The sequence below is a fragment of the Streptomyces sp. NPDC091376 genome (assembly GCF_044757085.1).
Taxonomy (GTDB): domain Bacteria; phylum Actinomycetota; class Actinomycetes; order Streptomycetales; family Streptomycetaceae; genus Streptomyces; species Streptomyces pratisoli.
On sequence record NZ_JBIVUF010000011.1, the window covers coordinates 109,992 to 223,028 of the forward strand.

Here is a 113,037-nt window from a genome sequence, read left to right on the forward strand (position 1 = left end):
ACCCTGGCCGACCGCGCGGAACTTCCACTCCGCACCGTTGCGGTACAGCTCGCCGAAGACCATGGCGGTCTCCGTGGCGGCGTCCTCGCTCAGGTCGTAGCGGGCGATCTCGGTGCCGCCGGCCTGGTTGACGATGCGGATGTACGCGTTGCGAACCTGGCCGAAGTTCTGGCTGCGGTTCTCCGCGTCGTAGATGGAGACGGGGAAGACGATCTTCTCGACGTCGGGAGCGAGACCCGCCAGGTTGACGTTGATCTGCTCGTCGTCGCCGCCGCCCTCGCCGGTGCGGTTGTCACCGGTGTGGACGATGGACTGGTCCGGCGTCGACTTGTTGTTGAAGAAGACGAAGTGGCCGTCGGAGACGACCTTCCCGCCGTTGTTGACCGCGATCGCCGAGGCGTCGAGGTCGAAGTCGGTGCCGGTGGTGCTACGGACGTCCCAGCCGAGGCCCACCGTGACGGCGGTCAGGCCCGGTGCCTCCTTGGTGAGCGAGACGTTGCCGCCCTTGGACAGGCTTACAGCCATGGGGAGGTCCCTTTCCTGGTCGAGTGCAGTGCGGTCGGGCTTCGTGATTCCCGAAGCTACCGTCACCGTGCATAACGCGGGCGAAGGACCGCCAGGTTCCCCGTTTCCCCGCTAAAAGAACATGACGCGGATCGCCCACAGACGCGACCATGGGACACATGTCCGGGCCCTACCTCATCCGAGGCTCCGTCTCCCTGCCGGAGGCCGAGCTCATGTGGCGTTTCTCGCGGTCGTCGGGTCCCGGCGGTCAGCATGTGAACACGAGCGATTCGCAGGTCGAGCTCCGCTTCGACCTCGCGGCGACGGAGTCGCTGCCACCCGTCTGGAAGGCGCGAGCGCTGGAGCGCCTCGCGTCCCGGCTGAACGGCGGCGTGATCAGCGTACGGTCGTCCGAGCACCGCTCCCAGTGGCGCAACCGGGAGTCGGCGGCCGTCCGGCTGGCCGCGCTGCTCGCGGAGGCCACGGCTCCGCCGCCGCGGCCGCGGCGCCCCACGAAGATCCCGCGCGGCATCAACGAGCGCCGTCTGCGGGAGAAGAAGCAGCGCGCGCAGACGAAGCGCGGCCGCACCGGCCGCGACTGGTAGCCCTGGACGGCCCACCCCCCGGCCCCTCGCCCCCGGACCTCGACCCGCCCCCCTCGACTCCTCGCCCCGGACCTCGACCCCCTGCCACCTCGCCGCCGGGGCCCCCTCGCCCCGTGCCGACGTGCGTCCGTCAGCCCAGGTGCCGGTAGCGCCCGCGGAAGTACATCAGTGGCCCACCGTCCGGGCCGGGCACACCCGCGCTGAGCACACGGGCGATCACGAGAGTGTGGTCGCCCGCCTCCACGCGCTGTTCCGTACGGCACTCCAGGACCGCCAGCGCACCGCCGACGAGCGGTGCGCCGCACACCTCGCCCCGGGCGTACGCGATGTCCTCGAAGAGGAGCCGGTCGCTGATGCGGCCCTTCATGGAGAAGCGGCCGGCGATGTGCCGCTGGTTCTCGGAGAGCAACGAGGCGCCCCACACCGGCTGCTCCGCGAGCAGGTCGTCCATGCGCGAGCCGTTGCGCAGACTCACCATGACGAGCGGCGGGTCCAGGGAGACCGACATGAACGCCGTCGCGGTCATGCCGACGTCCTCGCCGCGCGGGCCGTCCTCCGCCAGCGGCGGTTCGTGGGCCGTCACCAGCACCACTCCGGCGGCCAGCCGGGACATCGCGGCACGGAACTCTTCGTCGCTCACCCCCTCAGCATGGAGGATGGCTTCTGCACTCGGGGCGGGGGTCGTCTGCGGCACGACCGGAACGCTAGCCGTGCCCCCGCTCGGCCACATCGGGCCAGGGGACCATCCAGGTCCTAGGACTCGGGACCGGTACGGCCGTCGGCCGAATTTGCGTTCAAGAAGCGATGGGCGGCTCCCACGGCCCTCGTATCTCTCTTCATCATCTGTTGTGACTTGAGTCACAGAGCCCAGGAATTGTTGACCCTGTGTACCGGGTGGACAGCTCGCTGTGATTCAGTGGCGGGAACACTGCGCCGAACACGGTGCACCGACAGCGCCCGATGAGAAACCTGGAGTCAGCTGTTCGAGGTCTCGGGGAGAGCGAGCGATGGAGACCGAGTCGGAGCCGTACGTCCGTCTTGCGACCCTGAGGCAGCTGCATCAGGTCGTAGCGGACCTCAACACGGCCCGAAGCCTGGCGGACACGCTGCAGACCGTCGCCGACGGCATCGTGGCCGGGCTCGGGTACGAGCTGGCATGCGTCAATCTCGTACGCCCCGACGGGGACCTCGTCGTCGCCGCCTTCGCCGGGAACACCGCGGCGGAAGCCCTGATCACCGGCCGGGTCGGCTCCCGCGCCTCCTGGGAGCGCCGCCTCGGGATGGGCGAGGCCTGGGGCGAGTTGCGCTTCATACCGCACACCGAGGGCTGGGTGCTGCTGGAGGACGACGTTCCGCAGTGGTACACGGAAGGCCCCGAGCCCCGCTTCGAGGACGAGTGGCACCCCCAGGACCGGCTCTACGCGCCGATGTACGCATCGGGCGGCGGACGCGAACTCCTCGGTGTCATCTCGGTCGACAAGCCGCGCAACGGCCGCCGTCCCGGCGCCTGGGGCCAGGAGGCGCTCCAGATGTACGCGTCGCAGTCCGCGATTGCGATCAGCAACGCCCGGCTCCGAGCAAACATGCAACGCGCGCTGGTCCGCCTGGAGCGTGAGCAGCAGGCCCTGCGCGCCAGTGAGGAGTCGTTTCGGCAGGCGTTCGAGTACGCGCCGAGCGGCATGGCCATAGCCGAGATGGGCGGGGACCAGCACGGCCGGCTGCTGCGCACCAACGACGCCCTGTGCCGGCTGCTCGGCCGCCCCGCGTCCGCGATGCGCCGCTACTCCTTCTCCGATCTCGTCCACCCCGAGGACATCGGCACCCTGCTGCGCACCTCCGCCGAGGGCGGCCGGGCCGAGCTGCGTCTCGGTCGCCGCGACGGGACGTACGTCTGGGTCTCGCTGCGCAACTCCGTCGTCGCCGACACCGCCGACGGCCCCCGTTTCCTGCTCACGCACGTCGAGGACATCGAGGAGCGCAAGCGCCACGAGCTGCAGCTCGCGCACCGGGCCAGCCATGACGCGCTGACCGGCCTGCCCAACAACGCGGAGCTGCGCGCCCGGCTCAGTGCCCGGCTGTGCGAGCGGCCCCAGAGCGCGCGCCAGGCCATCGGCCCGACGCTGCACACCCGGGACTACCAGAGCCCGTACGGGGACGGGAACGGCTTCGGCGAGTACGGCGACAACGGCTACGGCGACAACGGATTCGGCGACGCCGGATACGGGGAGAACGGCTACCCGCCCGGTTACGAGGACGGTGGCGAGGGCAAGCCCCGCTTCCGCGCCGACGGATTCGACTTCGATACGCCGGGCAGTGCGTACGACCATCATGTGCATGCCGTCGCCCCCGCCCTGGACGGGGAGGCCGACGACGGTACGAAGGGCCTCGCCGTCCTCTTCTGCGACCTCGACGGCTTCAAGTCGATCAACGACCGCTTCGGGCACAACACGGGCGACGCCGTCCTCATCGAGGTCGCGCGCCGGCTCACCACCGGCGTGCGTGACGGGGACACGGTCGCGCGGCTCGGAGGTGACGAATTCGTCGTCCTCGCCGACGGCCTCACCGCGGTGGACGCCGCCGACCTGGCCGTACGCCTGCGGAACGCGATCATTCCGCCGATCCGGGTGGACGGGCGGGCGGTCCGGGTCGGCGCGAGCTTCGGAATCGGCTGGGCGGTCTGCGGTATGTCCGTAGAAGAGGTACTTCAGTCCGCTGACCAGCGCATGTACATCGAGAAGCGGTCCAGGGCCAAGGTCCACAGACGCGCGGGATAGCCGGCGGCCGGGGAGCGGCGGGGAACCGGCCGGGGGTGTGGACCGTCCTTGGAGTGACTCGAACGGGGTAGGCTCGGCCGGTCGGCGACGGCTGGCGAGCATGGATAGGAGTGACCCAGGGATGACGGCCGGGAACAACGGCGCGAGCACGCCCGAGGACGAGGATCCGTTCGGCTACCTCTACGCGGACGGGCAGCAGGCGGGTGCCACACCTCCCCGTCAGGGCGGTGGCTACGGCTACCCCGGTCCGGCCGCCCAGCCCGGGGTGCCCAGGACGTCGTACAACCAGGTCAGAACTGTCGGCGAGCGCCAGTACGGGCAGCCGCAGGCGCCGCAGCAGCCGTACGGCCAGGTCCCGCACCAGCAGCCCTACGGCCAGCAGCCCAGCCCCCAGTACGCGGCTCCCGAGACGTACCCCGGCGGTGCCCCGACCCGCCAGGTCCCGCTGCCCCAGGGCGGCGGCGGCCGCGGCAGCGGGCCCAACACCAGGGGTCTGCTCATCGGCGCCGTCGCCGTGGTGGCCGTGGTCGTCGTCGGCATCGGCGCCGCCCTGTGGACCAGCGGTGGCGACGACGAGGACGACCCCCGGGCCAACCCGGGCAACAGCGCGCCCGCCGACGAGGTGGGACCGAGCGACGAGGCGTCCAACGGCTCCGACGAGAAGCCGGCCGAACTCCCGAAGCAGGACGCGGCGACGCTGAAGCTCGGACCGCCGGCGGTGCTCGCCAAGGACATCAAGGGCGCGCAGGGTGCCGACGGCGCCTACGTGACCGGCTTCAACGCGGTCGGCGCCTCGGTGACCTGGAACGCGAGCGTGGAGAAGGCGGGCAACTACCGCCTGTACGTGCGGTACGCGATTCCGGCCAAGGACGCCAACGCGACGCTCACCGTCAACGGCAAGGCGAACTCCAACCCCATCGGCCTGAAGAACTTCATCGGTTCCTCGGACCCGAACTTGGAGAAGAACTGGCAGACCACGTGGGCGCCGGTCACCCTGCAGAAGGGCGAGAACGAGCTCAAGCTCTCCTGCGAGCAGGGCAACCAGTGCGACGCGATCCTCGACTACCTCGAGGTCAAGACCGGCTGATCATCCGGGAGTGCCGAACGCGCCCCGAGCGGATCATGCCGCCGGGGCGTGCTCCGTCACCGTGATCCTCGGCAGCAGGTCCTCGTAGGACGCCCGGTCGAAGTCGCCGGCCGTCGGAGCGAGGACCGTCGCGGTCGCGAGGGCCACCGCGCGGGTGAGCCGGTCGGGCCAGGGCAGGGACTCGACGAGACCCGAGAGCAGGCCGGCGACGGCCGAGTCGCCGGCGCCCGTCGGGTTGCCGAGGACCGTGCCCGGCGGGGTGGCCTGCCAGGTGCCGTCGGGAGTGGCCGCGAGGATGCCGTCAGGGCCGAGCGAGGAGACCACCGTGCGGGCCCCGCGGCGGCGGGCGTCGTGGGTGGCGCGCAGGGGCTCGCGGGAGCCGGTGAGCTGGGCCAGCTCGTCCGCGTTCGGCTTCACCAGGTCGGGACGGGCCGCGATACCGCGGCGCAGCGGTTCGCCGCTGGTGTCCAGCAGCGCGGGGACGCCGGCCGCCCGCGCCCGGCGGATCAGCTCCGCGTACGCGCCCACATGGATGCCCGGCGGGAGGCTGCCGCACAGCGCGACGGCTTCGGCGTCGCGCAGCAGCGACTCGTACGAGGTGAGGAACGCGGCCCATTCGTCGGGCGTGACGGTGGGGCCGGGCTCGTTGAACTGGGTCGTGTCACCGCTCGCCGCGTCGACCACGGCGAGCGTGCGCCGGGTGGTCCCCGCGACGGGCACGAGCGCGTCCCGCACCGGCAGAGCGGCCAGCTGTGCGCGCAGGATCTCGCCGGTGGTGCCGCCCGCGAAGCCGGTGACGACCGCGTCGTGGCCGAGCGTCGCGAGCACCCGTGCGACGTTCAAGCCCTTGCCGCCGGGGCGCTCGATGACCTCGGAGACCCGGTGCGAGGTGTGCGGCAGGAGGGCGGGGACCCGGTAGGTCAGGTCGAGGGCGGCGTTCAGCGTGACCGTGAGGATCACCTGTGACACCCCCTGAACATGCGCTTGGCTTCGCCGGACGGATCCTGATCATGCCAAAAAGTAGGCGGTTGGCCCAGCCCCCCGTCGGCCAACCGCCCGCGCATGCCGGGTCTCCTACGGCTCGACCACCCACGCGCCCTTGCGCATCACGCCCTTGAGCCCGAACTCCGCGTCCAGGACGACCAGATCCGCGTCCTTGCCGGCTTCCAGCGAGCCGACGCGGTCGTCGACGCCCAGCAGCCGGGCCGGGTTGGCGGAGATCGCCTGGACGATGTCCTCGACCGGCAGCCCGTCGACGGCAGCGGCCCGCCGGAACGCCGTGTCCAGGGTGAGCGTGGAGCCGGCGATCGAGCCGCCCTCCACCAGCCGGGCGACGCCTTCCTTGACCTCGACCTCCAGCGGACCCAGGTGGTAGACACCGTCGCCGAAGCCCGCCGCGTCCATCGCGTCCGTGATGAACGCGACCCGGGCGGCCCCCGCGCGGTGGAACGCCAGTTCCAGCGCCGCCGGGTGCAGATGCGTGCCGTCGTTGATCAGCTCGACGGTGATCCGGTCGTCCTCCAGCAGCGCGGCGATCGGGCCCGGGGCCCGGTGACCGAGGGTCGGCATGGCGTTGAACAGGTGCGTGGCGACGGTGGCGCCCGCGTCGATGGCCTCGACGGTCTGCTCGTACGTGGCGTCGGTGTGGCCGATCGCCGCGATCACGCCGCGCTCGGCGAGCATCCGTACGGACTCGATGCCGCCGGGCAGTTCGGTGGCGAGCGTGACCATCCTCGCCGTACCGCGGGCGGCGTCGATCAGCTTGCGCACCTGCGCCGGATCGGGATCGCGAAGCAGCTGCTCGCTGTGCGCGCCCTTGCGGCAGGGGGAGATGAAGGGGCCTTCGAAGTGGATGCCGGCCAGATCGCCCTGCTCGACCAGTTCGGACAGGAACCCGGCCCGCCGGGTGAGGAAGTCCATGTCCCCGGTCACGGTGGAGGCGACCATCGTGGTGGTGCCGTGCTCGTGGTGGGTGCGTACGCCCGTGAGCACGTCCTCGGCCGAGCCGGAGGTGAAGGAGGCCCCGCCGCCGCCGTGGTTGTGCATGTCCACGAAGCCGGGGACCAGCCAGTGGCCGGACAGGTCGACGGAGGGCGCGTCGGCGGGGGCGTGCCCGGCGATACGGGTGCCTTCGACGATCACGCGCCCGTTCTCGACGACGCCCGTGGGCAGCACCACCCGGGCGCCCGTGAGAACCATCCGGTCGGCCATCAGGCGGTTACCTCCGTGGTGAGTGTTTCGGATGCGTCGGATGTCGCGGCTGTGCCGGGGGTGTCGAGCAGGTCCCAGGCGAGGAGGCCCGCGCCCAGGCAGCCGGCGGTGTCCCCGAGGGCCGCCGGGACGATCTCGGGCAGCTTCTGGAAGGTGACGCGTGCCTCCACCGCGGCCCGCAGGGGCGTGAACAAGGTTTCTCCTGCCTCGGCGAGCCCGCCACCGATGATCAGGGTGCGCGGGTCCAGCAGGGTGAGCGCGGTGACCAGCCCGTCGGCGAGCGCGTCGACCGCGTCCTGCCACACCCGTACGGCGTTCTCGTCCCCGGAGGCGACGGCCTTGGCACAGTCCGCCGCGTCCGCGCCGGGGTCGCCGCTTGCGGCGGCCCAGGCCCGGGACACGGCGGAGGCCGAGGCCAGGGTCTCCAGGCAGCCGCGCTGTCCGCAGCCGCACTCCGGGCCGCCGGGCCGCACGACGACATGGCCGATCTCGCCCGCGTACCCGTGGGCGCCGGCCTCGATCGCGCCGCCGATGCCGATGGCTCCGGCGATCCCGGTGCCGAGGGGGACGAACAGGAACCGGTCGGCGCCGCGGCCCGCCCCGATGCGGCCTTCGGCGAGTCCGCCCGTGCGTACGTCGTGGCCGAGGGCGACGGGGACGCCGCCGAGCCGCTCGCCGAGCAGATCGCGCATGGGGACGTCGCGCCAGCCCAGGTTCGCCGCGTACACGGCGATGCCCTGCGCGGCGTCGACGATGCCCGGTACGGCGACCCCGGCGGCCGCGGCGCTCTCGCCGTACCGCTCCTCGCCGTACGCGCGCAGCTCCGCGGCGAAGCCGAGAATGGTCTCGACGACGGCGTCGGGACCGCGCTCCCGGCCGGTCGCGCGGCGTGCCTCGTACAGCAGTGTCCCGTCCGCCCCGACGAGGGCGGCCTTCATCCCGGTGCCGCCCACATCGAGGGCGATGACGTGTCTCACGCGTACAGTCTCGCGCGCGGACCCAAGACAGGTCTAGTCCACTACTCCGGATTGTTGCGGTCGCATACAAAGCGATGACCGGTTCGTTTCGCAATCAGGAGCGGTGTGGTGTAGACCTCTACCTTTAACGATCAACAGAACAAGGGTTGGGGACGGGTCGTGCAGCGGCGCTTCATGGGACTGGTCGCGGCGGGGGCCGCATTCGGTATGACGGTGATGCTCGCGGGCTGCGGCACCACCGGCGGATCGGACGGCGTGACCCTCAGGCTCGTCGCCGCCGACTACGGCAACGGCGCGGCCGACTCCTCGCAGGCGTACTGGGACGACCTCGCGCGGGACTTCGAGTCGGGCAACCCCGGCATCAAGGTCGACGTCGACGTCTACTCCTGGAAGGACGTCGACCGGAAGGTCGCCGAGATGGTGGACGCCGGCAACGCGCCCGACATCGCCCAGATCGGTGCGTACGCCGACTACGCGAACCAGAACAAGCTGTACCGCGTGGAGGAACTCGTCACGATCCCCACGCAGGCGAACTTCCTTCCGATGCTGAGCGACGCGGGCCAGAGCGGGCGCGTCCAGTACGGTCTGCCGTTCGCGGCCAGCACGCGCCTGCTGTTCTTCAACGAGGAACTCTTCGACGACGCGGGCGTCGAGGCGCCGAAGACCTGGCCGGAACTGCGCGCCGCCGCGCAGAAGCTGAAGGCGCGCGGGGTGACGTACCCCTTCGCGCTGCCGCTCGGCTCCGAGGAGTCCCAGGCCGAGACCATGATCTGGCTGCTGAGCGGAGGCGGCGGCTACCGCGACCGCAACGGCGGGGAGTACCAGATCGACTCCGAGCAGAACATCGAAACGTTCCGCTGGCTGAAGGACAAGCTCGTCACCCCGGGCCTCACGGGCCCGGTCCCGCCGGGCAAGCTGGACCGCGCGCAGGCCTTCGAGGCGTTCACGCGAGGTGAGGTCGGCATGCTCAACGGCCACCCCACGCTGATGCAGCAGGCCGAGAAGAAGGGCGTGAAGGTCGGGATGGTGCCGATGCCCGGCGCCGAGGGCCGGGCCAAGGCGTCGATGGGCGTGGCCGACTGGATGATGGCGTTCAAGCAGCACGGCCACCGCAAGGAGATCGGCCGCTTCCTCGACTTCGCGTACAGCGACAAGAACGTCCTGGAGTTCTCCGACCGCTACGACATCCTGCCGGTCACCGTCAGCGCGAGCGACACGATGGCGGCGGACACGAAGCACAAGGACCTGTGGGAGTTCCTCGACGCGCTGCCGACGTCCGAGCTGTACCCGTCCGGCGAGATGTCGTGGGCGAAGGTCAGCGCGAGCGTGAAGCAGAACATAGGCCAGGCGGTCGCGCCGGACGGAAACCCGGAAGCGGTGCTGAACCGGATCGCGAACGACGCGGCGAAGGCCGAGATCGAGGCGGACGCGTCGAAGTAGACGCCGGAGCGCCCAGCGCCCAGCGCCCAGCGCCCAGCGCCCCGCGCGCCGCCGGACCTGGACCGTGCCGGACCCGGACCGTGACGGACCCGGACCGCTCCGGTGCCGGGCAAGCCCGGAGGCCGGGCGGTCCGGTGGGAGTTCACCCGGGTGGAGGCGCCGGTCGCTGTCCGGGTGGGCGGTTATGTTGCTGATATGACCGACGAACTCTCCGAACGGGACCGCGCCGTCCTCGCCGTCGAGCGCGCGTCCTGGCCCGGTCCCGGCGCCAAGGAGCGGGCGATACGGGAGGATCTCGGGATCTCCCCGACCCGCTACTACCAGCTCCTGAACGCCCTCCTGGACGATCCGCGCGCCCTCGCCCACGACCCGGTCACGGTGAACCGCCTGCGGCGCGTCCGCGAGGCCCAGCGCGAGAGGCGCTGACCCGGCGCGTTCCGGCGCCGCGCGCCGTGGCTGAGGCGGGGCCGCGTCGATAGGGTCGGGGTATGGGCAGCTACTCGGACGCACTGCCGGAGCCGGCCACCGCCGCCGGCCGGGACGGACTCACCGCGGTTCTCGATCGCCCCGGGGACAGCGTCGTCGCACTCGACTTCGACGGGACACTGGCGGACATCGTGCCGGACCCGGAGCAGGCCAGGGCACACCCCGAAGCCGTGCCGGCGCTCGCCGAACTGGCACCGCTCGTCGCGTCCGTCGCCGTCGTGACGGGACGGCCCGCCGGGGTCGCCGTGCGGTACGGCGGCTTCGCCGGTGTCGCAGGACTCGAACACCTCGTCGTGCTCGGTCACTACGGCGCCGAGCGGTGGGACGCCGTCAGCGGCACCGTGCACGCCCAGCCCGAGCATCCCGGCGTCGCCGCCGTGCGGGCCGAGCTGCCGGGCCTCCTCGACGCGATGGGCGCCTGGCAGGGCACCTGGATCGAGGAGAAGGGCCGCGCGGTCGCCGTGCACACGCGCCGCGCCGAGGACCCGCAGGCCGCGTTCGAGGCACTGCGCGGGCCGATCGCCGACCTCGCCGCCCGCCACGGCCTGATCGTGGAGCCGGGCCGGCTGGTCCTGGAGGTGCGCCCGCCCGGCATCGACAAGGGCATCGCGCTCGCCGAGTACGTACGCGAGACGAAGGCCGCGGCGGTCGTCTACGCGGGCGACGACCTCGGCGACCTCGCCGCGTTCGCCGCGGTCGACAAGCTCCGCTCCGACGGGGTGCCGGGACTGCTCCTGTGCAGCGGCAGCTCCGAGGTCCCGGAGCTCGCCGAACGCGCCGACCTGCTGCTCCCCGGCCCCGCCGGCGTCGTCGGCTTCCTCGCCGGCCTCGCCGCCACGATCAAGCGCCGAGGATAGGTCGATTCTCGCGGTGGGCCGATTCCGCGGAACGGCCCACCCGCAGCGCGGGGCGCGCGGCGACCGGTGCGTGCGATCGCGAGACGGAGGCCGGTCTCCGTACCGGCTGCGCCGTACCGGCTGCGCCGTACCGGCGTACCGCCGGACGTCGTGCGTCAGGCGGTACTTGCCGGGCACACGGCCCCGGCGGGGTGCGGCGGTTCGGCCGTGTCAGCCGGGCCGCCCGCCCTCGTCGAGCGACTCCAGGGCGTGCAGCTGGTCCAGGAACCACTGCTGGGGCGGCAGCGCGGTCGCCGCCGCGGACAGGCGCTTGCTGCGTTCCGCCCGTTCGGCGTCCGGCATCGCGAGCGCGTGGTACAGGGCGTCGGCCGTGCCCGAGACGTCGTACGGGTTCACCACCAGCGCGTCGTCGCGCAGTTCCGCGTACGCGCCCGCCTCCCGCGACAGCACCAGCGCGCAGCCCGCCTCCGAGACGACCGGGATCTCCTTGGCGACCAGGTTCATCCCGTCCCGGATGGGGTTGACGAGCGCGACGTCCGCCAGCCGGTACGCGGCCAGTGAGCGCGCGAAGTCGTCCTTGACGTGCAGGAGTACGGGCGTCCAGCCCGGCGTGCCGTACCGGGCGTTGATCTCCTCCGCGACCCTGGAGACCTCCGCCGTGTAGTCGCGGTAGACGGCGAGGTCCTGCCGCGACGGGTACGCGAAGGCGATGTGCACGACCCGCTCGTGCCACTCCGGGTGTTCGTCGAGCAGCGTCCGGTACGCCAGCAGTCCGCGCACGATGTTCTTCGACAGCTCGGTACGGTCCACCCGCACGATCGTCCGGCGCCGGCCGGGCCCGCGCTCCTCGCCGCCGATCTGTTCGCGCAGGGCCGCCATCCGCTCGTCCACGTCCGGCCGCCGGGACCGCTCCCGCAGGAAGTCGGCGTCCGCGCCGAGCCCGTGCACCCCGAGCTCGGTCCGCCTGCGGCGGTGGCCGGGCAGCCGGAACTCGAGGCTGGGCGATCCGTCCTTGGGCCAGTGGCCGTCGATGTCGTAGTCCGTGAGGATCTGCCGGCAGCAGCTCTGGAAGGCGCCGAGCCAGCGCTGCGTCAGGAAGCCCAGCCTGCTCGCCCCGAGCATCCCGAGCAGCAGCTGCTCGGCGATGTCGTCCGGCAGCATCCGGAAGTACTCGGGAGGCGCCCACGGCGTGTGCGAGAAGTGGCCGATCCGCAGGTCGGGCCGGAGGTCGCGGAGCATCCCCGGCACCAGGGCCAGGTGGTAGTCCTGCACCAGCACGGCCGCTTCCGGGGCCGCGGACTCCGCCAGCGCCTGTGCGAACGCCTGGTTGTACGCCTCGTACGCCACCCACTGGCGCCGGAAATCGGCGTCGAAGACCGGCTCCAGCGGCGTCTGGTAGAGCATGTGGTGGACGAACCACAGCACCGAGTTGGCGATGCCGTTGTACGCGTCCGCGTGCACGGCGGCGTCGATGTCGAGCATCCGCACGCCCGGCTCGCCGATGCCGCGCCGCACCGCCTCACGGTCCCCCTCGCCGAGTGCCGAGCACACCCACAGGGCGTCCGTCTCGGGGCCGATGGCGGACAGCCCGGACACCAGGCCCCCGCCGCCGCGCCTGGCGTCGAGCGTGCCGTCCTCGCGGAACGCGTACGAGACGGGGCCACGGTTGGAGGCGACGAGTACTCGTGCGGCGTGCTCGGAGACGGCGTGCTCGAAGGCTGCGTTCTCAGAGACCATGTCGCGAACCTAGCCCTTCCTGGAACCGCTCAAACGTACGGCCGGTTTCCGTCGGCGGAGACCGGCCGCACCCTCACCCGATCAGTGGTTGCCGCGGTCGCGGGTCGCCGCGAGTGCGATGGCGCCGGCCGCCGAGAGCGCCAGGGCGACGCCGCCGAGCAGCCAGAGGCGCTCGCTGTCGTGGCCCGTCGCGGCCATCACGCCGGTGCTGCCGTGCCTGCCGCCCGCGGCGCGGTCGTCACCGTCCTCGCCGGCGTCGCCGCCCTGCTCAGGTTCGTCCTCCCGGCCCTGTTCCAGGCTGTCGTCATGGCTCTCCTCGTCGAGGTCCGCCTGCGATCCCTCCAGCTCCGCGGCCTCCTCGACCACGGGTGCCACCGAGCACAGCGCGTCGGCGCTGCCCGTACCGCAGTTGGAGCGCGGCGACGCGACGGCGAGGTTGCTGCCGAGCCGGCCGTTGCCTCCCGCCGCGGCGCTCGCACCCTCCGAGCCGTCCACGGTGACCGAGTACGTGATGGTCGCGGTCTTCCCGGCCGGGATGTCGCCGGAGTACGAGAGCACGGGCTCGGCGTAGCCGACCGTGCCGAGACTGGCCGTGGCGTTGCCGTCGTAGACGGCGTCGTCGAGGGTGTCGGCGAGATCGTCGGTGAACCGGACGCCCGGGTAGTCCCGCCGGCCGGTGTTCTTCGCCGTGATGGTGAAGGTGACGGTGCCTCCGGGGGCGACCGACTCCGCCGATGCCGCCTTGGTGATCTCCAGGTCGGGGACCGGTACGGACAGGGCGAGCGCCGACGGTACGTAGCTGTCGCCCTCCGTCTCGAAGGAGAGCGTGGCGGAGCGGGCGCCGGGACGGATCGCGTCGTCCGGCAGGGCGAAGTCCTTGGCGTCGATGCTGAGGTTGTCGCGCAGCCCCGGGGCGACCGCGCCCCGGGCGACGCCCGCGAAGAAGTTGTCGGCGCTGCCGGTGTCGGGGCCGGTCATGTCGCGGCCGTCGACGCGGAAGCGGTCGCCCGTGCGGTTGCGGTCGCCGCCGTAGGCCGTGACGGATGCGCGGATCTGCCCGGCGGAGCGGTGGAAGCCGTTGGCCGGGACGGTCGTGGCGGGGGCGCCGGGGCGCTGCAGGGCGTGTCCGCCGTAGATCTGGACGGTGCGCCGCTCGGGTGCGAAGCGCGCGTCCGGGGCGTCGTACGCGTAGACGACCGAGAGGGACCAGCCCGCGGCGCAGCCCCGGCCGGCCGGGGCCCAGACGCCGCCGACCGCGACGGTCAGCGGTTTGCCGGTGCCGACGACGCGGGCGAAGGCGCCGGTGACGTCGGCCTCGCCGGTGTAGTAGTGCGCTCCGGGTGCCGAGTCCGGGTCCCTGACCAGGTTCTCGGCGATGACCCCGACCGGCTTGTTCCGGTCGACACGGATCGAGGGCACGGACTTCAGCGGGTCGCCGGGGGAGGGGCGCGCGACGGATCCGGAGCCGTCGCAGCTGTTCAGCAGGATGCCGTTCGGGGCGCGGTACGTGCCGTCGTTGCCGCCCCAGAAGAGCCGGGCGTACGTGACGCGGGCGCGTGGCGGCACGGTGATCCGGCCGGTGCTGGACCCGTGGCCGGACGACATCCGGGCGGTGTCGAGCCGCCGCATCTCGAACTCTTCGAGCGGTGCTCCGCCGGTGCCGGTGGAGCCGTCCGTCCCGGAGGTCGCCGCCGTGCACCGGGCTGCCGCCTCGCGGGGGTCCGCGGGGCAGCCCAGGACCGTGTTGCCGATGGTGGTGAAGTCACCGTAGACCGAGGCGGCGTAACGCTTCTGGAAGGTGGAGGCAGCGGACTCGGGGGACACGGGGGACGCGGGGCCGGCGACGGCCGGACCGGTCGAGACCGTGGTGACGGTCGCGACGACCGTCAGGGCCCCGAGGAGACGGGGCAACCTGGAATGCCGGCGCCGAGCGCCCGTGGATCTCACATAGCCCATAAGTCCGAAATGTAGACAATGTGTCCGGCTGTGCCCGGTTACGCCGCGCCCGTGTCCCGCCGCTTACGCCGCCCGGCCCTTGCCGCGTACTCCGCGACCTCCGCCATCGGTGGCCGCTCCTCCGTGTCCACCGGATGCGTACGCGGGACGAAACCGTCCTCGCCCCGCTCGAATTGGGTCAGCGCGGGGCGCACCAGATGACCGCGGGACAGCCGCAGTTGCGCGGTGCGGTAGATCGCCGCCGCCATCCGGCCCAGCGCCTGCCCGTCCTGGTGGCGGTGCAGCCGCTCACCCACGTCCACCTGCGCCAGCGCGTCCAGGCCCACCGTGTGCAGCGCGTCCACCAGCAGGCCGAGCTCCACCCCGTACCCGACGGGGAACGGCAGCCGCTCCAGCAGCGAGCGCCGCCCCGCGTACTCGCCGCCGAGCGGCTGGACGAAGCCCGCCAGCTGCGGCCAGTGCAGATTGAGCAGCGGCCGCGCCACCAGCTCGGTCACCCTGCCCCCCTGGCCCGGGGTGCCGGCCAGCGGCCGGTCGTACATCGCCTTCACGAACTGCACCTCGGGATCGGTCAGCAGCGGGCCGACGATCCCGGAGACGAAGTCCGCGGAGAACTCCCGCAGGTCCGCGTCCACGTAACAGACGATGTCGCCGCTCGTCACCATCAGTGAGCGCCACAGCACCTCGCCCTTGCCGGCCACGGCCGGCACGCGGGGGAGTATCGCGTCCCGGTGCACCACCCGCGCCCCGGCCTTCGCCGCCACCTCGGCGGTGCGGTCCGTGGACCCCGAGTCGACGACCACCAGCTCGTCCACGAGCGGCACCGCGTCCGTCATCAGCTCACGGCGGATCACGGCGACGATCTCCCCGACCGTCGCCTCCTCGTTCAGGGCGGGGAGCACCACGCTGACCGTGGTGTTCTGCTTGGCGGCGAGCAGCTGGTCCAGTGGCCGGTCCGTCACCGACCAGGACCGCCGGGCGAGCCAGCGCTCCACCTCTTCCAGCACGTGATCTCCATCTCGCGGATCGGACGACCATCTCAAGCGTCCGGGGGTTCGGTTACAGTCTTGAACAACGCGGACGGCCGTCGTATGTCGGGGTCGTCGCGCGGACACAATCGAATACCGCTCATCCAGAGGGGCAGAGGGATACGGCCCGTTGAAGCCCCGGCAACCCTCCAGCCGTTCTCGGCGCACGTCACACGTCGCGCGCGAGGCTCACGGCTAGGGAAGGTGCCAATTCCGTCTCGCGGCGAGATGCGCCGCGGGGAAGATGAGGAGAAAGGGCCTCGCCTCCATGGCTGCGCAGACTGTTGCCACCACCAATGATTCTGCCGACACCTCCGGCACCGTCGATCTGGGCCCCGCCTCCGGGCTCTCCTGCCGCGAGTGCGGCGAGCGGTTCGCCCTCGGCTCGATCTTCGCCTGCGAGATCTGTTTCGGGCCGCTCGAAGTCGCGTACGACCTGCCGAGCGGCGACCCCGAGACGCTGCGCAAGCAGATCGAGAGCGGCCCGGCGAACATCTGGCGCTACGCCCCGCTGCTCCCCGTCCCCGCCGACGTGGCGAGCAAGCCGAACCTGAACCCGGGCTGGACCCAGCTCGTCCAGGCCGACAACCTCGCCCGCGAGCTGGGCGTCGAGCCGGGCAAGCTCTTCGTCAAGGACGACTCCGGGAACCCGACGCACTCCTTCAAGGACCGCGTCGTCGCCCAGGCCCTGGAGGCCGCCCGCGCCTTCGGCTTCACCACCCTCTCCTGCTCCTCCACCGGCAATCTGGCGGGCGCCGTCGGCGCCGCCGCCGCCCGCGCCGGATTCCGCTCCTGTGTGTTCATCCCGCACGACCTGGAGCAGGGCAAGGTCGTCATGGCCGCGGTCTACGGCGGCGAGCTCGTCGGCATCGAGGGCAACTACGACGACGTCAACCGCTTCTGCTCCGAGCTCATCGGCGACCCGGCGGGCGAGGGCTGGGGCTTCGTCAACGTCAATCTCCGCCCGTACTACGGCGAGGGATCCAAGACGCTCGCGTACGAGATCTGCGAGCAGCTCGGCTGGCGCATCCCCGACCAGATCGTCATCCCGATCGCCTCCGGCTCCCAGCTCACCAAGATCGACAAGGGTCTGCAGGAGCTGATCAAGATCGGCCTCGTCGAGGACAAGCCCTACAAGATCTTCGGCGCCCAGGCCGAGGGCTGCTCCCCGGTGTCCGTGGCCTTCAAGGCCGGCCATGACGTGGTCAGGCCGCAGAAGCCCGACACCATCGCCAAGTCCCTGGCGATCGGCAACCCGGCGGACGGCCCGTACGTCCTGGACATCTGCCGCCGCACCGGCGGCGCCGTCGAGGACGTCACCGACGAGCAGATCGTGGACGCGATCAAGCTGCTGGCCCGCACGGAGGGCGTCTTCACCGAGACCGCGGGCGGCACCACCCTCGGTGTGGCGAAGAAGCTGATCGAGTCCGGTGCCATCGACCCGTGCCTCACCACGGTCGTCATCAACACGGGTGACGGCCTGAAGACCCTCGACGCGGTGGCGCCCACGACGGGTATGTCCGCGGTCATCCGCCCCAACCTGGACTCCTTCCGAGAGGCTGGTCTCGCATGAGCGTCAACGTCCGCATCCCCACCATCCTCCGCACCTACACGGGTGGCCGGGCCGAGGTCGCGGCCGAGGGGGCGACCCTCGCCGAGGTGATCGCCGACCTGGAGCAGAACCACACGGGCATCGCGGCCCGGGTCCTGGACGACCAGGGCAAGCTGCGCCGCTTCGTGAACGTGTACGTCAACGACGACGACGTACGTTTCGAGCAGGGGCTGGAGACGGCGACGCCGGACGGCGCCGGCGTCTCGATCATCCCGGCCGTCGCCGGAGGCTGACCCTCACTTTCCGTAAGCAGAATTGCCCCCTCCGCAAGCTCCGTGGAGGGGGCAATTCTGCATGGTTGAGCGCGGTAGAGTTGGGGAAGCCCCCTCCGCTGCTTGTGCCAGGCGCATATGAGAATGCGCTCGCTCGCGATAAGAAGCAGCCAAAGTGTTCGAGCTTGTTGCACGTTAAGTGTGCTTTGCCCGGCCCGACTTGCCCGGGAATGCTCGTAATCCTCGTAAATCGTCCTTTCGGTCCTGCCCGGAATTCTCGTCCGATTGACCTGTTGCAGAGGGCAGTTGGACAGATACATTCAGCCGCGGTCGACGCGTTCCGGCGCACATCCACGCCACACATCGTGGGTGAGGTCTGACCCGGGTCCGCGAGGTGCGGTCCTGTGCAAGGGCCAGTAATAGGGGAGTTAGGCATGGCTCAGGGCACCGTCAAGTGGTTCAACGCGGAGAAGGGGTACGGCTTCATCGCGGTCGACGGTGGTGCGGATGTTTTCGTCCACTACAGCGCGATCCAGATGGACGGTTACCGCACCCTGGAGGAGGGTCAGCGAGTCGAGTTCGAGATCTCGCAGGGCCAGAAGGGGCCGCAGGCGGACATGGTCCGCGTAGCCGGCTGAGCGCCGACTGACTGCAGCAACGTGACGGAGGGCCCGTACCCGCACTGGGTACGGGCCCTCCGACGCGTCCGGAGCTTCGATCACTGAGCCCACCCTCCCGTCGGGGCTTCCTCGAAGCCGCTTGCACTCGAAGGGGTCGAGTGCTAATCATTGGCGTTAGCACTCTCCGGGTGAGAGTGACAACTAAGGACCGGGTCGGTGAGGCCCGCAGGCCGGGTGGGGCAAGGAACCACAAGGCATGCAGGCCGTCCGTCGCGGGCGCCAGCGCGGTCCGGAGAAATCCACCCCAGTCCGGGAGGACCACTTCACATGGCCAAGATCATCGCGTTCGACGAGGAGGCACGGCGCGGTCTCGAGCGCGGGATGAACCAGCTCGCCGACGCCGTCAAGGTCACCCTTGGCCCCAAGGGCCGGAACGTCGTCCTCGAGAAGAAGTGGGGCGCCCCCACGATCACCAACGATGGTGTTTCCATCGCCAAGGAGATCGAGCTCGAGGACCCGTACGAGAAGATCGGCGCCGAGCTGGTCAAGGAAGTCGCCAAGAAGACGGACGACGTCGCCGGTGACGGTACGACCACCGCGACCGTCCTCGCCCAGGCGCTGGTCCGCGAGGGCCTGCGCAACGTGGCGGCCGGCGCCAACCCGATGGCCCTGAAGCGCGGCATCGAGAAGGCCGTCGAGGCCGTCTCCGGCGCCCTGCTCGACCAGGCGAAGGAGGTCGAGACGAAGGAGCAGATCGCCTCCACCGCCTCCATCTCCGCCGCCGACACCCAGATCGGCGAGCTCATCGCCGAGGCGATGGACAAGGTCGGCAAGGAAGGCGTCATCACCGTCGAGGAGTCCCAGACCTTCGGTCTGGAGCTCGAGCTCACCGAGGGCATGCGCTTCGACAAGGGCTACATCTCGGCGTACTTCGCCACCGACATGGAGCGTATGGAGGCCTCGCTGGAGGACCCGTACATCCTGATCGTCAACTCCAAGATCTCCTCGGTGAAGGACCTGCTCCCGCTGCTGGAGAAGGTCATGCAGTCGGGCAAGCCGCTGCTGATCATCGCCGAGGACGTCGAGGGCGAGGCCCTGTCGACCCTGGTCGTCAACAAGATCCGTGGCACCTTCAAGTCCGTCGCCGTCAAGGCCCCGGGCTTCGGTGACCGCCGCAAGGCCATGCTCGGCGACATCGCCATCCTCACCGGTGGCACCGTCATCTCCGAGGAGGTCGGTCTCAAGCTGGAGAACGCCGGCCTGGACCTGCTCGGCCGCGCCCGCAAGGTCGTCATCACCAAGGACGAGACCACGATCGTCGACGGTGCCGGTGACAGCGACCAGGTCGCCGGTCGCGTCAACCAGATCCGCGCCGAGATCGAGAACTCCGACTCGGACTACGACCGCGAGAAGCTCCAGGAGCGCCTCGCGAAGCTGGCCGGCGGCGTGGCCGTCATCAAGGCCGGCGCCGCGACCGAGGTCGAGCTCAAGGAGCGCAAGCACCGCATCGAGGACGCCGTTCGCAACGCGAAGGCGGCCGTCGAGGAGGGCATCGTCGCCGGCGGTGGCGTGGCTCTCATCCAGGCGTCCGCCGTCTTCGAGAAGCTCGAGCTCGAGGGCGACGAGGCCACCGGTGCCGCCGCTGTGAAGCTGGCCCTGGAGGCCCCGCTGAAGCAGATCGCCGTCAACGCCGGCCTCGAGGGCGGCGTCGTGGTGGAGAAGGTGCGCAACCTGACCCCGGGTCACGGCCTGAACGCCGCGACCGGCGAGTACGTCGACCTGGTCGCCGAGGGCATCATCGACCCGGCGAAGGTCACCCGCTCCGCCCTGCAGAACGCGGCCTCCATCGCCGCGCTGTTCCTCACCACCGAGGCCGTCATCGCCGACAAGCCGGAGAAGGCCGCCGCGGCCGCTCCGGGCGGCATGCCGGGCGGTGACATGGACTTCTGATCGACCTGCTGGTTGATCGACCGTCCTGAACCGAGGGCGGCACCCCCACTCCCAGGGGGTGCCGCCCTCGGGCGTTTCCGGCCCGGCGTCAGCCCCGAAGCTCCGCGAGCCGCTCCAGGTCGTCCCGGGCCGACCGCCGCTCCTCGGCGCTCAGACGTGCCTCGGCGGCGCCGGCCTCGGCGAGGGAGGAGGCCGCGGTCTCCCGGTCGTCCAGACGCCGCGCGACATCCGCGCGCAGGACGAGCAGGCGCAGCAGCTCCACCGGAGTGGGCCGCTCGTCGTCGAGCCCCAGCGCCCGGTCGAGGATCTTCGCCGCGCCCGCCAGGTCCTCCTTCGAGTCCGCGAACAGGGACGCCATGTGCAGGGCCCGGGCGAAGGTCTCCTTCGGAGCGGGCCGATGGTGCTGGTCCTCGCTGGTGGGCTGCCCGATGCGGATGCAGTTCCCGCCCGGATCGGTCATCAGGAACTGCCGCATGCCGTACGACATGTCCTTCAGCGGTCCGAGCCGCGGCAGCCCGCGGGTGGGGATCTTCCCGTACGCCGTCTTGAGCGCGGTCCGGAAGGCGGCGTGCAGGCTGTCGACGTCGTCGGTCAGGACGTAGCAGGTGCTGTACGAGGCGGCCGGCTCGTAGCCCTTCATCCCGAAGAACTGGAGCTCGATGCCGCCGCGCGTCACGACCGCGTACGGGTTGGGGCTCTTCTGCACGAAGGCCACCTCGAAACCGAGCGCGGTGTAGAAGTCGAGCACGGGCTGGATGGTGTGGCAGGGCAGGATCGGAATGACCTTCTCACTCATGCCGCCCACTCTACTCAAACTTGATTAGTCGGGGGTGGTCATGGCGCGACGGAGCTGTTCTTGCGGGCCGGCCGGTGCGGCGTGAAGCTGAAGAGGTGCGGACCGATGTGCACGCCCACTTGTGGAGCGAGGACTATCTCCGCCTCCTGGAGTCCTACGGGCGCGACGACACGGCGACCCAGCGGGGCCTGGGAGCGGACGACAGCCCGGCGGAACTCGACGCGCGGTTCACGATGAACGACGCCGCCGGCATCGACCACCAGATCCTGTCCGTCTCTCCGCAGACGCCGTACTTCCCGGACGAGACCGAAGCGGTCACCGCCGCGCGCCTGGCCAACAACCACTACGCCGACGTCGTACACGCCTGGCCCACGCGCTTCTCCGCCTTCGCCGCGCTGCCGCTGCCGCACCTGGACGCCTCCCTCGAGGAACTGGCGCGGGCGCTCGACGAACTCGGGATGGCCGGGGCCGGACTGACGACGTCGGTGCTCGGGCGGAGCCTCGGGGACCCCGCTTTCCGTCCCCTGTTCGAGGAGTTGGACCACCGGGGCTCCGTGCTCAGCCTTCATCCGGCGGGGCGGGACGCGGGCTCGCCGCTCATCGCCGAGAACCGGATGCGATGGATGGTCGGCGCGCCGACCGAGGACACCATCTGCGCGATGCACCTGATGCTCGAGGGCGTCCCCAGCCGCTTCCCGCGACTGCGGATCGTCAACTCCCACCTGGGCGGCGCCCTGCCCATGCTGCTGCCGCGCGCCGATCAGCACGTCCCCTGGGAGGCCCCCGACATCGCCGAGATGCCGACCCTCGCCGCGCGCCGGATGTACTACGACACGGTCGCCCACGGCCACGAGCCGGCGCTGCGAGCGGCCGCCGAGTCGTTCGGCGCCGACCAGTTGATGCTCGGCACGGACTTCCCGTACCAGACCGGCGAAGGGCTCCGCCGTGCCGTCACCTTCATCGAGGAGACCCTGGTCCCCGAGGAGGCGGAGGCGGTACTGGAGGCAGGCGCGGGCCTGCTCCCGGCGGCAAGCGGGTCCCTGCGGGGTCAGTGGGCGTAGTCCTTGAGCTTCTCGGTGGCGAGGGTGATGTTGACGGGGTCGGGGAGGGCGACGGTGTCGCCGTACCTGTAGGTCGGGTGCTGCTGATAGGTGCCGTTCTCCGGCTCGCTGAAGACGGTGAGGGTGTTGGTGTCGCGGTCGATGAGGAGGTAGACGGGGATGGCGGCTTCCGCGTAGGCGGGCGGCTTCTCCTTGCGGTCGCGAGCGTCCGCGTCGGGGTCGAAGGAGGTCACCTCCACGATCATGAGGACCCCCTCGGGGGTGGCCCACTGCTGTCGGCCGGCGAAGTGGCCGACCGGGGCGAGGGCTCCGTCCGCGCGGGCACGGCCCGTGCGGTACGCCTCCACCGTCAACTCCAGCTCGGGATGCAGATCGAGGTCGGGGCGCTGCTGAATGCACTGGCGGACCAGCCACATGATGATCGTCGCGTGGTCGCCGTCCGGCGCGGGCTTGACCCCCAGCCTTCCGTTGATGAATTCGAGCGTCACCGTCTCGGGGGCCACACGGGCGAGTTCCTCGAACTCCTCGACGGACATCTGCGGGTGTTCAGCGCTGGGGGTCATGGCGTCGCCTCCTCCCCTCCACCGTGCCCCGGTTCCGGCGCGGACGAGCTGAACGGTCATGTGCGATTCCCTTCGTCGGGCTGGGCCGCCGCCGCGCGGACCTCGGACATGCGGGCGCGGACCCGGTCCGGGGTGAGTCCGGCGGGACGAACGGGTGCCTGTTCGCCCCGGCAGGAGGCGCAGTCGCCGTCGCGGAGGGCCTCCGCGCGGGCGGGGGCGCCGCACTTGCCGCATTCGAGGACGCGCAGGGGCGGGGGCGGTGGGGCCGGCTCGGGCGGGAGTTTGTCGGTGAGGCGGCGGCGGGCGAGGGCGGCCGGGTGGTGGACCGGGGTCGGGAGGCCGCTGGTGAGCGCGCGCAGGACGTCCCGCTCGGCGGCGCCGCGCGCGAACCACTCCTCCACCAGCGGCGCGAGCCGCGTGCATTCGACGGCCGACAGCGACATGACCGGCGCCTCGCGTCCGAGCGCGACGAGCAGGATCATCGCCCGTGAACGGGTCGGACGCGGCCGGTCCTCCGGTACGTCTCCGCGCCGGTACGCGGCCCACCACGCGTCGTCGCGCGCGGTACGGGACCACCACGTTCGGGTGATCCACAGCGGACTTCCCGAACCCGCCAAGTGCTCCCGTCCGCGCCGCAGATGCCCCGCCGCCTGGATGCGGTTGAGCGCGGTCCGTAAGGCGCACTGGCCGTACGGAAGCACCTTGGCCAACGTCTTCACGGAGATGTCGGCCCCGTCCGCCAGCCGGTCGATGTACGCGGCGATGGCGGCTTCGCGGGGCGGGAGGTGCGCGAAGTCGTGCGCTGTGCGGGGGTGTTGGCCCGGGGCCGTCCGCTTTCCGTAGCCGGGTTTGGCCGTTGGGTGAGGCGTGGCGTGCGAGGGCAGGAACGTGGCACTAAGCTGGCTGTCAGCCATCCGGATTTCGCCTATCCGTCGGTGGTCAAGCCCCCGCAGGTGTTGCTGCACCTGACGGGGGCTGTTCGCTTTCCGGACACGCTAGAGCGTCGTGACCCTCCGTGGCAACTGCATCGCGCATAGTCAACTCACGGGGAGGGTGGGCGGGTTGAGACCCGTTATCCATTCCTTGAACAAAGCGCTCGAAGCCCGAGGCTCAAGCCTCGGGCTCCGTCAGCGATCAGCTGTTCTTGACGTCCTCGACGAACACGGACCAGGCGGCGGCCCGGAACACGAGCTTCGGGCCGCCGGGGTTCTTGGAGTCACGGACGGGGACGACGCCGGGGTGGGCGTCGGCGACTTCGAGGCAGTCCGCGCCGTCGGGACCGCTGTACGTGGACTTGCGCCAAGTGGCGGCGTTTATGTCGTACTCAGGGCTGCTGGTCTCCATGCGCGTAATCCTCTGCCGTTGATTCGATCAAGGCCAGGGAGGCTTCCGGTGGCAATGCGTTGGCCCGGAGCAGATCGTAGGTCAGTTCGTGGCGCGCGACCGTGGCCGGATCGTCCAACAACTGGCCTGTGCCGACACCGTCGATGTACGCGAGTGGGGGTGCGTCGGGGAAGTGCATCAGCTTGATGCCCCCGCCGATGGCGGCGATGGCCCCCGCGCTGAACGGTAGTACCTGCAAGATGATCCTGCGGCGGCGGGCGAGCGCCGCGATGTGGCACAGGTTCTCCGCCATCACCAGGGCGTTGCCTACGGGGCGTCGGATGCCTGCTTCGTCCAGAACCGTCCACAACATCGGCTCAGTTGGATCGTCCAGGATCCGTGTGCGAGCCAGACGGGCCGCGGTCAGCTCGTCGATCGTCTCCTCCGGCCCGGTGGGCCGGTAGGCGCGGAACAGCGCACGTGCGTACGCCTCCGTCTGTAACAGGCCGGGGATCATGCCGGGTACGTACTGCTGGATCTTCGTGGCGAGCGTCTCCGCCTCCAGCGCCTCGGCGAAGTGGTCCGGGTACTTCGACTTGTTCGCCGCCTTGCAGTTCCGCTCGAAGAACCCGTTCGTCCCCAGTATCTCGTCGATTCTGCGCGCAATGTCCGGCAGCATCCTCCGCGTACCCGACTCCAGTTGCCCGATGAACGACGCGCTCACGAAGAGCGGTTCGCCGAGCTCCCGCTGGCTGAGGCCGGCGTTCTCGCGGGCGTGGCGCAGTTCTGCGCCGAGGAGAGCCCGGGGGGAGGTGGACGGGTCGAGATCCTTCGGTCCAGGCAATGTCAACTCCGTGTCACGCAGGTGGTGTTGTTGGGCCGTCGACACTGGTCAGGCTAGTCGTCCGCCGACCACGCTGTGTGCAGAACGCGCATACTCAGAGTGGAGGTGCCTGATGGCACGTGTTCGATCGGCGGACCGGCTGCGGGCCGCGGAAGAGGTCGTGGCCCAGCTGCGGGGCGAGCTCGACTCGACGGGGGTGGTGCTGCCGTCCCTGCGGGTGGACCTGGTGTCGCTCGCCGGCGAGTCGGCGGCGTACCCGCTGATCGAGCTGGGGCGCTGCAACCTCGACACGGCGCTGCGGCTCGCCGCCGTGCTGCACCAGGCCCGCGGGTGAATGCGGCGCGGGGCGAGTACGTGGTCGACTCGCGCGACGGGCGCATCGGCCGTGTCATGGGGCGCGAGGGCCCGTACGTACAGCTGCGGCCACCCGGCGGCGGCCGGGAGTGGGACTGCCCGCCCGAGGCGTTGAGTCCGGCGCCGCCGGGGGAACTGCTGCGGGCGCGGGTGCGGGAGCGGAACCGGGAGGGACGGCTGCCGTGATTCGACATCGCTCGGGCCCACTCGGCCTGCTCTCGACCACGTCGGACCGGTCGGAGCGGTCGGCGGAACCTTCCGGACGGTGCTGTGGTCAGGGCATCGCCCCGGGGTAAGGTGGCCGCTCCGGATGTGCACGGACGAAGGAGGTGGGACCCATTACCGCTGTTGCTGGTCGGGTGCTCGCCTCCGCGTCGCTGACGTAGGCGGCCGAGGGAGCCCCGTTCGGAATCCCGAAAGGCTTCCTTTGCTCTCTCCGTTCCCTCCCTCCGAGTTTCTTCCCTCTGATCATTCCGCCGTCGTCGGCCGGCTCCGTGCCGCAGGTTGTGTCTTCGCCGAGGACGAGGCCGACTTGCTGCTGTCCACCGCCGGGTCGCGCGACGAACTCGCCGCCATGGTGGAACGGCGGACCGGTGGGCATCCGCTGGAACACGTCCTCGGGTGGGCCGAGTTCTGCGGGCTGCGCATCGCCGTGGACGACGGGGTGTTCGTGCCCCGGCGCCGTACCGAGTTCCTGGTCCGTCAGGCCGTTGCCGCGCGGCCCGACGCGGGCGTGGCCGTCGATCTGTGCTGCGGGTCGGGGGCGGTCGGCGCCGCGCTGGCCGCCTCGCTCCCCGCGGTCGAGCTGTACGCCGCCGACATCGATCCCGGCGCGGTGCGGTGCGCGCGGCGCAACGTCCCCGAAGGCGGCCGGGTGTACGAGGGGGACCTCTTCGCCGCGCTGCCCGGGGCGTTGCGCGGGCGCGTCGACATCCTCGCCGCGAACGTCCCGTACGTACCGACCGAGGAGGTCGAGCTGTTGCCGGCCGAGGCGCGCGTGCACGAGCCGCTCGTGGCGCTCGACGGAGGCGCGGACGGGCTGGACGTGCTCCGCCGGGTGACCGGCGAGGCAGGGGAGTGGCTGGGGCCCGGCGGGATCCTGCTGTTCGAGACGAGCGAGCGGCAGGCGGCGGACGCCGTCGCGGCCGTCGGGCGCAGCGGCCTCGACCCGCGGGTCGCTTCGTGCGACGAGCTGTACGCGACCCTCGTCATCGGGACGAAGCCCACCGGTTGATCGCGCCCGGGCCGGGCATGGGGTTCGCCTCCGGGCTGGTCAGTGCGGACCGTTCGAACCCGTCCGGCACGGCGCCGTCCAGCGCCGGCCGGCCGGGCGAACCGTCTGCCCGGCCCGGCCGGCCGAGGCGCAGGACCCCGGCCCCGGGGCGCGGCGGGCGGCAACACTCATGCGGCTCTCATCCGGGCCTTAACCCGCCCTCACACCGCGTCCCTAGCTTTCGCGGCATGTTCCTCACCTATCTCAGGCGCGAGCTGCGCCGCCGCAGGAAGGCGGCGCTCGTCGTCGCCTCGGGGCTCGCCCTCGGAATCGCCCTGGTCATCGTCGTCAACTCGGTCTCGGCCGGAATGAATCAGGCGCAGGGCAAAGTGCTGGAGTCGCTGTACGGGCTCGGCACCGACATGACCGTCACCAAGGCCGCCGCGCCTCCCGGAGAGGGCGGGGCCGTGAAGCGGCCGCGGTTCCAGTTCGACGCGAAGGACGGCGACGACGCCGCCCAGCAGAGCCAGGACATCGTCGTCGTCCAGGGCTTCGAGACGCTGGCGGCGTCGACGGTCGCGCAGGTCGGCAGGCAGGACGGGGTCGCGGACGCCGTCGGCGGGCTGAACGTCCGGGTCATGAAGGTCAACGGGCAGTTCAAGCGCGGCGAGTTCAAGCAGGAGGAGCAGGCGCCCGGGCAGGGCAAGCCGGGCGGCGGCACGGGCGGCGAGGTACGCGGCGAGGTCCGTGGCGGCGGTGCGGACTTCGACGTCAACTCCTACTCCGTGTACGGGACGGACGTCGCCCGTCAGGGGCTCGGGCCGCTGACCTCGTCGCGCATCACGTCGGGGCGTACGTTCAAGGAGAGCGAGACCGCGGCCAAGGTCGCCGTCGTCGACAGCGCGTACGCGAAAGAGCAGAAGCTGTCGGTCGGCAAGACGCTGACGATCTCGGGGACGACGTTCGGCATCATCGGGATCGCGACGGCCGAGAGCGGGGACGCGGCCGCCGACGTCTATCTGCCGCTCGCCCAGGCGCAGACCCTGGCCGACGCCAAGGACAAGATCACGACGGTCTATGTGCAGGCGACCGACTCGCAGCAGATCGGTGCCGTCAAGGAGACCATCCAGAAGAACATCTCGGGGACGACGGTCACGACGTCCGCAGACCTCGCCCAGACCGTGTCGGGCTCGCTCTCCACCGCCTCCGACCTGGCGTCGGGCGTCGGCAAGTGGCTGTCGATCGTGGTGCTGGTGGCGGCGTTCCTGGTGGCCGGGCTGCTGACGTCGTCGGCGGTGAGCCGGCGGGTGCGGGAGTTCGGCACGCTGAAGGCGCTGGGGTGGAAGAGCCGCCGGGTGACGGGGCAGGTGGCGGGCGAAGCACTCGTCAACGGGCTCATCGGCGGGGCGCTGGGGATCGGGATCGGGCTGGCGGGCGCGTGGGCGATCACGGCGTTCAGTCCGACGCTCACCGCGCAGCTGGGCGGTGCCGCGAACGGCGGCGGTGCCGGTCCGGGCGGCGGCCCGACCTTCATCGGCGGCGGTGGCGGTCAGGGCGGACCGCTGCGGCAGAGCGCGTCCAAGGCGCTGGACATCACGCTCACCGCGCCCGTCTCCCTCACCACCATCGGGCTCGCGGTCGCGCTCGCGGTGACGGGCGGGCTGATCGCGGGCGGGTTCGGCGGCTGGCGGGCGTCGCGGCTGCGGCCCGCGGACGCGCTGCGGCGCGTCGAGTAGCCCTTCGCCGAACCTCTCTACGCACAACAGGAGTTGAATCACGATGTACGAGCTCTCCGGAGTCACCAAGCGCTACCGGCGCGGCAAGGACACCGTCCAGGCCCTCGACGGGGTCGACCTGGTCATCGAGGACGGCGGGCGGCTGGTGATCCAGGGCCCGACCGGCGGCGGCAAGTCGACGCTGCTGCAGATGCTCGGCGGGCTGGACCGGCCGAGCGAGGGATCGGTGGTGCTGGACGGCGTCGATCTCGCGACCCTGCCGGAGGCGCGGCTGACACGGGTGCGGGCCGAGAAGATCGGCTTCGTCTTCCAGAGCTTCAATCTGGTGCCGACGCTCACCGCCCAGGAGAACGTGGAGACCGCGCTCGTACCGCTCGGCCTGAAGGCGGCCGACCGGCGGGAACGGGCGGGCGAGGCGCTGGTGTCGGTCGGTCTGGGCGAACGGCGGGCCCACCTCCCGGGCGAGCTGTCCGGCGGGCAGCAGCAGCGCGTCGCGATCGCGCGGGCGCTGGTGAAGAGTCCGGCGGTGCTGCTCGCCGACGAGCCGACCGGGAACCTCGACGAGTCCATGCGTGACGAGATCATGGAGCTGCTGGAGGGACTGTGGGAGGCGAACGGGCTGACGTTCGTGATGGTCACTCATGACTCGGTGCTGGCACGGAGGGCGCCGAGGGTGGCGACGATCAGGAAGGGTCGCGTGACGGTCAAGGAGCAGGCGGTCGGGGCGGCATAGAGGGTGTCCGGTGGGTCGGGCCGGATCGGCGAGCCCGGCAAGCTCCGCCGGACACCCTCCGGGTCTCCCGCGGGGCGGGCGGGCCGGTGGCGCGCCCGCTGCGCACACACGACACGTCCCCGGGCTCGGTGGCCGGGGACGTGTCGTGTGGGACGCCGTGCAGGCGGTCGGGCCGCGAGGCCCCGGAGGGGCTCGTTCCGTGGTCGTTGACGGCGAATGACATGGGTCACAGAAAAAGTGCGGCCTCCGTGGGCAACTGCCCCTGTTCGCGCGGTTTGTTCGCGGGGTGCCTCGGCCGGCCCCGTCAGGGGTCGGGAAAAACGCCTCTGACCTTTGCCGACCGGGTCGTACGATCCCGAGGACGTCGTGCCGCGTGAACACTCCGCAGGCACGAACCCCCCTTTCTTCCGCCATGTTCTCCAACGAGAAAAGGTCCACCTTGAATCTTCGCCGCGCTCTCGCAACCGCTGTCGCCGCCGCCGTGACCACGCCGGTTGTTCTTCTTTCCGCCGCGCCCGCCTTCGCCGACGACAAGCCGGCCGCGCAGACGCAGAACCAGAAGGCGCAGAAGGACCAGAAGCCGACGATCGAGCAGCTGAAGCTCGCCGTCGCCGCCGCCCAGAAGGCGTACGACGACAGCGTCGTCGCGGCCGACGCGGCCATGAAGGCCGTTGAGGCCCTGCTCAGCGACACCCACCCGCTCGCGGTCGCCGCCGCGGAGGCGAAGAAGGCCGCCGAGGCCGCCGCCACCGCCAAGACCGAGGCCGACAAGGCCGTCGTCGACGCCCAGGCGAAGCTGGACTCCGCCGCCACCGACGAGGAGAAGGCCGAGGCCCAGAAGGCGCTCGACGAGGCCACGACGGCCGCCGCGACCGCCGCCACCGCCAAGACCGAGGCCGACGCCAAGGCGACCGCGGCGGCCACCGCCCGCGACGACGCGCGGGTCGCCGCGGGCAGGGCGCTGCACCTCGCGCAGGAGGCGAAGAAGACGGCCCAGGCGAACCTCGACGCCGCCAAGAAGGCGCTGGCGGACGCGGAGGCCGAAGAGGGCGAGGAGGGCGAGGACTGCGTCCCCGAGCCCAAGTTCACCACCGTCGTCCAGGGTCTGCCGGAGAAGGTCGTCGGCGGCACCACGGTCAACTTCACGCTGCGCGTCGAGAACGGCACCTCGAAGCCGATGGCCGAGGTGTACCCGTACGCGGCCGTGCACGCCTTCGACACCAAGGGCCTCAAGGAGCTCGACTCCTACCTGGACCTGGAGTGGTCCACCGCCGCCAACCCGGCGTGGGAGGACGTCGACACGGAGATGGGTCTCTACGTCGGTTCGCTGAAGGCCAAGTCCTCGGTCGACGTCAAGCTGCGGCTGAAGGTCGACGCCAAGATCCCGGCGGGTCAGGGCGCCGCCTTCGTCGCGGGCAACTACGTGAACGAGGACGACTCCTGCGGCGGTACGCCGGACGTCGAGTACTACGAGTTCGAGATCCTGACCAAGGGCAGCAACCCGGGCAAGGTCGACGACGCCAAGGGTCAGCAGGGCGACTCCAACACCCCGACCACCCAGGGCGGTTCCTCCTCGACCTCGGTGAACGGCAGCTCCGACACCTCGGGCTCGCTCGCCACGACCGGTTCGAGCAGCGTCATGCCGAAGGTCGCCCTCGCGGGTGGCGTCGCGCTCGTGCTCGGTGCCGGGGCGGTCGTCGTCGCACGTCGCCGCAAGGCCGGTGCCGACGCCTGACACGCACGGTGAGTGCGGGGCCCGCGTTCCTCCGGGGACGCGGGCCCTCGTCATGTTCCCGGCCCTCGGCGTACCTCGGCCGGGTCCTGCGGTGCGCCGGTCCTGCGGTGCGCCGGGCGCGCGGCGACGCGCGGCGGTGCGGGCTCAGCCGTGCAGCGCCTCGCGGAGGTGGCCGTTCGTGCGCTTGAGGCGGTCCGTCGCCGTGGGGGCGTCGATGTCGGCGAGGAGCATCAGGATCGCCGTCTTGACCTCGCCGTCCGCCGACGTCAGGGCCGACTCGATCGCCTCGTCCCGCGCGCCGGTCGCCAGGGACACGATGCGGTGCGAGCGGGCGCGGAGCTTCTCGTTCGAGGCGCGCACGTCGACCATCAGGTTTCCGTAGGTCTTGCCGAGACGGATCATCGTGATCGTCGAGATCATGTTGAGGACGAGCTTCTGTGCCGTGCCCGCCTTCAACCGGGTCGAACCGGTGAGGAGTTCGGGGCCGACGACGACCTCGATGCCGTGCTCCGCGGCCGCGGCGAGGGCGCTGTCCGCGTTGCAGGACAGGCCGATCGTGAGAGCACCGTGCGCGCGGGCGTGCTCGACGGCGCCGATCGCGTACGGGGTGCGTCCGGAGGCGGAGATGCCGACCACGGTGTCGAGCGCCGTGATGCCGAGCCCGTCGAGGTCGGCGGCGGCGAGTTCCCTGGAGTCCTCCGCGCCCTCGACCGCCTCGACCATCGCCGAGGGGCCGCCCGCGATCAGGCCGACGACCTCGTCCGGGCCGGTGTTGAACGTCGGCGGGCACTCGCTGGCGTCCAGCACGCCGAGCCGGCCGGCCGTGCCGGCGCCCGCGTAGACGAGCCGGCCGCCGCGGGCCATACGGTCGGCGGTCGCGTCGATCGCCGCGGCGATGGCCGGAAGCTGCGCGGCGACGGCGCCGGGGACGGTGTGGTCCTCGCCGTTCATGATGCGGGCGATGTCGTCGGTGGGGAGCTGGTCGATGTCGGCGAGTTCGGGCCGGAAGGCCTCGGTGGTCAGGCTCTCCAGCTGCGCGCGCAGCTCGGTGGGGTGCGGCTCGGCGGGTGAGGGGGTGGATGTCATGGGGTGCGGCTCGGCTCTCTTGGTTGCTCGGCGAGTGGGCTCGGCGGGTGCGTTCTGCGGGCTCGTTCGGCGTGCGTTCGGCGGCGTGTGTTCGGAGGGTGCGTTCCGCGGAGTGGCTCAGCGGGGTGGCCCGGCGAAGTGGCTCAGCGGGTGCGTGGACTGTGGCGGTGCGCGAGGGCCTCGTACGAGGCGGCGAGGGCGGGCGCGGCGGACTCGTACGTGCGCTGCATGACGCCGATGAACAGGCAGTCGACGACGAGGAGCTGGCTCGTGCGCGAGGACATGGCCGCCGGGCGCAGTTCGCTCTCGCGGGCGGTCGACGTGGTGAGGATGTGGTCGGCGTACTGGGAGACCGGCCCGTCGGGGCGTCCCGTGATCGCGACGGTCGTCGCGCCGTGGTCGAACGCGACCCGGAGCGGTTCGATGATGTCGCCCGTGGAGCCGGAGTGGCTGATGGCTATCGCCACATCGCCGGAGCGGAGCTGCACGGCGTTGGTGACGGCGAGATGCGGGTCGCTGTGGGCGTGGGCGACGAGGCCGATGCGCAGGAGCTTCTGGGCGAGGTCCTGCGCGACCAGGCCGGATGCCCCCACTCCGTAGATGTCGACACGGCGGGCGCCGGCCAGCGCGGCGACGGCCGCGCCGAGCTGGACGGTGTCGAGGGCGGCGGCGGTGTCGGCGAGGGTCTGCTGCTCGTCGTGGGCCAGCTTGGTGACGACGTCGGCTATCGGGTCGTCGACCGCGATGTCGGCGGTGACGGCCGGGGCGCGGCCGGACTCCTGCTGGGCGGCGAGACCGGCGAGCGCGAGGCGCAGATCGCGGTAGCCGGGATAGCCGAGGAGACGGGCGGTGCGGACCACGGTGGCCTCGCTGGTGCCGGTCAGTTCGGCGAGGCCGGTGACCGTGAGGGCCGCGCAGCCGGCCGGGTCGCCCGCGACGGCTTCGGCGACCCGCTGCATGGAGCGGGTCATGGAGGGCGCGAGCGTGCGGACCTTCGCCGCGAGGGCGGCGGGGGCGGGTGGGGCGTCGCCGCCGGTGCCCGGGCCAGGACCCGCGCCGGTTCCGGCACCCGCGCCGCTGAAAGAATCCTTCAGGTCATTGGTCACCCTTGAAAGATATTTTCGCCCTCCTTGAACGGTCAACCCCCTTTGTCCCGTGGACCGGCGGCAGGCCCTGTGGGCGTACGCCGATCCGGGTGACAATGACCGTATGGACGTCAACCCACTGGAGCAGGCGCTGCACGCCGCCCGCTCCCTCGTACTCGCCGACCTCACCGCCCGTGACGTGGCGCACGCCGAGGTGGTCTCGCTCGTCGAGGAAGCGGTCGCACAGCGCCGTTGGTGGGTCGAGCAGTGGCCGGAGGGCGCCGAATACGTGGCCGGGCTGATCGCCCAGGACGTGCAGGACGCGCTGCTGGAGCGGTATGGGCGGTGGCCCCTGTGCCCGGTGTGCACCTCGGGCGAGCCGCACGCGCTGGACGTGGAACCGGAGTTGGGACCCGACCCGCACTGGGTGTGCGGGAAGGCGGGCGTGGTCGTCGCCCCGGTGGGCGGGCTCTCGTGACGGTGTACATCGACCCGCCGACCTGGCCGGGGCACGGCCGCATGTGGTCGCACCTGGTCAGCGACGTGTCCTTCGAGGAACTGCACACCTTCGCCGCGTCCATCGGCTGCCCGTCACGCGCCTTCGAACGCGACCACTACGACATCCCCTCGTACCGCTACGAGGAGGCGGTGCGCGCGGGTGCGGTGCAGATCGGGTCCAAGGAGCTCGTCCGACGGCTCACGGAGGCGGGGCTGCGACGGAGGAAGCACGGCGGTCGCTAGGGCGCGCCGTGCCTCCGCCGACTGCGTGGAGGGAGGGGTGCAGGCTCAGTCGAGGCAGCCGGTTACGGCGCCGACCGGCCGGCAGTTGTCGGGCTGGTTGTCCTTGACGCGGGTCCGGTTGAGCGTGACCTCGCCGGATGCCTCGAAGATGCCGCCGCCGCTGTCCGCGGCCTCGTTCTTGACGACGGTGCTGTCGGTGAGCACGGTGGTGCCGTCCACGTTGTGCACGCCACCGCCCGTGGTCCCGGCCCGGTTTCCGATGATGTCGCTCGACTCGGCGGTGGCCGACCCGCTGTTCCAGAGACCTCCGCCCTCGTCGTCGGCGACGTTGTCCTTGATGAGACTCCGGGCGATCCACACATCGCCGGTGTTGTGGATCCCGCCGCCCTCCTCCTGCGTGGAGGTGTTCCCGTTGATGCTGCCGTGGCTGATCGTCATGGTGCCTTCGTTCTGAACGCCGCCACCGCTGCCGCTCGCGACGTTTCCGACGACGCTGCTGTGCTCGATCCTCGCGGTGCCGAGGTTGTTGATGCCGCCGCCTTCGGCGGCCGTGTTCCGGTCGACATGGCTGGAGCGGAGCGTCAGATGGCCGCTGCTCGCGATGCCGCCTCCGTCGGCACCGGCCCTGTTCCGGTCGACGTTGCTGCGGCTGATGGTGACGAGGGCGTCTCCGGCGGCGATGCCGCCTCCGGTGACGCCCGCCCTGTTGCGTGTGACGGTGCTGGAGTCGACGGACAGGACGCCGCCCGCCGCTGCGATGCCGCCGCCGTCCCCGGCGTCACCGGCGGTGTTTCCGTCCACCTTGCTGGCGTGGAGGATGACCCGGCCGTCATTGCTCTGGACGGCGCCGCCGGAACCGTCGGCCCGGTTGTTCGTGAGCGTGACGGACCGCAGGAGCAGGGTGCGGCCCGGGTCGACGAGGACGGCGCCACCGTCACCGGTGGTGTGGCCGTTGCGGACGGTCAGGTCGTCGAGGGTGAGGAAACCGGCCGGGCCGGCGACCTCGAAGATGCGGAACTGCGCGGTACCGGGTGCGGTTGAACGCTCGACGACGGTGCCCTTGCCCCCGTGGAGGGTGATGGGAGTGGTGATGAAGGGCAGGCCGTTGGCGCCGCCGAGGAGGTCGGGGGCGGTGAGGACGTAACGGCAGTCGTGTGCCAGTTCGATCGTGCCGCCACGCTTCGTGTTGGCGTTGTCGATCGCGTCCTTCAGTGCCTCGGTGTTGCAGGCGATCCGGTTGTTGTTGCCATCGGTGCTGGGGGAGGCGGCCTGTGCCGGTGCGGCCGGCACGACGGCCAGAGCCAGGGCGACCGCGCCGCCCGCTCTCGCGACGAATCTCATTGAGCGCTCCAGGGAAGACTGACGGGGCTTTACCTCCCCCGAGCGACCCTCGCTTCAGCGCTGCCGCCCGGCAACCGAAGCGCCCGCCAACCGGCGCAACCCGGTGCGGTTCCCGTACCCGCCCAGGGGCTCAGTTCGTGAGGCGCTCCAGCTCCGCCGACACGTTGCGCCGCGCCGCGTCCTCCCACTCCCGCCGCCCGTAGGGGGTACGGAACAGACGCGGCAGACCCAGCAGATGGCGCAGGACGTCGGCCCGGCCCTCGCGGAAGGCGGCGTCCGGGACGAAGGAGTACTCCTCGCGGACGGCGGCGGCGTACGCGGCGTACGCCGCCGGCGCCGACGCCAGGACCGCCAGGTCCGCGTCGCACAGGACGACGCCGTTGCCGTCGTCGTCCTCGGCGGCGTGGGTCTTCGTGAGGCGGACCAGGCGGGCGACCTCGTCGGTGTCCTGCGGGGTCAGCCCGGCCTCGGGCAGCGCCTTCTCGGCGAGGCGGGCGCTGCGTTCCTCGTTGGTGGAGCGCTCGGGGAGATAGACGGCGTCGTGGAACCAGGCCGCGAGGCGGACGAGGTCGGCGTTCGCCGCGTACTCCTGGAGGGTGTCGACGCGGTCGAGGACGGCGGCCAGATGACCGACCGTGTGATAGCGCCGCTGCGGCTCCGACCAGCGGGCCAGCAGATGGTCGGCGTACGGGTACGGGTCCGGCCGGCAGGGGTCCTCGCGGACGGCGAGCAGCGCGGCACACCAGCGGTCGCGGAGATCATCGAGGTCGATGTCGAGGTCGGCCATGCGGTCATTGTCCACGGGGGGCACCCCGCGCGGGTGCGGTGCGGAGCCTTGGGGTGCGGCGCGGTGCCGTGCGGGTGCGGCGGGCGTTCGGCGCGGGTGCGGCGCGCGTGCGGTTCGGTGGCGGGGCGGGCGAGCGGGCGTCCTCCGGTGCGTGCTGGCGAAGCGGGCATAGCGGGCGATAATGGATACCTCCTGCGTGTCATCCCCGTTTGCGGAGGCAGACACCATGAACGCACTGCTCATCGCCCAGAGCGGGTCGGAGACCCAGCTCGCGGCCCAGATACTCGCCGCGATCGGCCCGCTCACCTTCGGAATCATCCTCATCGTCCTCCTGGGCGGCGCGATGTGGTGGGACGGGCGGCGGCGGGCCCGGCTGCGCACGCCGAGTCCCGAGGAACAGCCGAAGGCCGCCGACCACCGCGACCACATCGAGGAGGTCCGTGAGGAGGACGACGACGCCTTCCCCGACGACGGAAGCCGCCTTCTCCCGTACAACCTGAAGTCCTACACGTCGCACAGCACGGGCAAGGGCCCCGAGGCCCGGCCGCAGCACGGCAGGCGCAGCGGCGGGGCGTTCGGGAGCGGCAGTCTGGGTGGCTGAAACGAACGGGGTGGCCGATTCGGGTGGCTGAACGAACGGGTGGCTGCTCGGGTGGCTGCACGGATGGCTGCTCGGGTGGCTGCTCGGGGTGGGCCGAGAGCCGCTCCGTGAGGCCTCAGAGCGCTTCGCTGCGCCTTACAGCGCCTTACAGCGCCTTGAAGCCCCGCAGACGCAGGCTGTTGCCGACGACGAAGACGGAGGAGAAGGCCATCGCCGCGCCCGCGATCATCGGGTTCAGGAGCCCTGCCGCCGCGAGCGGCAGGGCCGCGACGTTGTAGGCGAAGGCCCAGAACAGGTTCGAGCGGATCGTGCCGAGCGTGCGGCGGGAGAGCCGGATGGCGTCCGCGGCGGCGCGCAGGTCCCCCCGTACGAGCGTCAGGTCGCCCGCCTCGATCGCGGCGTCCGTGCCCGTGCCCATCGCCAGACCCAGGTCGGCCTGGGCGAGCGCGGCCGCGTCGTTGACGCCGTCGCCGACCATGGCGACACTTCGGCCCTCCGCCTGGAGGTGCTTGATCACGTCGGTCTTCCCCTCCGGCAGCACCTCGGCGATCACGTTCTCCGGGGGGATGCCGACCTCGGCGGCGACGGAGGCCGCGACGGCCTTGTTGTCGCCGGTGAGCAGGATCGGGGTGAGCCCGAGGGCGCGGAGCCGGCGGATCGCCTCCCGGCTGGTCGCCTTCACCGCGTCGGCGACCTCGAGGACCGCGCGGGCCTCACCGTCCCAGGCGACGGCGATGACGGTGCGGCCCGCGGACTCGGCCCGGGCCTTCGCGGTCTCCAGCGCGGGCGGGAGGGTGATCTCCCACTCGGCGAGCAGCTGCTCACGGCCCACGACGACGGTGCGGCCCTCGACGACGCCCCGGACGCCGAGCCCGGGAACGCTCGCGAAGTCCTCGGGAGCGGGCAGCGCTCCCACCCGGCCGGCCGCGCCGGCGGCCACGGCCCGGGCGACGGGATGCTCGGAGGCGTGCTCCAGGGCGCCTGCCAGGCGCAGGACCTCGGCCTCGGTGGTGGTGGCCGTGGTGTGGGTGGCCAGGAGGGTCATCCGGCCGGTGGTGACGGTGCCGGTCTTGTCGAGGACGACGGTGTCGGCCTTGCGGGTCGTCTCCAGGACCTCCGGGCCCTTGATGAGGATGCCGAGCTGGGCGCCGCGGCCCGTACCGACCATGAGCGCGGTCGGCGTGGCCAGCCCCAGGGCACAGGGGCAGGCGATGATCAGTACGGCGACGGCGGCGGTGAACGCGGCGGTCCAGCCCTCGCCGAGCGCCCACCAGATGCCGAGGGTGCCCAGCGCGAGGGCGATCACGACCGGGACGAACACGGCGGAGATACGGTCGGCGAGGCGCTGGGCGGCGGCCTTGCCGTTCTGCGCGTCCTCGACCAGGCGGGCCATCCGGGCGAGCTGGGTGTCGGCGCCGACGCGGGTGGCCTCGACGACGAGCCGTCCGCCCGCGTTGAGCGTCGCCCCGGTCACCGCGTCGCCGGTGCCGACCTCGACGGGGACGGACTCGCCGGTGAGCATGGAGGCGTCCACGGCGGAGGAACCCTCGACGACGGTGCCGTCGGTGGCGACCTTCTCGCCGGGACGGACGAGGAAGCGGTCACCGGTCCTCAGCTCTCCGGTGGGGATGAGGACTTCGTGTCCGTCGCGCAGGACGGTGACCTCCTTGGCGCCGAGCTCGAGGAGCGCCTTGAGGGCCGCGCCGGCCTTGCGCTTGGAGCGGGCCTCGAAGTAGCGCCCGGCGAGGATGAAGGCGGTGACGCCCGCCGCGGCCTCCAGATAGATGTTGCTCGCGCCGTCGCTGCGGGCGATGGTCAGCTCGAAGGGATGCGTCATCCCGGGCATCCCGGCGTGGCCGAAGAACAGCGCCCAGAGCGACCAGAGGAACGCCGCCGACGTGCCGAGCGAGATCAGCGTGTCCATCGTCGCGGCGCCGTGCCGGGCGTTGGTCCAGGCGGCACGGTGGAAGGGGTACGCGCCCCAGACGACGACGGGGGCGGCGAGGGTGAGGGACAGCCACTGCCAGTTGGTGAACTGCAGGGCCGGGATCATGGCCATCGCGATCACCGGCGCGGCGAGGGCGGCGGAGACCAGGACGCGGTGGCGGAGGGCGGTGAGGGCGGGGTCGGTGTCCGTACCGGTACCGGTATCGGTACCGGTGTCGACGTCGGCGTTGCCGGGTGCTGGGCCCGTGGGCGATGCCGGCGCGGGGATGCGCGGGGCCGGTTCCGGGGTCGGTTCGGCGGTGTAGCCGGTGCGCTCGACGGTGGCGATCAGGTCCGGGACGGTGATGCCGTGGGTGAAGCTGACCCGGGCCTTCTCCGTGGCGTAGTTGACGGTGGCCTCGACGCCGTCCATGCGGTTGAGCTTCTTCTCGATGCGGGCGGCGCAGGAGGCGCAGGTCATGCCGCCGATGACGAGTTCGGTTGTCGTCGTGGTCATGATCGCCGCTCCTGCCGCTCGTGGTTCCCGTATCCGCTCTCCATGGTACCCCCAGGGGGTATCCATCGGGTATCGAGTCTATACCCCCCTTCGGTATCCGGTGCAAGGAGGGTTGGGTGCGGGGGGCATGGATGCGGACTAGTCTGGACCCGTTATTGGACTAGACCTGTATGGACGCAGACCTACTGGCGAAGGATGGGCCATGAGCAACCGTGCACTCCTGGAGGTGATCGCCCTCGATGCGCAGGACGCGATCGCCGCGCAGGCCGGCGGAGCGGACCGCCTCGAGCTGGTCAGCGACATGGCGGCGGACGGGCTCACCCCGTCCCGCGAGACCTTCGGCCGCATCCGCGCGGCCGTGGACATCCCGCTGCGGGTGATGCTCCGGCTCGCCGACGGCTTCGCGGCGGGCGACGTCGAGGCGCTGGTCGAGGCGGCGCGCGGGCTGCGGGCGGAGGGCGCGGAGGAATTCGTCCTCGGCTTCCTCGACGCGCACGGCGACCCCGACCTCGTGACGGTGGAACGACTGGTCGCGGAGCTGGAGGGCTGCCGCTGGACCTTCCACCGCGCGATCGACCGCGCGGCGGACCGTGACGCGCTGCGCAAGCAGCTCGCGGACGTGCCCGGCCTCGACACCTACCTCACCGCCGGCAGCCCGGCCGGTGTCGACGACGGGCTCCCCGTCCTCCTCGCGGAGGCGTCCCTCTGGGGCGAGCCCGGCTACGAACCCCGCATGCTCATCGGCGGCGGCCTCCGCCTCGACCACCTCCCCGCCCTGCGCGCGGCCCGCCTGGACGCCTTCCACATCGGCGGCGCGGCGCGCCCCCTCGGCTGGGAGGCCCCGGTGGACGCGGCCGCGGTCCGGGCCTGGCGCACGGCCATCGACGACTAGAAGACCGGCGGTGCCGGGCGCGTGGCGGGGTCGGTCAGGCGTTCCTCACGCCAACTGCCCGGGCAGCGGTGACGAGTGGAGCACCGTCAGGCCCGAGACCGCGCGGGTCAGGGCCACGTAGAGGCGGCGGAGGCCGGTGCGTTCGTCGGGTTCCGCGGCGACGACGGAGGCGGGGTCGTCGAGGACGACGTAGTCGTACTCGAGGCCCTTGGCGAGGGAGGCGGGGACCAGGGTCAGACGGTTGTCGGGCGTGGTCTCCTCACCGGGCGAGAGGTGGGGGACGCCCGCGTCGGCCAGGGCGGACGCCAGTGCGGGGATGCGGGCGTCGGCGGCGATCAGGCCGATGGAGCCCTCGTGGCGCAGGGACGACAGGCAGGCCGTGACCACGTCGTGGTCTCCGGCCGACGGGCGGATCTCCAGGGAGCCCGGGGACTCGCGGACCGAGCGGACCTCGGCCAGGCCCGGTGACATGTGCGGCAGCAGCCGGGACGCGTAGGCGATGACCTCGCGCGGTACGCGGAAGCCCGCCGTCAGCTCCTCGACCGCCGCATCGGGCTTGCCGAGATGGGCCAGCGCCTCGGACCAACTCGCCGTCGCCCACGGGGTGGTCCCCTGGGCGAGGTCGCCGAGGACCGTCGCGGAACCCGTCGTGCACCGGCGCCCCACCGCCCGGTACTGCATCGGTGAAAGGTCCTGCGCCTCGTCGAGGACGACATGGCCGAGCGAGTGCGTGCGCTCGACGAGGTCGTTCGCCTCGTCGATCAGCACCGCGTCCGCGGCGGACCAGAGCGCCGTACGGACCGAACGCGGCGGCTTGACCCACAGAACGACCTTCTGTTCGTCGGCCGTCAGCAAGCCGTCCGCGTGCTCGGCCAGGAAGCCGGGGTCCGACAGCAGTCGCAGCACCAGCTTCGCCGGATCGACCTGTGGCCAGATCGCCTTCACCGCCGCCTTCACCGCCGCGTTGCGCGCCACCGCGTCCTGCACCCGGTCGTCGGGTGCCTCGCCCGACTGCTCCATGCGTACGAGCACGGCGTGGGCGATGCGCTGCGGCAGTGCGTCGCGGGCCGCGCCGTAGCGGATGTCGCGGTCCAGCAACTCCTGGACGATCTCCTGGAGTTCGTACGCGGGAATCCGCCAGCGTCGCGAACCGCGGACGACCATCACCGGCTCGGTCGGCAGCGTCACGTGCGAGCGGACCGCCCGCCGCAGCACCTCCGCCATGCGGGCATCGCCCTTGACGATCGCCGCCGGCGCCTCGTCCGTCCCCCGCACCTCGACATGCGCGACGAGGTCACCGACCGTCGCCTGCTTGACCTCCAGCTCGCCCAGTGCCGGGAGGACCTGCTCGATGTACTGGAGGAAGGACCGGTTCGGCCCGATGACCAGAGTGCCGGTGCGGGCGAGCCGCTCGCGGTGCGCGTACAGCAGATACGCCACCCGGTGCAGGCCGACGGCGGTCTTCCCGGTGCCCGGGCCGCCCTGGACGCACACCGTGCCGGACAGCCCCGAGCGTACGATCTCGTCCTGCTCGGGCTGGATCGTCGCGACGATGTCCCGCATGGGGCCGACACGCGGGCGTTCGATCTCCGCCTGGAGGAGTCTGCTGGCCCTGGACGTCTCCGTGGGGTCGGTGAGGTGCTCGTCCTCGTACGCCGTGAGGTCGCCGCCCGTGTAACCGAAGCGGCGGCGCAGGGCGACGTCCATCGCGTCCTTGCGGGAGGCCCGGTAGAACGGCTGCGAGACCGGCGCCCGCCAGTCGATCACCATCGGGTCCCCGTCGCCGTCGTGCACATGGCGGCGGCCGATGTAGAAGCGCCGGCCCTCCTGGGTGGCGGGCAGATAGTCGAGGCGTCCGAAGAACAACGGGGTGTGGGCGAGGTCGGCCAGGGCCTTGATCCGCTCGTCGATCTGGACCTGCAGAACCGCGGCGTTGACCCAGTTCGCCGTGACGTCGCGGATGTCGAGCGACTCGACGTCCTCCCGCATCGCACGCAGCGCGGCACGTGAGGCGGTGAGATGGGCGCGCTCGTGGGCGAGCGGGCCCGGCACGGGCACTTCTCGCAGGGCGGGCGCGTCGGATGCGGGCACGTCGGGCGCGGGCACGGTGATGCCTCCGAAGGTACGTTGGAAGTACGGCATGGCTGCGCGCCCGGTTTCCGTCCGGGCGGCGGCACTCCTACGAGGGAGGCGGGCAAGACGGGCGATTCTAGTCAGCCCGGCGGGCCCGGGCGAATGGTTATTCGCGGGGCGGGGTCCGTCCCGTAGGGGAGGCCGTATATCCGAAGTCGTACGCGTCCCGGATCAGTGTTCAGCCCGCAGGTCGATGTGTTCCGGACGCCGCAATCCCATCCTGGACCCATGAGTACAGTCATCCTCAACCCAGCTGCCGGGCAGGGACCCGGGCGCGGAGCCACCGCCACCGGTGCCACCGCTCACCACACCCACCGGTTCGGCGACGTACTGCGCGCGGTCAAGGTCTTCGTGACCACGGCGTTCGGCGTCGCGATCCTCGGCGAGTACAGCGAGGAGGCCGGCGTCCGCCGGCACCTCTGACGCCGCCGTGGCTCGGCCACCGTGGCGCCCTCGCCTCGTCGATCCCGCTCCCGCCCCGCAGTCCGGCCGATGAGCGACCGCTGATCGACTAGGGTCGCGGCCGTGACGTATCCGTACCGGACCGTGACCGCTCGCTCACTCGCGGCAACAGGTGCCCTCGTCCTGTCCTTCGCGGCGCTGGCCGTCCTCTGCGTCGCCCAGCACATCCCCATGGCCGACACCCTCGTCTACCGCGCCGAGGGAGCGGCCGTCGCCAACGGCACCGACCTCTACGGCTTCACCGTCACCGCGTGGCAGCTGCCCGCCACGTACCCGCCCTTCGCCGCGATCCTCTTCGTGCCGACGACCTGGCTGCCCGTCGCGGCGCTCAAGGTCGTCTTCGTCGCCGGGAACGCCCTGCTGCTCGCCCTGCTCGTACGGCTCTCCTGCCGCTTCGCCGGGCTGACCGCGTCCGCACCGTACGTCCTCGCCGCCACCGCGCTCGGGCTGTGGCTCGAGCCCGTCTTCCAGACCGTCGTCTTCGGCCAGATCAATCTCGCGCTCGTCTGTCTGGTGCTGTGGGACCTGTCCCGGCCGGCCGGCGCGCTCGGCAAGGGCTTCGCGCTCGGCGTCGCGGCGGGCGTGAAACTCACCCCCGCCGTCTTCATCGTCCTGCTGCTGATCACGGGACGGGTGCGGGCCGGGCTCACCGCGCTCGCCTCGTTCGCCGGCACGGTGCTGCTCGGCGCGCTCGTCCTCCCGGAGGCCAGCGCCGACTTCTGGACCCGGCGGATCTTCGAGACCGAACGGGTCGGCAAGACGTGGATCGTCGACAACCAGTCGCTGCGAGGGCTCTTCGCGCGGCTCCTGCACACGACCGAGCCGGGCGCGGTGTGGACGGCGGCGGTTCTGGTCACCGTCGGCGCGGGGCTGTGGACCGCGCGCCGGGCGCCGGAGCGCTGGGGTGTCCTGGCCGTCGCGTTCACCGCGCTGCTCGTCTCGCCGATCAGCTGGTCCCACCACTGGGTGTGGTGCGTGCCGCTGATCGCGGTCCTGATCGCCGAGGGGCGCCGGCGTACCGCCGTGCTGATGACGGCGGTCTTCCTGGCCCGCAGTCTGTGGCTCGTACCGCACGACGGGGACCTGGACCTCCAACTGTCCTGGTGGCAGCAGCTGTTGGCGTCGCCGTATCCGCCGGTGGGACTGACGGTGCTGGTGATCGCGGCGCTACGGGCACGCGCCGGCGGGGACTCCCGCGGCGGGCTCCCGACCCAGCGAACGGCCCGGGGAGCGGCCGGCACCCGCGCGGGCGCCCCGCGCTGAGGACGCGAGGGCGCGAGGGACGCGACGGCGTGAGGACGCGCGGACTCGCTCGGCACCGGCCGGAGCCCGGTCACCGGCCTAGTCGTCGGCCATCAGGTCGTCCGCGTCCATGATCCGGTACGCGTATCCCTGTTCCGCGAGGAAGCGCTGGCGGTGTGCCGCGAAGTCCTGGTCGATGGTGTCGCGGGCCACCACCGAGTAGAAGTGGGCCTTGTGACCGTCGGCCTTCGGGCGCAGGACGCGGCCGAGGCGCTGGGCCTCCTCCTGGCGGGAGCCGAACGTGCCGGAGACCTGGATGGCGATCGTCGCCTCGGGCAGGTCGATCGAGAAGTTCGCGACCTTGGAGACGACGAGGACGGAGATCTCGCCGTTGCGGAAAGCGTCGAAGAGCTTCTCCCGCTGGGAGTTCGGCGTCTCGCCCTTGATGACGGGTGCCTGCAGATGTTCGCCCAGCTCGTCGAGCTGGTCGATGTACTGGCCGATGACCAGGGTCTGCTGGCCCGCGTGCTTGCGTACGAGCTCCTCCGTCACCCTCCGCTTCGTGTCCGTGGTGGCACAGAAGCGGTACTTCTCCTCGGTCTCCGCCGTCGCGTACGCCAGCCGCTCGGACTCGGTCAGATTGACCCGGACCTCGACACAGTCGGCGGGCGCGATGTAGCCCTGCGCCTCGATCTCCTTCCACGGCGCGTCGAAGCGCTTGGGGCCGATGAGCGAGAAGACGTCCGACTCGCGGCCGTCCTCGCGCACGAGCGTCGCCGTCAGGCCGAGGCGGCGGCGGGCCTGCAGATCGGCCGTGAACTTGAAGACCGGCGCGGGCAGCAGGTGCACCTCGTCGTAGACGATCAGACCCCAGTCGCGGGAGTCGAACAGCTCCAGGTGCGGGTAGATGCCCTTCCGCCTCGTCGTCAGCACCTGGTACGTGGCGATGGTGACCGGGCGGATCTCCTTCTTCGCGCCGCTGTACTCACCGATCTCTTCCTCGGTGAGCGAGGTGCGCTTGATCAGCTCGTGCTTCCACTGGCGGGCGGAGACCGTGTTGGTGACGAGGATCAGGGTGGTCGCCTTCGCCTGTGCCATCGCGCCCGCGCCGACGAGCGTCTTGCCGGCGCCGCAGGGGAGCACGACCACACCCGAGCCGCCGTGCCAGAAGCCCTCCACGGCCTGCTTCTGGTACGGGCGCAGCGCCCAGTTCGTCTCGTCCAGGTCGATGGAGTGGGCCTCGCCGTCGACGTAACCGGCGTGGTCCTCGGCCGGCCAGCCGAGCTTCAGCAGCGTCTGCTTGATCTGGCCGCGCTCGGAGGGGTGCACGGCGACCGTGTCCGGGTCGAGCCGGGCGCCGACGAGGGGCTGGACCTTCTTGGAGCGGAGGATCTCCTCCAGGACCGGACGGTCGGTCGTGGTCAGCACCAGGCCGTGGGTGGGGTGCTTGACGAGGCTGAGGCGCCCGTAACGGGCCATCGTCTCGGCGACGTCGACGAGCAGCGCGTGCGGGACGGGGTAGCGGGAGAACTCGACGAGGGCGTCCACGACCTGCTCGGCGTCGTGCCCGGCCGCCCGGGCGTTCCAGAGGCCGAGGGGGGTGAGGCGGTAGGTGTGGATGTGCTCGGGGGCGCGCTCCAGCTCCGCGAACGGAGCGATCGCGCGGCGGCACGCGTCGGCCTGCTCGTGGTCGACCTCGAGCAGGAGAGTCTTGTCGCTCTGGACGATGAGCGGTCCGTTCACGCGTGTGCCCTTTCCTCGTGGCTCCGGTGCGGGGCCCGGACGGGCCTGGGGCGATCCCGTGCGGGTGCGGGTCCCGGGCCGTCCCGTGCAGCCAAACGTCCAGTTTGCCTCATCGGGCGGTGTGGCCGGATGGCCTCGGCCACACCGCCGTGGTTGGGGCCGGGCGCTACCGGGGCGGGGAATCGACCGCCCTGGGCGGGAAGCGGGCGGCGCTCCCATGTTTCGCCGGTGGGTCCTGACGGCGCTCCTTCTGCCTGCGCGGCCTGCGCGGCCTACGCCGGCTCGGCGAGTTCGGCGACGCCGGTGATGCGGTGGAGCGGGTACGTGCGGACCTCGTCGGCCGTGTGGTCGTACGCGGTGACGAAGCCGCCCTCGACGCGGATCGGTGCGATGACGCGCTGGCTGGCGGCGCCGTCGGCGTTGACGTAGCCGATCCAGATCGCGGAGCCGGTGAGGGCGGCGGCCTGCACGGTGGCAAGGGTCTCGGCGGGGGTGGTGCGGGGCAGCGCGCCCTCGGCGGTGTGGGGTGCGGGTTTGCGTACGGCCGTGGCGGCCTTGTCGCCCGCCCGGATCGCCTTCACGGCGGCGCCGAGCAGGGTGTCGTCCGGGAGGGGCGGCCCGTCGGGGACGGGGACGGGCGGGGTGCGGTGCGGGGTGCGGTGGGCGTCGGCGCGGGTGATGAGCACATCGCCCTCGGCCGACTCGGCGGCCGGCGCGTACCCCATGGCCCGCAGCCCGTCGAGGAGCGTCGCCGGGTCGGCCTGGGCGGCCAGCACGGTGGGCGCGAGACGGCGCATGCGCAGCCCGTGCGAGCGCCGGTCGGCGAGGATCTCGTCCAGCAGCGCGTCGTCGTCGCACCGTACGTAGGCGGAGGCGGCGCCGATACGGAGATGGCCGTGCTTTCGGGCCACGTCGTCGATGAGATAGCTGAGCGGCTGCGGGACCGGGGTACGGCTGTGCCTGGCCAGGAACGCGTGCAGGTCCGTCGCTGCCTGCCCGGCGTCCAGCGCCCGCCGTACGGACCCGGGCGTAAACCGGTACACCGTCGCGCCACCCTTCGACTCCACGTCCGCCAGCACGCCGAGGGCCTCCGCCAGTGGCCGCTCCAGGGGGCCGGGCGCGACGGCCGTGAGGTCGGCCTGGAGCAGGACGTGGTCGAGCGGCTCGGGCAGCATCGGCGCGATCACGGCCGCGGCGAGCGCGGCCCGCGCGGCGAGCTCGGCCGGGCTGTGGGGCACCACGCCCCCGGTCGCCGACGCGGCGGCGGTGCTCGCCGCGATGGACTGCGGGGGCGAGCCGGAGGGGCCCGCGGGCTCGGTGGACCCGGGGCCGGCCTCGGTGCGCCCGCGCCCGTCCGCCGGGGACGGCGTCGGAGGAGCCGGTGCGGTCGGTGGGGCCGGTGCGGTCGGAGGGGCCGGTGGGGCTGCCAGCAGGGTGCGGGCCGCTGTGCAGAGCGCGCCGCGGCCCGTGAGGCCGAGGAGTTCGGCCTCGGTGAGAGTCCAGGCGGCGATGCGGGAGCGCAGGTCGGGGGTGTCGGGCGCCCCCGGGGCGGCGGGGGACGGGGTGCGGACGGGACGTTCCCAGCGGAGGCGCGCGAGGAGGGAGTCCTGGACCGGGGCCGCGCCCCACGGCAGATCGGCGAGCAGGGTGAGCACCCGGTGACGGACCTCGGGCGCGGCGCCGCGGTCCAGGTCCGGGCCGAGCGCCGCGAGCGTACGGCCCTTGGTGTCCTGGCCGCCGACCAGACCCGCCGTTCGCGTCGCCGGCAGCCACGCCGTGACCAGCGCCGTCCAGCGCGCCGGCGCGGGCAGGTCGAGCCACTCGTCGTACGCGGGCGTCGGCGCGAACCGCTCGTCCGCCTCGCCGTCCGAGGCCAGCAGCCCGGCCGCGTAGGCCAGTTCGATCCAGAACGCGGCGATCTCCTCGGAGACGTTCAGCGTCGTCGCCGTGCGCTTGAGGTCGCGGACGCTCAGCCCGCCCGCCCTCAGCACCGAGGGCCCGCCCGTCTGCCAGCCCTTCAGCAGTTCCTCGACGGTCGCGAGCGCGGTGTGCGCCTGACCCGCCGCCGTGCTGTCCACAACCTGTGGACGGTATTCGGCCGCGACCCGGACCTCCGGCGGCACCGGATCCGTCTCGCGGTGCGCACGCCCACCGCGCAGATGCAGCGCGGCCTCGCGCGGCAGCACGACCGTGCGCAGCGACGTGGGCAGCAGCAGCCCGTGGTCCCGGAGCCATCGCACCGGCGGCGCGGGATCCGCCGTGACCTCTCCGTACGGCGGCCCCCACACCAGCCGGTCCAGCACCGCCAGAGCGTCCGGCGGAGCCGTGTCCAGCAGCGCCGTCATCCGATCCCGGTCGGTGAACAGCGCGGTCAGCGCCGCCACCGCGGACACGGGGTCATGGGTGGACGTCAGCCCCACCGCGCCGAGGATCTCCTGCAGCCGGCCCGGCGACATCCCGGACGTCGTCTCCGCCACCGTCGGCCCGAGCCCGGTCGCCGACGGATGCTGGGGTGAAGGCGCCAGCAGCTCGCGCGCCGTGCGCACCAGCCGCAGCCGGTCGTCGTCGCCCCAGACCAGCGCCTGCTCGCGCAGCACACCGAGCGCACGGGGCAGCGCGGCCTCGACCGCCGGGTCGCCGTCGTCGCCGCCCAGCAGGGCGAGGACCGGCCCGTACGACGCCGGCTCGACCGCCACGGCCAGTGCCTGGGCGGTCTGCAGCGTGAACCGGTCGAGCCGTTCCAGCGCCCGTACGACGGAGGCGCGGGTGCCGGCGCGGGTGGCGAGCTGCGTCAGGTCGTTCGGGACCGGAGACAGCAGATCGGGGCGGGCACGCAGCAGCGCGGCGAGACCTTCGTCGCCGCGTGAGCGCAGCGCCTCGGCCAGTGTGCGGGGCGACGTGCCGGCCGCGCGGCCGCCCGTGCCTTCGGCCGCACTGGCGGAGGCATGTGCGTCCGTACGCGCGGACGTCTCCGCGGATGGTCCTGCGGGCACGTGCGCCTCCCGATCGAGCTCACCGGTCCCCATCCGCCCCACGTTAGCCCCTGCCCAGGCGCTAACGTCAGGACCGGGCGCCGGTACGGGCGCGCTGTGGAGGGGCACCGTGGGGATCGAGAGCGATCAGCTTGTCTTCGACTACCTGAGCCGGGTCGGCGACCTGGCCCAGCAACGCCAGCTGCCCTCCGGGACCAGGATGCAGCTCGTGTCGTCGCTGCGGAACGAGATCGACCGGCAGCGCGCCAAGTACGACACCGACAGCCCCGCGGCCGTCCAGCGCATCCTGGGCCGGCTGGGGTCGCCGGACGAGGTGGTGGACGACGCGGCCGTCGGCCCCGAGGGCGCTTCCGGCTCGGGCTCCGGGTCCGGCCGGGCTTCCGGCTCAGGTTCGGGCTCCGCCGCGACGGCCGCGTCCGTCCCGGAGCAGCGGTCCGGTGCCGCCGCCGGCGACGACGTCCTGGGCGAGGCGGCGCCGGAGCCGGACTGGTGGCGCATCGAGCGGAACGGCCAGGAGCCGGGTGAGCGCGTCGGAGGATTCGTCGACGGGTCCGTCGGCGGGTTCGTCGGCGGGGTGGAGATCCCGGACCTGCTGACGCCTCCGCGGCCGGGCGACGCCGCGGCCAAGGGCGCCGACAAGGCGGCGAACGCCGCGGGAGAGCCTGGCGGTTCACGGCGCCGGTGGCGCCTGCGGTCCCGTCGCGGTGGGCCTGCGGCCCCCGACCCCGCGGCCGGGACGGCTCCGGATCCTTCGGCCGGGAAAGCGGCCGCCCGCGTGTCGCTCGGTCATCCGATGCCGCTGTTCGCCGCCACGCTCCTGGCCGTCGGCGCGATCCTCGGCTCACTGATCGCCCTGGCCGGCGGCTGGCTCCTCGCCTACGCCACCCGGGCGCTCTCGCGCACCGAAGCGAAATGGGCGGTCCTCGGCCTCCCCGGCCTCGTCGCCCTGACCGCCGCGGTCTGGCTCTGGGGCCGCCTCGACGGCCGCTGGGGCGATCCGATCGCGCCGGGCGGGGAAGCGATGGGCGAGGCACTGGCGGGGACATGGCCGTGGGCGGTGCGGGCGGCGGCCGTGGCGTCGGCGCTGTTCCTGGTCTGGCGCGCGCGCCGGAGGTGACCCATGGCGAAGGCGGCCGCCATGTCGGTGACCACTTCGTCAGGACCATACGGTCGCCAAGAACGCCCGGCGTAGGGCAGGAACGCCCGGCGTCGGTTGGGTACGCCCGGCGTCGGTCGGGAACATCCGGCGTCGGTCAGAACACCCGGAGTCGGGCAGAGACGTCCGGAGCCTTGCCAGGCCTGCGGGGCGTCGTGCGGCGGCGGCCGCAGGATCACACGGTGCCCGCGCGGGCCCCGTCAGCCTGGGCGGGCACGGCGTCCGGGCCGGCCGCCGGCGCCTGCCAGGGCGCTCCCGGGACCACCAGCGGGGACCCCGTCACCGGGTCGGGGACGACGACCGACGCGAGGCCGAAGACCTCCCGGACGAGCTCGGCGGTGACGATGTCCGAGGGGTGGCCCTCGGCGACGATGCGGCCTTCCTTCATGGCGACGAGGTGATCGGCGTACCGGGCGGCCTGGTTGAGGTCGTGCAGCACGGCGACGACCGTCCGGCCGCGCTCGTGGTTGAGCTGGCGGACCAGATCGAGGACCTCCACCTGGTGCGCGATGTCCAGGAACGTCGTCGGCTCGTCGAGCAGCAGCAGATCCGTCTCCTGCGCCAGCGCCATCGCGATCCACACGCGCTGCCGCTGACCACCCGACAGCTCGTCCACCGGCCGGTCCGCGAGCGCGGTGACGTCCGTGCGCTCCATCGCGTCCGTGACGGCCCGCTCGTCCTCGTCCGACCACTGCTTCCACCAGGCCTGGTGCGGCTGCCGGCCGCGCGAGACCAGGTCGGCGACGGTGATCGCCTCGGGCGCGACCGGCGACTGCGGCAGCAGCCCGATCCGCTGCGCGATCCGCTTCGTCGGGATACGGGCCAGCTCCGTGCCGTCCAGCAGCACCGCGCCGCCCTTCGGCTTCAGCAGCCGGCCGAGGGCGCGCAGGGTCGTCGACTTGCCACAGGCGTTCGGGCCGACGATGACGGTCACCCGGCCGTCGGGAACGGCCAGGTCGAGCTCGTGGACGACCGTGCGGTCCTCGTAGGCGAGCGTCAGCTCACGGGCCGTCAGCCTGCTCATGCGTTCCCTCCAGCGGTACGGCCGGTGCGGCCGCGGACGATCAGCCAGACCAGGTAGGGGGCGCCGACGGCGGCCGTCAGCACGCCCACGGGCAGTTCGGTCGGTGCCAGCAGGCGCCGCGCCAGCAGATCGGCGAGCACGACGATGACCGCGCCCAGCAGCGCCGAACAGAGCAGCGGGATCTGCGCGGTACGGGTCGTCCGGCGGGCGAGCTGCGGCGCCAGCAGCGCGACGAAGTCGACCGGGCCCGCGGCGCCCGTCGCGACGGAGGCGAGGAGGACGCCGAGGAGGACGAGGCCGAGACGTACCCGCCCGAGCCGTACGCCGAGCGCGGTGGCGGTGTGGTCGTCGAGGGCCACGTTCCGCATGGCCCGCGAGGCCCACAGCACGCCCGGGACCAGGACGAGGAGCGTCCAGCCGAGGGGCGCGGCCTCGTCCCAGCCGCGGCCGTTGAGGGATCCGGTCATCCAGATCTGGGCCTGCTGGGCGACGAGATAGTCGCCCTTGGTCATGAGAAGGCTCGTGACCGAGCGCAGGGCGATGGCGAAGCCGATGCCGACGAGGACGAAGCGGGTCGCGTGGAGTCCGCCGCGCCAGGCGAACACGTACACGAGCGCGGCGGCCGCGATGCCGCCCGCGACGGACAGGTACGGCAGGACGGTGTACGAGGTGACGCCGAAGGTCAGCGCGGCGACGGTGACCGCGCTCGCGCCCTGGCTGATGCCGATGATGTCCGGGCTGGCGAGGGGGTTGCGGGCGACGGTCTGGATGAGCGCCCCGGCGACCCCGAAGGCCGCGCCGACGAGCAGCCCGACGACCAGGCGCGGCAGCCGCAGCGTGCCGACGATCAACTCCTCGGCGGACGGCTGCCCGAGGAGCACCTTCACGACCTCGGTGGGCGCGACGAAGCTCTCGCCGAAGCAGAGGTACGCGATACACACACCCATGAGCACCACGGCCAGCGCCACGGCGACACCGGCGGCCCGCCGGTGCACGAGGAACGTGCCCCGCCCGGCCCGCACCCGGCTGTACCCGGCCGGCCGCACACCGCGCCGGGCCACTGCCTCGACGGTCATCGCATGCTCTCCTCGTCGTCGCCGCACCGCTCACGGCCCGGGAGCTCAGGCGCCGGCCGCTCACGCGTCGGCCGCTCACGCGCCGGCCGCTCACGGTCCGCAAGCCGGTGGCCGGCCCACACCCGTGCGCGCGAATGCCCCGGGCATCGGCGGGACGTGGTGGCCGGGCTCACGCGGGGACCGTCTTCCGGCGGATCAGGGCGACCAGGAACGGGACACCGATCAGGGCGGTCATCACACCCGCCGGGACCTCGCTCGGGGGAAACAGGACGCGTCCGGCGACGTCGGACACGAGGAGCATCACGGGCCCGATGAGGGCGGCGAGCGGAAGCACCCAGCGATGGTCGGTGCCGACGATCGCGCGGGCGATGTGCGGGACGGCCAGACCGATGAAGGCGATCGGGCCGGCCGCGGCGACGCCCGCGCCGGTGAGGATCGTCGCGCCGATGCCGCCGACGACGCGTACCGCCGCGACGCGCCGGCCGAGGCCCTTCGCCACGTCCTCGCCGAGGGCCAGCGCGTCGAGTCCGCGGGCGACGGACACCACGAGCACCGTGCCGAGCAGCACGAAGGGCAGGAGTTGTACGGCGATCTCCGCGTCACGGCCGCCGAGGGCGCCGACCTGCCAGAAGCGGAACTCGTCGAGCGCGGCGGCCTTCGTCGTCAGTACGGCCATCGTCACCGACACCAGCAGCGCGTTGATCGCCGCACCGCCCAGCGCCAGCTTCACCGGCGTCGCCCCGCCCCGGCCGCTGGAGCCGATCGCGTACACCGCGACCGACGCGAGCGCCGCGCCCGCGAAGGCGAACCACACATGGCCCAGGAGGGTGTGCACCCCGGCGAAGGCGATCGCGAGGACCACGCCCACCGACGCGCCCTGGCTGATGCCGAGGATCCCGGGATCGGCGATCGGGTTGCGGGTCAGGCCCTGCAGCACCGTGCCGGCGAGTGCCAGCGAGGCGCCGACCATCAGGCCGATGAGCGTGCGCGGCAGCCGCAGCTGACGCACGACCTCGGCGGAATCACTCGTTCCGCCATGCAGCAGGGCGTCGAACACCGCGGACGGGGCGATGGGCCGCGCCCCGACGGCGAGACTGAGCAGCACCGCGACGAGCAGCGCCACGGCGGCCGCCGCGACCGCGAGCACGCGTCTGGTTCTGGGAGCGGCGGCTGACATCGAAACCCATCAGGAGGTTGGTAAGGCTCGGCTAAGTGTAAGCACCGGTTCCGGTCCGCCCGACGGCACCCACCCGGCCCCCGACCGGCCCCCTTCCGGTCCTCCTGCGGCCCTTCACCGGCACCCTTCAGGCACCCTTCCGGCCTCCCTCCGGCCGCCGTCCGGCCACAGGCACAATGGCCTTCATGGCTCCGGAACCCCTGACGCGACCGCTCCCGCTCCCGCGACCGTTCACGGTCGGCTTCGACCTCGACATGACCCTGATCGACTCGCGTCCCGGCATCCGGGCCGCCTACCTGGCCCTCTCCGCCGAGACCGGTGTCCGGATAGACGCCGACCTCGCGGTCACCCGGCTCGGTCCGCCGCTGGAGCAGGAGCTCGCGCACTGGTTCCCGGACGACAGGATCCAGGAGATCGCCGACCGCTACCGCGAGCTGTACCCCGCGTACGCGATCCCGCCGACGCCCGCCATGCCCGGCGCCCGCGAGGCCATCGCCGCCGTCCACGCGCTCGGCGGCCGCGCCGTCGTCGTCACGGCCAAGCACGAGCCGAACGCCAAGATGCACCTCGCCCACCTCGGCCTGGAGCCGGACGAGGTCATCGGCTGGCTGTGGGCCGAGGCCAAGGCGGAGGCGCTGCGCGAGCACGACGCGCGGGTGTACGTCGGCGACCACATCGGCGATGTGCGCGGGGCCCGGACCGCCGGGGCGCTGTCCGTCGCCGTACCGACCGGGCCGTGCGACGAGCGGGAATTGCGTGAGGCGGGGGCGGACGTGGTCCTGCCGGACCTCACCGCGTTCCCGGCCTGGCTCGCCGAATACGCCGACGCGAACGCCGCCGGCTAGGCCGACGGCGCCGCCGACGAACGCGCCTGACGGCGCTGCGCCGCGATCGACCGGAGCACCCCCGCGCCCGCGATCAGGAAGCCGACGCCCATCAGCATGCTGACGAGATACGCGACGGTCGGGAAGGGCTCCGTACCGAGGAACAGTGGGGCCACGGTGACCAGAGTGGCCACGGCGCCGATGATGAAGACGATCGCGCCGACGCGGACGAGCCCGTCGCCGGGAGCGGCCGAATTCGCTTGGGTTTCATGAGTCACCCGACCAGGGTAGTTCCCTGCGCGTAGGAACCACCGGGGACGTCTTGTCAGGGGCCCTTGGACCATTAGCCTTGGGTGGTGGCGGGTCGGTGGACCCGCTGCAGTGCTATCCAGAGCAGTTTTTTGCTTTCCGGACCAGTTTTTCGCAATTCCCGACGAGTACGAGGACGAGGACAGACGTGCCTACCGGCAAGGTCAAGTGGTTCAACAGCGAGAAGGGCTTCGGCTTTCTCTCCCGCGACGACGGCGGCGACGTCTTCGTCCACTCGTCGGTGCTTCCTGACGGAGTCGACAGCCTGAAGCCCGGCCAGCGGGTCGAGTTCGGCGTCGTGGCGGGCCAGCGCGGTGACCAGGCACTTTCGGTGACGGTCCTCGACCCGACCCCCTCCGTGGCCGCCGCGCAGCGTCGTAAGCCGGACGAGCTGGCGTCGATCGTGCAGGATCTGACGACGCTCCTGGAGAACATCACGCCGCAGCTGGAGCGCGGTCGCTACCCGGACAAGGTCCACGGCAAGAAGATCGCGGGCCTGCTGCGCGCGGTCGCCGACCAGCTCGACGTCTAGTCCGACAGGCTCGACGTACGTCGCGGCCGGGGGCGGCATCCGCCCCCGGCCGCGACGTGTGTCAGGGAGTCAGGAGGTCCGCAGAGTCCCGGAAGTCCAGGGAGTCCGGGGAGCCCGGAGGCCCGGGGTCTGGGGAGTCCTGCGACTTCAGGGAACTCTTCAGGGGAACTTCAGCGCTTCCGGTCCGAGCGCCGGGACCAGACCCTCCGCCGCGGCGCGCGTGAGCAGCCCGCGCACCGCCGCGTAGCCGTCCTCACCGAGGGCGGCCGTGAACTCGTTGACGTACAGCCCGATGTGCTGGTCGGCCACCGCCGGGTCCATCTCCTGGGCGTGTTCCATCACGTACGGGCGGGACGCCGCCGGATCGTCCCAGGCCATGCGCACGGACGTTCGGGCGGACTCGGCGAGACTGGTCAGCACCTCCTCGCCCAGCGAGCGCCTGGCGATGATGGCGCCGAGCGGGATCGGCAGGCCCGTCGTCGACTCCCAGTGCTCGCCCATGTCCGCGAGGCAGTGCAGTCCGTAGTTCTGATAGGTGAATCGCGCCTCGTGGATGACGAGCCCGGCGTCCACCTTGCCGTCCCGGACCGCCGGCATGATCTCGTGGAACGGGAGTACGACGATCCGGCCCACCCCGTCCGGCAGCACGTCCGCCGCCCACAGCCGGAACAGCAGATATGCGGTCGACTTCTCGCTCGGCACGGCGACCGTCGCGCCCGTCAGATCCGTGCCCGGCTCGCGCGTGAGCACGAGCGGGCCGCAGCCGCGCCCGAGCGCCCCGCCGCAGGGCAGCAGCGTGTAGCGGTCGAGGACGTACGGCAGCACGGCGTACGACACCTTCAGCACGTCGAACTCGCCGCGCTCCGCCATGCCGTTGGTGATGTCGATGTCCGCGAACGTGACATCGAGCCGGGGCGCGCCCGGGACCCGGTCGTGCGCCCAGGCGTCGAAGACGAACGTGTCGTTGGGGCAGGGCGAGTAGGCGATCTTGACCTTGGTCATCGGGCCTCCTCCTCGAGTACGGGGCTCAGCAGCCGGAACGCGTTCCGCAGGGCGTCCAGGGCCTCGCCGATGCGCCAGGCGGCCCGGTCGCGCGGGCCGACGGCGTTGGACACGGCACGGATCTCGACGACGGGCACGCCGTGCGCGGTGGCGGCCTCGGCGACCCCGAAGCCCTCCATCGCCTCGGCGGCGGCCCCCGGGTGACGGGCGGTCAGCTCGGCGGCGCGGGAGGCGGTACCGGTGACGGTGGACACGGTCAGGACAGGACCGTGCACCGCGTCCAGAGTCTTGGCGATCCGCTCCGAGAGGGGAGCGGGGACGTGCGCCGAGCGCCCGAAGCCGAGCTGTTCGACGGCGAGGTGGCCGTCGGGGGTCTGCGCGCCCAGGTCGGCGGCGACGATCGCGTCCGCGACGACGAGCGAGCCGAGCGGGGCGGTCGCCGCGAAGCCCCCGCCGATCCCGGCGGAGACGACGAGGTCGTAGGCGGGGCCCGTCGCCGTCGCCGTCACCGAGGCCGTCAGCGCCGACGCCGTCGCCGCGGCCGCCGCGGCCGGGCCCACGCCCCCCGCCAGGACGTCCACCGTCACCCCCGCGCCCGCACAGGGGCGCAGGGTGAGGCCGCCCGGGAGGGAGCGCGCGGGGGACGGGCCGTCGGCGGAGAGACCGGCGACGACGGCGTCGGCCTCCGCCGGCACCGCGGTCACGACGAGTACGCGCATGGCTGGGCCCGGTTCGGTCCGGTCAGCCCTTCAGCAGCTTGAAGTGCCAGATGCCGGTCAGCTTCTTGCCCGTCGTCTCCACGACGGAGACCTGCGCGGAGCTGGAGGGCTCCCCGGTCGTCGGGCTGGTGAAGAACGCGCTGGCCGGGATCGTCCGGTACGTCTTGTGGTACGGCTCCTGCTCGGCGCGCTGGCCGCCGATGAAGATCGTCCAGCCGTTCTCGGCGATCTCGGGGTCGACACCGAAGCGGACCTTGTCGTCGGCCGCGACCGTGATGGACTTCTCGGCCTTCTCGTTGAGGCAGCCCTGGATCAGCGACTCCCTGATCGCTTCGCCGTCGTTGTAGCAGGCGGCTTCGGTGTGCACCGAGGTCGTCCCGACCGTCACGGTCGCGAGCGGGGTCGGCTTGTCGCAGGCGGAGAGTACGAGGAGGCCGGCGGACACGGCACCGAGGGCGGCGGCGGCCCGGCGGTGCTTGCCGGTGAGGAACGCAACGGTCATGGCCCGAAGGCTATCGGGCCCCCGCGATCCCGCATCGCGGGGGTGCGGCGTGGCGCCCCGATGGCCCCGCACGCCACCGCACCGGTCCCGGCCCGGGCCCCCGATCAGCGGACCCGGGGCGCCACGGTCGCCCGGTCCGTGATCGTCGTGCTGCGGCGGGATGCCACCAGGAGGCCGCGCAGGGCCAGTGCGGCGCCCGTCGCGAGGATGGCCGCCGCGACCGACATGCCCAGGACGCCGTTCAGCGGCAGGGCGATCCCGATCGCGCCGCCCACCACCCACGACATCTGGAGCAGCGTCTCCGAACGGGCGAACGCCGACGTCCGCACCGCCTCGGGGACGTCCCGCTGGATCATCGCGTCCAGGGACAGCTTGACCAGTGCCTGCGACAGGCCGGCGACCGCGCCCAGCACCGCCACCATCAGCGGGCTGAAGAAGACGGCCGCGAGCACCGCGGCCGACAGGGCGAGCGTCAGACCCGTGGCCACGATCACCTCCGGCGGGCGGTGCCGCACCCACGCCCCGATCGCCGTGCCGCACGCGTTGCCGATGCCCGCGGCGATGCCCACCATCACCAGCGACGCGGCGGCGCTCTGCCCGGCCAGCGGATGGACCCGCAGCAGGAACGCCAGGAAGAAGATCAGGAACCCGGAGAGCATGCGGTGCGCCGCGTTCGCCTGCAGCCCGTGCAGGACCGACGGGCCCACCGTGCGCAGGCTCGGGCGGCGCTCGCCGTGGGTCAGCATGTGCGCCTTGCGCTCGCCCTTCGCCGAGTCGACCTTGTGCGGCATGCTGAGCGCCAGGAACGTGCCGGCCGTGAAGATCGCGCACGCCCCGTACAGCGGCCACGCGGGACCGATCTGCTGCAGCGCGACGCCGAGCGGCGCGGCGATCCCGGTGGCGACCAGCCCGGCGAGCGTCACCCGGGAGTTCGCCTTCACGAGGGCGAAGCGCGGGGGGAGCAGTCGCGGTACGACCGCGCTGCGGATCACTCCGTACGCCTTCGAGCACACCAGTACGCCGAGCGCGGCCGGATACAGCTCCAGGCCGCCCGTCGCGACCGCGCCCGACATGGTCAGCGCCAGCACCGCGCGGGCCGTCATCGTGCCCGCCATCGCGGCGCGGCGGCCGTGCGGGATGTGGTCCAGGAGCGGCCCGATCACGGGCGCCAGCAGAGCGAACGGGGCCATGGTGATCGCGAGGTAGAGCGCGACCCGCCCGCGCGCCTCGTCGGTGGGGACGGAGAAGAAGACGGTGGATGCGAGCGCGACGGTGATCATCACGTCGCCTGCGCCGTTGACGGCGTGCAGCTCGATGAGTTTTCCGAGCCCGGATTCGCCGGCGCCGTGTGCGTGGGTCGCCCGGCGAATGCCTCGTGCCGCGCCGGTGAACGGCAGGTGCAGGGCGCGGCCGGTCACGCGCCACGCCCTGTTCAGCGGCCCGGAAACGCCGGACGACCTCGCGGCTGTCACGTCGTCATAGTGCCCTACGGACCTCCGACCCGAACCGGGATTCGGACGGGCAGGTGGGCGGGGCGCCACGGAGGGGGTAGCGTGCGTAGCGCGCCACCGGCGGTAGTTCTCGGCCGCGCGCCTCTTCGTCATCCCGCAGAATGGGTGATGTTAGGTGTGCCCGAGACGGATTGCCCGGGCGCGGACGTCGATGCGGCCCTCTGGTCCGCTCCGCCCGCCGCCCGTACATCGCGAATCGGCCGGCGCACCCGTGAGACGGCGTAGGAGAGAAGCGAGACCTGTGAGTGCTGCGACGACGCGAAGCCGTACCCCCGACCGTCAGTGCGCCGAGGCGGTAGACCTCGCGCGCGCGGCCGCCGAAGAGGCGGCGGCGCCGGGGGTGGTGGGCGAGCATGTCTCGCTCGTGTCCGAGGGCGACCGGGTCGTCACCCACTTCTTCGAGTGCCAGGAGGCCGGCTACCGGGGCTGGCGCTGGGCCGTCACCGTCGCTCGCGCATCCCGCGCGAAGGTGATCACCGTCGACGAGACCGTGCTGCTGCCGGGCCCCGACGCGCTGCTGGCGCCGGAGTGGGTGCCGTGGAGCGAGCGGCTGCGTCCGGGCGATATGGGCCCCGGCGATCTGCTGCCCACGGAGGCGGAGGACCTGCGTCTGGAGCCCGGCTACACGGGCGAGGACGCCCCGCCGCCGGACTCCGCGGTGTCGGAGGAGATGGCCGACCGCGTCGACGCGGAGGACGCGGAGATCGTGACGCGCGCGCCGTCGCGGGGCGCGATCGCGTCGCTGGCGGACGAACTGGGGATGCGCAGGGCGCGGGTCCTGTCCCGGTACGGGCTGCATGTCGCGGCGGACCGCTGGGAGGAGTCGTACGGGGCGAAGACCCCGATGGCGCAGGCGGCGCCCGCCTCGTGCGTGACGTGCGGGTTCCTGGTGCCGCTCGCGGGCTCGCTGAAGCAGGCCTTCGGGGTGTGCGCGAACGAGTTCTCGCCCGCGGACGGGAACGTGGTGTCGCTGGCGTACGGCTGCGGAGGACACTCGGAGGCGGCGGTCATGCCGAAGCCGCCCCGGCCGGCGCCGCCGGTGCTCGACTCGATGCGGCCGGACGAGTTCCCGCTCCGGCCCGCGCCGGACAGCGGCTCGGTCCCGGACCATGTGGACGCGGCGTCGTCGGACGACCTCGGACACTCGTAGCAGGCGGCAGGGCCCGCGCCCCTGGGGGTGCGGGCCCGCTTTCGTAGGCCCGCTTGGTCCGCCGGCCTCGGACGTCGGCTTCGTATGCCGGCTTCGTGCGCCCGCTTCGGACGCGGGCTTTCGTACGCCCGCCTCGTACGCCGGTTTCGTACGCCCGCCTCGTACGCCGGTTTCGTACGCCCGCTTCGGACGGACGCGGGCTTTCGTACGCCCGTCTTCCTTCGTGGGACAGGGAGCCAGGGAGCCAGGGAGCCGCGCAGCCGCTCGACGCCCGCCGGGAACGCGCGGTCAGCGAGATCCGGGCCCCTGGTGCCGCCCACGGGGCGCCTGCCGCCGGGTCCCGGGGGGCGAGCGGCCGCACGTCGATGCCGGAAGGCTTTTTTCCGGCCCGGGCGGGGGAGGCGGGGAGCAGCCACCGCCGCCGTACGCGGTACCTTCGGGCCGCACGGTGAGCGACCGCGCGCGGCGCTCGCCGGGGCGGCGGCGGGCGGCGCGGACCGCGGTTCAGCGGTACACCGGTAACAGGGACTTCAGAGCGGAGACAGGCGTGAGCGTCAGGACGACCGAGGGGGCCGACCCGTTCGGGACGGCGCGGCTGCGGCGTGGAGTGCTCGACGCCTGGGGCGCCAGCCCCGCCCGCTTCCGGGAGGACGCCAACGCCGAGGAGGACCTCGCCCTCGGCGGCTACCGCGACCGCGTGATCGTCGAGCTCGCCCAGAACGCCGCCGACGCCGCCGCGCGCGCCGGTGTCCCCGGCCGACTGCGCCTCACCCTCCAGCAGGGCACGCTCGTCGCCGCCAACACCGGCGCCCCGCTCGACGCCGCCGGCGTCGAGTCGCTGTCGACGCTGCGGGCCTCGGCCAAGCGCGATCACGACGAGGGTGCCGTCGGCCGGTTCGGCGTCGGATTCGCCGCGGTGCTCGCCGTGAGCGACGAGCCCGCCGTGGTCGGCCGGCACGGCGGCGTCCGGTGGTCGCTGGCCGAGGCACGCGGACTCGCCGAGCAAGCGGCGCAGGCCGGCCCCGGCCTCGGCGACGAGCTGCGCCGCCGCGACGGCCACGTACCGCTGCTGCGGCTGCCGCTGCCCGCCGAGGGCACCGCACCCGACGGCTACGACACCGTGGTGATCCTGCCGCTGCGCGACGGCACCGCCCAGGACCTGGTCGAGCGGCTGCTCGCCGGCATCGACGACGCCCTGCTGCTGACCCTGCCGGGCATCGGCGAGATCGTCGTGGAGACCCCGGACGGGGTACGGACCCTGCGCCGCTCGCAGCACGGCGACCACGTCCACATCGACGACACCGCCCGTGGCCTGAGCCGCTGGCGCACCGTCACCCACCACGGGCCCGTCGAGCCCGCGCTGCTCGCCGACCGCCCGGTCGAGGAGCGGCTGCGGCCGCACTGGACCGTGACCTGGGCCGTGCCCGTCGACACCGAGGGCCTGCCCGTGTACCCGGCGACCGCGCCCGTCGTCCACGCGCCCACCCCGACGGACGAACCCCTCGGCGTGCCCGCGCTGCTGATCGCGTCGCTGCCGCTGGACACCGCCCGCCGCCACCCCGCGCCCGGCCCGCTCACCGACTTCCTGGTGCGGCGCGCGGCCGACGCGTACGCCGAACTGCTCCGCGACTGGCAGCCGGTCAGCACCGGCACCATCGACCTGGTTCCGGGGCCGCTCGGAAAGGGCGAACTGGACGGCGCGCTGCGCGCGGCGATCCTGGAGCTGCTGCCGCGCATCGCGTTCCTCGCCCCGGCCGCCCCCTCGGAGGACCTGGTGGCGCTGCGGCCCCTGGAGGCCGAGGTCGTCGAGGGCGCCGGCGCCGAGACCGTACGCGTCCTCGCGGACGTGCTGCCGACGCTGCTGCCCGCGGGGCTGGAGCGCCGGGTGGAGCTGCGGACGCTCGGTGTCGCACGGGTTCCGCTGACCGAGGCCATCGACCGGCTCGCCGGCATCGAGCGCGACCCGTCGTGGTGGTGGCGGCTGTACGACAGCCTCGCGGGCGTGGACCCCGAGCGGCTGTCCGGCCTGCCGGTCCCGCTCGCGGGCAGGGGCGCCGAGGCCGCCGAGGCGCCTGCCGCGGAGGACGACGAGGAGCTCCGGCCCCGCCGCGGCGCGGCGCGTACCACCATCGGCCCGCGCCAGGTGCTGCTGCCGACCCCGGAAACCCCGGACGGGCTCGCCCGGTTCGGGCTGAAGGTCGCCCACCCGGACGCCGCCCACCCGCTGCTGGAGAAGCTGGGCGCGCTGCCCGCGACCCCCCGCGCGGTGCTGACGACCCCGCAGGTGCGGGCCGCCGTCGCCGCGTCGATGGAGGACGGCGAGATGCTGTGGGAGGAGGACGCGCCCGACAGCGAGGAGCTGGCGGAGATCGTCCTCGCCCTGGTCCGTGACGCGGGTCTGGAGCCGGGCGACGAGCCGTGGCTGGGCGCGCTCGCGCTGCCCGACGAGGACGGCGAGCCCGCACCCGCCGGCGAACTCGTGCTGCCCGGCAGCCCCTTCGCGGCGGTCATGCGTGAGGGTGAGCTCGCCCTCGTCGACGCCGAACTGGCCGAACGCTGGGGCGAGCAGCCGCTGGCCGCCTGCGGCGTGCTGGCGAACTTCGCCCTCGTCCGCGCCACCGACGTCGTCCTCGACCCCGACGAACTGGATCCCCGCGACGGGGACTTCGCCGAACCCGACGACGCCGGGCTGCTGGACGCGGTCGACGTGTGGTGCGAGGACGTCCTCGACCGGCTGCCGGACACCCCGGTGCCGCCGGTGGCGACGGAGATCGTCGCCGTACGCGATCTGGACCTCGTCGACGACGAGGCGTGGCCGCAGGCACTCGCGCTGCTGGCGCGGCCGCCGCTGCGGGACGCCCTCACCCAGACCGTACGGGTGCTGCTGCCCGACGGCACGACCGACACCGTCCGCCCCTACACGGCGTGGTGGCTGCGCGACCACCCCGTGCTGGGCGGCCGCCGCCCGGCGGGTCTGCGGGCCTCCGGCGGGGATCCGCTGCTGGTCGGCCTGTACGACTCGGCCGACGCGACCGGCTTCGAGGACGAGCAGGTGCTCCACGCGCTCGGCGTACGGACCTCCGTCGCCGCGCTCCTCGACGAGCCCGGCGGCGCGGCCGAGCTGCTGGGCCGGCTCGCCGACCCGGAGCGCCCGGTCACCGCGTCCCAGCTGCACGCCCTCTACACGGCGCTGGCCGACCTGGACCCGGAGCAGGTGACGCTCCCGGACGAACTGCGCGCGGTCGTCGACGGCGAGGTGCGGGTCGTGGACGCCCCGGACGCGCTCGTCGCGGACGCCCCCGACCTGCTCCCGCTGACCGCGGACCGTCCGCTGCTGCCGGTCTCCCCCGACCGGGCGGCGGACCTGGCCGACCTGCTCCAGGTCGGGCGGCTGAGCGAGGCGGTCCAGGCGGAGGTGACGACGGTCGGTGAGGAGCACGACGTGCCCTCCTCGGTGCACGCACTGCTGGGCCCGGCGACCCCGGCCTCGTACGTCGAGCACGAGGAACTCCTCGCCGGAGGCGTCGAACTCGACTGGCGCCGCACCCCCGACGGAGTCATCCACGCCGCCACGGTCGAAGGCGTCGCCGCCGGACTCGCCTGGGCGGCGGGCCAGTGGCCACGGCGCTTCGAGGTCGCGGCGCTGCTGGAGGACCCGTCCCGTACGGAGGAACTGGCGCGGGACCGCTGGTTCGACTGAGGCACGGCCCACGGGGATTGAGCCGGGCCACGCATACGAAGAGGGGCGCCGGTCGCGAAGACCGGCGCCCCTCTCCGCACGGCCTAACGCACGTCGACGAAGAAGACCGGTGAGGCCGCGGCCCCGATCTCGCCGGTGCGCGGCATCAGCCACCGCCAGTTGGCGTCGAACTCGGCCTTGGGGGTGGCCTTGACGATGCCCGACGCGTCGGCGGTCACCTTCGCGGCCACGGTCCAGGCCGAGACGCCCGGCTTGCGGTACTCGAGCTGCACCGGCTGGCCCTTCAGGGCGTTCCAGCGGCCGGTCGACCAGTCGACGAGGCCGGCGATGCCCTGGACGGCGAACAGCTTGCCCTTGGTGGCCTGGGCCGGTGCGGTCATCGTGACGCGGCTCTGGCGCAGGACGAGCGCGGTGCCGGCGTCGCCGCGGTCGGTGAAGCCGATGCCGTCGAGGGAGCGGGCCCCGATCGCGACCTTCCACTCACCGGACAGGTCGTTGCGGCCGAGGCTCCGGCGGGCGTCGATCGTGATCGTCGTCTCGCAGGTGGAGGTGGTCGCGTTCACCGGGCTGCACTGCGGCTTCCACGCGGTGATGACACCGTCCGGCCGGGTGTACGAGCCGCGGTACAGGTACAGGAAGGTGTCCGCGACGCCCGACGGGTCGGAGACGGTGAACCGCGCCGGGTACTCGGCGTAGTCGCCCACCGGGGGAGCGATGACCCGTCCGCCGTTGACCGACACGTCGGTGACGGTGACGGCGCCGACGGTCTCGTCGGCGGTGGGGACGGGGCCGGCGAAGGCTCGCTCCACCGTGCGCCGGACCGTCGAGCCCTCGGTGTCCTTCGCGGTCACCCGGAGGGAGACGAACCGGGCGTCCTGCGGCACGGTGAGTTCGGCCGAGGCCGTGTCGCCGGTGCCGGGCACGGGCAGCGCCGTCCATGTCGCGCCGTCGTCGGCCGAGTACTCCAGGCCGGTGACCGTCGCCGTCGCCGAGACGAGTCGTGAGTCGGCGGTCGCCGTCACGGTGACGGGCGAGGCGCCCGCGGTGTTGCGCGCGTCGAGGCCGTCGACGCGCAGGGCGGCGTCCACCATGGGCACGTCCTCCCAGCGCGACTGGGCCCCCTGGGAGAAGAACGTCCACTCGGTGGTCTGGCGGTGGCTCAGCCGTGCGTAGTTGGCGGTGCGGTGGATCGTCTGCACCAGCCGGTAGCCCGTCCGCTGGTTGGGAGCGGTGGTGGTCGCCTGCCAGACCTTCGGGTAGCCCAGGCCCTTCACCTCGGCGAGGAGGGTGCCGTTCGCGCTCAGCACCATGTCCTGGGTGGCCGAGTTGTGGTCCGAGCCCTGGTTGCCCGCCCCGTCGCTGAAGGCGCGGGGATCGTAGAACTGGAACCTGGAGCCCAGGCGGCGGACCGAGGCCAGCTCGTCCCCCCTGCTCGCGAACGGCGCGAGGCCGAGCGTCTCCCCGGCGTGAGTTCCCTTCGCCAGGGTGCGGGGCGCGGGGAACATCATGTGCGAGCCGGTCTGCACCAGCCGCGAGAACGGGCGGTCCGGGGTCACGTATTCGGTGACGGTGGCCGGCACCCGGATCGGGGAGCCCACGTAGACGCCGTCTTCGGGCTGGCCCGTGTCCGGGGCGGTGGAGAGGTAGCCGAGGGCGTCCCTGCCCTGCGAGCGCACCGTGGTGACCGTCTTCGCCAGGTCGGCCGTGCGCACGACGCGCGTGGGGTTCGCCGGCACGGTGCCGTCGAAGCTGTGGAAGAGGTCGTACCGGTACGGGCTCGGGTTGTTGTCCGAAGTGCCGTCCTTCGTCAGCACGTCGTGCACCCGCAGGGAGACGCCGGGCAGCGAGATCGGCGTCACGTACACCTTCTCGCCCCAGCCGCCCATGAAGCCGGCGATGCCCCCGTTCGGGACCCGGATCCACACGGCGGAGTTCGACCGCCGGGCGGTGGGGTCGTCGGTGGTGATGCCCGTCTCCTTGGCGGTGCTCGCGTCGAGCGACACCGTCAGGCCGCGGTCCTTCACGGTGAAGGTCTTGGTGAGCAGGTGGGTCGGCTGCCGCCAGTTGCTGAACATGCCGATCGTGACGTAGTCGCCCGGCGGCAGCGACACCGTTCCGAAGGAGTCCCACTGCTCCTCGGCGACGTCGTGGTACGTCCACGTCTTACGGTCCCAGACGTGGATGATGGGCCCGAAGTGGTCGGTTCCCGCGAGCTGGATGCGCACGGAGTACGCGGCGGCGGCCGCCCGTGCGGATCGTGCCGGGGCGGCCTTCGGCGCCGCTCCCGTGGTGACGGTGGTGGCCCGTACCGGCTTCTTCAGGCCGACGGGCCGCACCTGTAGCCCGCCGTCCACCCTGCTGAACGCGTACCGTCCGGACTGCTCGCCGGCCCGCTGCGGTACGACGCGGAAGCCGGGTGTTCCGGCGTCCTTGCCCTCGACCAGTTCGACACGCTCGCCGGTCGCGAGCGTCGCCCCCTGAGTGCCCTGAGTGCCCTGAGTGCCCTGTGCCGTCGGCGCTTCGGCCGCCGGCGTGGTCGCCGCACCGTCCGCTGCCAGGCTCTCGCCCGGTGCCAGGAGGACGGCGGCAGCCATGAGCGCTGCCGCCAGCATCCCCCCTGTGGCTCTTCGCCCTGTCCAGTTGTGCCGCATGCTGTGTGGAACTCCCCTCCCCACCCCCGGCGCCGGCCGCGCCGCGGGTCACAGCGATCGCTGTTTCGGTGAAGAGTAAACCTTCACCCGTTCCCCACGAACAGGGGATTCATGCGGGGAACTTGCGGTCCACCCACCGCCACGCGAACTCCAGCACCACCGCCGCCACCGCGGCGATCGCGACCGCCGCCCACGGCATCGTCGTACCCACCAGCTTCAGCGCGAAGAAGTCCTGCAGCCACGGCACGACCAGCACCACGAGGAAGGCCAGACCCATCGCCGCGACCAGCCCGACCCGCCACCACGTGTAGGGCCGGGCGACGATCGCGAGGACCCACATGGCGACGAGGAAGAGGGTCAGCGTCGCCGCGCTGGTCTCGGCGGCCAGGGCGCCGGGGCCGCTGTAGTGGGAGCGGGCCAGCATGTACGTCAGGAAGGTGGCCGCCGACGCGACGATCCCGCCGGGGATCGCGTACCGCATGACACGGCGTACGAAGTGGGGCTTGGCGCGCTCCTTGTTGGGGGCGAGCGCCAGGAAGAAGGCCGGGATACCGATGGTCAGAGTCGACAGCAGGGTCAGATGACGCGGCAGGAACGGGTACTCGACCTGCGCGCAGACGACCAGGACCGCCAGCAGCACCGAGTAGACCGTCTTCGTCAGGAACAGCGTCGCGACGCGCGTGATGTTGCCGATGACCCGGCGGCCTTCGCCCACCACCGACGGCAGGGTGGCGAAGCTGTTGTTGAGCAGCACGATCTGGGCGACGGCCTTGGTGGCCTCGGAGCCCGAGCCCATGGAGACACCGATGTCGGCGTCCTTGAGGGCGAGCACGTCGTTGACGCCGTCGCCCGTCATCGCGACCGTGTGGCCACGTGACTGGAGCGCGCCGACCATGTCCCGCTTCTGCTGCGGGCTGACCCTGCCGAACACCGCGTTGGCGTCCAGCTCCGCGGCCATCGCCTCCCGCTCCGTGGGGAGCTTGCGGGCGTCCACGGTGTCCGCCGCGCCGGGCAGGCCCAGTTTCCCGGCCACCGCGCTCACCGACACCGCGTTGTCGCCCGAGATGACCTTCGCCGCGACGTCCTGCTCCTCGAAGTAGCGCAGGGTGTCCGAGGCGTCCGGGCGCAGCCGCTGCTCCAGGACGACCAGAGCGGCGGGGCGGGCACCCGCGGCCACGTCGGGGGCGTCGAGCTCGGTCGCGGCCCGGGCGAGCAGCAGCACCCGCAGCCCCTGCTCGTTGAGGCGGTCGACCTCGCCGAGGGCGGTGTCACCGGGCGACAGCAGGACGTCCGGCGCGCCGAGCAGCCAGGTCGAGCTCTGCCCGTCGCCCTCGCTGAAGGCGGCGCCGCTGTACTTGCGGGCCGACGAGAACGGCAGCGACTCGGTGCAGCGCCACTCCTCGCTGTCCGGGTAGGCCTCGATGATCGCCTGCAGTGAGGCGTTCGGCCGGGGGTCGGACTCGCCGAGCGCGCCGAGCACCTTGCGTACGTACGACTCGTCGCTGCCGTTGACCATGCGCAGCTCGGTGACGTCCATGCCGCCCTCGGTGAGCGTGCCGGTCTTGTCGAGACAGACGACGTCGACGCGGGCGAGGCCCTCGATCGCCGGCAGCTCCTGGACGAGGCACTGCTGGCGGCCGAGCCGGATGACACCGATCGCGAAGGCGACGGAGGTGAGCAGGACGAGGCCCTCGGGGATCATCGGCACGATGCCGCCGACGGTGCGGGCGACCGAGTCCTTGAAATTGTCGCCCTTCACCACCAGCTGGCTGATGATCAGGCCGAGAGCGGTCGGGATCATCATCCACGTCACGTACTTGAGGATCGTGGAGATGCCGGAGCGCAGCTCGGAGTGGACGAGCGTGAAACGGGAGGCCTCCTCGGCGAGCTGCGCCGCGTACGCCTCCCGGCCGACCTTGGTGGCCGTGAACGCACCGCCGCCCGCGACGACGAAGCTGCCGGACATCATCCTGTCGCCGCGCTTCTTCACCACCGGGTCGGCCTCACCGGTCAGCAGCGACTCGTCGACCTCCAGGCTGTCCGCCTCGGCGACCTCGCCGTCGACGACGACCTTGTCGCCCGGCCCGAGCTCGATGAGATCACCCAGCACGATCTCGGACGTCGAGACCTCACCGGAGGCCCCGTCGCGCCGGACGGTGGGTTTCGCCTCGCCGATGACGGCGAGTCCGTCGAGCGTCTTCTTGGCGCGGAGTTCCTGGATGATGCCGATGCCGGTGTTCGCGAGGATCACGAAGCCGAACAGGGTGTCCTGGAACGGCGCGACGAAGAACATGATCACCCACAGCACGCCGATGATCGCGTTGAAGCGGGTGAAGACGTTGCCCCGGACGATGTCGACGGTCGACCGGCTGCTGCGCAGGGGTACGTCGTTGACCTCGCCCCGCGCGATCCGCTCGGCGACCTCAGCGGCGCTGAGCCCTGCGGGCCGGTGCCGTACGGGCGGCGCCACGGGATGTACGGGATCGAGCTCCGCGCCCGCGTCGATGGTCGCCCCGCCGCGGTGCTCGGGTCCGTCGCTGCCCATCTCCGACCGCTGAGTCATGACTTCGACGGTACGGCGGACGCGGGTCGTCCACCCCCCGAGCCGGGTGAACTTCGGGGACACCTCCGGGTCGGAACCTTCTCGGGCGGCCGCCCGGCTGCCCGGCTGCTCCGGCTACTCCGCGCCGGGTTCCGCCTGCGCGCGCTTGATCGCCGCGTCCCGCCGACGGACGTACCAGATGCCCAGCAGACCCAGACCCGCACCGGCCAGGCACGTCCACACCCACCAGCCCAGCCCGCGCTCGGTGAACCAGGCGTAGAAGGGGATCTGGACCAGGAAGAGGACGAACCAGAGGATCGTGCCGCCGACGATCGTGCCGACGACCGGCCCCTCCAGGGGCTCGGGTGCCTCGTGCTTGGGGGTCCACTTCGCCATGCGGTCAGTGTAGGCGGGGGCCCACACGCCTCCCGCGCCCCCTCCGTCACAGGCGTCTACGCGCGGAGATACCGATCTTCCGCTCATACGTTCATACTGAAGCGGTTTGCGTCCGTCCGGTTTCCGTCGTATGAACGTCCAAGAAGCCGGGGACAAATCACCCCGAACCACTCCGACGAGGTCTCGCATGCCCCCCACGGCCGCCGCTCCTGCGGACGCCCAGAAGCCGCAGCAGCCGGACTCCGGTCCCCGCGCCCTCGAACGGCTCGACCACTACTTCAAGATCTCCCGGCGCGGCTCCACGCTCGCCCGGGAGATCCGCGGCGGCTTCGCCACCTTCTTCGCGATGGCGTACATCATCGTGCTGAACCCGATCATCCTCGGCAGCGCGAAGGACATGTACGGGCACCAGCTCGACGGCGGCCAGCTGGTCACCGCGACCGTGCTCACCGCCGCCTTCTCGACCCTGCTCATGGGTGTCATCGGCAACGTCCCGATCGCCCTGGCGGCCGGACTCGGCGTGAACACCGTCGTCGCCCTCCAGCTCGCCCCGCGGATGAGCTGGCCGGACGCGATGGGCATGGTGGTCCTCGCCGGCTTCGTCGTGATGCTGCTCGTCGCGACGGGCCTGCGCGAACGCGTCATGAACGCCGTACCGCTCGGCCTGCGCAAGGGCATCGCCATCGGTATCGGCCTCTTCATCATGCTGATCGGCCTCGTCGACTCCGGCTTCGTCTCCCGCATCCCGGACGCCGCCCACACCACCGTCCCGCTCCAGCTCGGCCTCACCGGCCATCTCTCCGGCTGGCCGGTCCTGGTCTTCGTCCTCGGCACGCTGCTCACCCTCGCGCTGATCGTCCGCAAGGTGCCCGGCGCGATCCTGATCTCGATCGTCGTGATGACGGTCGTGGCCGTCGTCATCCAGCTGGTCGCGAACCTTCCCGGCCAGGCATGGGGCCTGACCGTCCCGCAGTGGCCGGGCAACCCGCTGGCGACGCCCGACTTCGGTCTGGTGGGCCAGGTGAGTCTCTTCGGCGGCTTCGAGAAGGTCGGTGTGCTCGCCGGCGCGCTGTTCGTCTTCACCGTGCTGCTGTCCTGCTTCTTCGACGCGATGGGCACGATCCTCGGTGTCGGCGACGAGGCGAAGCTGATGGACGACAAGGGCAACTTCCCCGGCATCAACAAGGTGCTGATCGTCGACGGTGTCGCCGTCGCCGCCGGTGGTGCCGCCTCGGCCTCCGCCAACACCTGCTTCGTGGAGTCCACGGCGGGCGTCGGCGAGGGGGCCCGTACCGGCCTCGCCTCCGTCGTCACGGGCGGGCTCTTCGCGGTGGCGCTGTTCCTGACGCCGCTCGCCACGATGGTGCCGTCCCAGGCCGCGACGCCCGCACTGCTGGCGGTCGGCTTCCTGATCCTGGCCGGGTCGGTCAGGGACATCGACTGGAGCGACTTCACGATCGCCGTTCCTGCGTTCCTGGCGATGGTGATGATGCCGTTCACGTACTCGATCACGAACGGCATCGGTATCGCCTTCATCGCCTTCAGCGCTCTGCGCCTGGCGGCGGGGCGCGGCCGCGAGGTGCCCGTGGCGATGTACGTCGTGTCGGCGGTCTTCGTCTTCTACTACCTGATGCCGGCGCTCGGCCTCACGTGATGCCGTCGCTCGGCCTCACCTGAGGCGGCGGGCCACCGGGCTCACGTCAGCCCGTAGAACTTCTCCGTCTCGTCGACGGCCGCCTTGAAGCGCTCGTCGAAGTCGTCGCGAATGAGCGTCCGGACCACATAGTCCTGGACGCTCATTCCGCGTTTGGCGGCATGCTGCCGGAGCCGGTCGAGCAGCTCGCCGTCTATGCGCAGGCTGAGCACTGTCGATGCGCCTGATGCTGTCGATGCCATGTCGGCCAGGGTCGCTGGCCGGAACCGATCGGTGCGTCACTTTCCCGGCCCGTCTCACTCATATGGGTGAGCCGTCCGTGTCGGCCGTAACCCGGTGGTAATTAGACTGAGTAATGAGTTACCCTAAAGACATGCCTGACCTGTCCCACGGCGACGACGTCGCCGCCGTGAACGCACTGCGCTCGGCCGTCATGCGGCTGGGCCGACGCCTGAAGCACCAGCGCGTCGACGAATCGCTGAGCCCCACCGAGATGTCGGTGCTCGGCACCCTCGCCCGATGCGGCTCCGCCACCCCCGGTGAGCTGGCCCGCAAGGAGCACGTCCAGCCGCCGTCGATGACCCGCATCGTGGCCCTGCTGGAGGCCAAGGGTCTGGTCCGGCTGGAGCCGCATCCCGACGACCGCCGGCAGAAGGTGGTCAGCCAGACCGAGCAGGCTGAGGTCATGCTCGAAGAGAGCCGCCGCAAGCGGAACGCATGGCTGGCGTCCCTCGCCGAGGGTCTGGACGAGGACGACTGGGCCAAGCTGCGCGCAGCCGCCCCCGTGCTGGAGAAGCTCGCGCACCTGTAACCGACCGGCCGAGGAGGCGACCCTTTTGAGTTCGGGACCCGGAGCAGACTCCGCACCCGCACCTGACGACGACAACGGCAACAAGCACGACAACGGCAACAACCCCGACCACGACAGGACGAGCGGCGCGGCCTCCGGGAGCAAGGCGACGTTCTCCTCGCTCAAGGTCCGCAACTACCGTCTGTTCTTCACCGGAGCGATCGTCTCCAACACGGGCACCTGGATGGCCCGGATCACCCAGGACTGGCTCGTCCTGTCCCTCACGGGCTCCTCCGCGGCCGTCGGCATCACCACCGCCCTGCAGTTCCTGCCCATGCTGCTGTTCGGTCTGTACGGCGGAGTCATCGCCGACCGCTACCCCAAGCGGCGCCTGCTGCTTTTCAGCCAGGCCGCCCTCGGCATGTGCGGGCTCGCGCTCGCCGTCCTCACGCTCTCCGGCCAGATCCAGGTCTGGCACGTCTACCTGATCGCGTTCCTGCTCGGCATGGTCACGGTCGTCGACAACCCGACCCGGCAGGCCTTCGTCTCCGAGATGGTCGGCCCCCGGCACCTGCGCAACGCCGTCAGCCTGAACTCCGCGAACTTCCAGTCAGCACGACTGATCGGCCCCGCCGTCGCCGGTGTGCTGATCACGGCCGTCGGCAGCGGCTGGGCGTTCCTGCTGAACGGACTGTCCTTCCTCGCGCCCATCGCCGGACTGCTGCTGATGCGCACGAGCGAGCTGCACAGGACCGAGCGCGCGCCGCGCGGCAAGGGCCAGCTCCGGGAAGGGCTCACGTACGTCGCCGGGCGGCCCGAGCTGATCTGGCCGATCGTGCTCGTCGGCTTCATCGGTACGTTCGCGTTCAACTTCCCGATCTGGCTGACCGCCTTCGCCGACAAGGTCTTCCACGCGGGCGCCGGTACGTACGGCATGTTCAACACGCTGATGGCGGTCGGCTCGCTCGCGGGCGCCCTGCTGTCCGCCCGCCGTGGCTCGTCCCGGCTGCGGATGCTGGTCGGTGCGGCGGCGCTGTTCGGCGCGCTGGAGATCACGGCCGCGCTCTCGCCGTCCTTCTGGCTCTTCGCGGCGCTGCTCGTCCCGATCGGCATGATGGGCCTGACGGTGAACGTCACGGCGAACTCGTCCGTCCAGATGGCCACGGATCCGGCGATGCGCGGCCGGGTGATGAGCCTCTACATGATGGTCTTCGTCGGCGGTACGCCGCTGGGCGCACCGATCGTCGGCTGGCTCACGGACACGTACGGGGCTCGTGTCGGCTTCGCGGCGGGAGGTGCCGTCGCGATCGTCGCCGCGGCGGCGATCGGACTGATCCTGGTGCGGGTCGGCGGCCTCCGCGTGAAGGTGGACCTGCGCCCCGGCCGCCCGCACCTGCGGGTCGTCCCCCGTGAGCGCCTGACAGCCGCCGCCTGACACCTGCGGCCTACACCTGCGGCCTGACACCTGCGGCCTGACACCTGGGGCCTGACATTCGCCGCCTGGCACCCGCCCCGGTGCCGGCCGGAACCGGTCCGGTGTTCGCCGTGCCGGAGCCCGGTGGCGGCGAACGCTGCGAGACTCGGGGCATGAGACTCTTCGCCGCCGTGATGCCGCCCGAGGAGGCCCTGCGCGAGCTGGGGCACGCCGTGGACCGGCTGCACCGGATGCCGGACGCGGACGGGTTGCGCTGGACCGGGCGGCCCGGGTGGCACTTCACCCTCGCCTTCATGGGCGAGGTCGACGAGAAGCTGCTGCCCGACCTGCACGAACGGCTCGGCCGGGCCGCGCACCGCAGCGAGGAGTTCCCGCTGCGACTCCACGGCGGCGGGCACTTCGGCCGGCGGACGCTCTGGGTGGGCGCCGCCGGAGGGCTCGACGCCATGCGCCTGCTGGCCGAGCGGGCGGAGGCGGCGGCCCGGCGTGCCGGGGTCTCCATGGACGAGCACCGCAGCTATCACGCCCATCTGACCGTCGCCCGCACCCGCGCCGACACGGATCTGCGTCCCTACGTCGACGCCCTGCACTCCTTCGAGGGCGCCCCGTGGACCGTGTCCCGGCTGCTCCTGGTCCGCAGCAACCTCCCCGGCGGCGGCGCGGCCGGTGCGCAGCCGCGCTACGAGGAGGTCGGGAGCTGGCCGCTCGGGCGGGCGGCGACCGACTGAGCGGAGGAGGGGGCGACCCGCGGGCGGGAGAGCCGGAGCCGGCGGTTACGCTCGACGGGTGGACCCGAAGACCCGAAACCGCATCATGGCCGGTGTGCTCGTGCTGATGTTCGCCATCGTCGCGGTGGCGTCGGCGCTCGGAGGCTGAGCGCCCCGGGCGGCCGTGCCCGGGGCGCCGACCGGTCGCCGCCGCCCCTGCCGAAGGGCGACGGCGACCGTACCTCGTACGCGCCTGACCGATCACGCTTACCCGATCACGCCCAGCCGATCACCAGGCGAAGGCCTCGGGCGACGGCCCGGGACCGGGGAAGATCTCGTCCAGGCCGGCCAGCACGTCCTCGCTCAGCTCCAGCTCCAAGGCGCGCAGCGCGCTCTCCAGCTGCTCGGCGGTGCGCGGTCCGACGATCGGGCCGGTGACCCCGGGCCGGGTCAGCAGCCACGCGAGCGCCGTCTCGCCGGGTTCCAGCCCGTGCTTGTCGAGGAGGTCCTCGTACGCCTGCACCTGCGCGCGCACCGAGCTGCTGGCCAGCGCGTCCGCCGACCGCCCGGCTGCCCGGCGCCCGCCCTCGACCTCCTTCTTGAGCACTCCGCCGAGGAGCCCGCCGTGCAGCGGGGACCAGGGGATCACCCCGAGGCCGTACTCCTGGGCGGCCGGGATGACCTCCATCTCGGCGCGCCGCTCGGCGAGGTTGTACAGGCACTGCTCGCTGACCAGGCCGACGGACCCGCGCCGGGCCGCCACCTCGTTGGCCTGGGCGATCTTGTAGCCGGGGAAGTTCGAGGAGCCCGCGTACAGGACCTTCCCCTGCTGGATCAGCACGTCGACCGCCTGCCAGATCTCCTCGAAGGGGGTGCTGCGGTCGATGTGGTGGAACTGGTAGACGTCGATGTGGTCCGTCTGCAGCCGCTTGAGGCTGGCCTCCACGGCCCGCCGGATGTTCAGCGCCGAGAGCTTGTCGTGGTTGGGCCACGGGTCACCGTCGCCTGCCATGTTCGCGTACACCTTCGTGGCCAGGACGGTCTTGTCCCGGCGTCCGCCGCCCTGGGCGAACCAGGTGCCGATGATCTCCTCGGTGCGGCCCTTGTTCTCACCCCACCCGTAGACATTGGCCGTGTCCACGAAGTTCAGACCCGCGTCGAGGGCGGCATCCATGATCGCGTGGCTTGTGGGTTCGTCAGTCTGCGGACCGAAGTTCATCGTGCCGAGGACGAGTCGGCTGACCTTGAGGCCCGTGCGTCCGAGCTGCGTGTACTTCATGTCTCCCAAGCCAACTGCTTCGAGTCCACTCCAGGCAAGAGCGGCCCGGCCGGCTTCAGTGGTCCGTGCGCACTCCGGCCAGCAGCTGCGCGAGGTCGGGCGGCCACAACGCGTCCGGTGACGCGGCGAGTTCCTCCGGCGTCCACCAGCGCCAGCCCAGGATCCCGTCGTCGGCGTGTGCGGCGGCGAGTCCGTCCAGGGGTTCGCGGCGGGGACCGTAGGACAGGTAGATGTGCTCGTGCTGGTGCACCTGGATGCCGGCGCGGGTGAAGTCGTGCTCCCAGGTGCACAGCAGCTCCCCGGGCTCCAGGTCCGTCCAGCCGGTCTCCTCGCGCAGCTCGCGCAGGGCGCCCTCGCGGGGAGTCTCCCCGGCGTCCAGCCCGCCGCCGGGCATGGCCCAGTGGACGCCCGCCTCCGGGTTGTCGTAACGGAAGAGGAAGACGGCGCCTTCGGGATCGATCACGGCAACTCGGGCCGCCCGCCGGGGAGTACGCATCCCGGCAGGCTAATTCATGCCACCTCGCGCCACTCGTTCATTCCACCTCGGGACGCTCAGTCGTTCCACCCCGAGTCCCTCCGTCATTCCACCTCGGTCCACTCGCCTCTTCCGCCCACGCGGTTGAGCGGCGGGCACTCCCACGTCGCGTCCACCACCTCGCGGTGCGGGCGGTACATGCGCAGAATGACGAACCAGGTGCCGCTGTCCGGCGTGGGCAGCCAGTTCGCTTCGCGGCCCACGTCCGGTGAGGTGGGCTGCAGATGGAGGGTGAGACCGCCGTCGGGGTCCATGGTGAGCCCGGGAGTGCGGTCCCCGACCGAGTAGCGGTCGGCCAGGTTGGGGATCAGGTTCATGCCCTCGTCGTAGACCGACAGCGACCAGAAGGCGTCGACGGGCGGCAGGGCGCCGGGGGCGAAGCGCAGCTCGTAGTGGCCGTCCGACAGCTTGTTCCCGTCCGCGTCGTCGTAGTTGAGCAGGTAGACCGCCTCGTCGGGGTCGTTGGCGGTGATACCCGCCAGCGACTGGTCGGCGGCGCGCCTCAGGAAGTCGTCGCCGAAGCGGCCCATCTCGGCCGGTGGATACCGCCAGCCGTTCACCACCTGCGCCCACTCGCCGCCGAGCATCTGCTGCTCGAGCATCGGGACGCCGACGGCCGCGGCCCGGATGAGGTTCTGCTTGACCACCGCCGGCTGGGCCTCGACATCGAGACCGGGGCCGATGCCGATCTTGGCGAACTGCCTGAGCAGGATCTTGTGGTGGGCGGGCGGTGGGTTCTCCGCCAGCATGGCGTTGAGCGTCTTCCACGGTCCGAGCGGATCCTGCTCGACGTCGACCGGCTCCAGCACGTCACGGCGCGCCGGGAGAACCGCCAGGTCCGTCCTCGTGCCGCCCTTGCCGCGCCTGCCGGCCCTGCCCGCCCCCTCGAAGGAGCTGAGCGGAGTGAGCCGGTAACCGGCCTGGAGTGCCTGCACGTTGGCCACGTCGCCCACACCGTCGACGAGTGTCCTGCCGAGGACCAGGATCCACGGACTCGGCGCGGTCGCCATCCGCCGCACGCCGTCCGGGAGCTTTCCGCCCCACTCCGGGCCGACGATCGCGAAGTGGCCGGCGCCGGATCCCGTGGTGCGCTGACCGATGTAGTCGAAGTTGTCGGAGGTGATGCCCATCAGCTCGAAGGAGAAGTAGCGATCACCCATGTCCGGGTGCGAGAGGACGACCGGCTCGTCGGTCAGGTCCACCCAGGCGGTCGAGTACAGCGTGTCGTTGTTCGGGCAGCCACCGTCCCGGTACGAGGCGTCCAACAGGCGCTGTGCGTGCCAGAAGTGGTTGACCGCGGCGTAGGGCATCGCCGCCGGATCGCGCGGCTGAGTGACCCACTGGTATCGCAGTCGGGCGTTGTAGATGTACGGGAAGCCGTAGACGAACGCCTGCTCGCCCAGGGTGTAGGCGTACTCCCCGCGCCAGTCCCCGACGCGCCCGGTCAGGATCGGCGTCACGGCCTGCCGCACCAGGGGCAGCGCCTGCGGAAGATGCCGGACCCGGTCCATCACCGCCTGTGGATGGCGTACGGCATGCGCCGCGGCCCGTCCCGTCGCCGTCGCGGCCCGGCCGATCGAGGCCGCGGCCCCGGCGACTTCGTCCTGCATCCGCCGCAGCGGACGGTCATGCGCAGTTTCGGACATGACAGCATGTCCCTCCTGCTCGGGAACTGTCGTTCATTCCGTGCGGCCGCGCGCCCCGCCCGTCACCACGATGCCGTGGTGCATCGATCCCTCAGGGGATCCCCACGGCATCGAGGCATTCCGGACGGCCGACTAGGCGTTCGCGTACACCCGGGTCGCGAACTCGGCGATCTGTGCGTCCGTGAGGTTCTTGGCGAGATTGGCCTCCGTGATCATGCCGACCAGCTGGTGCCCCTGCTGTACGTCGATCACCGGCAGGCGCTTGACCTGGTGCTGCTCCATCGTCGACAGAGCGAGGTCGGCGCCCGCGCTCGCGTCGATCCAGTGCAGTTCTCCGGCGAGGGAGCCGGCCTGGACCGTCGCGGGGTCGACGCCTTCGGCGCAGCACTGGACGACGATGTCGCGGTCGGTGATCAGGCCGGTGAGCCTGTTGTTGTCGCCGCAGATCGGCAGAGCGCCGACGTTGAGATCGCGCATCATCTTCGCGGCGTCCTGCAGCGACTGGTGCGCGCCGACGCACTGGACTCCGCTGGTCATGATGTCGCGGGCGGTGAGCTGGGTGTTCCCGGTCATGGTTGCCTTCCGTTACGTCAGGACTTCCGTCGGGAGCTCCGACAGGACCTGCGTCAGGACGCCGGCGGCGGGTTCTGGCCCGGACCGGGCTGGTCTCCGCCGAACTGGTCCTTCAGCTTGTCCTGGGCGGTGTCGACCTGGCCCTTGTACTTGCCCTGGGTCCTGTCGTCGATCATGTCTCCGCCCTTGTCGATGCCCTTCGAGGTCTGGTCCTCGTGGCCCTTCAGCATCTGCTTGAGCTTGTCCATCACGGACATGGGCAGTCCTCCTTGCCGTGTACCCCCGCTCCCTCCAGGGTCACCTCACCTCGCGCGGTTCGCATCCGCGCGGGTGTCACCCGTACGGCGGAACGGCGGGCGGCTCGGTCGCCGGGGGGTATCCGTGGCCGGCAGATCGGTGATCGACAGCCGTGACAGCCCTGACAGCCGTGTCTATGCCGCCGGCTCGTAAGGGCCGCCCAGGTCCCATGCCTGGTGCATCGCGGTGGCGAAGGATGCGGCCAGCTTGTGCTCTCCCGACGGGCCCGGGTGGGTGCCGTCGTAGGTGTCGGAGTGGATGTCGTACGACTCGGGCGTGGACGCCAGCAGTATCGGCGAGACGGGCGAGTCGAGGTCCGCGACCGTCTTGGCGAGGAGTTCGTTGAAGCGGTCGCACTCGGCGGCGAAGGGAGCGTCGGACAGGGCCCGGACATTGGGGATGACGGGCATCAGGACGGCCCGCACACGGGGGTTCGCCTCGCGGGCCGCGGCGATGAACGCGCGGGCGTTCAGAGCGGTCTGGGTGCTGTTGGTGTAGAAGCCGAGGTCTATCAGGCCCAGCGAGACGAGCAGCACGTCCGCCTTCGTCGTGGTCACCGTCTCCCGGATCAGCGGCGCCATGTGCAGCCAGCCCTCGCCCCAGCCCGCCAGGTGCTTGCGGGCACGGTCCGGGAAGGCCGGGTCGGCGTAGACGGTCGAGACGGGGGCGTCGGCGGCGGTGTCGTACAGCTCGGTACGAGGGCCGACGATCCGGTACGGGCCGCCGAAGGAGCGGTTGAGGTGCTGCCACATCCGGTAGCGCCAGGTGAAGTCGCCGGCGCGTCCGATGGTCATGGAGTCACCGACGAACATGAAACGCATGGGGGTAATGATGGCCGACCCCCGCCGGGCGGGGCCCCGGGCGGTGACGTGACGATGGACACTTGGGGGCATGCGTTCGTTGCGTACGACTCGGGCGGCCGTCGTCGCCGCCTCCCTGGTGGTCCTGGCCGCCGCCGCTCCCACCGCATCCGCCGCGTCCGCCGCGTCCGCCGCGTCCGCCGCGTCTGCCGCCGCCGACGACGACGGCGGTTTCACGATCAAGGATCCGCGGATCACGGAGTCCAGTGGTCTCGCGGCGAGCCGTGCCCACCCGGGCGTGTACTGGACCCACAACGACCAGGACTCACCACGCGTCTTCGCGATCGACTCCAAAACGGGCGAGACCGTCGCGACGGTCACGCTCCAGGGCGTCGGCAGGCCCCGCGACATGGAGGCCATCTCGGTCGGGCCCGACGGCGACGTCTACGTGGGCGACATCGGCGACAACGCGAACGGCAGCTGGGACCACGTCTGGATCTACCGCTTCCCCGAGCCGCGGAAGCTGCGGGACGTCACCGTCCACGCCACCCAGTACACGGTGCGGTACGCGGACGGAGCGCGGAACGCCGAGGCGATGATGGTCCATCCGAAGACCGGCCGGGTCTACATCGCCAGCAAGAACGAGGACGGCGGCGGGCTCTACGAGGGCCCGGCCCGGCTGGTGACGGGCGGGACGAACGTCTTCCGCCGGATCGGGGAGGTGCCGTGGGTGACGGACGGCGCCTTCTCGCCCGACGGCAAGGAGCTGGTGCTCCGCTCGTACTTCAGCGCGCGCGGCTACGTGTGGCGCGACGGACGGCTCGGCGCCGACCACCATGTCAGCGCGCCCCTGCAGGGGCAGTCCGAGTCGGTTTCGTACACGACGGACGGCAAGGCCCTGATGTTCGGGACGGAGGGGGACCGCAGCGAGGTCGTACGCCGGGGCGTCGGCGAGGACGACGCGAAGGGGCCGGGCGAGAAGGCGCCGTCCGGTTCCGGTTCCGGGGAGGCGGGTTCCGCCGCGCCGGACGGCGACGGCGGCGGCAAGGGGTTCGCCGTGCCGACGGGAGCCGTGGTCGCCGTGGTGGTCGCGGCACTCGTGCTCCGCTCCCGACGCCGCCGGTCCTAGTACGTTCCCGGCCGGGTTCCCGGCAGGGCTTCCCCAGCCGGTCCTGCCGCGCCTCCCAGCCGGTCCTGCGCGGTCCTGGGGCGGGCCCGGGGGCGGTCCTGAGGCGTGTCCGTCCGGTCGCCGGTCCGTGGAAGGGTGGGCCCGCGAGCGGCGCGGGCCCACCCGGTGGGAGGGACGCCGGCCGCGGGAGTCCGGCCGGCGTCACCCCGGTTCACGGCAGGCGGTCCGGCTACGCCGGGCACTCCTTCCACGCCAGGCGGTAGACGGTGTTGATCTCACCGTCCGTCGAGTCCATCGTGATGAAGCTCGTCTTCGAGGCGCTGGACGTACCCGCCTTGATCCGCAGCTCGGTGTTGATGTTGAAGTTCCGCTTCACCCCGCAGGGCGCCCAGACCAGCTGGCCCCACTCGGTCTCGTCGGTGGCCTGCCAGTTGTTGTCGTACGGCCCGGCGAAGGGGTGGTTCCTGGCGGCGGTGTCGGGCGAGCCCTGGAAGTAGTACGAGGCCTTCTGGATGGCGGTGGCGCCGCGCTCCAGGCTCGCGTACCCGCGGTAGTCCGCGCTGGCGACGGCGTAGGTGAAGCCGCTCGGGACGTGGACGATCAGGTTGAGCTGGCAGTTCTTGCGGAAGTCGGTGGGCGACGCGCCCCCGCCGACCTGGGCGAGGTAGTCGCTGTAGGTGACGGTGAAGGCGGTGTTGTCCGGGGACACGGCGACGGCGGCGGTGCCCTGACGGCAGCCCGAACCGTTCACCGTCGCGACCTCGATGACGATCTTGTCGGGCGGTGCGGTGATGGCGGCGTTCGCGCTGGTGGTGTTGCCGGCGACGAGCGTGGAGGCGAGGACCGCCGTGATGGCGGCGCTCGCGCGTAAGGCGTGGGGCGTTCGGGACATGGTGCGCACTCCGTTCGATGGAGGGAGAGGGAGGTGCTCGGTGGCCTTGCGTGACATGAACCGTGGGGGGTCCAGCCGATCCCATGTCCCGCCCCGGACGGACGACCGCGAGGAAACTGTTGAGGCGTGAACATGCCAACTGCAGCGGATCGCTTGGATCGTAGGGACCAACTCCGGTGCCGGATAGGGCGGTTATTAGCCGTACCTACACGGCAGCTGCACGCCACCTCCACGTAACGGTCACTTCGTGCGCGCGGCCGTACGCCCCTCGGCGCGACCCGGCTGCGGGGCGGCGGCACGCGAAAGGGCCCGGCGGCATACCCCCGCCGGGCCCTTCCACGTACCGTCGTCCGACGTCTGACGTCCGACGTCTACAGCTTCTCGATCACGTGGTCCACGCAGGCCGTCAGCGCCTGCACGTCCGCCGGGTCGATCGCCGGGAACATCGCGATCCGCAGCTGGTTGCGGCCCAGCTTGCGGTACGGCTCGGTGTCCACGATCCCGTTCGCCCGCAGCACCTTCGCGACCGCCGCCGCGTCGATGTCGTCCGAGAAGTCGATCGTGCCGATGACCTGCGAGCGCTGCGCCGGTTCGGCGACGAAGGGCGTCGCGTACTTGGACTCCTCGGCCCAGCCGTACAGGGTGCGCGCGGAGGTCGCGGTGCGGCGGACCGCCCAGTCCAGGCCGCCCTGGCCGTTGAACCACTTCAGCTGCTCGTTGAGGAGGAAGAGGGTCGACAGCGCCGGGGTGTTGTACGTCTGGTTCTTCAGCGAGTTGTCGATCGCGGTCGGCAGGCTGAAGAACTCCGGGACGTGACGGCCGGAGCCGTGGACGCGGGCGGCCCGCTCCAGTGCGGCGGGCGAGAAGACGCCGATCCACAGGCCGCCGTCCGAGGCGAAGGACTTCTGCGGCGCGAAGTAGTAGACGTCGGTCTCGGAGATGTCGACCGGAAGGCCGCCGGCGCCGGACGTGGCGTCGACGAGCACGAGCGCGCCCTCGTCGGCTCCCTCGACCCGCTCGAGGGGGGCCGCCACACCGGTGGAGGTCTCGTTGTGGGTGAGGGCGTAGACGTCGACACCCGCCTCCGCGCGGGGCTCCGGGTGCGTACCCGGGTCGGAGGAGATGACGGTCGGCTCGGACAGCCACGGGGCGAGCTTGGCCGCCTTCGCGAACTTCGACGAGAACTCGCCGAAGGACAGGTGCTGCGACTTGTTCTCGATGAGCCCGTGCGTCGCGATGTCCCAGAACGCGGTCGAGCCGCCGTTGCCGAGGATCACCTCGTAGCCCTCGGGGAGGGAGAACAGCTCGCGCACGCCGTCGCGCACCGCGCCGACCAGGTTCTTGACCGGGGCCTGGCGGTGGGAGGTACCGAGCAGAGACGCACCGGTGGCGGCCAGGGCGTCAAGCGCCTCCGTACGCACCTTGGAGGGTCCGGCGCCGAAACGACCGTCGCCGGGCTTGATGTCAGCGGGAATCTGAATATCGGCCACGAGCCGGAGCCTAGTCGTTTCCGCCAGGTCACCGGGCCCGTTGTCCGGCGGATGAGACAAGCGATCACTGATCGGGACGCCTTTTCCGTGCCGTCCACGCGTCACCCGATCGAGGTGGGGCACGCTGGGCCCATGGCTGATCGCAGGACGGCTGATCGCAAGGAGCGCGAGGCGCTGGAGCGGGCGCTGCGGGCGGAGGTCCGGGGCGAGGTGGACTTCGGGGCCGGGGCTCGCGCCCTGATGACCATGGACGCGTCCAACTACCGGCGGGTGCCCGACGGGGTCGTCGCGCCGAGCGACGCGGCGGACGTGGCGGCGGTGCTCGACGTCTGCCGCAGACGCGGGGTCCCGGTGGTGCCGCGGGGCGCGGGGACGTCGATCGCCGGGCAGGCGACGGGCGTCGGGGTCGTCCTCGACTTCACCCGCCATATGCGGGCCGTGCTCTCCGTGGACCCGGATGCGCGCACGGCGGTCGTCCAGCCGGGCGCGGTGCTGGACCGGTTGCGGGATGCGGCGGGGGCGTACGGGCTGACGTTCGGGCCGGACCCGTCGACGCACAGCCGCTGCACGCTCGGCGGGATGATCGGCAACAACGCGTGCGGCTCGCATTCCGTGGCGTGGGGAACGACCGCGGACAACGTGCGTGAACTGTCGGTGGTGACGTACGACGGCGCTGAACTGCGGCTGGGGCAGGGGTGGTCCGGGGCGCCGGCCGGGCTGAGCGAGCTCGTCGACGGCAACCTGGCGCTGCTGCGCACCGGCTTCCCGCAGGGCCTTCCCCGCCGGATCTCGGGATACGCGCTCGACGCGCTGCTGCCGGAGAACGGGGTGGACCTCGCCCGCGCCTTCTGCGGAGGCGAGGGCACGCTGGCGGTGCTGACGGAGGCGACCGTGCGGCTGGTGGAGTCGCCGCCCGCGCGGGCCCTCGCCGTTCTGGGATACGCGGACGAGAGCGCGGCCGCGGAGGCCGCCGCCGGTCTGCTGGCCCACCGGCCGCTGACGGTCGAGGGCATGGCGGAGGACCTCGTCCCGGACGCCGTGGGCCGGGGACTGCCGCGCGGCGGTGCGTGGTTGTTCGTCGAGACGGGCGGGGCGACGGGCGCCGAGGCCCGGGCGCGGGCGGAGGAGATCGTCACCGGCGCGGACGCGCTCGACGGGACCGTGGTCACCGACCCGGCCGGGCAGCGGGCGCTGTGGCGGATCCGGGAGGACGCGGCCGGTACCGCGACCAGGATGCCGGACGGTGAGGGTACTCCACCCGGCCACGCCGGGGGCACCCCCACCCGGGCCGAAGGCTCCGGGGGAGAGGCCTGGCCGGGCTGGGAGGACTGCGCGGTGCCCCCGGCGCGCCTCGGCGCGTATCTGCGGGACTTCCGGGCGTTGCTCGCCGAGCACGGGCTGCGCGGGACGCCGTACGGGCACTTCGGCGACGGCTGCATCCATGTCCGTATCGACTTCGACCTGCTGAGCGAGGCGGGCGTACGGCGCTTCCGTTCCTTCTCGGAGGAGGTCGCCGGGCTGGTCGTCGCGCACGGCGGCTCGCTGTCGGGCGAGCACGGGGACGGGCTGGCGCGGGCGGAGCTGCTGCCGAGGATGTACGGGGACGAACTGGTCGGCCTCTTCGCCCGGTTCAAGGACCTCTGGGACCCGGCGGGTGGGCTGAACCCGGGAGTACTGGCCCGCCCGGCGCGGCTCGACGAGGACCTGCGCTTCGAGGTGCTGCCGAGGCGGCCGGTGGACGTCTCCTTCGGGTACCCGCACGACGGCGGGGACTTCTCGGCGGCCGTGCGTCGGTGCGTCGGTGTCGCCAAGTGCCGGGTGGAGGGCCCGAGTTCCGGGCCGGGCGTGATGTGTCCGTCGTTCCGCGCGACCGGCGAGGAACAGCACTCGACGCGCGGCCGTGCCCGGCTGCTGCACGAGATGCTCGCGGGCGAGGTGGTGACCGGCGGCTGGCGCTCGGAGGAGGTCCTGGGCGCACTCGACCTGTGCCTGTCCTGCAAGGGCTGTCGCAGCGACTGCCCGGTCGGCGTCGACATGGCCACGTACAAGGCGGAGTTCCTGCACCATCACTACGCGGGTCGCGTGCGGCCGGCGTCCCACTACGCGATGGGCAGGCTGCCGCAGTGGCTGCGTCTCGCCGCGCCGTTCGCCGGGGTGCTGAACGCGGCCGCCCGGGTCCGCCCGTTGGCCTGGCTCGCGAAGCGCGCCGCGGGCATCGCCCCCGAGCGGGACGTCCCGCGGATCGCGCCGGTCACGTTGCGGCGCCGGCTGCGGGGGCACATGGCCGCCCGTACAGAGGTCTTCACGAAGGACCGTACGGCCGTGCTGTGGCCCGACACCTTCACCGACCACCTCACGCCCGAGGCCGGGGCGGCGGCGGTGACGGTCATGGAGGCGGCGGGGATGAGCATCGCGCTGCCGCAGGGCCGGGTCTGCTGCGGCCTCACGTATGTCTCGACGGGCCAGCTCGACCGGGCCCGCGCGGTGCTGCGCCGCACCCTGGACACGATGGAGCCGCTGCTGGACCTGGGCGTTCCCGTGATCGTCCTGGAACCCAGCTGTGCGGCGGCCCTGAAGTCGGACCTTCCCGAGCTCCTCGGCGACGACCCGCGTGCGGCCCGCCTGTCGGCGTCGGTCCGCACCTTCGCCCAGGGCCTCGAACAGTGCGCCCCGGACTGGCGCCCGCCCCGGCTGGACCGCCACGTCGCCGGCCAGACCCACTGCCACCAGCACGCGGTGCTGGGCGATGCCGCGGAAGCCCGCCTGCGCGAAAGCGCCGGCCTGACGGGCACCCTGAGCGGCGGCTGCTGCGGCCTGGCGGGCAACTTCGGCTTCGAACGCGGCCACTACGAGGTGTCGGTGGCCTGCGCGGAGGACCAACTGCTCCCGTCGGTACGGGCGGCGGGCGACGACGCCGTACTGCTGGCGGACGGCTACTCCTGCCGCACGCAACTGGAACAGCTGACGGGCCGCCGGGGGCGGCACCTGGCGGAGGTCCTGGCGGAGGGGCTGGGGGAGGCGACGGGGAGCCATGGGCCGGGTGACTGAGAACCGGGCCGGAGCGGGGCCCAGGCTGCCGCCGGCGAGCGCACCCTTCCGAACCCGGTGAGGCCGTGGACCTAAGCTGCCGTTCATGACACGACCCTCTGTCGAACTGGTCATCTTCGACTGCGACGGTGTGCTCGTCGACAGCGAGCGGATATGCGTCAAGGTGGACGCGGCGATCCTGACGGAGCTCGGGTGCTCGTTCTCCCGGGCCGAGATCGTCGAACTCTTCGTGGGCTCGTCCACCGAGGTCTACACGGCCGCCGTCGAGGAGCGGCTCGGGCGACGCCTGGACAAGGACTGGCAGCGGGAGTACGAGCACCTGTACCGGGAGGCGCTCACCGCTGAACTGACGGCCGTCGACGGGATCGCCGAGACTCTGGACCGTCTGACAGTGCCATTCTGCGTGGCCTCGAACGGCGAGCACGAAAGCATCCGGCACAGTCTGAAGCTCACCGCGTTGAACGAGCGTTTCGAGGGCCGTGTCTTCAGCGCCGCTGACGTGCGCAACGGAAAACCCGCACCCGATCTCTTCCTGCACGCCGCCCGTTCCATGGGCGTGGACCCGGCCCGGTGCGCGGTCGTCGAAGACAGCCGCTACGGTGTCCAGGCCGCGCGCGCCGCGGGAATGCGCTCCTTCGGCTACTGCGGCCGCCTGACCCCGGCGTCCCGGCTGGAAGGGCCTGGCACGGTCGTGTTCGACGACATGCGCGAACTGCCGAAGCTGCTGGAGGCAGCGGGTCGGTCGTGAGGTGCCGCGATCTTGAACTCCAGCCAGACGGTCTTGCCGACGACATGCTCCGTGACGCCGAAGTCATCGGCCAGTTCGGCGACGATGCGCAGGCCGCGCCCGGTGCAGGCGTCCTCCCTGGGAGATTGCACTTCGGGTCGGCCGTCACCGCTGTCGCGTACGTGCACGCGTAACAGAGCACCATCGACCGCGATTCGGACGCAGAACTCCCGCCCGGGTGGGACCCCGTGCAGCAGCGCGTTGGTGGCGAGTTCGGACACGCAGAGCCGTACGTCGTCGTGCCGGTCCGTGATGCCCATTGTGCGAGTACGTCGAGGGCGAAGGATCGGGCCGCACCGACGGATCGAGCGGACCTCGGGAATCGCCGTTGCTGTGAGAGGGACACAGGGAACCACCGCCTTGTGCGAGCAGGGTTGTACGATCGCGAGGACCGTACTGCTATTCACGAAAAGCAGCAAGGTGGGGCCAGGGGTGGCACTTAGAGTGAGTCGCCTGCGGTACGCAGTAATGCACAGTCCGAAGTTCGTCAGCCGGTTTGGAGGACTCATGAGCAGCAGCGACTGGGTCAGCACCTCGCTGCCCTATCTCGCGCCGCGCCTGCAGGGTCGGGGCGATGCGTGGGGTGACGAGGCCGCGACTCAGGGGCGACAGGGGACCCAGCGCATCGTCCATGCCGGGGAAGTGCCCGCCCCGTCCGTGGTCGCCGAACTCTTCGGAACGGCTGACGGGGCGCCTGTGATCGTGCGTCGGCGCATCATCGAACTGGATGGTGAACCTTGCGAGTTGACGGACACGTACTACCCGACTGAGATCGCCGGCGGCACCCGGCTGGCGGGGACGGCCAAGATCCGTGGCGGGGCGGTCACGCTGCTCGCCGAACTCGGCTATGTCGGTGTCCGCGTACGTGAGGACGTGACGGCTCGGCTCCCCCGGGCCGAGGAGTGCGAAACGCTTGGCCTCCCCTCGGACGCGCCTGTGCTGCAACTGACCCGGCTCACGCTCGACAGGGATGACCGACCGATTCAGGCCGATCTGATGACCATGCCCGCCCATCGTCAGCGCCTGCGCTACGAGATCAGGATCGGATGACCGTGCCTCGAACCGACGCCGACGCGTTCGACCGACGCCCACTGCACGAGCGGATCGCCGCCGACCTGCGGGACGAGATCATGGGCGGCGACCTGGCACCGGGCGCCAGCCTCCCTTCGACCTCCCAGCTCAAGGTGCGATTCGACGCGTCCAGCGCATCCGTTCAGAAGGCACTCCAGCTCCTCAAGGACGAGGGGCTGGTCGTGGGGCGTGCCGGAGCGGCCGTAACCGTACGCGAGCACAGGCAACGGACCCTGCGTCCGGCCGCGTACATGGCTCCCGCCCGTGCCGGGGACCCGTACCGCTGGCTTGCCGAGGCGGAGCAGGGCGGGGTGCGGGCGCGCAGCACGCTTCTCGAAGTCGTCACGATCGTGCCGCCGGCGGATGTGAGGGCGGCCCTCGGGATCGAGGAGGGGGCGGCGGCAGTGCTGCGCCGTCAACTGCTGACGCTCGACGACGAACCCGCGGAACTCGTTGCTTCGTACTACCCGCTGGGTATCGCGCAGGGCACGCCCCTTACGGACCGACGCAGGATTCAGGGCGGAAGTCCCGTACTCCTTGCCGAACTCGGCTTCCCGCCGCGACTGAGTGTCGACCATGTCTCTGCGCGAGTCCCCACGCAGGAACAGTGTGCGGTCCTCGTCCTGCCCGGAAACCTTCCCGTACTTCGCACGCTGCGCGTCGTGTACAGCGACGGTGAACGCCCCATCGAAGCGACGGTCATGGTCAAGGCGGGTCATCTCTACGAACTGCGCTACGAGTTCACGCCCGGCTGACGGACGTAATCGCGCCTGCTGGACTGCTGGCGCTGCGGGCGTTTCGTCGGGGCCGTACGTATCGTTGTACCGCGCGGCTGCGTGCGACGACCGGCAGCCGGGGAGGAGCGCCACGATGACCGTCGTAGCGACCGACAGGATCGACATGGCCATGGCTGACAGCGACAACGAGCGCATCCTGGACGCGATGTTCGAGGCGCTCGAGCGGATGCCCGTCCCCGAGGGATACAGGGTCGAGATCGTCGAGGGGACCGTCTACATGTCGCCGCAGCGGGACTCGCAGTGGGAGATCATCCGCCGCATCGTCCGGGCCCTGGAGGACAGGTTCGGCATGAGTGCGAAGGTCACATCGGACGTACGGATCGACTTCCCCGGCCAACTGAACGGCTCTGCCCGGACGTGGCGAAGTTTCACGACGGCGCGGTGAGGAACGGCGAGGGCCGCTGGGGCCACCAGGACGTCGAGTTCATCGCGGAGGTGATCTCGAAGGGCACCGCCGCGAACGACTACGGGCCCAAGAAGACCGCCTATGTCACCGCCGAGTTGCCGGTCTACCTGGTCGCGGACCCGTACGTCGGCAAGTGCCATGTCAATACCCAGCCCAAGGACGGCGACTAGGTCATCGAGACGACCGTGGCCTTCGGCGGGTCGGTCGACCTCACCACCACACTCCTCGACCTCACCCTCGACACCGCCGACTTCCCCCGCGACTGAGGGAGTGGGGGCCGCTCCGGTCGGCGGCCCCCACTGTCTCCGGACCTGTGTCCGGGGCCGTTCGGAGCGGTCAGGCCCGTCGGCGGGTCGGCAGGGCCGCCGCCACGAGGCTGCCGAGCAGGGCGAGCACGCCGAGGCACGCCACGCCCAGTACCGCCAGGTGGAAGACCACCATCCAGGACTCGGGACGGCCGTAGGCCCGGTCGCCGAGCGCCTTCGCCTCGCCGGCGAAGGTGAGGTCACCGTCCGCGGACCGCTTGATGTCGTCCTCGAACGCGTACAGCGTGCCGGTCTGCGACTGCCCGCCGGCCGTCCACTTCACGCCCTCGCACTTGCCGGTGCCCTTGCCGCCTCCGATGGTCTCGATGCTGCAGGAACTGGCCAGGTCGACGGTGGCCGGCGTGCCGAACGTGTAGGCGGCGCCCCAGCCCGTCGGCTTCTGCGAGCCGCTCCCGACGAAGAAGAAGAGCCCGAGCCCCACGGCGATGATGAACAGGCTGATGCCGGATCTCTGCTTCAGCTTCTCCCAGCGTCCTTGCATGACAACCCCCCACATAGTTGTGTTCACGTCAAATCGTGGGACGTTCGGGCACAGGAGTGGCCGAATCTCGTCCCTGGTGTCGCGCGTTTGTACCGCAGACGCCGGGTGTCCGACAAGCGGTTCCCGGGGCGCTGTTCGAGGTCGTAGCGCCGTACCGACGGCCGCGGCTGACAAGCCGTCGGAACAGCGGCCGGCGGCGCGATATCGACGGCGGGCTCAGTCGCCGTCGAAGAGGCGCTCCAGGACGCGGGCCACGCCGTCGTCCTCGTTGGAGGTCGTGTGGTGGGGGACGGTCGACAGGACGGACGGATGGGCGTTGCCCATGGCGTAGGCGGTGCCGGCCCACTGCAGGATGGTCAGGTCGTTGGGCATGTCGCCGAAGGCGACGACCTCTTGGGCCGTGATGCCGCGCTCGGCACACAGGGCGGAGAGCGTGGCGGCCTTGGTGACGCCCGGTGCGCTGATCTCCAGCAGGCCGCGGCCGCCGGAGTGGGTGAACTGCGCCGCTCCGCCGACGGAGTTCACCGCGAGGGCGAGCAGCATGTCCGCCTCGAACCGGACCGAGTGGGCGAGCAGCTGCACGATGGGCACGTCCGAGAGCCACAGGTCCGTCAGAGACGCCACGGCCAGCTCGGAGCGGGCGTTGCCGGACAGGAGCAGGCGGTAGGACGGCTCGTACAGGAACGTGTGGCCCGTCTCGACGGCGAATCCCAGGCCCGGGGCGGCGGCCGACAGCGCGGTGGCCACCTCGCGGGCGGTGGACAGCGGCAGGGCGAGGGACCTCGTGACGGTGCGTGCCGCGATGTCGTACACCAGCGCGCCGTTGCTGCACACCGCGGTCCCGGTCAGGCCGGTCGCGGCGGCGAGCACATCGAGGAACCGCGGTGGACGGGCGGTGACCACGACGACTTCCGCGCCGGCGTCGACGGCGGTCCGCAGGGCGCGCACGGTGCGGGCCGAGAGGGTGCCGTCCCTGCGCAGGAGGGTGCCGTCGAGGTCGGTGGCGATGAGCCGGGGGCGCTGCATCGGCACATGTTAGGTCCCGGGTCCGACGGTTCCAGGAGTGCGGCTCGGGCCGCGCCCGCCGGCTCAGCCCCTGCCGCTGAGTTCGCGCGCGAGCGCTGCCAGCGCGCCGAGCGCCGGGTGGGGAGCCGTCGCGCGCCAGGCGAGGACGACCGGGACGGGCGGGGCGTCGGTCAGGAGGCGGTAGGTGACGCCCGGGTGGGGGTGCATCTGGGCCGTGGAGGCCGCCGACGCCCCCGCGCCGCGGCCGGCGGCGATCGCCGTGAGCCAGTCGTCGGTGTTGCCGACGGTGAGTGTCGTCGCCGGGCGCGATCCCGGCGGCCAGAGGTCGAGCGTCGTCAGGCCCGAGACGGTGTTGAGGACGATCGGGCCCGAGGCCAGGTCGTCGAGGGTCAGGGCGGCGCGGTCCGCCAGCGGGCCGTCGGAGGTGACCGCCGCGACGCGGGGTTCCGTGAACAGGAGGGCGGTCACCAGGCCCGGAGTGTCGACCGTGCCGCGCAGTACGGCGGCGTCGACCTCGCCGCGGGCCAGGCCCGCCGTGCGGTCGTCGATGCGGAGGAGCTCCAGCGGAGTGTCCGGATGCTCTTCCTGCCAGCGGCGGAGCAGGGGCGTGGTGTACGCGCCGAAGGCGGACCAGGCGTGCCCGAGCCGCAGGGGCCCGTGGTGCAGGCGGGCGGGGTCGAGGGCGTCGTCGAAGGCGGCGACGGCCGCCGCGGCCCGGTCACGGAAGGCCCGGCCCTCGGGGGTGAGGTCCAGGTGGTGGGTGGAGCGGTCGGCGAGACGCACGCCGAGGTGGCGTTCCAGCGCGGCGAGCGAGCGGGAGACGGCGGGCTGGGTGAGGTGCAGCGCGGCGGCGGCCCTGGTCAGGCTCCGTTCCTCCGCGATGGCGAGGAAGCAGCGGAGGTGACGCAGCTCGATGCTCATGCGTTCGAAGCATAACCGCAGCCCACTAGGCATTTCACGGACGGCGCGGCCTTCCGTAGCGTGGAAGGTGGAAGCAAGTGGACCGATGAACTCCAGTGCAGTATCTTGAACTGAAAGTTCAGTCGGGTGAACGAAGGTGGAGCGGTGAGCGGGACCCGTGGCGCGAACGCGAGCGCGAGCGCTGGCGTGGGTGCGGACGTCGGTGAGGGAGTGGGCGCGGGCGCGGAGCAGGCGGCCGCCTCCGCCGTCGTCCTGCCCGAAGCGGCAGGCGCCCTGGACCGCGGCGCCGGTCGTGGGCGCGGCGCGCTCGGGCCCGTCGCGCTGGTCGTCGCCGGCGGCCTCTCCGTACAGTTCGGCGCCGCCGTCGCCGTGCTGCTGATGCCCCGCGCGGGAGCGCTCGGCGTCGTCACCCTGCGGCTCGTGCTCGCCGCCGTCGTGCTCCTGGTGATCTGCCGGCCCCGGCTCCGTGGCCACTCCCGCGCCGACTGGGGCACCGTCGTCGCGTTCGGCGCCGCCATGGCCGGAATGAACATGCTCTTCTACCAGGCCGCCGACCGAATCCCGCTCGGCGCCGCCGTCACCCTCGAAGTGCTCGGCCCGCTCGCGCTCTCCGTGATCGTGTCGCGACGGCTGATCAACGTGGTCTGGGCGTGCCTCGCCCTCGGCGGTGTCGTCCTGCTCAGCGGCGGCAGCTTCGACCGGCTCGACCCGGTCGGCGCCGCGTTCGCCCTCGGCGCGGGTGCGATGTGGGCCACGTACATCGTCTTCAGCGCCCGTACCGGCCGCCGCTTCCCGCAGGCCGACGGCCTCGCCCTCGCCATGGTGGTGGGAGCGGTGATCAGCCTGCCGTTCGGCATCGTCGAGGCGGGCGACAAGCTGCTCGTCCCGTCCACGATCGGGCTCGGCCTCGCGGTCGCGCTCATGTCGTCCGTGCTGCCGTACACGCTGGAGCTGCTGGCCCTGCGCCGGCTGCCCGCCTCCACCTTCGCCGTGCTGATGAGCCTGGAGCCCGCGATCGCCGCGACGGCCGGATTCCTCGTGCTGCACCAGGCGCTCTCCGCGGCCGACGCGCTGGCGATCGCGCTGGTCGTGGCGGCGAGCATGGGTGCGGTACGGACTCAGGTGGGCCGCGCCCGGGGGAAGTGACCTCGCCGAGCGCCTCGGCTATAGGTGGTGGGACCTCGCGACAGGGGACGGCCAGGACCTCAATGGACGGAGAACCCGCCGTCGACGAAGATCGACTGACCGGTGACGTAGGCGGAGGCGCGGCCGGCGAGGAAGACCGCCGCGCCCGCGAAGTCCTCGGCCAGTCCGTTCCGGCCGACCAGCGTGCGCGAGGCCAGCGCCGCGACCTTCTCCGCGTCGGACGACAGCCGCGCGTTGAGCGGCGTCATCACGAACCCCGGTACGAGCGTGTTGCAGGTGACGCCATGGGGCGACCACGCCTCGGCCTGTGAACGGGCCAGTGACTCCAGCGCTCCCTTGGAGACCCCGTAGGCGCCGCTCTGGACGAACGCCCGATGCGCCTGCTGGGAGGTGATGTGGATGATCCGCCCGAAGCCGCGATCGGCCATACCGGGCCCGAACCGCTGGCCCAGCAGATAGGGCGCCTCCAGGTTCACCGCCATCGTGGTGTCCCACACCTCTTCGCCCAACTCGCCCATCGGCGGCCGCAGATTGACCCCGGCGCAGTTGACGAGGATGTCGGGCTCCCCGAACACCCCGGCCGCCTCCTCGGCCGCCGCACGCACGCCGTCGCGGGTGCTCAGGTCGCCGCTCACCCAGGCCGCCCGGCAGCCCTCGGCTGTCAGCTCGCCCACCGTGGCGGCCAGTTGCGCCTCCTCGCGCGCCACGATCACGACACTCGCCCCGGCCCGGGCGAGGGCCCCGGAGATGGCCCGGCCGATGCCGGAACTGCCGCCGGTCACCACGGCGACCCGGCCGTCCAGCGAGAACAGCTCGGAGAGGTATGCCTGCGGTGTCATGTCCGCACCCTAGACGTCGCACCTCGGCGTCGGCCGCCCGGACCCCGCAGGCAGCCCGCCCGGACCCCGGAGGCAGCCCGCCCGGAACCCGGAGGCAGCCCGGCTGAAACTCGGACGCAGTCCGGCTGGAACCCGGAGGTGGCCGCCCGGCCACTTCGGCAGCCCAGCCGGACCCCGGAGGCAGCCCGGCTGGAACTCGGAGGTGGCCGCCCGGCCACTTCGGCAGCCCGCCCCGCCCCTTTCGGCAGAGCGCCGTGCCCCTCCTTCGGAGCCCGATCCGTCCCTTTCGGCAGCCCCGCCCACCCCACCCCCGGCTCGAAAAAGTAAAGCAAGCACGCTTGCTTGTTTCTGTTCGCGCTGCCATGCTCCGGGGCACCACGCCGTGTCCCGGAGGGAGCGCCCCGTGCCCGACCCCGCGGTCGTCATCGACGACCTGCGCGCAGAGAGCGAGGAACTCGACGGCCTCGTCGGCGAGTTGAGTGACGAGCAGTGGGCGACCGCGACACCCGCGGCCGGCTGGACCATCGCCCACCAGATCGCCCATCTCGCCTGGACCGACGAGGTCGCGCTGCTCGCCGTCACCAACCCCGGAGCGTTCGCCGAGGAGGTCGAGAAGGCCCTCGTCGCGCCCGACACCTTCGTCGACCGTGCCGCCGAAGCCGGCGCCCGCCGGCCGCCCCGGGAGCTGCTCGCCCACTGGCGGGCCGGTCGCGACGGGCTCCGGCAGGCCCTGGGCGACGCGCCCGCCGGGTCCCGTTTCCCCTGGTACGGGCCGCCCATGAGCGCCACGTCGATGGCCACCGCGCGGCTGATGGAGACCTGGGCGCACGGCCAGGACGTCGCCGACGCGCTCGGCGTCGTACGGGAACCGACCGCCCGGCTGCGGCACGTCGCGCACATCGGTGTACGGGCCCGTGGCTACGCCTACACCGTGCGCGGGATCGAACCGCCGAAGCAGGAGTTCCGGGTCGAACTCACCGGCCCCGACGGCGAGCTGTGGGCGTACGGGCCCGAGGACGCGGCCCAGAGGGTCACCGGCCCCGCGCTGGACTTCTGTCTGCTGGTGACCCAGCGCGCGCACCGCGACGACCTCGCCGTACGCGCCGAGGGTGCCGAGGCCGACCGCTGGCTGGACATCGCCCAGGCCTTCGCGGGCCCCGCCGGTCCCGGGCGCGCGCCCAAGGGGGCGTGAGCATGCTGCGCATCGGCAACGCGTCCGGCTTCTACGGCGACCGCTTCGACGCGATGAGCGAGATGCTCACCGGCGGCGCACTCGACGTCCTCACCGGGGACTATCTCGCCGAGCTCACCATGCTCATCCTCGGCCGCGACCGGATGAAGGACCCGCGCCTCGGCTACGCCAAGACGTTCCTGCGCCAGCTGGAGGAGAGCCTCGGGCTCGCCCACGAGCGCGGCGTGCGGATCGTCGCCAACGCGGGCGGACTCAACCCGGCCGGACTCGCCGACGCCGTACGCGAACTCGCGGCCCGTGTCGGCGTACCCGTACGGGTCGCACACGTCGAGGGCGACGACCTCTCCGCCCGCTTCCCCGGCACGCTCGCCGCGAACGCCTACCTCGGCGGCGCCGGCATCGCCGCGTGCCTGCGCGCCGGGGCCGACGTCGTCGTCACCGGACGCGTCACGGACGCCGCGCTCGTCACCGGGCCCGCGCAGTGGCACTTCGGCTGGGGGCCCGAGGAGTACGACGCGCTCGCCGGCGCGGTCGTCGCCGGGCACGTCCTGGAGTGCGGGACGCAGGCGACGGGCGGCAACTACTCCTTCTTCACCGGACATGACGTGCGGCGGCCCGGCTTCCCCGCCGCCGAAGTGCACGCCGACGGCTCCTGCGTCATCACCAAGCACGACGGCACCGGCGGAGTCGTCGACGTCGGCACGGTGACGGCTCAGCTGCTGTACGAGACGGGCGGTGCGCGGTACGCGGGACCCGACGTCACCGCGCGCCTCGACTCCGTACGCCTCACCCAGGACGGCCCCGACCGCGTCCGTGTCGACGGCGTACGCGGCGAGGCCCCGCCGCCCACCCTCAAGACCGGCCTCAACCGTCTCGGCGGGTGGCGCAACGAAGTCGTGTTCGTCCTGACCGGCCTCGACATCGACGCCAAGGCGCGGCTCGTGCGCGACCAGATCGAGGACGCCTTCGCCCGGGCCAAGTCCCGTCCCGGGGAGGTCCGCTGGGACCTGGCCCGCACCGACCGCCCCGACGCGGACACCGAGGAGACCGCAAGCGCGCTGCTGCGGCTGGTGGTACGGGATCCGGACGCGGAGGCCGTGGGCCGCGTCGTCAGCGGCGCCGCGATCGAGGCGGCACTCGGCAGCTACCCGGGCTTCCACGTCACCGCCCCGCCGGGAAAGGGAACGCCCTACGGCGTCTTCGAAACGGCGTACGTGGACGCGACCACGGTGGAGCACGTCGCCGTGCTGCCGGACGGGCGGCGCGAGACGGTACAGGCGGCCGCGCACACCCGCGCCCTGGAGCCTGCCCTCGACCCGGACCTGCCCGAGCCGCTCCCCGTCGGCGGTCCGGTGCGCCGCGCCCCGCTCGGCCTCGTCGCGGGCGCGCGCAGCGGTGACAAGGGCGGCGACGCGAACGTCGGCGTGTGGGTGCGCACGGACGAGGCGTGGCGGTGGCTGGCTCACGAGCTGACGGTGGACCGCTTCCGTGAACTTCTCCCGGAAACCGCGGACCTGCGTGTCGTACGGCACGTTCTGCCCAATCTGCGGGCGCTGAACTTCGTCGTCCACGGGCTGCTGGGGGAGGGCGTCGCCGCCCAGGCCCGCTTCGACCCGCAGGCGAAGGCGGTGGGCGAGTGGTTGCGCGCCCGGTACGTGGATGTGCCGGAGGTGCTGCTGTGACGGCGCGGGGCAGGGGAGAAGGCCCCGCGCGGCGGCCCTCCCACGCCCGTCCGTACGCGCCCACGCCCTGCGCCCGTCCGTACGCGCCCAGCCTCCGCGCTCGTCCGTACGCGCCCACGCCCCGCACCCGCACCGGAGGTGACCCGGCCCCATGACCGTTCTCGCCACAGCGCTCGACACCACGTCCCCCGACCACACCGCCCACCGCACCGCGATGCTCGCCAAGCTGGACGCGCTCGACGCCGAGCACGCCAAGGCACTCGCCGGCGGCGGCGAGAAGTACACGGCCCGGCACCGGAAGCGGGGCAAGCTGCTCGCCCGTGAGCGGATCGAGCTCCTTCTCGACCCGGACACCCCGTTCCTGGAGCTGTCGCCGCTCGCCGCCTGGGGGAGCGACTATCCGGTCGGGGCCTCCCTCGTCACCGGCATCGGCACGGTCGAGGGCGTCGAGTGCCTGATCACGGCCAACGACCCGACCGTACGCGGCGGAGCCAGCAACCCCTGGACCCTGAAGAAGGCGCTCCGCGCGAACGAGATCGCGTTCGCCAACCGCCTGCCTGTCATCAGCCTCGTCGAGTCCGGCGGCGCCGACCTCCCCTCCCAGAAGGAGATCTTCATCCCGGGCGGGGCCCTCTTCCGCGACCTCACCCGGCTCTCCGCCGCCGGCATCCCGACCATCGCCGTCGTCTTCGGCAATTCCACCGCCGGCGGGGCGTACGTCCCCGGCATGTCGGACCACACGGTCATGATCAAGGAGCAGTCGAAGGTCTTCCTCGGCGGACCGCCGCTCGTGAAGATGGCCACCGGCGAGGAGAGCGACGACGAGTCCCTCGGCGGCGCCGAGATGCACGCCCGTACGTCCGGGCTCGCCGACCACTACGCCGTCGACGAGCACGACGCCGTCCGTCACGCCCGTCGTATCGTCGCGCGGCTCAACCACCGCAAGGCGCACCCCGGTCCCTCCGTCCCGGCCGAGCCCCCGAAGTACGACGAGGACGAACTCCTCGGCATCGTCCCCGAGGACCTGAAGACGCCCTTCGACCCGCGCGAGGTCATCGCACGGATCGTCGACGGCTCGGACTTCGACGAGTTCAAGCCGCTGTACGGGACGAGCCTGGTCACCGGCTGGGCGCGGCTGCACGGACATCCCGTCGGCATCCTCGCCAACGCGCAGGGCGTGCTGTTCAGCGCCGAGTCGCAGAAGGCCGCGCAGTTCATCCAGCTCGCCAACCAGCGGGACATCCCCCTGGTCTTCCTGCACAACACCACCGGCTACATGGTCGGCAAGGAGTACGAGCAGGGCGGCATCATCAAGCACGGCGCGATGATGATCAACGCGGTGTCGAACTCGAAGGTCCCGCACCTGTCCGTCCTGATGGGCGCGTCGTACGGCGCTGGGCACTACGGCATGTGCGGGCGGGCCTACGACCCGCGTTTCCTCTTCGCCTGGCCCAGCGCCAAGTCCGCCGTCATGGGACCCCAGCAGCTCGCGGGGGTGCTGTCGATCGTGGCCCGCGCGTCGGCCGCGGCGAAGGGGCAGCCGTACGACGACGAGGCCGACGCCGGTCTGCGCGCGATGGTCGAGCAGCAGATCGAGACGGAGTCGCTCCCGATGTTCCTGTCCGGGCGGCTCTACGACGACGGCGTCATCGACCCGCGCGACACCCGCACCGTCCTCGGGCTGTGCCTGTCGGCGATCCACACGGCACCGGTCGAGGGCGCGCGCGGCGGCTTCGGCGTCTTCCGGATGTGAGGTCCTGATCGTGATCCAGTCAGTTCTTGTCGCGAACCGGGGCGAGATCGCCTGCCGGGTCTTCCGCACCTGCCGTGAGCTGGGCGTCGCGACCGTCGCGGTGTACTCGGACCCGGACGCGGGAGCGCTGCACGTACGGGAGGCCGACGCGGCCGTACGCCTTCCGGGCGCGACCCCCGCCGAGACGTATCTGCGCGGCGACCTGATCGTGAAGGCGGCGCTCGCCGCGGGCGCGGACGCCGTCCACCCCGGCTACGGATTCCTCTCCGAGAACGCCGGCTTCGCCCGCGAGGTGATCGACGCGGGCCTGGTGTGGATCGGCCCGCCCCCGGAGGCCATCGAGGCCATGGCGTCCAAGACGCGCGCCAAGGAACTCATGGGGATCGCGCCGCTCGCCGTGGACGGGCTCGGCGAGGAAGACCTGCCGGTGCTGGTCAAGGCGGCGGCGGGCGGCGGCGGGCGCGGCATGCGCGTCGTACGCGAACTGGCCGACCTGGAAGGGGAGGTGGAGGCGGCGCGGGCCGAGGCGCTGAGCGCCTTCGGGGACGGTGAGGTCTTCGTCGAGCCGTACGTCGAAGGCGGCCGCCATGTCGAGGTGCAGATCCTCGCCGACGCGCACGGCACCGTATGGGCGCTCGGCACCCGCGACTGCTCCCTCCAGCGCCGCCACCAGAAGGTCGTCGAGGAGGCGCCGGCTCCCGGGCTGGGCCCGGAACTCGCCGCCACGCTGGAGGAGATGGCGCTCCGCGCGGCCCGCGCGACGGACTACCGCGGCGCGGGCACGGTCGAGTTCCTGGTCGTCGGCGAGCGGGCCCACTTCCTGGAGATGAACACCCGCCTCCAGGTCGAGCACCCCGTCACCGAGGAAGTGTTCGGCGTCGACCTCGTGGCCCTCCAGCTCCAGGTCGCCGAGGGAGCCCGCCTTCCCGCCGACCCGCCCACCGCCCGGGGCCACGCCGTGGAGGCGCGCCTCTACGCCGAGGATCCGGCGCGAGCCTGGTCCCCCCAGACGGGTGCGCTGCACGCGCTGTCCTTCACGGCCGGCCCGGCCACGAACGCGGTCGACGGGGTCCCCAGGACCCGGGTCGACACCGGGTACGCCGAGGGCGACCGGATCGGGGTGCACTACGACGCGATGATCGCGAAGGTCGTCGTATGGGCGCCCACGCGGGAGGAGGCCGTGCGGCGGCTCGCGGCGGATCTGGGGCGGGGGCGCGTGCACGGGCCCGTCACCAACCGGGAGCTGCTCGTACGGTCCCTGCGGCACCCCGAGTTCGTCTCCGCGCGGATGGACACCGGATTCTTCGACCGGCATCTGCCGGAGCTGACCGCCGCCGGCGGTGGCGAGGACGTCGCCGCGGTCGCGGCCGCCCTCGCCGATGCCGCGGCGCGCACCGGAGCGGGCGTCGGTGGCTGGCGCAATCTCCCCTCGCAGCCGCAGGTGAAGCGCTACGCCGGCCGTGAGGGCGAGTACGAGGTGCGCTACCGCCCCACCCGCGGCGGCGGCATGGAGGTCGAGGACCTTCCCGGTGTGCGGGTCGTCCGGTTCGCCCCGCACGCGGTGCGGCTCGAAGTGGACGGTGTGGAACGAGAGTTCCCCGTCGTGCGCCACGGCGACCGCGTGTACGTCGGCAACACCGCCCTGACCGTGCTGCCGCGCTTCCCCGACCCCACCGCCCAGCGCGAACCCGGCTCCCTGCTCGCGCCCATGCCCGGCACCGTCGTCCGCGTCGCCGACGGCCTGGCGCCCGGTGCGACGGTCACCGCGGGACAACCCCTCATCTGGCTGGAGGCGATGAAGATGGAGCACCGGATCTCCGCTCCCGCCTCCGGCACGCTCACCGCGCTCCACGCCGCCCCCGGCCGCCAGGTCGAGGTCGGCGCCCTTCTCGCCGTCGTACAAGCCGTACAAGCCGCAGAGGCCGCCGTACAGGAGGAGCCCGCATCATGACCACGATCATCGAGAGCGAAGAGCACACCGCACTGCGCGCCGCCGTCTCCGCGCTCGGACAGCGGCACGGCCGCGGCTACGACCGCGAGACGCTGTGGGCGGAGGCCGCCAAGCTGGGATACCTCGGCGTCAACCTCCCGGAGGAGCACGGCGGCGGAGGCGGCGGCATGGCCGAGCTGTCCATCGTCCTGGAGGAGCTCGGAGCCGCCGGCTGCCCGCTGCTCATGATGGTCGTCTCGCCCGCCATCTGCGGCACCGTCATCGCCCGCTTCGGCACCGAGGAGCAGCGGCGGACGTGGCTGCCCGGTCTCGCCGACGGCACCCGCACCATGGCCTTCGGCATCACCGAGCCCGACGCCGGCTCGAATTCGCACCGGATCACGACCACGGCCCGCCGCTCCGAGAGCGGAGGCTGGATCCTCACGGGCCGCAAGGTCTTCATCTCAGGCGTCGACATCGCCGACGCGACCCTCATCGTCGGTCGCACCGAGGACGCCAGGACCGGCAGGCTCAAGCCGTGCCTCTTCATCGTCCCCCGCGACGCCCCCGGCTTCACACGCTCGGGGATCGACATGGAACTGCAGGCCCAGGAGAAGCAGTTCGAGCTGGTCCTCGACGACGTGGAACTGCCCGAGGACGCGCTCGTCGGTGACCAGGACGCGGGCCTGCTCCAGCTCTTCGCCGGGCTGAACCCGGAGCGGATCATGACCGCGGCCTTCGCGATCGGCATGGGGCGCTACGCGCTGGCCCGCGCCGTGGAGTACGCGAAGGAACGGCAGGTCTGGAAGGCCCCCATCGGCGCCCACCAGGCCATCGCCCACCCTCTGGCGCAGTCCCACATAGAGCTGGAACTCGCCCGGCTGATGATGCAGAAGGCCGCGGCGCTGTACGACGCGGGCGACGACCTGGGCGCCGGGGAGGCCGCCAACATGGCCAAGTACGCGGCAGGCGAGGCCTGTGTGAAGGCCGTCGACCAGGCCGTCCACACGCTCGGCGGCAACGGCCTCACCCGCGAGTACGGCCTGGCCTCGCTGATCACCGCGGCCCGCGTCGCCCGGATCGCCCCGGTCAGCCGGGAGATGATCCTCAACTTCGTATCCCACCAGTCCCTGGGTCTCCCCAAGTCGTACTGACAGGGGCGATTCTGGCGAGCACGACTCTGGCGAGCACGACTCGACCGTGAAGGGGCTGTCATGGTGATGCACCACAGCGAGTACGCGGATGTCCCGTCCCTCTCCGTCCCCATCCACGACGCGGTCCTGGGCCGGGCGGCCGAGTACGGCGACGCCGTCGCCCTGATCGACGGGACCGACAGGACCGGCGCCACGACGATCACGTACGCGCAGCTCGACACGTTCCACCGCCGGCTCGCCGCCGCGTTCGCCGACGCCGGCGTGCGCAAGGGCGACGTCCTCGCCCTGCACAGCCCCAACTCGGTCGCCTACCCGGCGGTCTTCTACGGCGCCACGCGCGCCGGGGCGTCGGTCACGACCGTCCATCCGCTCGCCACGGCGGAGGAGTTCGCCAAGCAGCTCTCGGACTCCTCCGCCCGCTGGATCGTGACCGTCTCCCCGCTCCTCGAAGCGGCCCGCCGCGCCGCGGAACTCGTGGGCGGCATCGAGGAGATCTTCGTCTGCGACGAGGCGGACGGGCACCGCTCCATCCGCACCATGCTCGGCTCCGCCGCGCCGGAACCCGTGCTCGCCATCGACCCGGTCGAGGACGTCGCCGCGCTCCCGTACTCCTCAGGGACCACGGGCATCCCCAAGGGCGTCATGCTCACCCACCGGTCCATCGCCACCAACCTGGCACAGCTGGAACCGTTCATCCCGATGGGCCCGGGCGACCGCATCCTCGCGGTGCTGCCGTTCTTCCACATATACGGCCTCACCGCCCTGATGAACGCCCCGCTGCGCAAGGGCGCCACCGTCGTCGTCCTGCCCCGGTTCGACCTGGAGCAGTTCCTCGCGGCGATAGAGAAGCACCGCATCAACGGCCTGTACGTCGCCCCGCCGATCGTCCTCGCGCTCGCCAAGCACCCGGCGGTCGCGCAGTACGACCTGTCGTCGCTGGAGTACATCGTCAGCGCCGCCGCCCCGCTCGACGCGCAGCTCGCCCGGGCCTGCTCGGCCCGGCTGGGGCTGCCGCCGGTCCGGCAGGCGTACGGCATGACCGAGCTGTCGCCCGGCACCCATGTCGTGCCGCTGTCCGCGCCGAACCCGCCCGCCGGCGCCGTCGGCAAGCTGCTGCCGAACACCGAGATGCGGATCCTGTCCCTCGACGACCCCGGCCAGGACGTGGCGCCGGGCGAGGAGGGCGAGATCGCCATCCGGGGGCCGCAGGTGATGAAGGGCTACCTCGGCCGCCCCGAGGCCACCGCCGACATGATCGACGCCGACGGATGGGTGCACACCGGAGACATCGGCCGCGTCGACGAGGACGGCTGGCTGTTCGTCGTCGACCGGGTCAAGGAACTCATCAAGTACAAGGGCTTCCAGGTCGCCCCGGCCGAGCTGGAGGCCCTTCTCCTCACCCACGAGGGCATTGCGGACGCCGCGGTGATCGGGGTCTACGACGAGGACGGCAACGAGGTCCCGAAGGCGTACGTCGTACGGCAGCCGGCGGCGGCCGAGCTGACCGGCGACGACGTCCTCGCCTACGTGGCCGAGCGCGTCGCCCCGTACAAGAAGGTCCGCCGAATCGAGTTCATCGGCGGGGTCCCACGGGCGGCGTCGGGGAAGATCCTGCGCCGCGAACTGCGCGACCGGGAGGACCGGGCAGGCCGGGAGGACCGGGAGAAGGAGACCACGTGACACTCATCAGCACGGCGTCCGAGCGCGGCATCACGACGCTGACCCTGGACTCGCCGGAGAACCGCAACGCCCTGTCGGCGCGGCTCGTCGGCGAGCTGGCCGACGCGGTGACCGCGTGCGGCAAGGACCCGGCCGTACGGGCCGTCGTCCTCACCCACACCGGCGGCACCTTCAGCGCCGGCGCCGACCTGAAGGAGCCGCCGAACCCGTACACCTTCGTCGCGCTGCTCCGGCAGATCGTCGAACTGCCGAAGCCGGTGGTGGCGCGCGTGACGGGCCACGCACGGGCCGGCGGGCTCGGCCTCGTCGGCGCCTGCGACGTCGCGGCCGCCTCGGCCGGGTCCGACTTCGCGTTCACGGAGGTACGGATCGGGGTCGCCCCGGCGGTCATCTCCCTGCCGCTGCTGCCCCGCCTGGAGCCGCGCGCCGCGGCCCGCTACTACCTGAGCGGGGAGCGCTTCGACGCCGCGGAGGCCGCCCGTCTCGGACTGGTGACGGCCGTCGGCGACGACGTGGACGCGGTCCTCGCGCCGGTGCTCGACGGCTTCCGCAAGGCCTCCCCACAGGCCCTGGACGCGACGAAACAGCTGCTCACAGCTAGGGTGCGGGAGACCTTCGACCGCGACGCGGAGGATCTCGTGCAGCGCTCGGCGTCGCTCTTCGCCTCGGCGGAGGCGCGCGAGGGGATGACCGCCTTCCTCGAACGACGGGATCCTGCATGGCTGTTGTGACCGCCCCGAAGCAGGACCGCAGCCGGGCCACCCGGCAGCGGCTCCTGCAGGCCGCGGTGGCCTGCCTCGCCGAACGCGGCTGGGCGGGCTCGACCGTCTCGGTGGTCGCCGAGCGGGCCGGGGTCTCGCGGGGCGCGGCACAGCACCACTTCCCGACCCGGGAGGACCTGTTCACCGCGGCGGTCGAGTACGTCGCCGAGGAACGCTCCTCGGCCCTGCGCGCCCTCCCCGTCCAGAACCGGTCGGCCGTGCTGGAGGCCCTCGTCGACCTCTACACCGGCCCCCTCTTCCGCGCCGCCCTCCATCTGTGGGTCGCCGCCTCCAACGAGGAACAGCTGCGCGCCCGCGTCACCGAACTGGAGGCCCGCGTCGGCCGTGAGACCCACCGGATAGCGGTGGAGCTCCTGGGGGCGGACGAGTCGGAGCCGGGGGTACGGGAAACGGTCCAGGGCCTGCTGGACATGGCGCGCGGGCTGGGCCTGGCGAACCTGCTGACGGACGACGCGGCGCGACGCAAGCGGGTGGTGGCGCAGTGGGGGCGGCTGCTGCACGAGGTGCTGGGGTGACCCGGGTCACCCCGCCCGTCGTACCCCGGGCGTATTCTTGCCGCATGCTTCCGCTCGTACGACGCCGCCACGTGGACTTCCTCCGCGTCACGAGCATGGGCTGTCGGGCTCACCGCTGACCCCCGACGCAGGCCCCCCTTCCATCCCACCCGGTCCTCCGGCCCCCGCCGCACCACGGCGGACGCCGACAGCACGCGTACCCGGTCATCACCGGGACCGGCGACCGGGGCACGACCAGCGGACGCACCCATGTCTCACTCGACGTCTCACTCGAACTTCTCGCAGCTCCCGGTCATCGACCTCTCCGCCGCCGACCGCGGCCCCGCCGCGCGCGGCGAGCTGCACGCCCGGCTCCACGGCGCCGCCCATGACGTCGGCTTCTTCCAGCTGACCGGCCACGGTGTGTCCCAGGACGAGACCGATGCGCTCATGACGGCGATGCGCGACTTCTTCGCCCTGCCCGAGGCCGACCGGCTCGCCATCGACAACATCAACTCACCGCACTTCCGTGGCTACACGCGCATCGGCGACGAGCACACCGGCGGCAGCCGGGACTGGCGCGACCAGCTCGACATCGGCGCCGAGCGGCCCGCGCGCATACCGGGCCCCGGCCAGCCCGCCTACTGGTGGCTGGAGGGCCCCAACCAGTGGCCGGCGGCCCTTCCCGGGCTGCGCGGCGCCGCGCTCGACTGGATCGACCGGCTCAGCGCGGTCGCCCACAAGCTGCTCCACGAACTCCTCGCGGCGATCGGCGCCCCGCCGGACTTCTACGACGACATCTTCGGCGACCGGGCGCATCTGCACCTCAAACTGGTGCGCTACCCCGGCAGCGCCGGGGACGGTGCGGACCAGGGAGTCGGCGCCCACAAGGACTACGGCTTCCTGACCCTGCTCCACCAGGACCGGATCGGCGGCCTCCAGGTGCAGCGCGAGGACGGCGCCTTCCACGACGTACCGCCGCTGCCCGGCGCGTTCGTCGTCAACCTCGGCGAACTCCTCGAAGTCGCCACCAACGGCTATCTGCTCGCCACCAACCACCGCGTGGTCAGCCCGCCCGGAGCCACCGAGCGGTATTCGGTGCCGTTCTTCTTCAACCCGCGTCTGGACGCGCGTGTCGCCCCGCTGCCGTTCCGGTACGCGGCGGGCGCGCCCGGTGTCACCGCCGACCCCGCCAACCCGCTGTTCGCGGAGTACGGGCGCAACGAGCTCAAGGGCAAGCTGCGGGCCCACCCGCAGGTCGCCGCCCGCCACCACGCGCAACTCGTGGAGCGGGCGGCCTGACCCGGACCGCGCCCGACCCGGACCCGGGTCGGTGCGAGGCCCGGTGAGGACCTGCGAGGCGTCTCAGCGGGCGGTGATGTCGGCGTACCCCTCGATCTCGCGCGGGTCGCGCGAGCCGGGACCGATGTAGCGGGCGGACGGACGCACCAGCCGCCCGGTGCGCTTCTGCTCCAGGATGTGCGCCGACCAGCCGGCCGTACGGGCGCACGTGAACATCGACGTGAACATGTGTGCCGGGACCTCGGCGAAGTCCAGCATGATCGCCGCCCAGAACTCCACGTTCGTCGCCAGGACCCGATCCGGGCGGCGGTTGTGCAGCTCCTCCAGCGCGGCCGTCTCCAGCGCCTCCGCGATCTCGTAGCGCGGCGCGCCCAGCTCCTTCGCGGTGCGCCGCAGCACACGGGCGCGCGGGTCCTCGGCCCGGTACACCCGGTGGCCGAAGCCCATGAGCCGCTCGCCCTTGTCCAGGGCCTTCCTCACATAGGCGACGGCGTCCCCCGTCCGCTCGATCTCCTCGATCATGCCGAGGACGCGGGACGGCGCGCCGCCGTGCAGCGGACCGGACATCGCGCCCACGGCACCGGAGAGCGCGGCCGCCACGTCGGCGCCGGTCGAGGCGATGACCCGGGCGGTGAACGTCGAGGCGTTCATGCCGTGCTCCGCGGCCGACGTCCAGTACGCGTCGACGGCCTTCACGTGCTTCGGGTCCGGCTCACCACGCCAGCGGATCATGAACCGCTCGACGACCGACTGCGCCTTGTCGATCTCCCGCTGCGGCACCATCGGCAGACCCTGCCCGCGGGCACTCTGTGCCACGTACGACAGCGCCATCACGGCGGCCCGCGCGAGATCGTCGCGCGCCTGGGCCTCGTCGATGTCGAGGAGCGGCTTCAGGCCCCACACGGGAGCGAGCATCGCCAGCGCCGACTGCACGTCGACGCGGATGTCACCGGAGTGGACCGGGATCGGGAACGGCTCGGCGGCCGGAAGGCCGGGGTTGAACGCCCCGTCGACCAGCAGGCCCCACACGTTCCCGAACGAGACGTGACCGACGAGATCCTCGATGTCGACGCCGCGGTAGCGGAGCGCGCCGCCCTCCTTGTCGGGTTCGGCGATCTCGGTCTCGAACGCGACGACTCCCTCTAGTCCGGGTACGAAGTCGGACATCAGGCGGCTCCTCATGATGTGTGCGAGACAAGCTTCGGCCCGGGTGGGTCACCACTCCGGTGATGCCCCGAGCGGAGGGAGGTCATCCTCTCCGCGTCGTAGGGAGGCCACAGCGGCCCAGCGCCGATTTTGGCGGGTCCCGATGATGCGGGGGAAGCGTGACATCCGGCACAGTCCGCCGATCCGGTCGCGGAGGATCGGCGGCACTCGGTGCCGGGCGCACTCGGCGGCCGGTCACCGTGCCCCTAGGGCAGGATGACTCACGTGACCGACGCCCTCGACCCCGCCGCCATGCGCGAGCACTACCGCTCGACGCCCCTCGACGAGGCGGACCTGCCCGCCGAGCCGATGGAGCAGTTCGTCCACTGGTTCAAGGACGCCGCGGCCGGCCACCTCCACGAGCCGAACGCCATGATCGTCTCCACGGCCACGCCCGACGGCCGCCCCTCGTCCCGGACGGTGCTGCTCAAGCACTTCGACGACCGCGGCTTCGTCTTCTACACGAACCACGCCTCACGCAAGGGCCGCGAGATCGACGCCAACCCCCATGTCTCGCTGCTCTTCCCCTGGCACCCGCTGACCCGCCAGGTCATCGTCACCGGCACGGCGGCCCGCGTGGGCCGCGACGAGACGGTCGGCTACTTCCGTACCCGCCCCCACGGCTCCCAGCTCGGCGCCTGGGCAAGCCCCCAGTCCTCCGTCATCCCCTCCCGCGCGGAGCTGCTGCGCCGCTACGAGGAACTCGCCGCCCGCTACCCGGCGGGCGAGCAGGTGCCGGCGCCGCCGGAGTGGGGCGGTTACCGGGTCGTCCCGGAGACGGTCGAGTTCTGGCAGGGCCACGAGAACCGGCTGCACGACCGGCTGCGGTACGTGCGCACCGCGGAGGCGCCCACGGGCTGGCGGGTCGAGCGTCTGGCGCCCTGACCGCGGCGGTCGGCGCGCGACGTACGCGGAAAGCCGCCGGGACCCCGGAATCCGCCGGGATCCCCGGAAGCCGACCGGGACACGCGGAAACCGGCCGGACTACGCGGAAACCGTCCGTGACAAGCAGAAACCCGCGGGCTCTGGTTTCCTCCGAGGAGGAAGCCGGCCGGACGTACCGGCGAGCCCGCGGGTCGGTGACTGCTTGGATTACGGCAGACGGCCTGCCGAGGCGCACAGAGTGCGACGACGGGCCGTCAGCCCGCAGCCACCTCGCCTGTCCGGTAAGAAATCACTTCCGAACCACCTCCTTTCCAACGTGGGTCACACACTAGGAACCTCTTCGGGCTCGCTCAACCCCTTTTTTCGCACGCAACGATTTCCGCGAAATCAGTGTGTCCTGCATCACGTTCCAGTTGAATGATCGGGGGGTGCCGCTCGCGCGGAGGGCGGCACGGGTCGAGGACACGTCCTGCAGGGGGTGCCAGGATGAGTGCTTCCAGGAGCGAGACCACCAGCGCGCTGGGTCCGGACGAGCCGGAGCGGGACGGACCCGGTTCGGATCTGCTCGCGGCGCTGCTGGACGGGATGGACGCCGCGTTGTGCGCGTTCGACGCGGACGGGGTGATCACCCACTGGAACCGGGAGGCCGAGCGGATTCTCGGCTGGTCGCCCGAGGAGGCCGTCGGGCGGCGCGGGTTCGCGGGGTGGGCGGTGCGGACCGCGGACGCGGACGAGGTGCAGGGGCGGCTGCTGGCCGCCATGCGGGCCCCGGGACGGCAGGTTCACGAGTTCGCGCTGCTGCGCAAGGACGGCGGGCGGGTGCTCGTACGTACGCAGTCGGCCGGGGTGCGCGGCGCGGACGGGAAGCCGGCCGGGGTGTACTGCGCCTTCAGCGAGGTGCATGCGCAGATCGACCTGGAGCGGTCGATCGCGCTCAGCGAGGCGCTGTTCGAGGACGCCTCGTGGGGCGTCGTCATGGTCGACGTGGATCTGCGGCCTGCCGTCGTCAACGGGCAGGCGGCCCGGATGCTGGGCTCCGGCGGGCGGACGACGCTGCTCGGGCGGCCGCTCGGCGAGCTGATCGTGCAGGGCGTGGAGGAGCTGGAAGGCGCGCTGCACCATGTGCTCGCCGACGGTGCTCCGGGCGCCCTCGTCGAGCTGTGGGTGACGGTGCGGACGGACGAGGGCGAGCGGCGCAGATGCTGGCGCAGCGGATTCCTCAGGCTCGCCTCGCCGCTGGCCGAGGAACCGGTGCCGCTGGGCGTCGGCTGGCTCTTCCAGGACGTGACGGAGGCGAAACTCGCGGAGCAGGAGGCGGACCGGCTGCGGTTCCGGTTCAGCCAGCTGCACCGGGCCGCACGGGCGGCGGCCGAGTGCGAGGACCCGATGGAGGCGGCGACGGCCCAGGTGGACTTCGCGCTGGCCGGATTCGCCGACCACGCCCTGGTCGACGTGGTCTCGGAACGCGGCAAGCGGCTGCTGCGGGCGGCGGCGACGCCCTCCGGTGCGCCGGGGCCCGTCGCGCGGGTGGCCGGGACGGGGATTCCGCTGCGGTATCCCCAAGGTCATCCCGCGCTGCAGGCGATGGACCGCGTCGGCTCGGTCCGCGCCAGTGCGGGCGGCGCCAAGAGCGGCAGCGGCGCGTGGGCCTCGGAGCGCCAGTGGCCCGCGGACGCGGTCCACGCCCTCTGCACGGTGCTCCGCAGCCGCGGCCGCACCCTCGGCGTCCTCACCTTCCTGCGGTCGTCGCACCGGCCCGCGTTCGAACGTCCGGACGCGGCCTATGCGGAGACCGTCGCGACCCGCGTGGCGTCGGCGCTGGACCTGGCGGGGGTGGAGGGGGAGTAGCGGACGGGTCCGGGTCCGGGTCCGGGATCCGACCGGACCGGACGGGTCAGCGGCGGTAGAAGATCCGGTCCGCGTACTCCGTCATCACCCGGCCGTTCCACTCATGGCCGCCGTCCACGTTGCCGGACCGCAGCATCGGGGGCTCGATCCCGCGTTCGGCGAGGTCGCCCGCTGCCGCGGCGACCGTCGCCTGCATCAGCGCGCTGGTGACGACGGTCGAGGCTGGCGCGAAGGGCGCCTCGATGCCCTCGGCGGTCAGTTCCGCGTCGCCGATCGCGATCTTGGAGTCGAGGACGATGTCGCAGTGGTCCTTGAGGTAGGTGCCGGAGGCGTGTCGGGACCGTGTCTCCGTCGCGTACGCCACCGACGTGACGCCGATGACCTTCAGGCCGAGGGCCCGTGCGTTCATGGCCATCTCGACGGGCAGGGCGTTGCGGCCGGAGAGGGAGATGATGATCAGTACGTCACCGGCCCGGGCGGGGCTGGAGTCGAGGACGGCGCTCGCGAGGCCGTCGACGCGCTCCAGCGCGGAGCCGAGGGTGGCCGGCATGACGTCGACGCCGACGACGCCCGGCACGGCGAGCAGGTTCATCAGCGCGAGCCCGCCCGCCCGGTAGACGACGTCCTGGGCGGCGAGCGAGGAGTGACCCGCCCCGAACGCGAAGAGCCGGCCGCCCGCGGCGACGGTGTCCGCGATGGCGGCGCCGGCCGCCGCGATGTTGGCCGCTTCCTCGTCGCGCACGCGCTCCAGCAGGCCGATCGCGGCGTCGAAGAACTGACCCGCCAGCTTGTTCTCGCCCATTGCGGTCGCCCCTTCTCGTCGTGTCGCGGATCACGTTGCGGTCTGGACCATTGCTCTGTCAATACAGGGTTTGAGACGGCGGGGCCCGGTTGTCGGCGCGATGCGTCAGAATTGAGTCAGGGCCAGCGCACGACTTCTTCGAGGGGCACGTATGTCCGGACTGATCGACACCACGGAGATGTATCTCCGCACCATCCTCGAGCTGGAAGAGGAAGGCGTTGTCCCGATGCGCGCCCGTATCGCGGAGCGGCTCGACCAGAGCGGTCCCACGGTCAGCCAGACCGTCGCGCGCATGGAGCGCGACGGCCTGGTCACGGTCGCGGGCGACCGTCATCTGGAGCTGACGGAGGAGGGCCGCAGGCTGGCGACGCGCGTGATGCGCAAGCACCGGCTCGCCGAGTGCCTCCTCGTCGACGTCATCGGTCTGGAGTGGGAGCAGGTCCACGCGGAGGCCTGCCGCTGGGAGCACGTGATGAGCGAGGCGGTGGAGCGGCGCGTGCTCGAGTTGCTGCGCCACCCGACCGAGTCGCCGTACGGGAACCCGATCCCGGGCCTGGAGGAGCTGGGCGAGAAGGCGGAGGCCGAGGCGTTCCTGGACGACAGCATGGTCAGCCTCGCCGAGCTCGACGCGGGCCCGGAGGGCAAGACGGTGGTCGTCCGGCGGATCGGCGAGCCCATCCAGACGGACGCCCAGCTGATGTACACGCTGCGGCGCGCGGGTGTGCAGCCCGGCTCCGTGGTGAGCGTGACCGAGTCGGCCGGCGGTGTCCTGGTGGGCAGCAGTGGCGAGGCCGCGGAGCTGGAGGCGGATGTCGCCTCCCACGTCTTCGTGGCGAAGCGCTGACTCCCTGACGCGACGGCACCCCACGGCACCCGACTTTCTTCGCGCGCCCGTACCGCACTCGCGGTACGGGCGCGCTTCGTCGTTCGCCTCCGGACCGTTTCAGTACGCGCTTTCCGGCCGGAATGGCAGCGCCCGGGCGATTCGCGTGCCACGCTGTGGCTGAGGCATATGACCCGGATCGGTGAGGGGGCGGAGCATGCGCCGGTCGAACGTGGAGGGCCCCGGCGCCCAAGGGCGCCGGGGCCTGTCCTCCCCTTTGCTGACCCGGAGCCCCGAGCTCTCAAGGTCAATCCCCTCGGACCGGTTTCCCCGAGCGGCCCGCCTCCCGCTGAAGATCTCCCCTCGGCGACGGCTGTCAATCCTTGAGAGTGGTCACTCGAACGAGGGGTGTTGCTCGTCGGACCCCAGCTTTCGAATAGAGGTTCGATAGTCTGGCGGGGCTCGACCGCCTCGGAGAGCTCGGAGATCCACGGGGGACAGAAGGGGGTGCCAGGACCATGGTGCGGCGCATCGACGTGACCGGAGCAGCCGGCGTACGCCTCGCTGCCTGGGAGTTCGCGGACCCGCCCAAAGGGTGTGGAGAGACGGATCGCGCTCCGGGCGTGTTACTGCTCCACGGGCTGATGGGCCGGGCCTCGCACTGGGCCGCCACGGCCCGCTGGCTCGCCGAGCGGCACCGCGCGGTCGCGCTCGACCAGCGCGGCCACGGCCGCAGCGAGAGGCCGGCCGACGGCTCGTTCACCCGCGAGGCGTATGTCTCGGACGCCGCGGCCGCGGTCGAACAGCTGGGCCTGGCCCCCGCCATCCTCATCGGCCACTCCATGGGCGCCCTCACCGCCTGGCAGCTCGCCGCCGAGCGCCCCGACCTCGTCCAGGCCCTGGTCATCTGCGACATGCGGGCCTCCGCGCTCGGGGCGGCTTCCCAGCGGGAGTGGGAGGACTGGTTCCGGGCCTGGCCCCTCCCCTTCGCGACCCTCGCGGACGTGCGCAAGTGGTTCGGCGAGGACGATCCCTGGGTGGAGCGGCCCAACCCCGCGCGCGGTGAGTTCTTCGCCGAGGTGATGGCCGAACGCGCGGACGGCTGGCGTCCGGCCTTCTCCCCCCGCCAGATGCTGACGTCCCGTGAGACCTGGGTGCATGACGCCCACTGGGACTCGCTCGCCCAGGTCCGGTGCCCCACCCTCGTCGTGCGCGGCTTGGACGGAGAGCTGGGCCGCGCGGAGGCGCAGGAGATGGTCCGCGTCCTCCCTCGTGGTCAGTACGCGGAGGTGGCCGACGCCGGTCATCTCGTCCACTACGACCGGCCGGAGGCCTGGCGAGCGGCCATCGAGCCCTTCCTGGAAGGCGTGCTGACGGCATGACGGGACCGGATGGCCGGGGAGGTGGCCATCCGGTCCATGGGGTGCCGGCGCAGGAGGCCGACCGTGCGACGGACCGGGACCGCCGTCGTGTCGCCCCGGTCCGCCGCGGCTGAGGGGCCGGGAGGAGGCGGGCCGGGAGGAGACCCGCTCGGGAAGGACCGGCTCAAGGTGACCGGTTGAGACGTGGCCGGCTCGGAGGTGACGGGCTCAGGGGTGGCCGGCTCGGAGTCGAGGTGCTCAGAAGTCGAAGACCGTGGCCCCGGTCATGCTCTCCCGCATCTCGCACGCGTTGCCGTACGTGGCCGACCAGTCGACGTGCTTGCCCTGCCACACGCCGGTGGCGGTGATCGTGACGGGGTCCCACTGCCGGGTACAGGGGCGGGTCGGAGTACCGGCCAGCCGGCCGAACTCGCCGTTCACCGCGGACACTTCCTCACACGCCGCACCGGGCGCGGGGTGGCTGCCGCCCGGCGCCGGGGCACAGCTCAGGGTCACCGCGCGCTCGACCGTCGCCGTGGCCGTCGCGTCGCCCTTGGCGACCGCCAGCACCAGGGCGGACGGCGCGTACAGCCCGGTGGGCTGTGCGGCGTCGGCGTGTGCGACGCCCGCGACGGTCCCGCCGAGGACGAGCGCCGCCGCGGAGGCCGTCGCGCCGAGTGTGTTGAGGACGTAACGCATGGGTGAACCCCTTCTACGGTGTGTGCGGTTGCGGTCGGGAGTCTTGCTGATGCGTACAGTGATCGCACATCCATCACCTGTTTCCGGCCGCATACGTTCACGGCGTGCCGATCGAATGGTCGTTCGGGCTGCTCGGAAGGGGTGCGGGAGGCGCGTGAGGCGCTGTCCGCTATATGGACAACGATCATTGGTCCCACCCGAAACCAAAGGCTGACCTGCGATGATCGGGAACTGGTTGTGCCTTTGAGTACTGGCTCGCACGGCCCTTCGACCGGAAAGCGGTGCCTCGTCGCGGCGAGGCGCGTCCGGCCCGGTGCAACTCCCCCTGTACGCCTTCGTATACAGCGAAGGGCCGGCACCGGAGTGATCCAACTCCGGTGCCGGCCCTGCTGTCCTCGCCGGGCTGTCTGCACACAGCCTCCACAAGCCGGGGCTGCCGGCTCAGGCGATCGGCTTCCTGATCTCGTCCCGCACCTTCAGCGCGTTCGCGGCCGCGGCGTCGAGGTCGATCGACTCCGGACTCTGCGCCACGGACTTCGGCGTCACCTCGGCGACGGAGACCCCGGTGTTGTCGTCCGCCCAGGCGCACATCGCGAACGGGGTCTTCTCGCCGCCGGCCGACGCGGTGGTCACCACTTCGCAGCTGACCGTGACGTCGGACCCGGCGACCTCGATGTCCTTCGGCGGTACCGCGACCGTCGCGCCGTCGGCCTCGGCCGCGCCCTTCAGCATGCTGCTGCGGACCGAGTCCGGGTTCTTGATCCGCCCGTACATCCCCGAGAGGACCAGCACCCCGGCCCCGTCCTCGTCCACGGACGTGTACTGGCCGACGACCGCCTTGGCGTCGCGGATGTCGGCCTCGCTCGTCCCGGCGAGCGCGGACTCGCCCTGCTCGGACAGGTCCTGCGCGAGCGTGTAGCCGCCGTCCAGCAGCGTCTTCGGAAGCGTGACCTTGTGCGTCGCCTCCGGGTAGGACCCGGAAGCGCCGCCGAGGTTGTTCCCGGCCCAGCTGAGCGCCGCGAGCCCGACGGCGATGGACACGCCGATGATCCCGGCCTTGGGACCGGACCAGAACGACTTCCTCGGCGGCACCGGCGGTGGTGGTGCGCCCCAACCGCCCTGCTGCTGCGGCCAC

Annotated in this window: 100 protein-coding genes, 2 pseudogenes and 1 riboswitch (1 of these 103 cut by a window edge); of the genes and pseudogenes, 52 read left to right on the top strand and 50 right to left on the bottom strand. The window is 72.1% G+C overall.

Annotated elements, in window-relative coordinates:
- Positions 1–525: the 5' portion of a TerD family protein gene (locus ACIQMR_RS23700; protein ID WP_401390583.1), read on the bottom strand. The gene continues 51 nt to the left of window position 1, outside the view; only the first 525 of its 576 coding nucleotides appear in the window; its start codon is at positions 523–525; its stop codon lies beyond the left edge, outside the window.
- A gap of 149 nt (positions 526–674) precedes the next feature.
- Here ACIQMR_RS23700 and arfB point away from each other — a divergent pair, with 149 nt between their 5' ends.
- A complete protein-coding gene (arfB, locus tag ACIQMR_RS23705; RefSeq protein ID WP_266379520.1) occupies positions 675–1,109 on the top strand; it encodes an alternative ribosome rescue aminoacyl-tRNA hydrolase ArfB in 435 nt (144 codons plus the stop codon).
- 130 nt (positions 1,110–1,239) lie between these two features.
- On the opposite strand, the gene ACIQMR_RS23710 is transcribed toward arfB, so the two are convergent.
- Positions 1,240–1,749 carry a flavin reductase family protein gene (locus ACIQMR_RS23710; protein ID WP_401390587.1) on the bottom strand — a complete coding sequence of 170 codons (510 nt, stop codon included), beginning with the start codon at positions 1,747–1,749 and terminating at the stop codon, positions 1,240–1,242.
- 367 nt (positions 1,750–2,116) lie between these two features.
- Between ACIQMR_RS23710 and cdgB the strand changes: the two genes are divergently transcribed.
- Together cdgB and ACIQMR_RS23720 are read left to right on the top strand one after the other, a co-directional pair.
- Positions 2,117–3,883: a diguanylate cyclase CdgB gene (cdgB, locus tag ACIQMR_RS23715; RefSeq protein ID WP_401390590.1), complete on the top strand. Its 1,767-nt coding sequence runs from the start codon at positions 2,117–2,119 to the stop codon at positions 3,881–3,883.
- Between the two features lie 121 nt (positions 3,884–4,004).
- A complete protein-coding gene (locus ACIQMR_RS23720) occupies positions 4,005–4,970 on the top strand; it encodes a CBM35 domain-containing protein (RefSeq protein ID WP_401390593.1) in 966 nt (321 codons plus the stop codon).
- 33 nt (positions 4,971–5,003) lie between these two features.
- Here ACIQMR_RS23720 and ACIQMR_RS23725 read toward each other — a convergent pair whose 3' ends face one another.
- From ACIQMR_RS23725 to ACIQMR_RS23735, 3 genes are all read right to left on the bottom strand, one after another.
- The gene (locus tag ACIQMR_RS23725; protein ID WP_401391031.1) at positions 5,004–5,930 is read right to left on the bottom strand and encodes a 1-phosphofructokinase family hexose kinase; all 927 of its coding nucleotides are present in this window, start codon (positions 5,928–5,930) and stop codon (positions 5,004–5,006) included.
- Between the two features lie 114 nt (positions 5,931–6,044).
- Complete coding sequence (nagA, locus tag ACIQMR_RS23730; protein ID WP_401390596.1) at positions 6,045–7,181, bottom strand: N-acetylglucosamine-6-phosphate deacetylase; 1,137 nt, start codon at positions 7,179–7,181, stop codon at positions 6,045–6,047.
- Positions 7,181–8,158: an ROK family protein gene (locus ACIQMR_RS23735; protein WP_401390599.1), complete on the bottom strand. Its 978-nt coding sequence runs from the start codon at positions 8,156–8,158 to the stop codon at positions 7,181–7,183. Before ACIQMR_RS23735 ends, nagA begins: the two co-directional genes overlap by 1 nt.
- A gap of 174 nt (positions 8,159–8,332) precedes the next feature.
- Between ACIQMR_RS23735 and ACIQMR_RS23740 the strand changes: the two genes are divergently transcribed.
- The 3 genes from ACIQMR_RS23740 (at position 8,333) to otsB (ending at position 10,941) form a co-directional block, all read left to right on the top strand.
- Positions 8,333–9,598, top strand: a complete 1,266-nt coding sequence (locus ACIQMR_RS23740; RefSeq protein ID WP_401391034.1) for an ABC transporter substrate-binding protein — start codon at positions 8,333–8,335, stop codon at positions 9,596–9,598.
- A 195-nt stretch (positions 9,599–9,793) separates the two neighbouring features.
- Positions 9,794–10,024, top strand: a complete 231-nt coding sequence (locus ACIQMR_RS23745; protein ID WP_401390602.1) for a DUF3263 domain-containing protein — start codon at positions 9,794–9,796, stop codon at positions 10,022–10,024.
- Between the two features lie 62 nt (positions 10,025–10,086).
- Positions 10,087–10,941 (top strand): trehalose-phosphatase, encoded by an 855-nt coding sequence (gene otsB, locus ACIQMR_RS23750; RefSeq protein ID WP_401390605.1) that lies wholly within the window; start codon positions 10,087–10,089, stop codon positions 10,939–10,941.
- 210 nt (positions 10,942–11,151) lie between these two features.
- Here the strand turns inward: otsB and ACIQMR_RS23755 are convergent, their stop codons facing one another.
- From ACIQMR_RS23755 to ACIQMR_RS23765, 3 genes are all read right to left on the bottom strand, one after another.
- Entirely contained in the window at positions 11,152–12,678 is a 1,527-nt protein-coding gene (locus ACIQMR_RS23755) for a trehalose-6-phosphate synthase (protein ID WP_401390608.1), read from the bottom strand.
- Positions 12,679–12,759: 81 nt separating this feature from the next.
- Positions 12,760–14,589 carry a hypothetical protein gene (locus ACIQMR_RS23760; protein WP_401390611.1) on the bottom strand — a complete coding sequence of 610 codons (1,830 nt, stop codon included), beginning with the start codon at positions 14,587–14,589 and terminating at the stop codon, positions 12,760–12,762.
- An 83-nt stretch (positions 14,590–14,672) separates the two neighbouring features.
- Positions 14,673–15,641, bottom strand: a complete 969-nt coding sequence (locus ACIQMR_RS23765) for a glucosyl-3-phosphoglycerate synthase (protein WP_401390614.1) — start codon at positions 15,639–15,641, stop codon at positions 14,673–14,675.
- Positions 15,642–15,759: 118 nt separating this feature from the next.
- Positions 15,760–15,913: riboswitch (SAM riboswitch) on the top strand.
- 17 nt (positions 15,914–15,930) lie between these two features.
- On the opposite strand from ACIQMR_RS23765, the gene thrC reads away from it, so the two are divergent.
- The 4 genes from thrC (at position 15,931) to groL (ending at position 20,056) form a co-directional block, all read left to right on the top strand.
- Positions 15,931–17,235, top strand: coding sequence for a threonine synthase (thrC, locus tag ACIQMR_RS23770; RefSeq protein WP_401390617.1), 1,305 nt, complete (start codon positions 15,931–15,933; stop codon positions 17,233–17,235).
- Positions 17,232–17,507, top strand: coding sequence for a MoaD/ThiS family protein (locus ACIQMR_RS23775; RefSeq protein ID WP_358664424.1), 276 nt, complete (start codon positions 17,232–17,234; stop codon positions 17,505–17,507). Before thrC ends, ACIQMR_RS23775 begins: the two co-directional genes overlap by 4 nt.
- A 413-nt stretch (positions 17,508–17,920) precedes the next feature.
- The gene (locus ACIQMR_RS23780) at positions 17,921–18,124 is read left to right on the top strand and encodes a cold-shock protein (protein ID WP_003986833.1); all 204 of its coding nucleotides are present in this window, start codon (positions 17,921–17,923) and stop codon (positions 18,122–18,124) included.
- Positions 18,125–18,433: 309 nt separating this feature from the next.
- A complete protein-coding gene (groL, locus tag ACIQMR_RS23785) occupies positions 18,434–20,056 on the top strand; it encodes a chaperonin GroEL (RefSeq protein ID WP_401390624.1) in 1,623 nt (540 codons plus the stop codon).
- Positions 20,057–20,144: 88 nt separating this feature from the next.
- Here the strand turns inward: groL and ACIQMR_RS23790 are convergent, their stop codons facing one another.
- Positions 20,145–20,852 (bottom strand): bleomycin resistance protein, encoded by a 708-nt coding sequence (locus tag ACIQMR_RS23790; protein WP_401390627.1) that lies wholly within the window; start codon positions 20,850–20,852, stop codon positions 20,145–20,147.
- A 95-nt stretch (positions 20,853–20,947) separates the two neighbouring features.
- On the opposite strand from ACIQMR_RS23790, the gene ACIQMR_RS23795 reads away from it, so the two are divergent.
- On the top strand, positions 20,948–21,913 hold the full coding sequence (locus ACIQMR_RS23795) for an amidohydrolase family protein (protein ID WP_401390630.1): 966 nt from the start codon (positions 20,948–20,950) through the stop codon (positions 21,911–21,913).
- On the opposite strand, the gene ACIQMR_RS23800 is transcribed toward ACIQMR_RS23795, so the two are convergent.
- From ACIQMR_RS23800 to ACIQMR_RS23815, 4 genes are all read right to left on the bottom strand, one after another.
- Positions 21,901–22,476 (bottom strand): Uma2 family endonuclease, encoded by a 576-nt coding sequence (locus tag ACIQMR_RS23800; RefSeq protein ID WP_401390633.1) that lies wholly within the window; start codon positions 22,474–22,476, stop codon positions 21,901–21,903. The two genes, ACIQMR_RS23795 and ACIQMR_RS23800, sit on opposite strands and share 13 nt — an antisense overlap.
- A gap of 56 nt (positions 22,477–22,532) precedes the next feature.
- The gene (locus tag ACIQMR_RS23805) at positions 22,533–23,390 is read right to left on the bottom strand and encodes a hypothetical protein (protein ID WP_401390636.1); all 858 of its coding nucleotides are present in this window, start codon (positions 23,388–23,390) and stop codon (positions 22,533–22,535) included.
- 220 nt (positions 23,391–23,610) lie between these two features.
- On the bottom strand, positions 23,611–23,820 hold the full coding sequence (locus ACIQMR_RS23810; RefSeq protein ID WP_401390639.1) for a DUF397 domain-containing protein: 210 nt from the start codon (positions 23,818–23,820) through the stop codon (positions 23,611–23,613).
- On the bottom strand, positions 23,801–24,643 hold the full coding sequence (locus tag ACIQMR_RS23815; protein ID WP_401391037.1) for a Scr1 family TA system antitoxin-like transcriptional regulator: 843 nt from the start codon (positions 24,641–24,643) through the stop codon (positions 23,801–23,803). Before ACIQMR_RS23815 ends, ACIQMR_RS23810 begins: the two co-directional genes overlap by 20 nt.
- Positions 24,644–24,755: 112 nt before the next feature.
- Here ACIQMR_RS23815 and ACIQMR_RS23820 point away from each other — a divergent pair, with 112 nt between their 5' ends.
- From ACIQMR_RS23820 to ACIQMR_RS23845, 6 genes are all read left to right on the top strand, one after another.
- On the top strand, positions 24,756–24,977 hold the full coding sequence (locus ACIQMR_RS23820) for a hypothetical protein (protein WP_401390642.1): 222 nt from the start codon (positions 24,756–24,758) through the stop codon (positions 24,975–24,977).
- Positions 24,974–25,183, top strand: coding sequence for a hypothetical protein (locus ACIQMR_RS23825; protein WP_401390645.1), 210 nt, complete (start codon positions 24,974–24,976; stop codon positions 25,181–25,183). The genes ACIQMR_RS23820 and ACIQMR_RS23825 overlap by 4 nt, the downstream gene beginning before the upstream one ends.
- 241 nt (positions 25,184–25,424) lie before the next feature.
- A complete protein-coding gene (locus ACIQMR_RS23830) occupies positions 25,425–26,231 on the top strand; it encodes a putative protein N(5)-glutamine methyltransferase (RefSeq protein WP_401390648.1) in 807 nt (268 codons plus the stop codon).
- 227 nt (positions 26,232–26,458) lie between these two features.
- Positions 26,459–27,946, top strand: coding sequence for an ABC transporter permease (locus ACIQMR_RS23835; protein WP_401390651.1), 1,488 nt, complete (start codon positions 26,459–26,461; stop codon positions 27,944–27,946).
- Between the two features lie 43 nt (positions 27,947–27,989).
- Complete coding sequence (locus tag ACIQMR_RS23840; RefSeq protein ID WP_401390654.1) at positions 27,990–28,679, top strand: ABC transporter ATP-binding protein; 690 nt, start codon at positions 27,990–27,992, stop codon at positions 28,677–28,679.
- A 481-nt stretch (positions 28,680–29,160) separates the two neighbouring features.
- Entirely contained in the window at positions 29,161–30,414 is a 1,254-nt protein-coding gene (locus tag ACIQMR_RS23845; RefSeq protein WP_401390657.1) for a peptidase, read from the top strand.
- Between the two features lie 144 nt (positions 30,415–30,558).
- On the opposite strand, the gene murQ is transcribed toward ACIQMR_RS23845, so the two are convergent.
- Complete coding sequence (murQ, locus tag ACIQMR_RS23850; RefSeq protein WP_401390660.1) at positions 30,559–31,500, bottom strand: N-acetylmuramic acid 6-phosphate etherase; 942 nt, start codon at positions 31,498–31,500, stop codon at positions 30,559–30,561.
- A 143-nt stretch (positions 31,501–31,643) separates the two neighbouring features.
- Positions 31,644–32,606: a MurR/RpiR family transcriptional regulator gene (locus ACIQMR_RS23855; RefSeq protein WP_401390664.1), complete on the bottom strand. Its 963-nt coding sequence runs from the start codon at positions 32,604–32,606 to the stop codon at positions 31,644–31,646.
- A gap of 103 nt (positions 32,607–32,709) precedes the next feature.
- Here ACIQMR_RS23855 and ACIQMR_RS23860 point away from each other — a divergent pair, with 103 nt between their 5' ends.
- Together ACIQMR_RS23860 and ACIQMR_RS23865 are read left to right on the top strand one after the other, a co-directional pair.
- Positions 32,710–33,063, top strand: coding sequence for a hypothetical protein (locus ACIQMR_RS23860; RefSeq protein ID WP_266379440.1), 354 nt, complete (start codon positions 32,710–32,712; stop codon positions 33,061–33,063).
- Positions 33,060–33,326, top strand: a complete 267-nt coding sequence (locus tag ACIQMR_RS23865) for a DUF4031 domain-containing protein (protein WP_401390667.1) — start codon at positions 33,060–33,062, stop codon at positions 33,324–33,326. The genes ACIQMR_RS23860 and ACIQMR_RS23865 overlap by 4 nt, the downstream gene beginning before the upstream one ends.
- 45 nt (positions 33,327–33,371) lie before the next feature.
- Here ACIQMR_RS23865 and ACIQMR_RS23870 read toward each other — a convergent pair whose 3' ends face one another.
- Positions 33,372–34,667 (bottom strand): hypothetical protein, encoded by a 1,296-nt coding sequence (locus tag ACIQMR_RS23870; RefSeq protein ID WP_401390670.1) that lies wholly within the window; start codon positions 34,665–34,667, stop codon positions 33,372–33,374.
- A gap of 130 nt (positions 34,668–34,797) precedes the next feature.
- A complete protein-coding gene (locus ACIQMR_RS23875; protein ID WP_401390673.1) occupies positions 34,798–35,454 on the bottom strand; it encodes a hypothetical protein in 657 nt (218 codons plus the stop codon).
- A gap of 226 nt (positions 35,455–35,680) precedes the next feature.
- On the opposite strand from ACIQMR_RS23875, the gene ACIQMR_RS23880 reads away from it, so the two are divergent.
- Complete coding sequence (locus ACIQMR_RS23880) at positions 35,681–36,055, top strand: DUF6479 family protein (protein WP_401390676.1); 375 nt, start codon at positions 35,681–35,683, stop codon at positions 36,053–36,055.
- A gap of 145 nt (positions 36,056–36,200) precedes the next feature.
- Here the strand turns inward: ACIQMR_RS23880 and ACIQMR_RS23885 are convergent, their stop codons facing one another.
- Positions 36,201–38,498 (bottom strand): heavy metal translocating P-type ATPase, encoded by a 2,298-nt coding sequence (locus ACIQMR_RS23885; RefSeq protein ID WP_401390679.1) that lies wholly within the window; start codon positions 38,496–38,498, stop codon positions 36,201–36,203.
- Between the two features lie 202 nt (positions 38,499–38,700).
- On the opposite strand from ACIQMR_RS23885, the gene ACIQMR_RS23890 reads away from it, so the two are divergent.
- Positions 38,701–39,390 carry a copper homeostasis protein CutC gene (locus ACIQMR_RS23890; protein ID WP_401390682.1) on the top strand — a complete coding sequence of 230 codons (690 nt, stop codon included), beginning with the start codon at positions 38,701–38,703 and terminating at the stop codon, positions 39,388–39,390.
- A 45-nt stretch (positions 39,391–39,435) separates the two neighbouring features.
- On the opposite strand, the gene ACIQMR_RS23895 is transcribed toward ACIQMR_RS23890, so the two are convergent.
- A complete protein-coding gene (locus ACIQMR_RS23895; RefSeq protein ID WP_401391039.1) occupies positions 39,436–41,379 on the bottom strand; it encodes a HelD family protein in 1,944 nt (647 codons plus the stop codon).
- Positions 41,380–41,751: 372 nt separating this feature from the next.
- On the opposite strand from ACIQMR_RS23895, the gene ACIQMR_RS23900 reads away from it, so the two are divergent.
- The gene (locus ACIQMR_RS23900; RefSeq protein WP_266379417.1) at positions 41,752–41,946 is read left to right on the top strand and encodes a hypothetical protein; all 195 of its coding nucleotides are present in this window, start codon (positions 41,752–41,754) and stop codon (positions 41,944–41,946) included.
- A gap of 102 nt (positions 41,947–42,048) precedes the next feature.
- Complete coding sequence (locus tag ACIQMR_RS23905) at positions 42,049–43,248, top strand: glycosyltransferase 87 family protein (RefSeq protein ID WP_401390686.1); 1,200 nt, start codon at positions 42,049–42,051, stop codon at positions 43,246–43,248.
- A 78-nt stretch (positions 43,249–43,326) separates the two neighbouring features.
- Here the strand turns inward: ACIQMR_RS23905 and ACIQMR_RS23910 are convergent, their stop codons facing one another.
- Positions 43,327–44,970, bottom strand: a complete 1,644-nt coding sequence (locus ACIQMR_RS23910; protein ID WP_401390689.1) for a DNA repair helicase XPB — start codon at positions 44,968–44,970, stop codon at positions 43,327–43,329.
- A 272-nt stretch (positions 44,971–45,242) separates the two neighbouring features.
- On the bottom strand, positions 45,243–47,996 hold the full coding sequence (locus ACIQMR_RS23915; RefSeq protein WP_401390692.1) for a helicase-associated domain-containing protein: 2,754 nt from the start codon (positions 47,994–47,996) through the stop codon (positions 45,243–45,245).
- Between the two features lie 76 nt (positions 47,997–48,072).
- Here ACIQMR_RS23915 and ACIQMR_RS23920 point away from each other — a divergent pair, with 76 nt between their 5' ends.
- The gene (locus ACIQMR_RS23920) at positions 48,073–49,080 is read left to right on the top strand and encodes a hypothetical protein (RefSeq protein ID WP_401390694.1); all 1,008 of its coding nucleotides are present in this window, start codon (positions 48,073–48,075) and stop codon (positions 49,078–49,080) included.
- Positions 49,081–49,294: 214 nt separating this feature from the next.
- Here the strand turns inward: ACIQMR_RS23920 and ACIQMR_RS23925 are convergent, their stop codons facing one another.
- The 3 genes from ACIQMR_RS23925 to ACIQMR_RS23935 all read right to left on the bottom strand — a co-directional run bounded on the left by ACIQMR_RS23925 (position 49,295) and on the right by ACIQMR_RS23935 (position 52,396).
- Positions 49,295–50,143 carry an ABC transporter ATP-binding protein gene (locus tag ACIQMR_RS23925; RefSeq protein WP_401390696.1) on the bottom strand — a complete coding sequence of 283 codons (849 nt, stop codon included), beginning with the start codon at positions 50,141–50,143 and terminating at the stop codon, positions 49,295–49,297.
- Positions 50,140–51,219 (bottom strand): FecCD family ABC transporter permease, encoded by a 1,080-nt coding sequence (locus ACIQMR_RS23930; protein ID WP_401390698.1) that lies wholly within the window; start codon positions 51,217–51,219, stop codon positions 50,140–50,142. The genes ACIQMR_RS23925 and ACIQMR_RS23930 overlap by 4 nt, the downstream gene beginning before the upstream one ends.
- Before the next feature lie 169 nt (positions 51,220–51,388).
- Positions 51,389–52,396 carry a FecCD family ABC transporter permease gene (locus ACIQMR_RS23935; RefSeq protein WP_401390700.1) on the bottom strand — a complete coding sequence of 336 codons (1,008 nt, stop codon included), beginning with the start codon at positions 52,394–52,396 and terminating at the stop codon, positions 51,389–51,391.
- Between the two features lie 185 nt (positions 52,397–52,581).
- On the opposite strand from ACIQMR_RS23935, the gene ACIQMR_RS23940 reads away from it, so the two are divergent.
- Positions 52,582–53,241 carry an HAD family hydrolase gene (locus ACIQMR_RS23940; protein WP_401390703.1) on the top strand — a complete coding sequence of 220 codons (660 nt, stop codon included), beginning with the start codon at positions 52,582–52,584 and terminating at the stop codon, positions 53,239–53,241.
- Here the strand turns inward: ACIQMR_RS23940 and ACIQMR_RS23945 are convergent.
- On the bottom strand, positions 53,238–53,498 hold the full coding sequence (locus ACIQMR_RS23945) for a hypothetical protein (RefSeq protein ID WP_266379393.1): 261 nt from the start codon (positions 53,496–53,498) through the stop codon (positions 53,238–53,240). The genes ACIQMR_RS23940 and ACIQMR_RS23945 overlap by 4 nt on opposite strands.
- Before the next feature lie 179 nt (positions 53,499–53,677).
- Between ACIQMR_RS23945 and ACIQMR_RS23950 the strand changes: the two genes are divergently transcribed.
- Entirely contained in the window at positions 53,678–54,061 is a 384-nt protein-coding gene (locus ACIQMR_RS23950; protein ID WP_323137286.1) for a cold-shock protein, read from the top strand.
- Positions 54,062–54,220: 159 nt separating this feature from the next.
- Here ACIQMR_RS23950 and ACIQMR_RS23955 read toward each other — a convergent pair whose 3' ends face one another.
- The 4 genes from ACIQMR_RS23955 to ACIQMR_RS23970 form a co-directional block, all read right to left on the bottom strand.
- Positions 54,221–55,063 carry a 1,4-dihydroxy-6-naphthoate synthase gene (locus tag ACIQMR_RS23955; protein ID WP_401390708.1) on the bottom strand — a complete coding sequence of 281 codons (843 nt, stop codon included), beginning with the start codon at positions 55,061–55,063 and terminating at the stop codon, positions 54,221–54,223.
- Positions 55,060–55,782 (bottom strand): futalosine hydrolase, encoded by a 723-nt coding sequence (locus ACIQMR_RS23960; RefSeq protein WP_401390710.1) that lies wholly within the window; start codon positions 55,780–55,782, stop codon positions 55,060–55,062. The genes ACIQMR_RS23955 and ACIQMR_RS23960 overlap by 4 nt, the downstream gene beginning before the upstream one ends.
- Positions 55,783–55,804: 22 nt before the next feature.
- The gene (locus ACIQMR_RS23965; RefSeq protein WP_401390713.1) at positions 55,805–56,284 is read right to left on the bottom strand and encodes a DUF2771 domain-containing protein; all 480 of its coding nucleotides are present in this window, start codon (positions 56,282–56,284) and stop codon (positions 55,805–55,807) included.
- Between the two features lie 104 nt (positions 56,285–56,388).
- Positions 56,389–57,756 (bottom strand): MFS transporter, encoded by a 1,368-nt coding sequence (locus ACIQMR_RS23970; RefSeq protein WP_401390716.1) that lies wholly within the window; start codon positions 57,754–57,756, stop codon positions 56,389–56,391.
- Between the two features lie 280 nt (positions 57,757–58,036).
- Between ACIQMR_RS23970 and ACIQMR_RS23975 the strand changes: the two genes are divergently transcribed.
- Positions 58,037–58,945: a DUF3027 domain-containing protein gene (locus tag ACIQMR_RS23975; RefSeq protein WP_401390719.1), complete on the top strand. Its 909-nt coding sequence runs from the start codon at positions 58,037–58,039 to the stop codon at positions 58,943–58,945.
- A 547-nt stretch (positions 58,946–59,492) separates the two neighbouring features.
- Positions 59,493–62,645, top strand: a complete 3,153-nt coding sequence (locus tag ACIQMR_RS23980) for a sacsin N-terminal ATP-binding-like domain-containing protein (protein WP_401390722.1) — start codon at positions 59,493–59,495, stop codon at positions 62,643–62,645.
- An 83-nt stretch (positions 62,646–62,728) separates the two neighbouring features.
- Here the strand turns inward: ACIQMR_RS23980 and ACIQMR_RS23985 are convergent, their stop codons facing one another.
- The 3 genes from ACIQMR_RS23985 to ACIQMR_RS23995 all read right to left on the bottom strand — a co-directional run bounded on the left by ACIQMR_RS23985 (position 62,729) and on the right by ACIQMR_RS23995 (position 68,234).
- The gene (locus ACIQMR_RS23985) at positions 62,729–65,239 is read right to left on the bottom strand and encodes a hypothetical protein (RefSeq protein ID WP_401390725.1); all 2,511 of its coding nucleotides are present in this window, start codon (positions 65,237–65,239) and stop codon (positions 62,729–62,731) included.
- Between the two features lie 166 nt (positions 65,240–65,405).
- A complete protein-coding gene (locus ACIQMR_RS23990) occupies positions 65,406–67,859 on the bottom strand; it encodes an HAD-IC family P-type ATPase (RefSeq protein WP_401390728.1) in 2,454 nt (817 codons plus the stop codon).
- Positions 67,860–67,973: 114 nt separating this feature from the next.
- Positions 67,974–68,234, bottom strand: a complete 261-nt coding sequence (locus ACIQMR_RS23995) for a DUF2530 domain-containing protein (RefSeq protein WP_401390731.1) — start codon at positions 68,232–68,234, stop codon at positions 67,974–67,976.
- Between the two features lie 187 nt (positions 68,235–68,421).
- Here ACIQMR_RS23995 and ACIQMR_RS24000 point away from each other — a divergent pair, with 187 nt between their 5' ends.
- Complete coding sequence (locus ACIQMR_RS24000; RefSeq protein WP_401390734.1) at positions 68,422–69,888, top strand: NCS2 family permease; 1,467 nt, start codon at positions 68,422–68,424, stop codon at positions 69,886–69,888.
- Positions 69,889–69,929: 41 nt separating this feature from the next.
- Here ACIQMR_RS24000 and ACIQMR_RS24005 read toward each other — a convergent pair whose 3' ends face one another.
- Positions 69,930–70,130: a ribbon-helix-helix protein, CopG family gene (locus ACIQMR_RS24005; protein WP_266379364.1), complete on the bottom strand. Its 201-nt coding sequence runs from the start codon at positions 70,128–70,130 to the stop codon at positions 69,930–69,932.
- Between the two features lie 131 nt (positions 70,131–70,261).
- On the opposite strand from ACIQMR_RS24005, the gene ACIQMR_RS24010 reads away from it, so the two are divergent.
- From ACIQMR_RS24010 to thpR, 3 genes are all read left to right on the top strand, one after another.
- Positions 70,262–70,699 carry a MarR family winged helix-turn-helix transcriptional regulator gene (locus ACIQMR_RS24010; protein ID WP_266379362.1) on the top strand — a complete coding sequence of 146 codons (438 nt, stop codon included), beginning with the start codon at positions 70,262–70,264 and terminating at the stop codon, positions 70,697–70,699.
- 25 nt (positions 70,700–70,724) lie between these two features.
- Positions 70,725–72,113, top strand: a complete 1,389-nt coding sequence (locus ACIQMR_RS24015) for an MFS transporter (RefSeq protein WP_401390739.1) — start codon at positions 70,725–70,727, stop codon at positions 72,111–72,113.
- A gap of 152 nt (positions 72,114–72,265) precedes the next feature.
- Positions 72,266–72,841, top strand: coding sequence for an RNA 2',3'-cyclic phosphodiesterase (gene thpR / locus ACIQMR_RS24020; RefSeq protein WP_401390742.1), 576 nt, complete (start codon positions 72,266–72,268; stop codon positions 72,839–72,841).
- Between the two features lie 268 nt (positions 72,842–73,109).
- Here thpR and ACIQMR_RS24025 read toward each other — a convergent pair whose 3' ends face one another.
- The 6 genes from ACIQMR_RS24025 to ACIQMR_RS24050 form a co-directional block, all read right to left on the bottom strand.
- The gene (locus ACIQMR_RS24025) at positions 73,110–74,099 is read right to left on the bottom strand and encodes an aldo/keto reductase (RefSeq protein ID WP_401390745.1); all 990 of its coding nucleotides are present in this window, start codon (positions 74,097–74,099) and stop codon (positions 73,110–73,112) included.
- A gap of 55 nt (positions 74,100–74,154) precedes the next feature.
- A complete protein-coding gene (locus ACIQMR_RS24030) occupies positions 74,155–74,595 on the bottom strand; it encodes an NUDIX hydrolase (protein WP_401390747.1) in 441 nt (146 codons plus the stop codon).
- An 83-nt stretch (positions 74,596–74,678) separates the two neighbouring features.
- Complete coding sequence (locus ACIQMR_RS24035; RefSeq protein WP_401390750.1) at positions 74,679–76,280, bottom strand: DUF1254 domain-containing protein; 1,602 nt, start codon at positions 76,278–76,280, stop codon at positions 74,679–74,681.
- A 132-nt stretch (positions 76,281–76,412) separates the two neighbouring features.
- Positions 76,413–76,853, bottom strand: a complete 441-nt coding sequence (locus ACIQMR_RS24040) for a CBS domain-containing protein (RefSeq protein ID WP_266379348.1) — start codon at positions 76,851–76,853, stop codon at positions 76,413–76,415.
- Between the two features lie 53 nt (positions 76,854–76,906).
- Entirely contained in the window at positions 76,907–77,110 is a 204-nt protein-coding gene (locus tag ACIQMR_RS24045; protein ID WP_401390753.1) for an antitoxin, read from the bottom strand.
- 174 nt (positions 77,111–77,284) lie between these two features.
- Entirely contained in the window at positions 77,285–77,971 is a 687-nt protein-coding gene (locus ACIQMR_RS24050) for a GDSL-type esterase/lipase family protein (RefSeq protein WP_266379344.1), read from the bottom strand.
- A gap of 70 nt (positions 77,972–78,041) precedes the next feature.
- Between ACIQMR_RS24050 and ACIQMR_RS24055 the strand changes: the two genes are divergently transcribed.
- Entirely contained in the window at positions 78,042–79,079 is a 1,038-nt protein-coding gene (locus tag ACIQMR_RS24055; protein ID WP_401390757.1) for a WD40 repeat domain-containing protein, read from the top strand.
- Positions 79,080–79,308: 229 nt separating this feature from the next.
- Here ACIQMR_RS24055 and ACIQMR_RS24060 read toward each other — a convergent pair whose 3' ends face one another.
- Together ACIQMR_RS24060 and serC are read right to left on the bottom strand one after the other, a co-directional pair.
- The gene (locus tag ACIQMR_RS24060) at positions 79,309–79,971 is read right to left on the bottom strand and encodes a DUF4360 domain-containing protein (protein WP_401390760.1); all 663 of its coding nucleotides are present in this window, start codon (positions 79,969–79,971) and stop codon (positions 79,309–79,311) included.
- Between the two features lie 371 nt (positions 79,972–80,342).
- Positions 80,343–81,461, bottom strand: a complete 1,119-nt coding sequence (gene serC / locus ACIQMR_RS24065; RefSeq protein WP_401390763.1) for a phosphoserine transaminase — start codon at positions 81,459–81,461, stop codon at positions 80,343–80,345.
- A gap of 132 nt (positions 81,462–81,593) precedes the next feature.
- Here serC and ACIQMR_RS24070 point away from each other — a divergent pair, with 132 nt between their 5' ends.
- Positions 81,594–84,509 carry an FAD-binding and (Fe-S)-binding domain-containing protein gene (locus tag ACIQMR_RS24070; protein ID WP_401390766.1) on the top strand — a complete coding sequence of 972 codons (2,916 nt, stop codon included), beginning with the start codon at positions 81,594–81,596 and terminating at the stop codon, positions 84,507–84,509.
- An 85-nt stretch (positions 84,510–84,594) separates the two neighbouring features.
- Positions 84,595–85,257, top strand: coding sequence for an HAD family hydrolase (locus tag ACIQMR_RS24075; protein ID WP_401390769.1), 663 nt, complete (start codon positions 84,595–84,597; stop codon positions 85,255–85,257).
- 11 nt (positions 85,258–85,268) lie between these two features.
- On the opposite strand, the pseudogene ACIQMR_RS24080 reads toward ACIQMR_RS24075, so the two are convergent.
- Positions 85,269–85,642, bottom strand: a pseudogene (locus ACIQMR_RS24080) (ATP-binding protein); the annotation flags it as partial.
- A 161-nt stretch (positions 85,643–85,803) separates the two neighbouring features.
- On the opposite strand from ACIQMR_RS24080, the gene ACIQMR_RS24085 reads away from it, so the two are divergent.
- The 3 genes and pseudogenes from ACIQMR_RS24085 to ACIQMR_RS24095 all read left to right on the top strand — a co-directional run bounded on the left by ACIQMR_RS24085 (position 85,804) and on the right by ACIQMR_RS24095 (position 87,836).
- The gene (locus ACIQMR_RS24085) at positions 85,804–86,346 is read left to right on the top strand and encodes a GntR family transcriptional regulator (protein WP_401390772.1); all 543 of its coding nucleotides are present in this window, start codon (positions 85,804–85,806) and stop codon (positions 86,344–86,346) included.
- Complete coding sequence (locus ACIQMR_RS24090) at positions 86,343–87,122, top strand: GntR family transcriptional regulator (protein ID WP_401390775.1); 780 nt, start codon at positions 86,343–86,345, stop codon at positions 87,120–87,122. Before ACIQMR_RS24085 ends, ACIQMR_RS24090 begins: the two co-directional genes overlap by 4 nt.
- 115 nt (positions 87,123–87,237) lie before the next feature.
- Positions 87,238–87,836 (top strand): annotated as a pseudogene (locus ACIQMR_RS24095) (Uma2 family endonuclease).
- A gap of 70 nt (positions 87,837–87,906) precedes the next feature.
- Here the strand turns inward: ACIQMR_RS24095 and ACIQMR_RS24100 are convergent.
- The 3 genes from ACIQMR_RS24100 to ACIQMR_RS24110 all read right to left on the bottom strand — a co-directional run bounded on the left by ACIQMR_RS24100 (position 87,907) and on the right by ACIQMR_RS24110 (position 90,324).
- Positions 87,907–88,377 carry a hypothetical protein gene (locus tag ACIQMR_RS24100; protein WP_401390778.1) on the bottom strand — a complete coding sequence of 157 codons (471 nt, stop codon included), beginning with the start codon at positions 88,375–88,377 and terminating at the stop codon, positions 87,907–87,909.
- A gap of 216 nt (positions 88,378–88,593) precedes the next feature.
- On the bottom strand, positions 88,594–89,403 hold the full coding sequence (locus ACIQMR_RS24105; RefSeq protein ID WP_401390781.1) for an HAD family hydrolase: 810 nt from the start codon (positions 89,401–89,403) through the stop codon (positions 88,594–88,596).
- Positions 89,404–89,466: 63 nt separating this feature from the next.
- The gene (locus ACIQMR_RS24110) at positions 89,467–90,324 is read right to left on the bottom strand and encodes a LysR family transcriptional regulator (RefSeq protein ID WP_401390784.1); all 858 of its coding nucleotides are present in this window, start codon (positions 90,322–90,324) and stop codon (positions 89,467–89,469) included.
- A gap of 186 nt (positions 90,325–90,510) precedes the next feature.
- Here ACIQMR_RS24110 and ACIQMR_RS24115 point away from each other — a divergent pair, with 186 nt between their 5' ends.
- Complete coding sequence (locus ACIQMR_RS24115; protein WP_401391042.1) at positions 90,511–91,470, top strand: EamA family transporter; 960 nt, start codon at positions 90,511–90,513, stop codon at positions 91,468–91,470.
- Between the two features lie 59 nt (positions 91,471–91,529).
- Here the strand turns inward: ACIQMR_RS24115 and ACIQMR_RS24120 are convergent, their stop codons facing one another.
- Entirely contained in the window at positions 91,530–92,309 is a 780-nt protein-coding gene (locus tag ACIQMR_RS24120) for an SDR family NAD(P)-dependent oxidoreductase (RefSeq protein WP_401390787.1), read from the bottom strand.
- Positions 92,310–92,712: 403 nt separating this feature from the next.
- Between ACIQMR_RS24120 and ACIQMR_RS24125 the strand changes: the two genes are divergently transcribed.
- From ACIQMR_RS24125 to ACIQMR_RS24165, 9 genes are all read left to right on the top strand, one after another.
- Positions 92,713–93,501: a TIGR03084 family metal-binding protein gene (locus ACIQMR_RS24125; RefSeq protein ID WP_401390790.1), complete on the top strand. Its 789-nt coding sequence runs from the start codon at positions 92,713–92,715 to the stop codon at positions 93,499–93,501.
- A 2-nt stretch (positions 93,502–93,503) separates the two neighbouring features.
- Positions 93,504–95,183, top strand: coding sequence for an acyclic terpene utilization AtuA family protein (locus ACIQMR_RS24130; protein WP_401391045.1), 1,680 nt, complete (start codon positions 93,504–93,506; stop codon positions 95,181–95,183).
- A 151-nt stretch (positions 95,184–95,334) separates the two neighbouring features.
- A complete protein-coding gene (locus ACIQMR_RS24135; RefSeq protein WP_401390793.1) occupies positions 95,335–96,936 on the top strand; it encodes an acyl-CoA carboxylase subunit beta in 1,602 nt (533 codons plus the stop codon).
- A 10-nt stretch (positions 96,937–96,946) separates the two neighbouring features.
- Complete coding sequence (locus tag ACIQMR_RS24140) at positions 96,947–98,887, top strand: biotin carboxylase N-terminal domain-containing protein (RefSeq protein ID WP_401390796.1); 1,941 nt, start codon at positions 96,947–96,949, stop codon at positions 98,885–98,887.
- Positions 98,884–100,020 carry an acyl-CoA dehydrogenase family protein gene (locus ACIQMR_RS24145; protein ID WP_401390799.1) on the top strand — a complete coding sequence of 379 codons (1,137 nt, stop codon included), beginning with the start codon at positions 98,884–98,886 and terminating at the stop codon, positions 100,018–100,020. The genes ACIQMR_RS24140 and ACIQMR_RS24145 overlap by 4 nt, the downstream gene beginning before the upstream one ends.
- 60 nt (positions 100,021–100,080) lie before the next feature.
- Positions 100,081–101,700, top strand: coding sequence for a 4-coumarate--CoA ligase family protein (locus ACIQMR_RS24150; protein WP_401390802.1), 1,620 nt, complete (start codon positions 100,081–100,083; stop codon positions 101,698–101,700).
- Positions 101,697–102,431 (top strand): enoyl-CoA hydratase family protein, encoded by a 735-nt coding sequence (locus tag ACIQMR_RS24155; RefSeq protein ID WP_401390804.1) that lies wholly within the window; start codon positions 101,697–101,699, stop codon positions 102,429–102,431. Before ACIQMR_RS24150 ends, ACIQMR_RS24155 begins: the two co-directional genes overlap by 4 nt.
- Positions 102,419–102,997 (top strand): TetR/AcrR family transcriptional regulator, encoded by a 579-nt coding sequence (locus tag ACIQMR_RS24160; protein ID WP_401390806.1) that lies wholly within the window; start codon positions 102,419–102,421, stop codon positions 102,995–102,997. The genes ACIQMR_RS24155 and ACIQMR_RS24160 overlap by 13 nt, the downstream gene beginning before the upstream one ends.
- 249 nt (positions 102,998–103,246) lie before the next feature.
- Positions 103,247–104,278: an isopenicillin N synthase family dioxygenase gene (locus ACIQMR_RS24165; RefSeq protein ID WP_401390809.1), complete on the top strand. Its 1,032-nt coding sequence runs from the start codon at positions 103,247–103,249 to the stop codon at positions 104,276–104,278.
- 63 nt (positions 104,279–104,341) lie between these two features.
- Here ACIQMR_RS24165 and ACIQMR_RS24170 read toward each other — a convergent pair whose 3' ends face one another.
- Positions 104,342–105,445, bottom strand: coding sequence for a citrate synthase 2 (locus tag ACIQMR_RS24170; RefSeq protein ID WP_401390812.1), 1,104 nt, complete (start codon positions 105,443–105,445; stop codon positions 104,342–104,344).
- A gap of 291 nt (positions 105,446–105,736) precedes the next feature.
- Here ACIQMR_RS24170 and pdxH point away from each other — a divergent pair, with 291 nt between their 5' ends.
- Both pdxH and ACIQMR_RS24180 read left to right on the top strand, forming a co-directional pair.
- Positions 105,737–106,369: a pyridoxamine 5'-phosphate oxidase gene (pdxH, locus tag ACIQMR_RS24175; protein ID WP_401391048.1), complete on the top strand. Its 633-nt coding sequence runs from the start codon at positions 105,737–105,739 to the stop codon at positions 106,367–106,369.
- A gap of 486 nt (positions 106,370–106,855) precedes the next feature.
- Complete coding sequence (locus ACIQMR_RS24180; RefSeq protein ID WP_401390815.1) at positions 106,856–108,217, top strand: PAS domain-containing protein; 1,362 nt, start codon at positions 106,856–106,858, stop codon at positions 108,215–108,217.
- Between the two features lie 46 nt (positions 108,218–108,263).
- Here ACIQMR_RS24180 and ACIQMR_RS24185 read toward each other — a convergent pair whose 3' ends face one another.
- Positions 108,264–109,019, bottom strand: coding sequence for an SIS domain-containing protein (locus ACIQMR_RS24185; RefSeq protein WP_266379281.1), 756 nt, complete (start codon positions 109,017–109,019; stop codon positions 108,264–108,266).
- Between the two features lie 151 nt (positions 109,020–109,170).
- Between ACIQMR_RS24185 and ACIQMR_RS24190 the strand changes: the two genes are divergently transcribed.
- Positions 109,171–109,863, top strand: a complete 693-nt coding sequence (locus tag ACIQMR_RS24190; RefSeq protein WP_358664535.1) for a metal-dependent transcriptional regulator — start codon at positions 109,171–109,173, stop codon at positions 109,861–109,863.
- A gap of 497 nt (positions 109,864–110,360) precedes the next feature.
- Positions 110,361–111,224 (top strand): alpha/beta fold hydrolase, encoded by an 864-nt coding sequence (locus ACIQMR_RS24195; RefSeq protein WP_401390820.1) that lies wholly within the window; start codon positions 110,361–110,363, stop codon positions 111,222–111,224.
- A gap of 237 nt (positions 111,225–111,461) precedes the next feature.
- Here the strand turns inward: ACIQMR_RS24195 and ACIQMR_RS24200 are convergent, their stop codons facing one another.
- Positions 111,462–111,902 carry a subtilase-type protease inhibitor gene (locus tag ACIQMR_RS24200; RefSeq protein ID WP_401390823.1) on the bottom strand — a complete coding sequence of 147 codons (441 nt, stop codon included), beginning with the start codon at positions 111,900–111,902 and terminating at the stop codon, positions 111,462–111,464.
- Positions 111,903–112,343: 441 nt separating this feature from the next.
- Entirely contained in the window at positions 112,344–112,994 is a 651-nt protein-coding gene (locus tag ACIQMR_RS24205) for a hypothetical protein (RefSeq protein ID WP_401390826.1), read from the bottom strand.
- Positions 112,995–113,037: the final 43 nt, after the last annotated feature.

Coding starts and splice junctions, on each gene's coding strand:
- ACIQMR_RS23900 (WP_266379417.1), top strand. CDS start 41,752: ATGAGTACAGTCATCCTCAACCCAGCTGCCGGGCAGGGACCCGGGCGC.
- ACIQMR_RS23995 (WP_401390731.1), bottom strand. CDS start 68,234: ATGGCGAAGTGGACCCCCAAGCACGAGGCACCCGAGCCCCTGGAGGGG.
- ACIQMR_RS24170 (WP_401390812.1), bottom strand. CDS start 105,445: ATGTCCGACTTCGTACCCGGACTAGAGGGAGTCGTCGCGTTCGAGACC.
- ACIQMR_RS24185 (WP_266379281.1), bottom strand. CDS start 109,019: ATGGGCGAGAACAAGCTGGCGGGTCAGTTCTTCGACGCCGCGATCGGC.
- ACIQMR_RS24030 (WP_401390747.1), bottom strand. CDS start 74,595: ATGCGTACTCCCCGGCGGGCGGCCCGAGTTGCCGTGATCGATCCCGAA.
- ACIQMR_RS24190 (WP_358664535.1), top strand. CDS start 109,171: ATGTCCGGACTGATCGACACCACGGAGATGTATCTCCGCACCATCCTC.
- cdgB (WP_401390590.1), top strand. CDS start 2,117: ATGGAGACCGAGTCGGAGCCGTACGTCCGTCTTGCGACCCTGAGGCAG.
- ACIQMR_RS23800 (WP_401390633.1), bottom strand. CDS start 22,476: ATGACCCCCAGCGCTGAACACCCGCAGATGTCCGTCGAGGAGTTCGAG.
- ACIQMR_RS23810 (WP_401390639.1), bottom strand. CDS start 23,820: ATGGAGACCAGCAGCCCTGAGTACGACATAAACGCCGCCACTTGGCGC.
- ACIQMR_RS23935 (WP_401390700.1), bottom strand. CDS start 52,396: ATGTCAGCCGCCGCTCCCAGAACCAGACGCGTGCTCGCGGTCGCGGCG.
- ACIQMR_RS24160 (WP_401390806.1), top strand. CDS start 102,419: ATGGCTGTTGTGACCGCCCCGAAGCAGGACCGCAGCCGGGCCACCCGG.
- ACIQMR_RS23880 (WP_401390676.1), top strand. CDS start 35,681: ATGAACGCACTGCTCATCGCCCAGAGCGGGTCGGAGACCCAGCTCGCG.
- ACIQMR_RS24150 (WP_401390802.1), top strand. CDS start 100,081: ATGGTGATGCACCACAGCGAGTACGCGGATGTCCCGTCCCTCTCCGTC.
- ACIQMR_RS23820 (WP_401390642.1), top strand. CDS start 24,756: ATGGCACGTGTTCGATCGGCGGACCGGCTGCGGGCCGCGGAAGAGGTC.
- ACIQMR_RS23940 (WP_401390703.1), top strand. CDS start 52,582: ATGGCTCCGGAACCCCTGACGCGACCGCTCCCGCTCCCGCGACCGTTC.
- ACIQMR_RS24055 (WP_401390757.1), top strand. CDS start 78,042: ATGCGTTCGTTGCGTACGACTCGGGCGGCCGTCGTCGCCGCCTCCCTG.
- otsB (WP_401390605.1), top strand. CDS start 10,087: ATGGGCAGCTACTCGGACGCACTGCCGGAGCCGGCCACCGCCGCCGGC.
- ACIQMR_RS24045 (WP_401390753.1), bottom strand. CDS start 77,110: ATGTCCGTGATGGACAAGCTCAAGCAGATGCTGAAGGGCCACGAGGAC.
- ACIQMR_RS24010 (WP_266379362.1), top strand. CDS start 70,262: ATGCCTGACCTGTCCCACGGCGACGACGTCGCCGCCGTGAACGCACTG.
- ACIQMR_RS23780 (WP_003986833.1), top strand. CDS start 17,921: ATGGCTCAGGGCACCGTCAAGTGGTTCAACGCGGAGAAGGGGTACGGC.
- arfB (WP_266379520.1), top strand. CDS start 675: ATGGGACACATGTCCGGGCCCTACCTCATCCGAGGCTCCGTCTCCCTG.
- ACIQMR_RS24200 (WP_401390823.1), bottom strand. CDS start 111,902: ATGCGTTACGTCCTCAACACACTCGGCGCGACGGCCTCCGCGGCGGCG.
- ACIQMR_RS23965 (WP_401390713.1), bottom strand. CDS start 56,284: ATGACCGTTGCGTTCCTCACCGGCAAGCACCGCCGGGCCGCCGCCGCC.
- ACIQMR_RS23720 (WP_401390593.1), top strand. CDS start 4,005: ATGACGGCCGGGAACAACGGCGCGAGCACGCCCGAGGACGAGGATCCG.
- ACIQMR_RS24075 (WP_401390769.1), top strand. CDS start 84,595: ATGACACGACCCTCTGTCGAACTGGTCATCTTCGACTGCGACGGTGTG.
- ACIQMR_RS24060 (WP_401390760.1), bottom strand. CDS start 79,971: ATGTCCCGAACGCCCCACGCCTTACGCGCGAGCGCCGCCATCACGGCG.
- groL (WP_401390624.1), top strand. CDS start 18,434: ATGGCCAAGATCATCGCGTTCGACGAGGAGGCACGGCGCGGTCTCGAG.
- ACIQMR_RS24180 (WP_401390815.1), top strand. CDS start 106,856: ATGAGTGCTTCCAGGAGCGAGACCACCAGCGCGCTGGGTCCGGACGAG.
- ACIQMR_RS24040 (WP_266379348.1), bottom strand. CDS start 76,853: ATGACCGGGAACACCCAGCTCACCGCCCGCGACATCATGACCAGCGGA.
- ACIQMR_RS23775 (WP_358664424.1), top strand. CDS start 17,232: ATGAGCGTCAACGTCCGCATCCCCACCATCCTCCGCACCTACACGGGT.
- ACIQMR_RS24005 (WP_266379364.1), bottom strand. CDS start 70,130: ATGGCATCGACAGCATCAGGCGCATCGACAGTGCTCAGCCTGCGCATA.
- ACIQMR_RS24195 (WP_401390820.1), top strand. CDS start 110,361: ATGGTGCGGCGCATCGACGTGACCGGAGCAGCCGGCGTACGCCTCGCT.
- ACIQMR_RS24035 (WP_401390750.1), bottom strand. CDS start 76,280: ATGTCCGAAACTGCGCATGACCGTCCGCTGCGGCGGATGCAGGACGAA.
- ACIQMR_RS23955 (WP_401390708.1), bottom strand. CDS start 55,063: ATGACCAAGGTCAAGATCGCCTACTCGCCCTGCCCCAACGACACGTTC.
- ACIQMR_RS23875 (WP_401390673.1), bottom strand. CDS start 35,454: ATGGCCGACCTCGACATCGACCTCGATGATCTCCGCGACCGCTGGTGT.
- ACIQMR_RS23960 (WP_401390710.1), bottom strand. CDS start 55,782: ATGCGCGTACTCGTCGTGACCGCGGTGCCGGCGGAGGCCGACGCCGTC.
- ACIQMR_RS24120 (WP_401390787.1), bottom strand. CDS start 92,309: ATGACACCGCAGGCATACCTCTCCGAGCTGTTCTCGCTGGACGGCCGG.
- ACIQMR_RS23870 (WP_401390670.1), bottom strand. CDS start 34,667: ATGAGATTCGTCGCGAGAGCGGGCGGCGCGGTCGCCCTGGCTCTGGCC.
- ACIQMR_RS23895 (WP_401391039.1), bottom strand. CDS start 41,379: ATGCGGGAGGACGTCGAGTCGCTCGACATCCGCGACGTCACGGCGAAC.
- thrC (WP_401390617.1), top strand. CDS start 15,931: ATGGCTGCGCAGACTGTTGCCACCACCAATGATTCTGCCGACACCTCC.
- ACIQMR_RS24105 (WP_401390781.1), bottom strand. CDS start 89,403: ATGCAGCGCCCCCGGCTCATCGCCACCGACCTCGACGGCACCCTCCTG.
- ACIQMR_RS23885 (WP_401390679.1), bottom strand. CDS start 38,498: ATGACCACGACGACAACCGAACTCGTCATCGGCGGCATGACCTGCGCC.
- ACIQMR_RS23840 (WP_401390654.1), top strand. CDS start 27,990: ATGTACGAGCTCTCCGGAGTCACCAAGCGCTACCGGCGCGGCAAGGAC.
- ACIQMR_RS24165 (WP_401390809.1), top strand. CDS start 103,247: ATGTCTCACTCGACGTCTCACTCGAACTTCTCGCAGCTCCCGGTCATC.
- ACIQMR_RS23740 (WP_401391034.1), top strand. CDS start 8,333: ATGGGACTGGTCGCGGCGGGGGCCGCATTCGGTATGACGGTGATGCTC.
- pdxH (WP_401391048.1), top strand. CDS start 105,737: ATGCGCGAGCACTACCGCTCGACGCCCCTCGACGAGGCGGACCTGCCC.
- ACIQMR_RS23755 (WP_401390608.1), bottom strand. CDS start 12,678: ATGGTCTCTGAGAACGCAGCCTTCGAGCACGCCGTCTCCGAGCACGCC.
- ACIQMR_RS23930 (WP_401390698.1), bottom strand. CDS start 51,219: ATGACCGTCGAGGCAGTGGCCCGGCGCGGTGTGCGGCCGGCCGGGTAC.
- ACIQMR_RS24085 (WP_401390772.1), top strand. CDS start 85,804: ATGAGCAGCAGCGACTGGGTCAGCACCTCGCTGCCCTATCTCGCGCCG.
- ACIQMR_RS23860 (WP_266379440.1), top strand. CDS start 32,710: ATGGACGTCAACCCACTGGAGCAGGCGCTGCACGCCGCCCGCTCCCTC.
- ACIQMR_RS23835 (WP_401390651.1), top strand. CDS start 26,459: ATGTTCCTCACCTATCTCAGGCGCGAGCTGCGCCGCCGCAGGAAGGCG.
- thpR (WP_401390742.1), top strand. CDS start 72,266: ATGAGACTCTTCGCCGCCGTGATGCCGCCCGAGGAGGCCCTGCGCGAG.
- ACIQMR_RS24025 (WP_401390745.1), bottom strand. CDS start 74,099: ATGAAGTACACGCAGCTCGGACGCACGGGCCTCAAGGTCAGCCGACTC.
- ACIQMR_RS24050 (WP_266379344.1), bottom strand. CDS start 77,971: ATGCGTTTCATGTTCGTCGGTGACTCCATGACCATCGGACGCGCCGGC.
- ACIQMR_RS24000 (WP_401390734.1), top strand. CDS start 68,422: ATGCCCCCCACGGCCGCCGCTCCTGCGGACGCCCAGAAGCCGCAGCAG.
- ACIQMR_RS24100 (WP_401390778.1), bottom strand. CDS start 88,377: ATGCAAGGACGCTGGGAGAAGCTGAAGCAGAGATCCGGCATCAGCCTG.
- ACIQMR_RS24090 (WP_401390775.1), top strand. CDS start 86,343: ATGACCGTGCCTCGAACCGACGCCGACGCGTTCGACCGACGCCCACTG.
- ACIQMR_RS23990 (WP_401390728.1), bottom strand. CDS start 67,859: ATGACTCAGCGGTCGGAGATGGGCAGCGACGGACCCGAGCACCGCGGC.
- ACIQMR_RS24135 (WP_401390793.1), top strand. CDS start 95,335: ATGACCGTTCTCGCCACAGCGCTCGACACCACGTCCCCCGACCACACC.
- ACIQMR_RS23985 (WP_401390725.1), bottom strand. CDS start 65,239: ATGGCTGCCGCCGTCCTCCTGGCACCGGGCGAGAGCCTGGCAGCGGAC.
- murQ (WP_401390660.1), bottom strand. CDS start 31,500: ATGACATCCACCCCCTCACCCGCCGAGCCGCACCCCACCGAGCTGCGC.
- ACIQMR_RS24130 (WP_401391045.1), top strand. CDS start 93,504: ATGCTGCGCATCGGCAACGCGTCCGGCTTCTACGGCGACCGCTTCGAC.
- ACIQMR_RS23790 (WP_401390627.1), bottom strand. CDS start 20,852: ATGAGTGAGAAGGTCATTCCGATCCTGCCCTGCCACACCATCCAGCCC.
- ACIQMR_RS23890 (WP_401390682.1), top strand. CDS start 38,701: ATGAGCAACCGTGCACTCCTGGAGGTGATCGCCCTCGATGCGCAGGAC.
- nagA (WP_401390596.1), bottom strand. CDS start 7,181: ATGGCCGACCGGATGGTTCTCACGGGCGCCCGGGTGGTGCTGCCCACG.
- ACIQMR_RS24110 (WP_401390784.1), bottom strand. CDS start 90,324: ATGAGCATCGAGCTGCGTCACCTCCGCTGCTTCCTCGCCATCGCGGAG.
- ACIQMR_RS24145 (WP_401390799.1), top strand. CDS start 98,884: ATGACCACGATCATCGAGAGCGAAGAGCACACCGCACTGCGCGCCGCC.
- ACIQMR_RS23925 (WP_401390696.1), bottom strand. CDS start 50,143: ATGAGCAGGCTGACGGCCCGTGAGCTGACGCTCGCCTACGAGGACCGC.
- ACIQMR_RS23745 (WP_401390602.1), top strand. CDS start 9,794: ATGACCGACGAACTCTCCGAACGGGACCGCGCCGTCCTCGCCGTCGAG.
- ACIQMR_RS23805 (WP_401390636.1), bottom strand. CDS start 23,390: ATGGCTGACAGCCAGCTTAGTGCCACGTTCCTGCCCTCGCACGCCACG.
- ACIQMR_RS23915 (WP_401390692.1), bottom strand. CDS start 47,996: ATGGGGACCGGTGAGCTCGATCGGGAGGCGCACGTGCCCGCAGGACCA.
- ACIQMR_RS24070 (WP_401390766.1), top strand. CDS start 81,594: ATGGCTGATCGCAGGACGGCTGATCGCAAGGAGCGCGAGGCGCTGGAG.